The 110,925-nt window shown below is 64.0% G+C and carries 106 protein-coding genes and 1 tRNA gene (2 of these 107 only partly in view); 57 read left to right on the top strand and 50 right to left on the bottom strand.

Annotated elements, in window-relative coordinates:
* The 4 genes from P9254_RS17630 to P9254_RS17615 form a co-directional block, all read left to right on the top strand.
* Nucleotides 1-217 carry the 3' end of a superoxide dismutase gene (locus P9254_RS17630; protein ID WP_066997682.1) on the top strand. It extends 386 nt beyond the left edge of the window, so 217 of the gene's 603 nt are visible here — the last part of the coding sequence; its start codon lies off the left edge, out of view; the stop codon is at nucleotides 215-217.
* A 160-nt stretch (nucleotides 218-377) separates the two neighbouring features.
* Nucleotides 378-815 (top strand): c-type cytochrome, encoded by a 438-nt coding sequence (locus P9254_RS17625; protein ID WP_067320896.1) that lies wholly within the window; start codon nucleotides 378-380, stop codon nucleotides 813-815.
* Nucleotides 816-824: 9 nt separating this feature from the next.
* Complete coding sequence (locus P9254_RS17620) at nucleotides 825-1,769, top strand: cytochrome c (protein WP_278056307.1); 945 nt, start codon at nucleotides 825-827, stop codon at nucleotides 1,767-1,769.
* A gap of 119 nt (nucleotides 1,770-1,888) precedes the next feature.
* Nucleotides 1,889-4,483 (top strand): AMP-binding protein, encoded by a 2,595-nt coding sequence (locus P9254_RS17615; RefSeq protein ID WP_278056309.1) that lies wholly within the window; start codon nucleotides 1,889-1,891, stop codon nucleotides 4,481-4,483.
* A 25-nt stretch (nucleotides 4,484-4,508) separates the two neighbouring features.
* Here the strand turns inward: P9254_RS17615 and P9254_RS17610 are convergent, their stop codons facing one another.
* Nucleotides 4,509-4,898: an SET domain-containing protein gene (locus P9254_RS17610; RefSeq protein ID WP_066998147.1), complete on the bottom strand. Its 390-nt coding sequence runs from the start codon at nucleotides 4,896-4,898 to the stop codon at nucleotides 4,509-4,511.
* 100 nt (nucleotides 4,899-4,998) lie between these two features.
* Nucleotides 4,999-7,098 carry a S9 family peptidase gene (locus P9254_RS17605; RefSeq protein ID WP_278056311.1) on the bottom strand — a complete coding sequence of 700 codons (2,100 nt, stop codon included), beginning with the start codon at nucleotides 7,096-7,098 and terminating at the stop codon, nucleotides 4,999-5,001.
* A 119-nt stretch (nucleotides 7,099-7,217) separates the two neighbouring features.
* Between P9254_RS17605 and P9254_RS17600 the strand changes: the two genes are divergently transcribed.
* Both P9254_RS17600 and P9254_RS17595 read left to right on the top strand, forming a co-directional pair.
* The gene (locus tag P9254_RS17600; RefSeq protein WP_278056313.1) at nucleotides 7,218-7,586 is read left to right on the top strand and encodes an SH3 domain-containing protein; all 369 of its coding nucleotides are present in this window, start codon (nucleotides 7,218-7,220) and stop codon (nucleotides 7,584-7,586) included.
* Nucleotides 7,587-7,997: 411 nt separating this feature from the next.
* Entirely contained in the window at nucleotides 7,998-8,426 is a 429-nt protein-coding gene (locus P9254_RS17595; RefSeq protein WP_067320912.1) for a MucR family transcriptional regulator, read from the top strand.
* Nucleotides 8,427-8,556: 130 nt separating this feature from the next.
* Here the strand turns inward: P9254_RS17595 and P9254_RS17590 are convergent, their stop codons facing one another.
* Nucleotides 8,557-8,985, bottom strand: a complete 429-nt coding sequence (locus P9254_RS17590) for a SufE family protein (protein WP_066997661.1) — start codon at nucleotides 8,983-8,985, stop codon at nucleotides 8,557-8,559.
* 111 nt (nucleotides 8,986-9,096) lie between these two features.
* Nucleotides 9,097-9,489, bottom strand: a complete 393-nt coding sequence (locus P9254_RS17585) for a DUF5330 domain-containing protein (RefSeq protein ID WP_278056550.1) — start codon at nucleotides 9,487-9,489, stop codon at nucleotides 9,097-9,099.
* Between the two features lie 532 nt (nucleotides 9,490-10,021).
* Here P9254_RS17585 and P9254_RS17580 point away from each other — a divergent pair.
* Together P9254_RS17580 and P9254_RS17575 are read left to right on the top strand one after the other, a co-directional pair.
* Nucleotides 10,022-11,764, top strand: coding sequence for a sensor histidine kinase (locus P9254_RS17580; protein WP_278056314.1), 1,743 nt, complete (start codon nucleotides 10,022-10,024; stop codon nucleotides 11,762-11,764).
* Nucleotides 11,739-12,521, top strand: coding sequence for a peptidoglycan-binding domain-containing protein (locus tag P9254_RS17575; protein ID WP_095800168.1), 783 nt, complete (start codon nucleotides 11,739-11,741; stop codon nucleotides 12,519-12,521). The genes P9254_RS17580 and P9254_RS17575 overlap by 26 nt, the downstream gene beginning before the upstream one ends.
* A 25-nt stretch (nucleotides 12,522-12,546) precedes the next feature.
* Here the strand turns inward: P9254_RS17575 and P9254_RS17570 are convergent, their stop codons facing one another.
* Nucleotides 12,547-12,837, bottom strand: coding sequence for a type II toxin-antitoxin system RelE/ParE family toxin (locus tag P9254_RS17570; protein WP_095800167.1), 291 nt, complete (start codon nucleotides 12,835-12,837; stop codon nucleotides 12,547-12,549).
* Nucleotides 12,830-13,090 carry a type II toxin-antitoxin system ParD family antitoxin gene (locus P9254_RS17565; protein ID WP_176477604.1) on the bottom strand — a complete coding sequence of 87 codons (261 nt, stop codon included), beginning with the start codon at nucleotides 13,088-13,090 and terminating at the stop codon, nucleotides 12,830-12,832. The genes P9254_RS17570 and P9254_RS17565 overlap by 8 nt, the downstream gene beginning before the upstream one ends.
* A gap of 151 nt (nucleotides 13,091-13,241) precedes the next feature.
* On the opposite strand from P9254_RS17565, the gene P9254_RS17560 reads away from it, so the two are divergent.
* Nucleotides 13,242-13,589, top strand: coding sequence for a DUF1491 family protein (locus tag P9254_RS17560; protein WP_067320924.1), 348 nt, complete (start codon nucleotides 13,242-13,244; stop codon nucleotides 13,587-13,589).
* 63 nt (nucleotides 13,590-13,652) lie between these two features.
* Here P9254_RS17560 and P9254_RS17555 read toward each other — a convergent pair whose 3' ends face one another.
* On the bottom strand, nucleotides 13,653-14,648 hold the full coding sequence (locus P9254_RS17555; protein ID WP_278056316.1) for a DUF2336 domain-containing protein: 996 nt from the start codon (nucleotides 14,646-14,648) through the stop codon (nucleotides 13,653-13,655).
* Between the two features lie 187 nt (nucleotides 14,649-14,835).
* Between P9254_RS17555 and P9254_RS17550 the strand changes: the two genes are divergently transcribed.
* Nucleotides 14,836-15,024, top strand: coding sequence for a hypothetical protein (locus P9254_RS17550; protein ID WP_278056318.1), 189 nt, complete (start codon nucleotides 14,836-14,838; stop codon nucleotides 15,022-15,024).
* Between the two features lie 9 nt (nucleotides 15,025-15,033).
* Here the strand turns inward: P9254_RS17550 and P9254_RS17545 are convergent, their stop codons facing one another.
* Both P9254_RS17545 and P9254_RS17540 read right to left on the bottom strand, forming a co-directional pair.
* A complete protein-coding gene (locus P9254_RS17545; RefSeq protein ID WP_278056319.1) occupies nucleotides 15,034-15,582 on the bottom strand; it encodes a DUF1254 domain-containing protein in 549 nt (182 codons plus the stop codon).
* On the bottom strand, nucleotides 15,575-16,159 hold the full coding sequence (locus tag P9254_RS17540) for a DUF1214 domain-containing protein (protein ID WP_066997640.1): 585 nt from the start codon (nucleotides 16,157-16,159) through the stop codon (nucleotides 15,575-15,577). Before P9254_RS17540 ends, P9254_RS17545 begins: the two co-directional genes overlap by 8 nt.
* 271 nt (nucleotides 16,160-16,430) lie before the next feature.
* Between P9254_RS17540 and P9254_RS17535 the strand changes: the two genes are divergently transcribed.
* Complete coding sequence (locus P9254_RS17535; protein ID WP_278056551.1) at nucleotides 16,431-17,624, top strand: DUF930 domain-containing protein; 1,194 nt, start codon at nucleotides 16,431-16,433, stop codon at nucleotides 17,622-17,624.
* Nucleotides 17,625-17,681: 57 nt separating this feature from the next.
* On the opposite strand, the gene P9254_RS17530 is transcribed toward P9254_RS17535, so the two are convergent.
* Nucleotides 17,682-19,838, bottom strand: coding sequence for a transglycosylase domain-containing protein (locus tag P9254_RS17530; protein WP_095800162.1), 2,157 nt, complete (start codon nucleotides 19,836-19,838; stop codon nucleotides 17,682-17,684).
* 168 nt (nucleotides 19,839-20,006) lie between these two features.
* Nucleotides 20,007-20,645, bottom strand: a complete 639-nt coding sequence (locus tag P9254_RS17525; protein ID WP_067320941.1) for a TetR/AcrR family transcriptional regulator — start codon at nucleotides 20,643-20,645, stop codon at nucleotides 20,007-20,009.
* A 113-nt stretch (nucleotides 20,646-20,758) separates the two neighbouring features.
* On the opposite strand from P9254_RS17525, the gene P9254_RS17520 reads away from it, so the two are divergent.
* Complete coding sequence (locus P9254_RS17520) at nucleotides 20,759-23,170, top strand: GcvT family protein (RefSeq protein ID WP_127243138.1); 2,412 nt, start codon at nucleotides 20,759-20,761, stop codon at nucleotides 23,168-23,170.
* Nucleotides 23,171-23,182: 12 nt separating this feature from the next.
* A complete protein-coding gene (locus P9254_RS17515; protein ID WP_278056322.1) occupies nucleotides 23,183-24,736 on the top strand; it encodes a trimethylamine methyltransferase family protein in 1,554 nt (517 codons plus the stop codon).
* Between the two features lie 2 nt (nucleotides 24,737-24,738).
* On the opposite strand, the gene P9254_RS17510 is transcribed toward P9254_RS17515, so the two are convergent.
* The gene (locus P9254_RS17510; RefSeq protein ID WP_278056324.1) at nucleotides 24,739-25,557 is read right to left on the bottom strand and encodes an NAD(P)-dependent oxidoreductase; all 819 of its coding nucleotides are present in this window, start codon (nucleotides 25,555-25,557) and stop codon (nucleotides 24,739-24,741) included.
* 267 nt (nucleotides 25,558-25,824) lie between these two features.
* Between P9254_RS17510 and P9254_RS17505 the strand changes: the two genes are divergently transcribed.
* A complete protein-coding gene (locus P9254_RS17505) occupies nucleotides 25,825-26,232 on the top strand; it encodes a DUF3168 domain-containing protein (protein ID WP_278056326.1) in 408 nt (135 codons plus the stop codon).
* A gap of 114 nt (nucleotides 26,233-26,346) precedes the next feature.
* On the opposite strand, the gene P9254_RS17500 is transcribed toward P9254_RS17505, so the two are convergent.
* Nucleotides 26,347-26,733, bottom strand: coding sequence for an ester cyclase (locus P9254_RS17500; RefSeq protein ID WP_067320956.1), 387 nt, complete (start codon nucleotides 26,731-26,733; stop codon nucleotides 26,347-26,349).
* A 231-nt stretch (nucleotides 26,734-26,964) separates the two neighbouring features.
* Here P9254_RS17500 and P9254_RS17495 point away from each other — a divergent pair, with 231 nt between their 5' ends.
* From P9254_RS17495 to P9254_RS17435, 13 genes are all read left to right on the top strand, one after another.
* Nucleotides 26,965-27,264 (top strand): hypothetical protein, encoded by a 300-nt coding sequence (locus tag P9254_RS17495; RefSeq protein ID WP_067320960.1) that lies wholly within the window; start codon nucleotides 26,965-26,967, stop codon nucleotides 27,262-27,264.
* A gap of 81 nt (nucleotides 27,265-27,345) precedes the next feature.
* A complete protein-coding gene (locus P9254_RS17490) occupies nucleotides 27,346-28,011 on the top strand; it encodes a response regulator transcription factor (protein WP_067320964.1) in 666 nt (221 codons plus the stop codon).
* Between the two features lie 22 nt (nucleotides 28,012-28,033).
* Nucleotides 28,034-29,422, top strand: a complete 1,389-nt coding sequence (locus P9254_RS17485) for an ATP-binding protein (protein WP_067320967.1) — start codon at nucleotides 28,034-28,036, stop codon at nucleotides 29,420-29,422.
* A complete protein-coding gene (locus P9254_RS17480; protein ID WP_156751019.1) occupies nucleotides 29,422-29,589 on the top strand; it encodes a hypothetical protein in 168 nt (55 codons plus the stop codon). Before P9254_RS17485 ends, P9254_RS17480 begins: the two co-directional genes overlap by 1 nt.
* Nucleotides 29,586-30,023: a hypothetical protein gene (locus P9254_RS17475; RefSeq protein ID WP_066997605.1), complete on the top strand. Its 438-nt coding sequence runs from the start codon at nucleotides 29,586-29,588 to the stop codon at nucleotides 30,021-30,023. Before P9254_RS17480 ends, P9254_RS17475 begins: the two co-directional genes overlap by 4 nt.
* 116 nt (nucleotides 30,024-30,139) lie before the next feature.
* The gene (ccmI, locus tag P9254_RS17470) at nucleotides 30,140-31,276 is read left to right on the top strand and encodes a c-type cytochrome biogenesis protein CcmI (protein ID WP_067320970.1); all 1,137 of its coding nucleotides are present in this window, start codon (nucleotides 30,140-30,142) and stop codon (nucleotides 31,274-31,276) included.
* 3 nt (nucleotides 31,277-31,279) lie between these two features.
* Complete coding sequence (gene ccmE, locus P9254_RS17465) at nucleotides 31,280-31,723, top strand: cytochrome c maturation protein CcmE (RefSeq protein ID WP_278056329.1); 444 nt, start codon at nucleotides 31,280-31,282, stop codon at nucleotides 31,721-31,723.
* A complete protein-coding gene (locus P9254_RS17460; protein ID WP_278056330.1) occupies nucleotides 31,723-33,714 on the top strand; it encodes a heme lyase CcmF/NrfE family subunit in 1,992 nt (663 codons plus the stop codon). The genes ccmE and P9254_RS17460 overlap by 1 nt, the downstream gene beginning before the upstream one ends.
* Nucleotides 33,711-34,172 carry a cytochrome c-type biogenesis protein gene (locus tag P9254_RS17455; protein WP_127216812.1) on the top strand — a complete coding sequence of 154 codons (462 nt, stop codon included), beginning with the start codon at nucleotides 33,711-33,713 and terminating at the stop codon, nucleotides 34,170-34,172. The genes P9254_RS17460 and P9254_RS17455 overlap by 4 nt, the downstream gene beginning before the upstream one ends.
* A gap of 120 nt (nucleotides 34,173-34,292) precedes the next feature.
* Entirely contained in the window at nucleotides 34,293-35,837 is a 1,545-nt protein-coding gene (locus tag P9254_RS17450; protein WP_095823709.1) for a Do family serine endopeptidase, read from the top strand.
* Between the two features lie 356 nt (nucleotides 35,838-36,193).
* On the top strand, nucleotides 36,194-36,868 hold the full coding sequence (locus P9254_RS17445; RefSeq protein WP_066997584.1) for a response regulator transcription factor: 675 nt from the start codon (nucleotides 36,194-36,196) through the stop codon (nucleotides 36,866-36,868).
* 96 nt (nucleotides 36,869-36,964) lie between these two features.
* The gene (locus tag P9254_RS17440) at nucleotides 36,965-38,440 is read left to right on the top strand and encodes a sensor histidine kinase (RefSeq protein ID WP_067320986.1); all 1,476 of its coding nucleotides are present in this window, start codon (nucleotides 36,965-36,967) and stop codon (nucleotides 38,438-38,440) included.
* A complete protein-coding gene (locus tag P9254_RS17435; RefSeq protein ID WP_278056334.1) occupies nucleotides 38,440-41,418 on the top strand; it encodes a bifunctional [glutamine synthetase] adenylyltransferase/[glutamine synthetase]-adenylyl-L-tyrosine phosphorylase in 2,979 nt (992 codons plus the stop codon). Before P9254_RS17440 ends, P9254_RS17435 begins: the two co-directional genes overlap by 1 nt.
* A 48-nt stretch (nucleotides 41,419-41,466) precedes the next feature.
* On the opposite strand, the gene P9254_RS17430 is transcribed toward P9254_RS17435, so the two are convergent.
* Together P9254_RS17430 and pepN are read right to left on the bottom strand one after the other, a co-directional pair.
* A complete protein-coding gene (locus tag P9254_RS17430; protein ID WP_278056335.1) occupies nucleotides 41,467-43,788 on the bottom strand; it encodes a PAS domain-containing sensor histidine kinase in 2,322 nt (773 codons plus the stop codon).
* 173 nt (nucleotides 43,789-43,961) lie between these two features.
* On the bottom strand, nucleotides 43,962-46,607 hold the full coding sequence (gene pepN, locus P9254_RS17425; protein WP_278056337.1) for an aminopeptidase N: 2,646 nt from the start codon (nucleotides 46,605-46,607) through the stop codon (nucleotides 43,962-43,964).
* 152 nt (nucleotides 46,608-46,759) lie between these two features.
* Between pepN and P9254_RS17420 the strand changes: the two genes are divergently transcribed.
* On the top strand, nucleotides 46,760-47,707 hold the full coding sequence (locus tag P9254_RS17420; protein WP_127215813.1) for a DMT family transporter: 948 nt from the start codon (nucleotides 46,760-46,762) through the stop codon (nucleotides 47,705-47,707).
* A 2-nt stretch (nucleotides 47,708-47,709) separates the two neighbouring features.
* Here P9254_RS17420 and P9254_RS17415 read toward each other — a convergent pair whose 3' ends face one another.
* The 3 genes from P9254_RS17415 to P9254_RS17405 all read right to left on the bottom strand — a co-directional run bounded on the left by P9254_RS17415 (nucleotide 47,710) and on the right by P9254_RS17405 (nucleotide 50,244).
* A complete protein-coding gene (locus P9254_RS17415; protein ID WP_095800144.1) occupies nucleotides 47,710-48,522 on the bottom strand; it encodes a helix-turn-helix domain-containing protein in 813 nt (270 codons plus the stop codon).
* Nucleotides 48,523-48,613: 91 nt separating this feature from the next.
* Complete coding sequence (locus P9254_RS17410) at nucleotides 48,614-49,537, bottom strand: uracil-DNA glycosylase (protein ID WP_278056340.1); 924 nt, start codon at nucleotides 49,535-49,537, stop codon at nucleotides 48,614-48,616.
* A gap of 68 nt (nucleotides 49,538-49,605) precedes the next feature.
* On the bottom strand, nucleotides 49,606-50,244 hold the full coding sequence (locus P9254_RS17405) for a hypothetical protein (RefSeq protein ID WP_278056342.1): 639 nt from the start codon (nucleotides 50,242-50,244) through the stop codon (nucleotides 49,606-49,608).
* Between the two features lie 251 nt (nucleotides 50,245-50,495).
* Between P9254_RS17405 and P9254_RS17400 the strand changes: the two genes are divergently transcribed.
* Nucleotides 50,496-52,175 (top strand): electron transfer flavoprotein-ubiquinone oxidoreductase, encoded by a 1,680-nt coding sequence (locus tag P9254_RS17400; RefSeq protein WP_095823701.1) that lies wholly within the window; start codon nucleotides 50,496-50,498, stop codon nucleotides 52,173-52,175.
* A gap of 168 nt (nucleotides 52,176-52,343) precedes the next feature.
* Nucleotides 52,344-52,937 carry a DUF922 domain-containing protein gene (locus P9254_RS17395; protein WP_066997555.1) on the top strand — a complete coding sequence of 198 codons (594 nt, stop codon included), beginning with the start codon at nucleotides 52,344-52,346 and terminating at the stop codon, nucleotides 52,935-52,937.
* Nucleotides 52,938-52,981: 44 nt separating this feature from the next.
* On the opposite strand, the gene P9254_RS17390 is transcribed toward P9254_RS17395, so the two are convergent.
* The 5 genes from P9254_RS17390 to P9254_RS17370 form a co-directional block, all read right to left on the bottom strand.
* On the bottom strand, nucleotides 52,982-53,965 hold the full coding sequence (locus P9254_RS17390; protein WP_278056344.1) for an endonuclease/exonuclease/phosphatase family protein: 984 nt from the start codon (nucleotides 53,963-53,965) through the stop codon (nucleotides 52,982-52,984).
* 166 nt (nucleotides 53,966-54,131) lie between these two features.
* Nucleotides 54,132-55,592 carry an AMP nucleosidase gene (locus P9254_RS17385; protein WP_278056346.1) on the bottom strand — a complete coding sequence of 487 codons (1,461 nt, stop codon included), beginning with the start codon at nucleotides 55,590-55,592 and terminating at the stop codon, nucleotides 54,132-54,134.
* 127 nt (nucleotides 55,593-55,719) lie between these two features.
* Nucleotides 55,720-55,914, bottom strand: a complete 195-nt coding sequence (locus P9254_RS17380; protein WP_067321018.1) for a hypothetical protein — start codon at nucleotides 55,912-55,914, stop codon at nucleotides 55,720-55,722.
* A 32-nt stretch (nucleotides 55,915-55,946) separates the two neighbouring features.
* A complete protein-coding gene (locus P9254_RS17375) occupies nucleotides 55,947-56,099 on the bottom strand; it encodes a hypothetical protein (RefSeq protein ID WP_164747131.1) in 153 nt (50 codons plus the stop codon).
* Nucleotides 56,100-56,306: 207 nt separating this feature from the next.
* On the bottom strand, nucleotides 56,307-56,648 hold the full coding sequence (locus P9254_RS17370; protein ID WP_066997546.1) for a DUF2147 domain-containing protein: 342 nt from the start codon (nucleotides 56,646-56,648) through the stop codon (nucleotides 56,307-56,309).
* 434 nt (nucleotides 56,649-57,082) lie between these two features.
* Here P9254_RS17370 and P9254_RS17365 point away from each other — a divergent pair, with 434 nt between their 5' ends.
* Together P9254_RS17365 and P9254_RS17360 are read left to right on the top strand one after the other, a co-directional pair.
* Nucleotides 57,083-57,349: a sel1 repeat family protein gene (locus P9254_RS17365; protein ID WP_066997543.1), complete on the top strand. Its 267-nt coding sequence runs from the start codon at nucleotides 57,083-57,085 to the stop codon at nucleotides 57,347-57,349.
* A 379-nt stretch (nucleotides 57,350-57,728) separates the two neighbouring features.
* Entirely contained in the window at nucleotides 57,729-58,847 is a 1,119-nt protein-coding gene (locus P9254_RS17360) for an ABC transporter substrate-binding protein (protein WP_278056350.1), read from the top strand.
* A 162-nt stretch (nucleotides 58,848-59,009) separates the two neighbouring features.
* Here P9254_RS17360 and P9254_RS17355 read toward each other — a convergent pair whose 3' ends face one another.
* The 4 genes from P9254_RS17355 to P9254_RS17340 all read right to left on the bottom strand — a co-directional run bounded on the left by P9254_RS17355 (nucleotide 59,010) and on the right by P9254_RS17340 (nucleotide 63,656).
* The gene (locus P9254_RS17355; RefSeq protein WP_278056352.1) at nucleotides 59,010-60,971 is read right to left on the bottom strand and encodes an acetyl/propionyl/methylcrotonyl-CoA carboxylase subunit alpha; all 1,962 of its coding nucleotides are present in this window, start codon (nucleotides 60,969-60,971) and stop codon (nucleotides 59,010-59,012) included.
* Nucleotides 60,972-61,020: 49 nt separating this feature from the next.
* On the bottom strand, nucleotides 61,021-61,395 hold the full coding sequence (locus P9254_RS17350) for a hypothetical protein (protein ID WP_278056354.1): 375 nt from the start codon (nucleotides 61,393-61,395) through the stop codon (nucleotides 61,021-61,023).
* Nucleotides 61,396-61,515: 120 nt separating this feature from the next.
* Nucleotides 61,516-62,046 carry an O-acetyl-ADP-ribose deacetylase gene (locus P9254_RS17345; RefSeq protein ID WP_278056356.1) on the bottom strand — a complete coding sequence of 177 codons (531 nt, stop codon included), beginning with the start codon at nucleotides 62,044-62,046 and terminating at the stop codon, nucleotides 61,516-61,518.
* Between the two features lie 2 nt (nucleotides 62,047-62,048).
* On the bottom strand, nucleotides 62,049-63,656 hold the full coding sequence (locus P9254_RS17340; RefSeq protein WP_067321039.1) for a carboxyl transferase domain-containing protein: 1,608 nt from the start codon (nucleotides 63,654-63,656) through the stop codon (nucleotides 62,049-62,051).
* Nucleotides 63,657-63,900: 244 nt separating this feature from the next.
* Between P9254_RS17340 and P9254_RS17335 the strand changes: the two genes are divergently transcribed.
* Nucleotides 63,901-64,293: a hypothetical protein gene (locus P9254_RS17335; protein WP_278056357.1), complete on the top strand. Its 393-nt coding sequence runs from the start codon at nucleotides 63,901-63,903 to the stop codon at nucleotides 64,291-64,293.
* A 17-nt stretch (nucleotides 64,294-64,310) separates the two neighbouring features.
* Here the strand turns inward: P9254_RS17335 and P9254_RS17330 are convergent, their stop codons facing one another.
* From P9254_RS17330 to P9254_RS17300, 7 genes are all read right to left on the bottom strand, one after another.
* Nucleotides 64,311-65,474: an isovaleryl-CoA dehydrogenase gene (locus P9254_RS17330; RefSeq protein ID WP_066997520.1), complete on the bottom strand. Its 1,164-nt coding sequence runs from the start codon at nucleotides 65,472-65,474 to the stop codon at nucleotides 64,311-64,313.
* 57 nt (nucleotides 65,475-65,531) lie between these two features.
* The gene (locus P9254_RS17325) at nucleotides 65,532-66,182 is read right to left on the bottom strand and encodes a TetR/AcrR family transcriptional regulator (RefSeq protein ID WP_278056358.1); all 651 of its coding nucleotides are present in this window, start codon (nucleotides 66,180-66,182) and stop codon (nucleotides 65,532-65,534) included.
* A gap of 136 nt (nucleotides 66,183-66,318) precedes the next feature.
* A complete protein-coding gene (locus P9254_RS17320; RefSeq protein ID WP_095823693.1) occupies nucleotides 66,319-67,746 on the bottom strand; it encodes an HlyD family type I secretion periplasmic adaptor subunit in 1,428 nt (475 codons plus the stop codon).
* A gap of 1 nt (nucleotide 67,747) precedes the next feature.
* Nucleotides 67,748-69,481: a type I secretion system permease/ATPase gene (locus P9254_RS17315; RefSeq protein ID WP_442920326.1), complete on the bottom strand. Its 1,734-nt coding sequence runs from the start codon at nucleotides 69,479-69,481 to the stop codon at nucleotides 67,748-67,750.
* Between the two features lie 78 nt (nucleotides 69,482-69,559).
* Nucleotides 69,560-70,717 carry a CAP domain-containing protein gene (locus P9254_RS17310; protein WP_278056359.1) on the bottom strand — a complete coding sequence of 386 codons (1,158 nt, stop codon included), beginning with the start codon at nucleotides 70,715-70,717 and terminating at the stop codon, nucleotides 69,560-69,562.
* 200 nt (nucleotides 70,718-70,917) lie between these two features.
* Entirely contained in the window at nucleotides 70,918-71,202 is a 285-nt protein-coding gene (locus tag P9254_RS17305) for an acylphosphatase (protein WP_278056360.1), read from the bottom strand.
* 72 nt (nucleotides 71,203-71,274) lie between these two features.
* On the bottom strand, nucleotides 71,275-72,387 hold the full coding sequence (locus tag P9254_RS17300) for a pyridoxal phosphate-dependent aminotransferase (RefSeq protein ID WP_278056361.1): 1,113 nt from the start codon (nucleotides 72,385-72,387) through the stop codon (nucleotides 71,275-71,277).
* 130 nt (nucleotides 72,388-72,517) lie between these two features.
* Here P9254_RS17300 and P9254_RS17295 point away from each other — a divergent pair, with 130 nt between their 5' ends.
* Nucleotides 72,518-74,200, top strand: coding sequence for a tetratricopeptide repeat-containing sulfotransferase family protein (locus P9254_RS17295; RefSeq protein WP_278056363.1), 1,683 nt, complete (start codon nucleotides 72,518-72,520; stop codon nucleotides 74,198-74,200).
* A gap of 269 nt (nucleotides 74,201-74,469) precedes the next feature.
* On the opposite strand, the gene P9254_RS17290 is transcribed toward P9254_RS17295, so the two are convergent.
* From P9254_RS17290 to P9254_RS17280, 3 genes are all read right to left on the bottom strand, one after another.
* On the bottom strand, nucleotides 74,470-75,663 hold the full coding sequence (locus P9254_RS17290; protein ID WP_278056365.1) for a porin: 1,194 nt from the start codon (nucleotides 75,661-75,663) through the stop codon (nucleotides 74,470-74,472).
* 39 nt (nucleotides 75,664-75,702) lie between these two features.
* Nucleotides 75,703-76,044, bottom strand: a complete 342-nt coding sequence (locus P9254_RS17285; protein WP_442920325.1) for a GIY-YIG nuclease family protein — start codon at nucleotides 76,042-76,044, stop codon at nucleotides 75,703-75,705.
* A gap of 56 nt (nucleotides 76,045-76,100) precedes the next feature.
* Nucleotides 76,101-76,191: transfer RNA gene (locus P9254_RS17280), tRNA-Ser, on the bottom strand.
* Between the two features lie 441 nt (nucleotides 76,192-76,632).
* Between P9254_RS17280 and P9254_RS17275 the strand changes: the two genes are divergently transcribed.
* Nucleotides 76,633-77,817: a porin gene (locus tag P9254_RS17275; RefSeq protein WP_066997498.1), complete on the top strand. Its 1,185-nt coding sequence runs from the start codon at nucleotides 76,633-76,635 to the stop codon at nucleotides 77,815-77,817.
* A 243-nt stretch (nucleotides 77,818-78,060) separates the two neighbouring features.
* On the top strand, nucleotides 78,061-79,134 hold the full coding sequence (locus P9254_RS17270; RefSeq protein ID WP_278056366.1) for a tyrosine-type recombinase/integrase: 1,074 nt from the start codon (nucleotides 78,061-78,063) through the stop codon (nucleotides 79,132-79,134).
* 71 nt (nucleotides 79,135-79,205) lie between these two features.
* Here the strand turns inward: P9254_RS17270 and P9254_RS17265 are convergent, their stop codons facing one another.
* Both P9254_RS17265 and P9254_RS17260 read right to left on the bottom strand, forming a co-directional pair.
* Complete coding sequence (locus tag P9254_RS17265; RefSeq protein WP_278056367.1) at nucleotides 79,206-80,096, bottom strand: alpha/beta fold hydrolase; 891 nt, start codon at nucleotides 80,094-80,096, stop codon at nucleotides 79,206-79,208.
* A 283-nt stretch (nucleotides 80,097-80,379) separates the two neighbouring features.
* Nucleotides 80,380-82,422 carry a lytic transglycosylase domain-containing protein gene (locus P9254_RS17260; RefSeq protein ID WP_278056369.1) on the bottom strand — a complete coding sequence of 681 codons (2,043 nt, stop codon included), beginning with the start codon at nucleotides 82,420-82,422 and terminating at the stop codon, nucleotides 80,380-80,382.
* Between the two features lie 300 nt (nucleotides 82,423-82,722).
* Between P9254_RS17260 and dapA the strand changes: the two genes are divergently transcribed.
* From dapA to P9254_RS17245, 3 genes are read left to right on the top strand one after another with little or no spacing between them, the layout of a single operon-like run.
* Nucleotides 82,723-83,604, top strand: a complete 882-nt coding sequence (gene dapA / locus P9254_RS17255; protein WP_095823685.1) for a 4-hydroxy-tetrahydrodipicolinate synthase — start codon at nucleotides 82,723-82,725, stop codon at nucleotides 83,602-83,604.
* Nucleotides 83,605-83,629: 25 nt separating this feature from the next.
* The gene (gene smpB / locus P9254_RS17250) at nucleotides 83,630-84,109 is read left to right on the top strand and encodes an SsrA-binding protein SmpB (protein WP_067321086.1); all 480 of its coding nucleotides are present in this window, start codon (nucleotides 83,630-83,632) and stop codon (nucleotides 84,107-84,109) included.
* Between the two features lie 43 nt (nucleotides 84,110-84,152).
* Nucleotides 84,153-84,896: a glycoside hydrolase family 25 protein gene (locus P9254_RS17245; RefSeq protein WP_278056370.1), complete on the top strand. Its 744-nt coding sequence runs from the start codon at nucleotides 84,153-84,155 to the stop codon at nucleotides 84,894-84,896.
* Here P9254_RS17245 and P9254_RS17240 read toward each other — a convergent pair.
* Nucleotides 84,865-85,536, bottom strand: a complete 672-nt coding sequence (locus tag P9254_RS17240; protein ID WP_164747319.1) for a uracil-DNA glycosylase — start codon at nucleotides 85,534-85,536, stop codon at nucleotides 84,865-84,867. The two genes, P9254_RS17245 and P9254_RS17240, sit on opposite strands and share 32 nt — an antisense overlap.
* Nucleotides 85,533-86,114: a LabA-like NYN domain-containing protein gene (locus tag P9254_RS17235; RefSeq protein WP_066997475.1), complete on the bottom strand. Its 582-nt coding sequence runs from the start codon at nucleotides 86,112-86,114 to the stop codon at nucleotides 85,533-85,535. Before P9254_RS17235 ends, P9254_RS17240 begins: the two co-directional genes overlap by 4 nt.
* A gap of 296 nt (nucleotides 86,115-86,410) precedes the next feature.
* Here P9254_RS17235 and rpoZ point away from each other — a divergent pair, with 296 nt between their 5' ends.
* The 4 genes from rpoZ to P9254_RS17215 all read left to right on the top strand — a co-directional run bounded on the left by rpoZ (nucleotide 86,411) and on the right by P9254_RS17215 (nucleotide 90,309).
* On the top strand, nucleotides 86,411-86,812 hold the full coding sequence (rpoZ, locus tag P9254_RS17230; RefSeq protein WP_067321093.1) for a DNA-directed RNA polymerase subunit omega: 402 nt from the start codon (nucleotides 86,411-86,413) through the stop codon (nucleotides 86,810-86,812).
* A gap of 125 nt (nucleotides 86,813-86,937) precedes the next feature.
* On the top strand, nucleotides 86,938-89,166 hold the full coding sequence (locus tag P9254_RS17225) for a RelA/SpoT family protein (RefSeq protein ID WP_066997471.1): 2,229 nt from the start codon (nucleotides 86,938-86,940) through the stop codon (nucleotides 89,164-89,166).
* 121 nt (nucleotides 89,167-89,287) lie between these two features.
* Nucleotides 89,288-89,866 carry an orotate phosphoribosyltransferase gene (gene pyrE, locus P9254_RS17220; RefSeq protein WP_278056373.1) on the top strand — a complete coding sequence of 193 codons (579 nt, stop codon included), beginning with the start codon at nucleotides 89,288-89,290 and terminating at the stop codon, nucleotides 89,864-89,866.
* 74 nt (nucleotides 89,867-89,940) lie between these two features.
* Nucleotides 89,941-90,309: a VOC family protein gene (locus tag P9254_RS17215; protein ID WP_278056375.1), complete on the top strand. Its 369-nt coding sequence runs from the start codon at nucleotides 89,941-89,943 to the stop codon at nucleotides 90,307-90,309.
* On the opposite strand, the gene P9254_RS17210 is transcribed toward P9254_RS17215, so the two are convergent.
* On the bottom strand, nucleotides 90,290-90,421 hold the full coding sequence (locus P9254_RS17210) for a hypothetical protein (RefSeq protein WP_259979799.1): 132 nt from the start codon (nucleotides 90,419-90,421) through the stop codon (nucleotides 90,290-90,292). The genes P9254_RS17215 and P9254_RS17210 overlap by 20 nt on opposite strands.
* Before the next feature lie 166 nt (nucleotides 90,422-90,587).
* Between P9254_RS17210 and P9254_RS17205 the strand changes: the two genes are divergently transcribed.
* From P9254_RS17205 to P9254_RS17180, 6 genes are all read left to right on the top strand, one after another.
* Nucleotides 90,588-91,172 (top strand): DUF2062 domain-containing protein, encoded by a 585-nt coding sequence (locus P9254_RS17205; RefSeq protein WP_067321101.1) that lies wholly within the window; start codon nucleotides 90,588-90,590, stop codon nucleotides 91,170-91,172.
* Complete coding sequence (gene acpS / locus P9254_RS17200; RefSeq protein WP_067321104.1) at nucleotides 91,169-91,582, top strand: holo-ACP synthase; 414 nt, start codon at nucleotides 91,169-91,171, stop codon at nucleotides 91,580-91,582. The genes P9254_RS17205 and acpS overlap by 4 nt, the downstream gene beginning before the upstream one ends.
* An 80-nt stretch (nucleotides 91,583-91,662) precedes the next feature.
* A complete protein-coding gene (gene lepB / locus P9254_RS17195) occupies nucleotides 91,663-92,412 on the top strand; it encodes a signal peptidase I (RefSeq protein ID WP_066997458.1) in 750 nt (249 codons plus the stop codon).
* A gap of 4 nt (nucleotides 92,413-92,416) precedes the next feature.
* Nucleotides 92,417-93,133, top strand: a complete 717-nt coding sequence (gene rnc / locus P9254_RS17190) for a ribonuclease III (protein WP_066997455.1) — start codon at nucleotides 92,417-92,419, stop codon at nucleotides 93,131-93,133.
* Nucleotides 93,118-94,050, top strand: coding sequence for a GTPase Era (gene era / locus P9254_RS17185; RefSeq protein ID WP_278056377.1), 933 nt, complete (start codon nucleotides 93,118-93,120; stop codon nucleotides 94,048-94,050). Before rnc ends, era begins: the two co-directional genes overlap by 16 nt.
* Nucleotides 94,051-94,090: 40 nt before the next feature.
* Nucleotides 94,091-94,984 carry an aminoglycoside phosphotransferase family protein gene (locus P9254_RS17180; protein WP_278056379.1) on the top strand — a complete coding sequence of 298 codons (894 nt, stop codon included), beginning with the start codon at nucleotides 94,091-94,093 and terminating at the stop codon, nucleotides 94,982-94,984.
* 19 nt (nucleotides 94,985-95,003) lie between these two features.
* On the opposite strand, the gene P9254_RS17175 is transcribed toward P9254_RS17180, so the two are convergent.
* Nucleotides 95,004-95,813, bottom strand: coding sequence for a CPBP family intramembrane glutamic endopeptidase (locus P9254_RS17175; RefSeq protein ID WP_278056381.1), 810 nt, complete (start codon nucleotides 95,811-95,813; stop codon nucleotides 95,004-95,006).
* Nucleotides 95,814-96,100: 287 nt separating this feature from the next.
* Between P9254_RS17175 and recO the strand changes: the two genes are divergently transcribed.
* On the top strand, nucleotides 96,101-96,865 hold the full coding sequence (recO, locus tag P9254_RS17170) for a DNA repair protein RecO (protein WP_067321116.1): 765 nt from the start codon (nucleotides 96,101-96,103) through the stop codon (nucleotides 96,863-96,865).
* Here recO and P9254_RS17165 read toward each other — a convergent pair.
* The gene (locus P9254_RS17165; RefSeq protein WP_067321120.1) at nucleotides 96,862-97,326 is read right to left on the bottom strand and encodes an NUDIX domain-containing protein; all 465 of its coding nucleotides are present in this window, start codon (nucleotides 97,324-97,326) and stop codon (nucleotides 96,862-96,864) included. The genes recO and P9254_RS17165 overlap by 4 nt on opposite strands.
* A gap of 246 nt (nucleotides 97,327-97,572) precedes the next feature.
* Between P9254_RS17165 and P9254_RS17160 the strand changes: the two genes are divergently transcribed.
* Entirely contained in the window at nucleotides 97,573-100,326 is a 2,754-nt protein-coding gene (locus P9254_RS17160) for a DUF2339 domain-containing protein (RefSeq protein WP_278056384.1), read from the top strand.
* Nucleotides 100,327-100,329: 3 nt separating this feature from the next.
* Here the strand turns inward: P9254_RS17160 and P9254_RS17155 are convergent, their stop codons facing one another.
* A complete protein-coding gene (locus tag P9254_RS17155; RefSeq protein WP_066997437.1) occupies nucleotides 100,330-100,758 on the bottom strand; it encodes a type II toxin-antitoxin system VapC family toxin in 429 nt (142 codons plus the stop codon).
* Nucleotides 100,758-101,003, bottom strand: a complete 246-nt coding sequence (locus P9254_RS17150; RefSeq protein WP_095777849.1) for a type II toxin-antitoxin system VapB family antitoxin — start codon at nucleotides 101,001-101,003, stop codon at nucleotides 100,758-100,760. The genes P9254_RS17155 and P9254_RS17150 overlap by 1 nt, the downstream gene beginning before the upstream one ends.
* Before the next feature lie 245 nt (nucleotides 101,004-101,248).
* Here P9254_RS17150 and P9254_RS17145 point away from each other — a divergent pair, with 245 nt between their 5' ends.
* From P9254_RS17145 to P9254_RS17125, 5 genes are all read left to right on the top strand, one after another.
* The gene (locus P9254_RS17145; protein WP_095800113.1) at nucleotides 101,249-101,767 is read left to right on the top strand and encodes an RNA polymerase sigma factor; all 519 of its coding nucleotides are present in this window, start codon (nucleotides 101,249-101,251) and stop codon (nucleotides 101,765-101,767) included.
* Nucleotides 101,764-102,558, top strand: coding sequence for an anti-sigma factor family protein (locus P9254_RS17140; protein WP_278056387.1), 795 nt, complete (start codon nucleotides 101,764-101,766; stop codon nucleotides 102,556-102,558). Before P9254_RS17145 ends, P9254_RS17140 begins: the two co-directional genes overlap by 4 nt.
* A 207-nt stretch (nucleotides 102,559-102,765) precedes the next feature.
* On the top strand, nucleotides 102,766-103,863 hold the full coding sequence (locus P9254_RS17135) for a GNAT family N-acetyltransferase/peptidase C39 family protein (RefSeq protein WP_095823676.1): 1,098 nt from the start codon (nucleotides 102,766-102,768) through the stop codon (nucleotides 103,861-103,863).
* 4 nt (nucleotides 103,864-103,867) lie between these two features.
* Complete coding sequence (locus tag P9254_RS17130; protein WP_067321133.1) at nucleotides 103,868-105,331, top strand: RimK family protein; 1,464 nt, start codon at nucleotides 103,868-103,870, stop codon at nucleotides 105,329-105,331.
* 73 nt (nucleotides 105,332-105,404) lie between these two features.
* Nucleotides 105,405-105,677, top strand: coding sequence for a DUF3303 domain-containing protein (locus tag P9254_RS17125; RefSeq protein ID WP_067321136.1), 273 nt, complete (start codon nucleotides 105,405-105,407; stop codon nucleotides 105,675-105,677).
* A gap of 3 nt (nucleotides 105,678-105,680) precedes the next feature.
* On the opposite strand, the gene P9254_RS17120 is transcribed toward P9254_RS17125, so the two are convergent.
* The gene (locus P9254_RS17120; protein ID WP_278056389.1) at nucleotides 105,681-106,595 is read right to left on the bottom strand and encodes a LysR substrate-binding domain-containing protein; all 915 of its coding nucleotides are present in this window, start codon (nucleotides 106,593-106,595) and stop codon (nucleotides 105,681-105,683) included.
* Nucleotides 106,596-106,702: 107 nt separating this feature from the next.
* Between P9254_RS17120 and P9254_RS17115 the strand changes: the two genes are divergently transcribed.
* Nucleotides 106,703-107,593: a fatty acid desaturase family protein gene (locus P9254_RS17115; RefSeq protein WP_067321245.1), complete on the top strand. Its 891-nt coding sequence runs from the start codon at nucleotides 106,703-106,705 to the stop codon at nucleotides 107,591-107,593.
* A gap of 13 nt (nucleotides 107,594-107,606) precedes the next feature.
* On the opposite strand, the gene P9254_RS17110 is transcribed toward P9254_RS17115, so the two are convergent.
* The 3 genes from P9254_RS17110 to ygfZ form a co-directional block, all read right to left on the bottom strand.
* Nucleotides 107,607-109,619: a putative bifunctional diguanylate cyclase/phosphodiesterase gene (locus P9254_RS17110; RefSeq protein ID WP_245307405.1), complete on the bottom strand. Its 2,013-nt coding sequence runs from the start codon at nucleotides 109,617-109,619 to the stop codon at nucleotides 107,607-107,609.
* A 194-nt stretch (nucleotides 109,620-109,813) separates the two neighbouring features.
* On the bottom strand, nucleotides 109,814-110,452 hold the full coding sequence (locus tag P9254_RS17105) for a YfbR-like 5'-deoxynucleotidase (protein WP_095781517.1): 639 nt from the start codon (nucleotides 110,450-110,452) through the stop codon (nucleotides 109,814-109,816).
* Nucleotides 110,452-110,925: the 3' portion of a CAF17-like 4Fe-4S cluster assembly/insertion protein YgfZ gene (ygfZ, locus tag P9254_RS17100; protein WP_278056394.1), read on the bottom strand. The gene runs 390 nt beyond the window's last position; only the last 474 of its 864 coding nucleotides appear in the window; its start codon lies beyond the right edge, outside the window — the gene reads right to left on this strand; its stop codon occupies nucleotides 110,452-110,454. The genes P9254_RS17105 and ygfZ overlap by 1 nt, the downstream gene beginning before the upstream one ends.

The following is a 110,925-nucleotide window of genomic DNA, read 5'->3' as shown; positions in this document are numbered from 1 at the left end:
GCTTTCGGTCAAGGACGGCAAGCTCGCGATCTCGAAGACCCCCAATGGCGAGAACCCGCTGGTTCATGGCGCTTCGCCGATCCTCGGCGTCGACGTGTGGGAGCACTCCTATTACATCGACTACCGCAACGCGCGGCCGAAATATCTCGAAGCCTTCGTCGACAGCCTGATCAACTGGGATTATGTCCTGGAACTCTACGAGAAGGCGAAAGCTTGATCGACCCTTCCGAAAAGCCCCGGCATGACCGGGGCTTTTCTTTTGCCGGCGCAGGAGGGCAATTCCAGTCAAGAAAATCGTTGCGGCGCGGAGGGAATAATTCCACTGCATCGCCCGTTAACGTCTAGTCGCGAACTCTCTTCACCATGGAGCCAATTGAATGAGAAAGCTTGTCATCGCCATCTCTTTGCTCGCTTTTGCCGGCTCGGCCGCTTATGCCGACCCGATCAAGGATCGCCAGGCCCTGATGAAGGAACGCGGCAAGCTCGCCGGCCAGTTGTCCAAGGTCGTCAAAGGCGAGGAGGCTTTCGACGCCGCCGCTGTGCTGACGGCGCTAAAGGCGCTGGAGGCGAACGCCGAAAAATTCGATGCCGAGAAACTTTTCCCGGCCGGCAGCGACAAGGGCGACACCACGGCGGCGCCGAAGATCTGGGAAGACATGCCAGGCTTCAAGGCGGCCGGGGACAAGTTCCTGGCCGACGTCAAGGCGGCAGTGGCTTCGCCGCCGGCCGATGTCGATGCGCTCAAGGCGCAGCTCAACACCATCGGCGGCGACTGCGGCACCTGTCATGAGACCTACAGGATCAAGAAGGGCTGATCGCCTGATATGGCGTGGCTGAAGAAGCTCGTCGGCGCCGTCATCGTGCTGGGCGGCGCCGGCGCGCTCGCCGGCTGGGCGTTGTCTGCGCCCGTCAGGCTTGATGCCGCGACCGTCGCGCAGCTTGGCCCCGGTGATGCTGCGAAAGGCAAGCGCATCTTCTTTGCCGGCGGCTGCACATCCTGCCACGCCAAACCGGGATCCAAGGGTGATGCCCGCCTGGAGCTTGCCGGCGGGCTGGAGCTGAAGACGCCGTTCGGCACCTTCGTACCGCCCAACATCTCGCAGGATCAAAAGGACGGCATCGGCGCCTGGAGCGAGGAGGACTTCGCCAATGCGATACTGAAGGGCGTTTCGCCCTCCGGCGAGCATTTTTATCCGGCCTTCCCTTATGCCTCTTATGCTCGCATGAAGCCGGCCGATGTCGCCGACCTCTATGCTTTTATGAAGACGCTGCCGGCGGTCGCCGGCAAGGCGCCCGGCCACAAACTCTCCTTCCCCTTCAACATCCGTCGCGGCATTGGTCTCTGGAAGCGGCTCTATGTCAGCCCTGAACCGGTCATTGCCTTGCCCGGGGGCGCGCCCGACAAGGTGCTGGCCGGCCGCTATCTGGTCGAGGGCCCCGGGCATTGCGGCGAATGCCACACGCCGCGCGACTTTGCCGGCGGCGTCAAGAAGGCCGAATGGCTGGCGGGAGCCGTGGCCGCCGAGGGCTCGGGCGTGGTGCCCAATATCACCCCGCAGGGCGGCACGAAGGACTGGTCGGAGGCCGACATCGCCAACTATCTCGAAACCGGCTTCACGCCGGATTTCGATTCCGTCGGCGGTGCCATGGTCGACGTGCAGCGCAACATAGCTCAGTTGACGGCCGATGACCGCGCCGCGATCGCGGCCTATTTGAAGGCCGTCCCGCCGCATCCCAACGGCTATCCGGCGCGCAAGCCGGCGAGCTGACCGATGCATATCGGCTCGATGCGATCTGCCTGTGATGTCTCAAGTCCATATTAGTTGACTTTAATAGTCATGTATCATACGCGCTTCGGCCAGTTTCCAGGCGGACCGAAGCCTTGCCCATGCACTCTCTCGACCTTGTGTCTGAATTCGCCCGTGGCGAGCAGCGCGCAGCACTTCTCTTCGCCGACGGGCGCAGCCTGTCTTATGCGGAGCTTGACGACCTTGCGCAGCACTTCGCCACGCGGCTGGGGGATAAGGGAAAGCAGCTCGTCGCTATCTCAGCGGAACCCTCCGAGCATGCGGTCGTCGCCTATCTTGGAGCCCTGCGGGCGGGTCATGCGGTGGCCATGCTGCCGCCTTGCGACAAAAGGGTCTGGGACGATTTCCTGGCAGCCTTCCAGCCGGATTTCACCTATCGCCGAGCCGATGGCCGCTGGCGTATCGTGAAGGAAGCCTGGCCCGCGAGGAACATTGAGCCGCTGCATCCCGATCTCGCGCTGCTGCTGATGACGTCCGGCAGCTCGGGCGACGCCAAGGCGGTCAGGCTCTCCTATGCCAATCTCGAAGCCAATGCGCGCGCGATAACGACCTATCTCGAACTCTCGTCCGCCGACAGGGCCGCTCTCATGCTGCCGCTGCATTATTCCTACGGACTGTCGGTTCTCAATTCGCATCTGATTGCCGGCGGCAGCATCCTCTTCCCCGGTGTTTCGGCCATGGACGGCGATTTCCTCCAGATAATCGCCGACGGTGGCTGCACCAATCTGTCCGGCGTCCCGTATTCCTACGAACTCCTGGAACGGATGCGTTTCCGCGACAATAAGCTCAAGGGTTTGCGCATGATGACGGTGGCGGGTGGACAGCTCAGCCCCGACGTCATCCGCCTGTACAGGGATCATTTGCGCGCCGCGGGTGGGCGTTTCTTCGTCATGTATGGTCAAACCGAGGCGACAGCGCGTATCGCCTTCGTGCCGCCGGAGAGCCTGTCCGACCGGGAGGAGCGGATCGGCGTCGCCATCCCAGGCGGCAGCCTCGGCCTTGTCGACGACAGGGGGGAGCCGGTCAACCGCTCGGGCATCCCGGGAGAACTTGTCTATCGCGGCCCGAACGTCATGATGGGTTACGCCGAGCAGCGTTGTGATCTGGCGCGCGGGGCTGAGGTCGAGATCCTGAACACCGGCGATATTGCCGTCCAGGACGAGCAAGGTTTCTTCCGCATCGTCGGGCGCAAGAGCCGCTTTGCCAAGATTGCCGGCCTCAGGATCGGCTTCGATATCATGGAGCGGGCCCTGGAGCGGGCGGGCATTGCGGCCGCGGTGCTCGGCGACGATCGAGGCCTAGAAGCCTATGTGACCGGCGCCGGCTCGGCAGGCCGGGCACAGCGTATCCTGGCCGAAGTCAGCCGCTTGCCCGCCAATCTGGTTCGAGTTTCGACGCGTGTCGACCTTCCCAGGATAGCCTCGGGCAAGATCGACTATGGCTGCCTGCAACGCGAGATGTTGCTGGGACGGGCGGAAATCCGCGAACGTGGCGGCGTGCCCGGAGCCTATGCCCGCGTGTTCTATCCGCTTCCGGTCGGCCGCGCTGACAGCTTTGTCTCGCTCGGCGGAGATTCTCTTCGCTTTTTGCAATTGGCTCTGGAACTCGAACGGCTCGGCTTGGAACTGCCGGACGGCTGGGAACGACTAAGCGTTGGAGACCTGACAAATCTTTATTCGGCGAAACGGTCTTTCATGCGGGACCAGGCAAACGAGACGCCTGTCGATATCGTGCTGAGGGCCTTCGCCATCCTGCTGGTGGTCGTGCATCACGAGACCCTGTGGCCTATCCCGGGCGGCTCCGGCATCATGATGCTGCTTGTCGGCTACAGCCTTGCGCGTTTTCAGTCGGTCCATTTGCTTGCCGGTCGGATCCGGCACGCGCTGAAACCTGCGATTAGCGTCCTGATCCCTTATTTTCTCATAGTCGCCGCTTACTCCCTCGCCTGGCAGGCGATCCCTTGGGCCTCGATGACCCTTACCGGCAACTTCGGCTATGCCGAACCGGAACGTCACGAGATGATCCCGTATCTCTACTGGTTCATCGAGGCCTATGCGCAGACGCTGTTGGTCTTCGCCCTCGCCTTTGCCGTTCCGGTTCTACGCAAGCTCGCCCAGGCTCGACCCTTTGCCTTCTCGATCGGACTATTGGCGTTTGCCGCCGCTGCGCGCTTTGCAGTCCCATTGTTCGTGGACTTAGGCAGCCGCCAGATCTTCGCGATCTACTGGGTCTTCCACCTTGCGGTCTTCGGCTGGTGCGCCGGTTTGGCCGACACTCCCGCCAGAAAACTCCTCGTGACCGCATTTGCCACTGCCGTATTGGGGTATCTAGCCTTTTGCGAGTTGGTCTGGCTGGGGACGACGGTCAAGTATTTGACGATCTTCGCGGCGCTCTCGGCTCTTCTTTACCTGCCGCGTGTTCGCCTGCCTGCTGGGGTGGGGCGGGCGGTTACGCAGGTCGCCGTCGCGGCTTTCCCGATCTACTTGGTCCATCGCTTCGTCCCGGAGCTTTTGATGGCACCTGTCGCAGGCTGGCTCCCGGCTCCAGGCTTCCAACTGCTTGCGATCGCCGGCGGCGTCGCTTTAGGCGTCATCGCCGGCAAAGCCTTGGCCGCCATCCGACACCTGCGCGGCAGATTGGCCATGGAGCGCTTGCCGGAATTGCTCTCGGCGTGAGACGCTTCGACCGCGGTCGCTCCGATTACGCGTGGCGGTCGCCCAAAAAATCGAAGCCGTTTTCGAAGAAGTGGTTGTAGTCGCAGGTCAGTTCCTCGCCGGGCGCGATGTCGCGCAGCGCGTAGGTTTCCTCCGGCGAGGAGACGTCGCAGTTCGGCTCGTCGGCATGGTTCATGTAGCGCGCATCGTCCGCCTCGAAGACGATATAATTCCGGTCGCGCCTGTCCGGATAGGAGTACCGATCGAGGTAGGACTTCACCGGGCCGCTTTCGTTCTCATAAGTGTCGACCGAAATGCGGCGGTCGAATCTTGGATCGAGCTTCCAGATCAACGTGCCCTTTGGAATGCGGTGTTTGGCGAAGACACCGATGCCCTGGATGGGCGATTTGTCGAGATAGACGTCGACGAGCAGCATGACGAACCCTGCGAATGACGGATGGCGCGGCCCGAACCGGCCGCGACCAAAAACGAGGCGCATTGCGTAGCGCGAGGTGCTCGCGATTGCGAGGGAAAAATCAGGCCTTGCCGGTCACTTTCAACGCAAAGGCGTAGATATACGCGATCTCCTCCAGGCGCGAGAACCGGCCCGAGGCGCCGGCATGGCCGGACTCCATGTTGATCTTGAACAGCACCGGATTGTCGCCCGCCTTGCGGTCGCGCAGCCGCGCCACCCATTTGGCCGGCTCCCAATAAGTGACGCGTGGGTCGGTCAGACCTGCCAGCGCCAGGATCGGCGGATAGTCGAGCGCCGCGACATTGTCGTAGGGCGAATAGGCAGCGATCGTCCCGTAGTCCTCGGCCGAGGCGATCGGATTGCCCCATTCGGGCCATTCCGGCGGCGTCAGCGGCAGGCTGGCGTCGAGCATGGTGGTGAGCACGTCGACGAACGGCACCTCGGCGACGATGCCGCCGAAGCTTTCGGGTGCCATGTTGGCGATCGCCCCCATCAGCATGCCGCCGGCCGAGCCGCCCTGCGCGACGATGCGATCGTGCGACGTGTAGCGCTCGGCCACGAGATGGCGCGCTGAGGCGATGAAATCGGTGAAGGTGTTCATCTTGTGCCGACGCTTGCCGTCGTCATACCAGCCGTAGCCCTTGTCCTTGCCGCCGCGCACATGGGCAATGGCGTAGACGAAGCCGCGGTCGACCAGCGACAGGCAATTGGTGTTGAATGCGGCGGGAACCGTGATGCCATAGGAGCCGTAGCCGTAGAGCAGGCAGGGCGCCGAGCCATCAAGCGGCGTGTCGCGATGGTGGATCAGCGAGATCGGCACCAGCTCGCCGTCGGCAGCCGGCGCCATCAGCCGGCGCGTGACATAATGCTCCGGATCGTGGCCCGATGGCACCTCCTGCGTCTTCAAGAGAACGCGCTCGCGGCTGCGCATGTTGTAGTCGAACACCTGTGCCGGTGTCGTCATCGACGAATAGGTGAAGCGCATGACTTCGGTGTCGTATTCGTAGGAGCCGGAAAGGCCGAGCGAGAAGGCCTCCTCGTCGAAGGCAATGAGGTGCTCCTCGCCGTTTGCCCGATCGCGCACCACGATGCGCGGCAGGCCCTCCTTGCGTTCCAGCCTGACCATGTGGTGCCTGAAGCCGAGCACCGACAGGATCAGCCGGCCGGGCTCGTGCGGCACCAGTTCCTTCCAGTTGGCCTGCACCGGATCTTCGACCGGCGCGGTCATGATCTTGAAGTCCTTGGCGCCGTCGGCATTGGTGAGGATGAAAAAGACGTCACCACCTTCCTCCAGGTCATATTGCAGGCCGGTCTCGCGCGCCGCCACCAGCTTCGGCTCGGCGAACGGCTCGTCGGCGCGCAGAAGCCGGTATTCGGAGGTTTCATGATCGTTGATGCCGATCATGATCCAGTCGTTGGAACGCGTGCCGCTGACATCCATGAAGAAGCCGGCATCTGTCTCTTCGTAAATCAGTCGGTCGTTGTCCGGACTGTCGCCAAGCGCGTGGAAGAACACTTTTGACGGGCGGTGGCTGTCGTCGAGGCGGGTGTAAAAAAAGCCGTCGTCTCCGGCATTCCACACGCCGCCGCCACCTGTGTCCGGGATCTGATCGGTGAGTTCCTTGCCGCTGGCGATGTCCCGCACGCGCAGCGCGAAGAACTCCGAGCCCTTGTCGTCGAAAGCCCAGAGCAGCTTGCGATGGTCGGCCGAATGGTCGAATCCGCCAAGACGGAAATAGGGCTTGCCTTCGGCTTCCGCATCGCCGTCGAGCAGGATCTCCTCAATGCCGCCATCACGCGGCGTGCGGAAGTAGCGCGGTTGCTCGCCGCCGAGCTTGAACGACGAGCCATAGGCGTAGGGACCGTCCTTCATCGGCACGGTGGAGTCGTCCTCCTTGATGCGCCCCTTCATCTCGGCGAACAGCTTGCGGCGCAGCTCGGCCGTGTCGGCCATCAGCGTTGCCTGGTAGGCATTCTCGGCCTCGAGATGAGCGCGGATCGCGCCGTCGAGCAGTGCAGGGTCCCTGAACATCGCCTGCCAGTTGGCGGCCCGCATCCAGGCGTAGTCGTCGGTGCGGGTGATGCCGTGATGAACGTCGAAGATGAGGCGTTTCTCGGGCCGCGGCGGGATGGCGGTCGGGAAGACGGAGGTTCTGGTCATTGCGTCTCGCTGTGGATTGCCTGAAATTTGCTTGAATGGCGAATGAACGCGTCGCTCAGCAGCGGTTCAAAGGGCGGGGTTCAAGGTGGTCTACACAAGGTAAGTCGAAAGGGGAAAAGATGAAATCCTATGTTCGAGCCGCCGTGGCTTTCGCTGTCGCTTCGGCGGTCCTGGCCTTTTCCGGCCAGTCTCATGCAACCGTGTTCGCGGCCTGGCAAGTGGCTGGCGTGCCGTTCGGCGACACGCTCAACGCGCGCAAGTATCCGTCAAACACATCGCAAAGACAGGCGGCCTATCCGAATGGCACTGTCTTGCAGATGACCGGCCGTTGCACGGGCGGGATAGATCTGCTCGACATTGCCGGCCAACCGCACTGGAAGCAGCGGCAGGCGATCCGCTACCGCTGGTGCGAGGTCTGGCACGATCCGGCGCAGAACGGTCATTTTGTTACCGGCTGGGTCTACGGCAAGTACATCAAACCCCACTGAGAGGTTCGTCGAGGCGACTTGGCTGTTCGACGCGAGGATGAATGTCCGCGCCATGATCCATAGGATTCTTCGCTCACCGGGCGGCCAAACATTAGTTTAGCCAAGCATAAAGAACCTGTTTTGACGCGACCAGAGGTGTAAAAGCGTGCTTGGCGCCACGTCAGGCTGCACTGGTCCGGCCAGAAAAATCTCGCTAAGTTACACGGCACACGAATTTTTGAAGCTGAATCGGCAATATTTGATGAATATCGCCGAATATAATTCAATAGGTGAATTGACTTACTTGCAGCACAGGGTCATTAAGATGACGCGACGCGAATCGCAGGGTTTGCCTGCATGAATTTCGCGCGATGCCCGATCCAGAAAAAGGGCGCAGTCTAGAAAACAAACTCTCGTTGGGGCCTGAGCACAATGGATATCGTCGAAACACCTTCAAGGAATGGGGACGCGCTAATCGAGCTGACTGCCGATGTCGTCGCGGCCTATGTCAGCAACAACCCGGTGCCGGTCGGCGAACTGCCGAACCTGATTGCCGACGTCCATGCCGCGCTCGGCCGCGTCGGCGGCACGACGGAGCAGCCTTCGGCCGAGAAGCAGAAGCCGGCCGTCAACCCGAAGCGCTCCGTGCATGACGACTACATCGTCTGTCTCGAAGACGGCAAGAAGTTCAAGTCGCTGAAGCGCCACCTTATGACACATTACAATCTCACCCCGGAAGAATACCGCGAGAAGTGGGGCCTGGACGCCAACTATCCGATGGTTGCTCCCAACTACGCAGCCGCCCGTTCGCAGTTGGCCAAGAAGATGGGCCTCGGCCGCAAGCCCAAGGGTCGCCGGTAGCAGCTTCCGCAGGTCGGCAAAAGCGACGGCGCCCGGGGGGCGCCGTTTTGCTTTTGAGGTATTTCAGGGATGTCTTGCTGCGAACGGGTGAACCCGCCGCAGTGCGGCTTTTTGCCGGGCTTGGGTAGAGTCAGGCGGTTTGCTTCAAGGCGGCTTCGGCGTCGCGCTTGATGCGCTTGACCATTGAGCGAAGGCCGTTGGCGCGCTGCGGCGACAGATGCTCGTCGAGGCCGAGTTCTTTCAGCGTCACTTCCGCATCGGTGTTCTGGATTTCACTGGCCGGCCGGCCCGAGAACAGCGCCAGCATGATGGCGACAAGGCCGCGCACGATGTGGGCGTCGGAATCGCCGCGAAAGCTGACCACCGGATCGACGCCTTCTCCCTGCTCGGTGGTCAGCCACACCTGGCTGACGCAGCCCGGCACCTTGTTGGCCGGTGTGCGTTCCGCCTCGGGAAACGGAGGCAGCGCCTCGCCGAGCTCGATCACATAGCGGTAGCGGTCCTCCCACTCGTCGAGCAGGGAGAAATCGTCGCGGATCGTTTCGATCGAGGTCGTCATTGCCCGCATATAGTGACCCGGCGCCGCCACGTCACGGAAAAAGAAAGACGCCGCGGGCGTCGAGAGGTCGGGCGGGCCCGCGGCGTTAGAGCATTTCCAGAAAAAGCAATCTCAGTTTTTCGCCGTCAGCATCGCCGGAATGTTGACCTTGGTGGGCAGCACGATGTCCTCGGCGACGCTGTCGGTGGTCTCGCCAGACGTCTGCGCTACCTTCGCAGCGGGCGCGGCCGTCTTTTCCGACTGCTGGTCATCAAGCATGGCGGCGGCGATCTTGGCTGTCTCTTTGGCGCGCACGGTGATGGTGTGCATGGCCGATTTGCCGGTCTCGCAAACATCCGGCTTGCGCTCGCAGATGCCGGCAATGTCGCCGACCGCCTCGCGCGCCGCAAACAGCGCCTGGATCGGCCCGACCGCCTCGCGGCCATCCTCGTCGGGGCCGACGCTGAGCGGCAGCGCCAAGAGCACCAGCGAAAACCAGAAAGCCATCCTGATCAGAAAGCCCATCTCGATGCCTCGTCGTGATCGGATCATGCATCCATCGGCATGACCTCTTTTTATGGACGTGACAATGGCACGAAGGCGCGAAGCGTGGCTTGCGCCGAAGCCGCGGATTTTCTTCAAATTTTAGATAAAGTCGAAAGGATTGGTTTCACGCTATTGATCTAACTCAAATCTGATCCACTGTATTAACTTTGAAATAACCATCTATGCGGCTGTTTCAAAAGAAAAATTTTGGAAAGGGCGAGCATCGGCACTGGGTTTTCGGGAGGCCAGGCGAGGCGGGCTCTGGCTAACGCTCCATTTACCATGGCGGCAGATCGACGGGCTTTGGGGTGCCGGCGTCCCGATATTTGCCGCGGGCGGGGCGCTCGCCTTCCCTGCCTTATCCATTCCTTAAACGCTGGATGCGACTTTCAGTCCAATCAAGAGTCACCTGCAGAAGCAGGGCAATTCACGACCGGGTCCGAGTGCGTTGAGTTCGATTACGGCCAGATACGTTCCTCTGCCTGGCGCGGTTGCCGCCGGCTGCGAACGCATGGTTCATCCAACCGTCACGGACGAGGCTGAGCGCCAGCGCCAGCGCCGCTTCATCGGCGTCATGCTCGCCACTCCCTTCCTCGCCGCGGGTGCGGCGGTGACGCTGGTCACCTCAAGTCTGGGCGCCGCCGTTACCGTGGCTGCGATCTTCGGCGCTTTCGGTCTGTGCTGGTTCGCAGCGCTTCTGGTTGCCGCCACCGGCCGCATGACGCTCGCCGGCCGTGCCTCGGTGGCGACGGGTGGCCTCGCGCTTGCCGGCGCAATTGCCGCGGCGGGTGGTCTGGCGTCGCCGGTCGCGCTGCTTGCCGTGGCTTTGCCGGTCGAGTCTTGGTGGATCGCCGGGTCACGCCGCGCAGCAATTTCAGGCGCGCTGGCGGCATTCGGCGCCATCCTGCTGCAGCCTTTCGCAAACCAGTTCCTGCCGCTCGGCGAGGCTGCGATCGCCGGTTGGCACTGGCTGCTGCCGCTTGCCTGGGCGCTTACGCTCCTGCCGCGCGCGGCGGCCTTCGCCAATCCCGCCGACGCGCGTCAGGCTGAGCCTGCGGTGGACCGTCTCGAAGAGACGATCGATGCCGTCGTGCTGCGCGTCGGCCGCCAGGGCGAGGTGCTCGACGCTTCGGCCAAGGCGCGTTCCATTCTGAAGTTGGCGCCGGAGCTCCTGCTCGGCGCGGGCTTGTTCGAGCGCGTCCATCTTTCCGATCGCGTCGCCTATCTCACCGCGCTCGCGGACATGCGCGAGGGCGCGCCGAAGCGCCGGCTCGACCTGCGCATCCGCTTGCCGCGCGACGGTGGCGGCTCGGCCGACAATTTCCGCCCGTTCCGCCTTGAATTGCTGCGCGGCGCGCGAGAGCAGGACATCTTCACCTTCGTCCTTCGTGAGAATGACGAGATCGCCGCGCTCCGCGAAGAGCTTGCCACGGCGAGGGAGGCTGCGGCTGCCGCCGAAGTGGCCAAGGGGCGTTTCCTGGCGGTGGTCAGCCACGAGCTGCGCACGCCGCTCAATGCCATCATCGGCTTCTCCGACATGCTGCTGCACGAGATGTTCGGCGCCTTCCGCGATCCGCGCCAGAAGGAATATGTCGCCCTGGTCAGGGAGTCCGGCCAGCATCTTTTGTCCGTCGTCACCTCAATCCTCGATGTCTCGCGCATAGAGGCAGGCGCCTATGCCACCGAGCTCGAGCCGTTCCGCTTCGCCGATGCCGCCGACATGTGCCGCTCGATGATGCGGCCGCTGGTGGAGGCCAAGAGCATCGCGCTCGGCGCGCAGATCGCGCCTGACGCCGGCGAGATCAATGCCGATCGCCGCGCCGTGCAGCAGATCCTGATCAATCTCGTTTCGAACGCCGTGAAGTTCACACCTGACGGCGGCAGCGTGGTGATCGGCGCCAAGCGGGTCGGCTCGCGGCTGCATTTCTGGGTGAGTGACACCGGCATCGGCATCGCCGACGAGGATATGGCCAACCTCGGCAAGCCGTTCATGCAGATCCAGAACGACTATACGCGCCGCTTCGAGGGAACCGGGCTCGGCCTGTCGCTGGTCAAGGGGCTGGTGGCGCTGCACGAGGGCACGATGTCGATCGAGAGCGCCCCGGGCGAAGGCACGACGGTGACGATCAGCCTGCCGGTGAACGGACCGAAGCGGCGCTCGGGCGCGCCGGCCGACGTGCTGCCCGTGCCGATTGCAAAGCCGAAGGGGGATGCAAATGGGGACAGCAATGGCTCGCTCCGCAAGACGGCCTAAAGTGGTCGAACCCGAGCGCGGCTTGCTTGCCGAGAGCGCTGCGGCGGTCGGCCAGATGATCTCGCGCAATCCGGTTCTGGTCGGCGGCTCGACCGCCTTCCTGGTGACGCTCTTCTACGTTTCGGCCAACGCGCTCTGGTACCAGCCTTTTCCGCACACGGGCGCCTTCTTCGCCACCAGGAGCATCGAGAATTTCCCGCATGCCGTCTCGGATGAGCCGGAGACCACCATCAACATCGTGCGGCAGGCGCAGCCCGCTCCCAAGCCCGATCCGGTCGTCCAGCAGGTGCAGGGCATATTGAAGGACCTCAATTTCTACGACGGCACCGTCGACGGCCTCACGGGCCCAGCCACGCGCAAGGCTATCCAGGCCTATCAGCTCAAGGTCGGGCTGCCCGCCTCCGGCGATGTCGACGGCGCGCTGCTCGATCAGCTTGGCGCCAGGCAAACGACTGCGGCCATTCCGCATCCGGCCCCGAGACCGGCCGACAGGGCTGCGGCCCAGGCCGCCGGACCGGCGGCCATTCCGGTCTCCTCTCCGGCCAACGGCGCAGCGCAGGCCCCCGACGCCCGCATCGTCAAGATCCAGGCTGGCCTGAAGGCCTTCGGCAATGACGATATGCAGCTCGACGGCGTCGTAGGCGCCCGGACCAAGTCTGCGATCAAGGAGTTCCAGGCGCTGTTCGGCCTGCCCGAAACCGGTGAGCCGGACGAAGTGGTCTATGCCAAGATGCGCGAGATCGGCCTGACAAACTGAGGGAGCGGCGGCATCGGGCGTCGGTTCATTCGAGCCAATGTTCGGGGTTTCGCATCCCGTGGACTATTGCCACAACTAGAATGCCGTAGCTCGTCGGTTCGTAAATAACGATATATCGGCCTTCCACCAGAACACGGGCTGTGTCGCTCAACTCGGGCCGAGCGACACCTATACTGGCATGGCTGCAAGCGAGTTCCAGCTTGTCGAAAATGCGTCCCACGAGCCTGTCAGCAGCTCTTTCGCTGTCAGCCGCGATATGTTCCCAAATCTCGCTTAGATCCCGTTGCGCGCGAGGAGTAAGTCGATAGTTAGCCACGTCCGGCGCGCTCGGCCTTCAGAGCACGCAGAAAGGCGGCGCGGTCAACCTCTTGGCCCTTACCGCTCGCCATGCCTTCTTCATAAGCTTGCTTTAGCTGTGCCAGTTCCAGGGCGCGAAGTTCCTCGCGGTGTTCCCACAGCCTGAGGGCTTCCCTGACGATTTCGCTATTCGAAGCATAGCTGCCGCTGTCCACCGCGTCCTGCAGACGCGCGGCCTGCTTCGGTGTGAGGGATATGGTGAGAGTACGCATGGCTTGAGTTTTCATGGTTATTGTTTTTAACGCCTCTAATAAATTTCAACAAGATTTGTTAGAAGCGGATGTTCCGTTCTTGACATCCTGGCCGCTCGCGAACACGCGGGAATCTCGCTAAAAAGGTCGGCATGCCATCCGGAACCCTGCCATGCGCGTGACTACCGATCTGTGGGTATCGGCCCTTCTGCGCCGTGTCTTCACCGCCGGCGGTTTTGCTGCCGTGGTCAAGCGCGGCGCGACCGAGGCCGGCGCCGTCTTCGTGTTGTCGCGCGACCGGCTCGGCGAAGTGGCTCTGTACGGACCGGCGCCGCAAACGAGCTACGATTCGGCCAAGCCCGACGAGCGCTTCTTCACCTTGCTCGATTCTGGCGACGATAGCTCGGCATTCGATGCAAGGCTGGAAAAGGAAAAGAGATTCGATCCCGACATCTGGGTGGTCGAGATCGAGGCCGGCTCCGTTCCGGTCGAGGAGCTTGTTTCCGTGAAGGCGGAATAGAGGCGGCGGCCCAGCGTCGCGTCCAGCCACGGAAAACCGCTGAGCACCTTCCCTGGAATTGGTTCAGGACGCTTTGCGGCCGGCGGCCTTGTCATCGCTGTTCGATGCGTGGCGCCCTGTCTCGATGGCATTGCCGCGGATCGCCCGAGACAGCGTTTCGGCTTTCCAGGCCCGCACCTTGTCGAGCGCTGCCTCGCGATGCAGCAGCCGATAGCGGTCGAGGAACAGACGGATTGCCTGGGGATGCGGAAACTCGCCGGGATGGACCGCGACCGCGATCAGGAAGGCCCTGTCTTCGCTTAGGTCGAGCGCCTTGAGCGCCGCAAGCAGCGCTGCGTAGCCCGATTGCTCTGTGATCGAGCGGGCTGTGGCAAAATCGATGTCGAGCGCATCGGCAAGCGCTGTCTGGAAGAAAGCAAGGTTGCCCGTCAGCGCCGTCTCGCGCAGCTTCAGATAAGTCGGCTGTCCGAGGAACAGGTTGACAGCGGCACTTTCGCCGGCGGGCCGCATCATCGAGCGCAGGCGTCGCCGCGCGTTTTCCTCAGGCACGCCGGGATCCGGGCGGTTGTCTTCTGTTGCGGAAGCGGCCGGTTTCACCGGCGCGATCTTCGTGACCGTCTCCGGCGGCCGCGTGTTGACCAGCGTCGGCTTCTCCAGCGCGCGGATCAGGTGGGCGATGGTTGCGTTGAGTTCCTTGCGGCGAGCGATTGCGCGCGCGTGCGGCAGGCCATGGCGGCCGATCAGCGCGATGAGGTCGATGTCGCTCAGCGCGTTCGAGCGGGTAAGCAGCGGCGCCGCGATCTCGACCGGCTCCTCGGCCAGCCGCCGCACCAACGCGGCCGGCGCATATTCGCATTCGGAAAGGGCGGCGGCGACATAGCGGCGCGATTCGACCGACACTTCGTCGAACAGCGGCAGCGTCAGATCCTCGAGTTGGGCGATTTCGCGCTGCGACGGGCGCGTCAGCGAGCAGAAGGCCGACACGGCGGCGCGGAACAGCCTTTCGGCTTTTCCCGCTTCGGTCCGGATAGCGATGTGCCTGAAATCCGAAGAAGACACGGAGGATACGCCCGATACTCGACACAGACCCGGCCCCGCGCCTCCGGCCGGGCCGGTTTCGCGTCTCCAGGGAACAAACATCAAATTAGCCGCGATCCGTTAGCGCTCCGTTAACCCTCTGCCCGCCTTAATCGACTTTGGAGGCGTTGCGTTGTGCTCCGGTCAAACCGAGAGGAATACGCGAACCATGGGCATGGTCTTGTCTTTCGTGCCGCGAGCGGCATCCGTCAATCGAGTAACCCACGACACCGACAGGGCAGCGGCTGTCATCATCTTCCCCGGCGTCCGCTATGAGCCACAGCCGCAGGTCGGCGCGGCGCGTCCGGACGGCCCGGACAAGCCTGGGTCGCCACGGCCACTGGTGCCGCATCACTGAGCTGACTCTTCAGTATTCCTGCAGCTCGCAGGCACTCTGTTCGAGAAAGCGCGACACGATCGGCTTCCAGCTATCGTCCGGCACGAAGGCGCGGACGACAAAGATTCCCTCTTCGATCGGCGCCTCGACAAAGATCGCGCCCTGCAAGTCCTCGGGAAGATCGCGCCGCACGTCGATCATCTGCGCCGGTGTCAGCACCACGGCATCGAGCTTTTCGCTGTTCGCATTGTGGTCGTTGAAGGAATAGATGTTATGGCCGCTGCGGTCATAGACCGAGGCCGACCAGAACGGCACGTCGCCCGGCGCCCGGATCCGTACCAGCCCGTCGGCGAGATTGAAGCGGCAGGCAACCGCGTAGAACATGGGGTCGACCGACTTCACCACAGGCGCACCGCCGGCCTCCGCGTCGAGGCGCGTCATCTTATAGAGGTCGGAGGCCATTGCCAGCCGCGACCAGGCATCGCGCTCGGAAAATTCCGGCACCAGAAACAGCACCGCGATATGCACGATGCCGGCGCCGAGCAGGCCGAGGACCAGGGCGTGCAGCAGGCTACGCATGGCAGCCCGCCTTCAAAATGCGCGGCAGCGCCACGTCGGAAAGCCCAGTGCTGCTCGCGATCGGCGTGTCGTAGAAGGTCAGCACGAAATACATCTTGCCGAAGCCGGCCGTCAGCAGCCAGTTGCCCGGGGCAGGGCGGTCGCCGACGGAGATGACGACCGAATTGTCGGGCCGGCGCAGCACTTCGTAGGATTGCAGCACCGCCTGTCTCGCTTTGCCGGTGTCAATGACGCCGAGCGACTGGTCGGCGGCATAAAGCGTCCAGAACCGGGCCGTCGGGTAACCGCCTTCGATTGTATAGGCGCATTCCCGCTTCAGCGGTTGGCCAGCTTCATCGCGCTCGGCGACGAAGGACAACCCTTCCGCCCGGCCGAGCGCCAGCACGCCCTCACGCGCCACGCGCGCCTTGGAGTAGGGGTCGGAGCCTTCCGTGCCGATTTCAGGAAAAGCTGTCCATTGGCCGATGCGGATCGCGCCGACGCCGTCCTGCGCGTTGAGCGCGTACCAGACGCTGCCGCCGCCAAGGCCGATGGCCATGGCAAGCGAAAGCAGCGTGAGGGAGACGGTCTTGAGCATGGAAGGCCGGAACTGAGGAGGTTGCCCGGGATATCGCGGCGTGGGGCCTCGTGGCAAGCCGGCTTGCCCCGGGCGTGGCGATATTCAGGTGGTCCGGCCTGCAAGCAGCATGACGTTCCCATGTCAGCGAACGCCTGTCACGGACAAGTCCGGACTGCGCCCCTTCTGATTCTCGGCGGCGCTGCACGTGGCCATCCAATCACTGACTTGTCAGGCGCCGATCCGATGCCTGTGCTTGAAGCCGCCGCCATTTCGTTCCACATCGGTCGGGATGAAGGGCGAGACAGAAGAGCGGCGTCGGAATTTGGCGTGGGCTTTGCCCGCATCGCTGATGCTGCATGCGCTGATCGCAGCGTTTCTGGTCTATACCTTGCCCAAGCCCGCCCAACAGCCGGATCAGGAACAGCCGGTCAATGTCGCGCTTGTGCCTCCGCCCGAGCAACCTAAGCCGAAGCCTCCGCCCGCACCGCAGCCGAAGCAACTCAAGGCCGAGAAGCCCCCGGAACCGAAAGCCGAAAAACCGCCCGAGCAAAAAGTGGAAAAGCCTCCAGTGCCGGAAAAGCAGCCGCCGAAGCCACCGCCGATCGCGGTGCTAAAGCCCGTTTTCCAGTATGGCAACAAGGACACCGGCCCCAGGAAATCCCTGGATGGAGCCGGCAACCGGGACAACACGCCGCCGCCGGCCAAGGATAGCGATAGCAAGCCGCCCGCCGTGGCGAAGCCTGCACAGAAGCAATCTGCCGCGCCGGCAGATGCCGATCAGCCGGCGGATCAAAGCACGGCTGATGAGAAGCCGGTAATCGCCGCGACGGACGCCGAGCCCACGCAAAGTGAGGAGAAGGCAGCCCAGGACACGGATAAACAGCAGGCTGCCGAGCAAGAGGCAGGAGCGCCAACCGCCGAAAAGCAAACAGCCGCGGCGCCGACGCCGACGGATGCCAAGAGCGGCGATAAGGTCGATCTTCCGGCCGTGACCGAAAAGCAAAAGCCCAAGCAAGCAAATGCGCTGAAGTTCAGGCCTGCAAAGATCTCGAAGTTCCGAAGCAAGAGCGCCGGGACGCCAAGTTCTACCAACGCCGCCGTTGCTGCGTCGCCGATCTATTCCGGCCTTCCGGGTGTTCGAAAGCTCTATTCGCAGGGCGCTACCGGCGACGCGCTGGCCACAAGCTCTATGAGCGAGGTGCCTCGCGACCAGCGGGTTGCCAATCTTTGCGGCAGCGTTTTGAACGAGGAATTGCAGGGCGCCTCCTATTCTCCCAAATGGCTGCCATCCATTCCGCTGAAGGTGGGCAATGTCCTTAACCCTCCGGTGGCCGCCTTCAGCACGGCAACCACATGGTACCGCCTGAGCTTCCGGTGCGAGGTCGACGCCGATGCGACAAGGGTCTTGTCGTTCAACTTCCGTGTCGGGGCTGAGATCCCACCCGGCGAATGGGCCGGGCTGAGATTGCCTAGTCTCCGCTAAGTATTTCACTCGAAAGTGGGACCGGTTTCGGGGCAAGCGCATGCGTCGAACGAAGGTTCAAAGCGCGGACAGCGTCTCCGGCAGGGTAGGTGCGTTGAGAGCGGGTGCCGCCTGGAAGGCTTTGGTCATTGCCCTCAGCGTCTGCGTGGTGCGGCTGGAAAGCACTGGCGGGCGCTCGGCCTCTGCCTGCGCCGCGGCATCAGCGGCCTCCTTCTTCGCCTCTTCCTCGGCCTTGGCCGCGACCTCCGGGTCGACCCAGGGATGATCGAGGCCAGGGATCGGCTTCAGATCGATGTTCTGGTGTGCATAGGCCATCAGCCGCTGCCAGACCATCGCCGGCAGCGACCCGCCGGTCATGTTGTTGGTCGGCGTGAAATCGTCATTGCCGAGCCAGACGGCGGCCGTGTAGTTGCCGGTGAAACCGACGAACCAGGCGTCTCGGTAGGACTGCGTGGTGCCGGTCTTGCCCGCGACGACGATGTTGGGAAGCTGCGCGCGCCGCGCCGTGCCGATCGCCGGCACCGCGGCCAGCATGGTGTTCATGTATTTCAGAGCTTTTTCCGACAGCACACGGTGCGGCGGCGGCGCGTCCTTGGCCCAGTCATAGACGACGTCGCCGGTGCGGGTAACGAGCTGCGTGATGCCGTGCCGGGAACCGACGAAGCCGTTCTGCGCGAAGACGCTGTAGCCTGTCGCCTGGTCCATCACCGTCATGAGGGACGTGCCGAGCACCATGGTCTTGTGCGATTCCAGCGGCGATTCGACACCCATGGATTCGGCCATCGCCTTGATCGGCCCGATACCGAGATAGTCCTTGGCGAGCCGCACCGGCACGGTGTTGATCGACTTGGCGATAGCCGTGAGCAGCGTGACGTTGCCGGCCGAGCCGCCATTGTAATTGTGTGGCGACCAACTGCCCCAACTGACGGCGCCGCCGGAAACCACCGAGTCCGGCGTGAAGCCGTGCTCCATCGCGGTGGCATAGACATAAGGCTTGAACGACGACCCGGTCTGCCGCAGCGCCTTGGTGGCGCGGTTGAACTGGCTGGCGCCATAATCGCGGCCGCCGACAATGGCGCGCACCGCGCCGTTGGTCTCGATCACCACCACCGCGCCCTCGGTAACGTTGTATTCCTTGCCGAACTGGCGGAGATGGAATTCGACCGACTCTTCGGCCGCTTTCTGGATATTGGCGTCGAAGGTCGTATGGGCGACCAGCGAGTGTTGGCCGGGCTTGGCGATCTTCTTGACCTCGTCGAAGGCCCAGTCGAGGAAATAGTCGGGGCTCTTCTGCTCGCCGCGGTCGACGACATCTGCCGGATGCAGCCGCGCCTGCAGCACCTGGCCCTCGGTCATGAAGCCGGCGTCGACAAGGTTGGAGAGCACCACATTGGCGCGCGCACGGGCGGCCGGCAGGTTGATGTGCGGGGCGTATTTGGTGGGCGCCTTGAACAGGCCGGCCAGCATTGCCGCCTCGGCGAGGTTCAGGTCCTTGACGCTCTTGCCGAAATAGAAATCCGCCGCCGCCTCGATGCCGAACGTGCCGCCGCCCATATAGGCGCGGTCGAGATAGAGCTGGAGGATCTCCTTCTTGGAGAGGTTGGCCTCCAGCCAGAGCGACAGGAAAGCTTCCTTGATCTTGCGCTCCAAGGTGCGCTCGTTGGACAGGAACAGGTTCTTGGCCAGCTGCTGGGTGATGCTGGAGCCGCCCTGGACCACCGAATTGGCGCGCACATTCTCGAAGATCGCGCGCGACAGGCCGAGAACGTCGATGCCGTAGTGATCGAAGAAGCGGCGGTCCTCGGTCGCCAGCACCGCCTTGATGACGATATCCGGCATCTCGTCGACCGGCACAGAATCGCGCTGAATGATGCCGCGCTGGCCGATCTCGTTGCCGTAGCGGTCGAGGAAGGTGACGGCGAAATCGCCCTGGTTGCGCCAATCGCCGGCGGTGATCTCAAACGCCGGCATGGCCAGCGCCAACAGCACCACGAAGCCGCCGGCTCCCATGGTGAACCCTTCACTCAGCACCTCGATGATGGCGCGCCGCCAGCCATGCAGGCGGAAGCGGCGGGAAAAGATGGTTGCGGCCTCCCAGAATTCGCGCGCTTTGAAGCTGATCTCGTAGAGCGAGGAATCGAGCCACGCATCGACGGCAAGAGCCGCCGAGGCGATCCGGCCTCTTCTCTTGCGTGGTTTCGAAGGAGTTGGCATTCCAGACTTCCGCCCCAATGCGCTTTCGCCCGAAAACAGCATGCGGGCAGTTTCAGGTGGCACCCTGCCAAACTATTCGACCATTTTATCACTGCTCACAAGGGCAGCGAAGCCACAGCACAAGCTTTGTTGAATGGAGGTCAATCGGCCGTGAACGGCGGGTAGTCATCAGCGCGCCGCGATGAAGCGCATGAAATGCGCCACATCCGCTTCGGTCGGCTCCTGGCCGGTGAAGGAGCGCAGATAGGCGGCGAGATGGCTGACGCGGGCCTCGACCGGTTCCTTGAGGTCGAGCACGTAATAGCCGATCTGCATGTAGTAGAGCACACGCGCTCGGATGAAGGCGTCCTCGTCGTCGTAGCCGTGCCGGCGGTACATGTCGCGGATGGCGCTGAGGCGCTCGTCGTCGGCCTGGTCGATCATCTGCCGCACGTCTGCCGAGCGCCTCGCCCATTCGCGCACGGCGAAATCGAGCCTCGGGTCGAAGAGGCGCTCGTCGGCCCAGCATTCGAATACGTTCATCACGCCCATGATGATGGTTTCGGCGGGGCGCCGGGCGCGCTCGACGATCGCAGTGGTGTTGGTGTCGTGCCAATGCTTGAGCAACTGGTCGAGCAGATCCTGCCGGCTTTCGAAATACCAGTAGAAGCTTGAGCGCGACACGCCGAGCTTCTGGCCGAGGGTGAGCACGCGCACGCTCTCGATACCGTCTGAAACCAGCGTCTCAAGCGCCAGATTGATCCAGTCCGAGCGCGTGACCTTGATGTTGCCGAGAACCGGTTCGGCCTGCGGGGCGGTCATGATCATGGCCGCACAATAGGCATGGCGGGAAGCGGCGCGCAAGCGATCTGTACACTTGTGTCTAGACACTCCTGTACAGGACGTGTATCGTAAGGCTCTCCAACGAGAGGGAGAGGCTCGTGAAATCGCATTACCGGGCAGTCGTCATCGGGGGAGGCGTGGTCGGCGCCTCGGTGCTCTATCACCTGACGCGCTTCGGCTGGAGCGACGTGGCGCTTATCGAGCGCGCCGAGCTGACGGCCGGCTCGACTTGGCACGCGGCGGCCGGCTTCCATGCGCTGAACGCCGATCCCAATGTCGCGGCGCTGCAGGACTACACGATCAAGCTCTACCGCGAGATCGAGGCCGAGTCCGGCCAGGATGCCGGGTTGCACATGACCGGTGGCGTCAACATGGCAAGCGATCCGCAGCGCTGGGAATGGCTGAAATCGGCCTGGGCGGTGTTCCAGTCGGTCGGCATCGAGACGGCCCGCCTGGTGACGCCCGAGGAGATCAAGGAGATCTGCCCGATCGTCGACGTCAGCGATGTGCTGGGTGGCCTTTACGATTCCAACGAAGGCCATCTCGACCCTTACGGCACGACGCACGCCTATGCGGGCGCCGCAAAGAAGCGCGGCGCCGATGTGATCCTGCGCAACCGCGTGATCGAGCTCAGCCAGCGCGCCGACGGCGGCTGGGATGTGGTTACGGAGAAGGGCGCGATTGTCGCCGAGCATGTCGTCAACGCCGGCGGCCTGTGGGCCAAGCAGGTCGGCCTCATGGCAGGCGTCGACCTGCCGGTGACGCCGATGGAGCACCATTATTTCGTCACCGAGGACATTCCGGAGGTCGCTGCCCTGGACAACGAGCTCGGCCTTGCCGTCGATCTCGACGGCTTCTCCTATCTTCGGCAGGAGCGCAAAGGCGTGCTGCTAGGTGTCTACGAGCAGAATCCAAAACATTGGAACATGGACGGTGCGCCCTGGGACTACGGCATCGAGCTGATCCCCGAGGACATCGACCGCATCAGCCCGGAGCTTTCGAAGGCGTATCAGCGCTTCCCCTGCCTGGCCAAGGCGGGCATCCGCAAATGGGTCAATGGCGCCTTCACCTTCACCCCCGACGGCAATCCACTGGTTGGCCCGGTGCGTGGCTTGAAGAACTACTGGGTCGCCTGCGGCGTCATGGCCGGCTTCAGCCAGGGTGGCGGCGTCGGCAAGTCGCTGGCCGAATGGATGATCTACGGCGAGCCGCAGGCCGACATCTTCGGCATGGACATCGCCCGCTACGGCGCCTTCGCAGCCAACCGCGAGTATCTCAGGCAAACCACGCGCCAGTTCTACGCCCGTCGCTTCGTCATGACCTTCCCCAACGAGCGGCTGCCGGCGGGCCGGCCGCTGAAGCGGCCCGGCGCCTATGACGGCATGAGCGCGGCCGGCGCCGAGTGGATGGCCTCATGGGGGCTGGAAATCCCGGCCTATTTCGCTCCGATGGGTTTTCGCGAGGAGACGACGCTGAAGCGCTCCAACGCCTTCGACATCGTTGGCGATGAGGTGCTGCAGGTGCGCCGCGCCGCCGGCCTCGTCGACACCACGGCCTTCTCGCGCTACGCCGTGTCCGGTCCCGGCGCCGAGGCCTGGCTCGACCGGCTGCTTGCCTGCAAACTGCCGAAGCCTCGGCGCGCGAAGCTTGCCCCGATGCTCGGCCATGACGGCAGGCTGAAGGGCGACCTTACCGTGCTCAACTGGGGCGGCGGCGACTACTGGATCATGGGCTCCTATTACCTGCGCGAATTCCACATGCGCTGGTTCGAGGCGCACATGGCGGACGGCGTCTCGGTTAACGACATCTCGGACGCGATGTCCGGCTTCCTGGTGACCGGGCCGAATGCAAGGAAGGTCGTCGAACGCACCACGCACCAGGACGTCTCCGCCAAAACCCTGCCGTTCATGGCCTGCGCCGAGTTCGACATCGGCATGGTTCGCGCCCGGGTCGCCCGGCTGTCGATCGCCGGCGAGCTCGGCTTCGAAATCAATTGCCCGGCCACCCTGCACGGGACGCTGCGCGAGACGCTGCTCGCCGCCGGCGAAGATCTTGGTCTCGCCGAGATCGGCTACTACGCGCTCAACGCGCTGCGGCTGGAGAAGAGTTTCGGCATCTGGTCGCGCGAGTTTACCCAAGGCTACACGCCCGGCCAGACCGGCCTTGACCGGTTCGTCGCCTTCGACAAGGGCGATTTTGTCGGCCGCGAAGCAGCTCTCAAGGAGCACAAGGCGGGCGTCGCCCGGCGGATCGTGACCCTGGAAGTCGATGCCGTCGACGCCGACGCCAGCGGTTTCGAGCCTGTCTGGCACAAGGGCCGGCGCGTCGGCTTCGTCACTTCCGGCGGCTACGGCTACACGGTTGGCAAGAGCGTCGCCCTGGCGTTGCTCGATGACGATTTCGCCGGGGAGGGGACGCAACTTTCCGTCCACATTGTCGGCGTCGAACGGCCGGCGCGCGTCATCGCGGCCTCGCCCTACGACCCCAAGGGCGAGGCAATGCGGCAATAGGGAGGATTGGGCATGATTGATGAGGCCGCACGCGATCAGAGGCGCGAACGCCGGCGCGGACGCACCGGCGAGGCCGGTAGCGAGTCCAGCCGCCGCCCGAACTATCGTTCGCTGAAGAACCCCTTCCTGCCGCAGCCGGTCTTTTCCGACGATCAGGTCGCCGCAATCCACGACACGGCGCTGCGCGTGCTGGAAGAACTCGGCATCAAGGTGCTGCTGCCGGAGGCGCGCGCCATTCTTGCCAAGGCCGGCGCCCTGGTCGACGAGGACAGCCAGATGGTGCGGATCGGCCGCGACATGGTCGAGGCAGCCTTGGCGTCCGCGCCGCGCTCGATCCCCGCCTATGGCGGCGCCCGCTCCCGTGACCTTATCCTCGAGCTTGGGTCCATGACATTCCTCGCCGGCTCCGGCGCGCCCAACGTCACCGATCTCGAGCGCGGAAGGCGGCCGGGCACGCTCGCCGCCTTCGAGGAATTCATGAAGCTCCTGCAGCATTTCGACGTGCTGCATATGCTCGGCCCTTGCATCGAGCCGCAGGACGTCGACACGCGCTTTCGCCACTTTGCCACCGGCCGCGCGCAGCTCACCTTGTCCGACAAGTTTCCCTTCGTCTTCGCGCGCGGCACGCCGCAGGTCGAGGACAGTTTTGAGATGGTCCGGCTGGCGCGCGGCCTCTCGGAGGACGAATTTCGCAACGGCGCCTTCTGCTACACCGTCATCAACACCAATTCGCCGCGCCAGCTCGATATCCCGATGGCGCAAGGCATCATCGACTTCGCCAGGTTCGGCCAGGTGTCGATCATCACGCCCTTCTGCCTGGCGGGCGCCATGGCGCCGATCACGGTCGCCGGCGCGCTGACCCTGCAGCATGCGGAGGCGCTGGCGGGGCTGACGCTCGCCCAGATCGTGCGCCCCGGCGCTCCGGTGGTCTATGGCTCGTTTTCCTCCAATGTCGACATGAAGTCGGGCGCGCCGGCCTTCGGCACGCCGGAGCACATCAAGGCGACCTTGGGCGCCGGCCAGCTCGCGCGCTTCACCGGCTTGCCTTGGCGTTCCGGCGGCGGCAGCGCCGCCAATGTCTCGGACGCGCAGGCGGCGCATGAGACGCAGTTCGCGCTATGGGGCTCGGTGCTTGCCGGCGCCACCGTCTGCATCCATGCGGCAGGCTGGCTGGAGGGCGGCTTGAGCGTCTCGTTCGAAAAGCTGATTACCGACATCGAGGCGCTGCAGACGGTCGCCGAGCTTTGCGCCACGACACCGGGTGATGCCGACGCCATCGGTTTCGACGCTGTTGCCGAGGTGCAGCCCGGCGGCCATTTCTTCTCGGCCGCCCACACCATGGCCCGCTACCGTACCGCCTTTTACGAACCGTTGGTGGCCGACTGGTCGAATTTCGGCAACTGGACGCAATCCGGCGGCAAGACCGCGACGGAGCGCGCCACCGGCATCTGGAAGCGGATTCTTTCCGATTTCCAGCCGCCCGCATCCGCTGCCGCCACCGCCGGCGTGCTCGACGATTTCATCGCACGCCGCACCGAAGAGGGCGGCGCGGCACCGGTGTCGTGAGGTCAAGGCAGCAGGGCAACCGCTGTACGCGAATAGGTTTTGTCGCTGACTTGATCGAGCATGAAGGCCGCCACGTCGGCGCGCGCCAGCGTCGGCAACAAGGATCTGGCCCGGATGCCGTGGCCGTGGCGGAACCGGCCGATGGCTGGACCGTTGCCGAGCTTTGGCGGTCGCACGATCGTCCAGTCGAGGCCGGACTGCGCGATGAGCCTTTCCTTCGCTTCGTGATCCGCCGCTTCATGGCGCAGCACGAGCGGCACGACGATGCCGCCGAGCAGTGGCCCCAATTGCCGCCGGCTGTCGCGGACGCCGAGGAAGGACTGATAAATGAGCCGGGTTGGCCCGCTCCGTTGCATCGCCTCGACGATGAAGCCGATACCGGCAATCACCGCCGCGTCGTGCTTCAGTGGCACGCCGACACCGAGGCAGCTCAACACCGCGTCGTGACCGGCAATCGCGCCCTCCACCGCCTTGCAGTCGGCGACGTCTCCGACGATCACGCTCAGACGGTCGTGGCTGATGGCGAGCTTGCGCGGGGTGCGGACGAAGGCGGTGACCAGATGGCCTTCCGCCAGCGCCGCCGAGACGAGGGCGCGGCCGGTCGCGCCCGAGGCGCCAAAGATCAGAAGTTTCATCTCCGGCCTCCCTGGCCAGTCTGCCCCGCTCGTCAGCCAGGCTTGCGCCCTGCGGCGAAAGCGACCGGCGCCCCAGCCGGGCAGCAGCCTTGTGTAGACGTAGTCGCATTGCTCCACCAGACCCTGCGCGGCGCCTCCCTCAAAAACCGTGTCGCCCCACATCGTGACACGCGTGATGCCCTGCATGCCCGCCGAACCGGAACCGCGCATGGTGCGGCTCGCCCCCGAAACTCTCGGCAGCCGCCCGGTTTTGCTTGTCTATCGCCGCGAGATCGGTGATGAGGCGCCTGTGCGCCGTCATCCGTTTCGTAACTGTGGTGATCAGGGATCAGGCAACGGTGATCAGCGGCAAGGCTTGATGGCATTGCCTCAAGACGCCGTCCGACGATCTGGCGAAACGGGTGCAAGGCGGCTACGCTGCGATGAGGACAAGGCAGGCGAGAGGAACCACATATGACGGCGCCTGGCGATTTGATGCAGGCCTTGTTCCTGCGATTGAAGACCGATGCGTCGCTGTCGGCGCTGCTGGGCGGCGCCGGCCTGCTCGAGCGCGCCGACGCCAAAGCCGCATTTCCGCACGTCACCTACGGCCGCACTAGCGCCTTCGACCTGGACACCGGCGCCGACGACAACGACGACCAACTCATCACGCTCCACATCTGGTCGAAGGCGCAGGGCGAGGCCGAGACGCGGCTCATCATGGACAGCATCAAGGCGCGCCTCGACGGCACGGCCCTCTCGATCGGCCCGCGTGGCCAGACGCGGCTGTCGCTGGAATTCGCCGAGGCGCGCTATGACGACGACCTCGCGGTGCACCACGGGCTGCTGCGCTTCCGCGCGCTGACGCAAGAAAGTGCCTGAGAGACCAGCTTTTCCTTCAGCAATTCCAGGAAAGGTGCGCAGCGGTTTTCCGTCCGGAAGTACAAAAAAAAGGAGTTAGAGCAATTCCGCGTTTCCTTGAAACGATGGACTTCTCTAGAGCTGGGCCTGGATGGCGGCCTTGTCGATGACGGACCAGACCTCGCGTATCCGCCCGTCCTGGATTTCATAAAAGACGTTCTCCGCGAAGGTGACTCGCCTGCCGTTCACCGCCAGGCCGAACAGCATGCCCTTGGGCCTGCAGTCGAAATGCAGACGGGCCGCCACGCGTGGTGGCTCTGAAACCAGAAGCTCGATGTTGAAACGCAGATCGGGAATGGCCTGAAAATCGCCTTCCAGCATGCGGCGATAGCCCGAAAGCCCCACCGTCTCGCCATTATACTGCACCTCCTCGCCGACAAACTGGCCGAGATTGTCCCAATCCTGTTCGTTGAGGCAGGCAATGTAGCCCTTGTAAAGACTGGCAAGGTCGTCATGGCTCATGGCATTCTCCCCGTCCTCAACTGCTTCACGGCGCAAATTAGAGCATATGCTAGCCGCGAAAACCGTAGCCGCGCCCGTGATTTTCCGGCTATCAATCCATGCTGGTCCTGATGGGCCCAGGCAGTTGGACTCGCATTTGTTCGTCTCGCGGGCAGGGGGTATGGCGGGCATGGATTTTCGGCCGTTCACCGTTCATTTCATGTTCAGCACAAATGCGTTAGTACCGTGATCATGAAAACGTTCCGCTCCCTTACTCGCGCCGCGACGCTGGCGCTTGCCGCAGCCGGGATTTTTGCGTCGCAGGCGACGGCGATGCCGCCCGTCGAGCCATCGGTCGATCAGCCGCTCGTGCTTGCTGCCAGCGACTGCTATGCAATCGGCCAGCAGATCGCCGCGCAGAACGGCGGCACGCTCGCCAAGGCCTCGCAGGCCACGCGCGGCGGACAGCAGGTCTGCGTGATCGTGGTACTGGTCCCGGGCAAGGAGGGCCAGCGGCCGCGCCGTACCGAGATCGTGGTGCCGCTGGACTGACGCCCAATTCCCTTTAACAGGCTTAAGTTTCCTGGCCGGCGGAATCGGCCTATACCTCCACCCTTCAACAGGCTACGAACCATGCGCGTGCTCGTCGTCGAGGATGACAAGGATCTCAACCGGCAGCTTACGGATGCGCTGGTAGATGCCGGCTATGTGGTCGACCGCGCCTATGACGGCGAAGAGGGGCATTTCCTCGGCGACACCGAGCCTTACGACGCCGTCGTCCTCGACATCGGCCTGCCGCAGATGGACGGCATCAGCGTCGTCGAGCGCTGGCGCCGCGGCGGGCGCAAGATGCCTGTGCTGATCCTGACCGCCCGCGACCGCTGGAGCGACAAGGTTGCCGGCATCGACGCGGGCGCCGACGACTACGTCACCAAGCCTTTTCACATCGAGGAGGTGCTGGCCAGAGTGAGGGCGCTGATCCGCCGCGCCGCCGGCCATGCCTCGTCCGAGCTCACCTGCGGGCCGCTGAGGCTCGACACCAAGGCCTCCAAGGCCGACGTCAACGGCGTGCCGCTGAAGCTCACTTCCCACGAGTTTCGGCTGCTTGCCTATCTGATGCATCATATGGGCGAGGTGGTATCGCGCACCGAATTGGTCGAACATCTCTACGACCAGGACTTCGACCGCGACTCCAACACCATCGAGGTGTTCGTCGGACGGCTTCGCAAGAAGATGGGCATCGACATGATCGAAACCGTGCGAGGCATGGGCTATCGCATGCGAGAGCCGGAGGCGTGACGCGGAACCGCTGAAGCCGACGATGAGAACGTGGCTTTCAAAGCTGCGGCTCTGGCCGCGCTCGCTGACCTTCCGCGTCATCGCCTTTTCCACAATTTGGGCGATCCTGACGCTCGTCGTCATCTTCACGCTCATAACCACGCTCTACCGCCAGGCCAGCGAGCGCGGCTTCGACAGTCTGCTTTCGGCGCATCTGTTCAACCTGATCGGCTCCGTCGGCATTTCCGACAATGGCGCGCTCATCGGCTCGCCCGACCTTGGCGATCTGCGCTTCTCGGAGCCGAATTCCGGCTGGTACTGGTCGGTCGAGCCGGCCTCCGAAGACGTTCACGGCGAACTCCATTCCTCCTCGATGACCTCCTCGATCCTGTCGCCGAGCGTCGCCGAGGTGCCGTTCAACGCGAACTTCCAGCGCAGCTATTCGACCGAGGGCATCAAGGGCGAGGAGTTAGAGGTTTTCGAGAGCGAGTTCGTGCTCGATGCCAAGAACCGCGCCGCGCGCTTCCGCGTCATGGGCAATCACAGCGAGCTCGAGCAGGAGATCGCGAGCTTCCAGCGCCGGCTGCTCACCTATCTGTCGCTGTTCGGCGTCGGCATGATCGCCATCAACGCCATCGCCATCCTTTTCGGCTTGCAGCCTTTGCGCCGCGTGCGCAATGCTTTGGCGATGGTGCGCGAGGGCACGGCGCAGCGGCTCGACGGGCGCTTCCCGGCCGAGATCGAGCCTCTGGCCAGCGAGACCAATGCGCTGATCGAGAACAACAGGCGCATCGTCGAGCGTTCGCGCACCCAGGTCGGCAACCTCGCCCATTCCCTGAAGACGCCGCTTGCCGTGCTGATCAACGAGGGCCGCGCGCTCGGCGGCGCCAAGGGCGAGCTCATCGCCGAGCAGGCTGCCTCGATGCAAAAGCAGGTCGACCATTATCTGCAGCGCGCCCGCGTCGCCGCCCAGCGCGACAGCGTCGTCTTCCGCACGCCGGTGGCGCCGCTGGTCGAGCGCATGGTGCGCGTGCTGCGCAAGCTCAACCCGCAGACACAGCTTTCGCTGTCGCAGCCTGCCGCCGGGATCGTCTTTGCCGGCGAGCGCGAGGATCTTGAGGAATTGCTCGGCAATCTCCTCGACAATGCCATGAAATGGGCGAAAAGCGCCGTTGCCGTCTCGGTCGCCACCGTTGCGGGAAGCCCCAACCTTTTTGAAATCGTTATAGAGGACGACGGCCCCGGCATTCCCGAGGACAGCGCGCGGGAAGTGTTGAAACGCGGCAAGAGACTCGACGAGACGAAGCCGGGAACGGGGCTTGGATTGGCCATTGTCGCCGACCTCGTCAACGAGTATGGAGGCGCCCTGGCGCTGGAACGGTCCAGCATGGGCGGCTTGAGGGCAGTGGTAAGATTGCGGAGCCTTCAATAATGTTTTTATCGATTTCCGTGCGGCCGCTCGCGGCCAAATTTCCGACAAATATCAATACTATGGGCTCGCTATCCTTCCCGCTGGCGCGGTTCCCGATCCATCTCGCTCCAGAAGTGCTTTTCGCCCAAGAAGCCCATCCCGCTCAAGAGAACCGGTTGCTGGCATGAAGATTCGCGTTGCGCTCGTTTCCGCCCTGATGGCCGTGTCGGGCTGCACCACGCTGGGCAGGACCGGCCCGACCTCTCCGGTCACGCCAGTCGCCACGCCGCCGGCCGCCGGCAAGGTGGGAGCCGGCATCGTCGCGGCCATGAATGGCGGGCTCATCGGCGGCTCGATCGGTTCGGGTCTGAGCGATGCCGAAAAGCGCAAAGGCCTCGAGGCCGAGTACAAGGCGCTGGAATACAACGCCAGCGGCCAGAAGGTGACGTGGAAGGGCGACAGCTCGACCCATTATGGCGAGGTCGTTGCCGCCCAGCCCTACCGGGTCGGCTCGCAGGACTGCCGCCAATACACCCACACCGTTTACACGAGCGGTTCGGGCGTCACGGCGCGCGGCACCGCCTGCCGCAATGCCGACGGCAGCTGGACACCGCTGACCTGAATTAGCAACGATCGGCGCAATTTGACATTGATCAAGGACGGCCGGCGCGTCTGCCGCCAAAGCGTCGCAGGGCGTCCGTGTTGGCAGGGCAGGGCTCTGCCTTTATTGGAATAGCCATGCTGTTCTGGGTCATAGCTGCAATCCTTACGCTGGGCGCCAGCCTGGCGGTGCTTTTGCCGCTGGCCGGCGGCACGAAAGCCGCATCGACAGCCGGCGATCACGATCTCGAAGTCTATCGCGACCAGCTTTCGGAACTCGACCGCGACATGGCGCGCGGTCTCATCCAGCCGGGTGAGGCGGAGGAAGCGCGCGCCGAGATCGGCCGCCGCATTCTGCGTCTCGGCTCGGACAGCCAGCCAAACGCGCGAGCGCCGCGCCCTTCGCGCGCCGCAAGGCTGGTCGCCACCGCCGCCGTGCTGGCGGTGCCGCTGGTCAGCTGGGGGCTCTACGGCTCACTCGGCTCCCCGGATCTGCCCTCGCAGCCGCTGGCCGAGCGGCTGGCCAAGAACCCTGCCGAGTCCTCGGTCGACGAGTTGGTTGCCCGCGCCGAGGCGCATCTCGCCGCCAACCCTTCGGACGGCAAGGGCTGGGACGTGCTTGCGCCGGTTTATCTGCGCCTACAGCGCTACGCCGACGCGGTGACCGCCTATCGCAACGCCATCCGCCTCGACGGCGACAGCGCCGTGCGCCAGGCCGGCCTTGGCGAGGCGATCGCCAACGCTGCCGGCGGGATCGTCACGGCCGAGGCTCAGGGCGCCTTCGACGCGGCCTTGAAGCTCGATCCCGCCAACGCCAAGGCCAATTTCTATCTGGCGATGGGCCTGGCCCAGGAAGGCAGGAAGGCGGAAGCCGCCGCCGCCTGGCAAAAGATGCTCGGTCAGCTTGCGCCCGATTCGCCCTGGCGCAGCGCCGTCCAGCAGGCGCTCGCCGAAACGGCCGAGCCGCCGGCGGCGGCAGGCAAGCCGGCGACCGGCCCGGATGCCGGGCAGGTCGAGGCGGCGCAGCAGATGGCGCCGCAGGACCGGCAGGTAATGATCGAGACCATGGTCGCCAGCCTCGACGACCGGCTGAAACAAAATCCGCGCGACGAGGAAGGGTGGATGCGGCTCATTCGTTCCTATGTCGTGCTCGGCGAGGCCGACCGGGCCCGCGACGCGCTCGGCCGCGCGGTTGCCGTCTTCGGCGCCGACAGCGAGCAGGCCAAGAAATTCACCGCCTTTGCCGCCTCCCTCGGCGTGACGGCGACGGAGTAGGCCATGACGCGCAGGCAGAAGCGATTGTCGGTGATCCTCGCAGGGCTGGCCTTCCTCGGCGCTGCTGCCGGTCTTATCTTCTACGCGCTCGGCCAGAAGGCTTCGTATTTCTACATGCCTGCCGACCTCGCCGCCGCAACCGTCCAGCCCGGACAGCGCATTCGCCTTGGCGGGCTCGTCGAAAAAGGCACCATCGTTCGCGGTCAGGGCGCGACCGTCGCCTTCTCGGTCACCGATGAGCAGAAATCGGTCAAGGTCACCTATACCGGCATCCTGCCCGACCTCTTCCGCGAGGCGCAGGGCGTCATCACCGAGGGCGCTTTCGGCCCGGACGGCGTCTTCGTCGCCGATAGCGTTTTAGCCAAGCACGACGAGCGCTATATGCCCAAGGAGGTCGCCGACGGCTTGAAAGCCAAGGGCGTCTGGCAGGAGAGCAAGAGCCAATAATGGTTGAGACCGGACATTTCGCGCTCGTCCTCGCCTTCGCGCTGTCGCTGGTGCAGATGCTGGTGCCATTGGTCGGCGCCCGCGCCGGCAACCAGCGGCTGATGGCGGTCGGCGGCCCGGTCGCGGTCACCGGCTTTGCGCTGACCGCGCTGTCCTTCACCGCTCTTGCCACCGCCTATGCCGGCTCCGATTTCTCGGTGGCGAGCGTCTGGGAAAACTCCCATTCGCTGCAGCCGATGATCTACAAGATCACCGGCACCTGGGGAAACCACGAAGGCTCGATGCTGCTCTGGGTGCTGATCCTGACCTTCTTCGGCGCGCTCGTCGCTGTCTTCGGTTCCAACTTGCCAGCGACGCTCAAAGCCAATGTTCTGTCCGTGCAGGGCATGATCGGCACCGCCTTCTTCCTGTTTATCCTGGCGACGTCCAATCCCTTCATCCGGCTGAACCCGGCGCCGATCGAGGGCCGCGATCTCAACCCGATCCTGCAGGACCTCGGCCTCGCCATCCATCCGCCGCTGCTCTATCTCGGCTATGTCGGTTTCTCGATCTGCTTCTCCTTCTCGGTCGCAGCCCTGATCGAAGGCCGCATCGACGCCTCCTGGGCGCGCTGGGTGCGGCCCTGGACGCTGGTCGCCTGGATGTTTTTGACCGGCGGCATCGCCATGGGCTCCTATTGGGCCTATTACGAGCTTGGCTGGGGCGGCTTCTGGTTCTGGGACCCGGTCGAGAACGCTTCCTTCATGCCCTGGCTCGCCGGCACGGCGCTCCTCCATTCGGCAATCGTCATGGAAAAGCGCTCGGCGCTGAAGATCTGGACGCTGCTGCTTGCCATCCTCACCTTCTCGCTGTCGCTGCTCGGCACCTTTCTTGTCCGCTCTGGCGTGCTGACTTCCGTGCATGCCTTCGCCACCGATCCGGCGCGCGGCGTCTTTATCCTCTGCATCCTGACGCTGTTCATCGGCGGCTCGCTGGCGCTGTTTGCGCTGCGCGCTTCCACCCTGACCGCAGGTGGCCTGTTCCAGCCGATCTCGCGCGAAGGCGCGCTCGTGCTCAACAATCTGTTCCTGACCACGGCGACCGCGACGGTGCTCGTCGGCACGCTCTACCCGCTGGCGCTTGAGGCCATCACCGGCGGCAAGATCTCGGTCGGCGCGCCCTTCTTCGACCTGACCTTCGGCCCGCTGATGCTGCCGCTGCTCGCCATCGTGCCGTTTGGTCCGCTGCTTGCCTGGAAGCGCGGCGACGTCCTTGCCGCCTCGCAGCGCCTGATGGCGGCCTTCGGGCTGGCGATCGCCGCGATGCTGGTCACCGGCCTGTTCATCGATGGCGCCTCGGTCTTCGCTGCGCTTGGCGTCGGCCTCGCCGTCTGGCTTGTCGCCGGCGCGCTGACCGACCTTGCCGTCAAGTCGGGCATCGGCTCGGTGGCGCCGGCCGACATGCTGAGACGCTTTGCCGGCCTGCCGCGCTCGGTCTTCGGCACCGCGCTTGCCCATCTCGGCCTCGGGCTCACCTTGCTCGGCATCGTCGGCACGCTTTCGTTTGGCACGGAGAAGATTCTCACCATGCGCCTCGGCGAGACGGTGGAACTTTCCGGCCACACGCTGCGCTTCGAAGGACTGTTTCCTCAGAAAGGCCCAAACTTCACCGAGGAGCGCGGCCGCTTCCTGCTGATTGGCGCCGATGGCAATGCCGATGGCGAGATCACTTCTGCAAAACGCTTCTATCCGGTGCGGCAGACGGTAACGACCGAGTCCGGCATCAGGACGCTGGGTGTGAGCCAGCTCTATCTGTCGCTCGGCGATGAGGGCAAGGACGGCTCGGTCGTCGTGCGCCTGTGGTGGAAGCCGTTGGTGACGCTGATCTGGGGCGGCGGACTGGTGATGATGGCGGGCGCCGCCGTGTCGCTGCTCGACCGCCGCCTGCGCGTCGGCGCCCCCGCGAGGCGCCGCAAGCCGGCTGCCGCTGCCTTACCCGCGAGCCCGACATGAAAGCGAAGTTTTCGCTCGCCTCGCTGATCCTCCTGCTGGCGTTGGTCTTCGCCGGCGCGGCACAGGCGGTGAAGCCCGATGAGGTGCTGCCCGATCCGGCGCTGGAGGCTCGCGCACGCGCGCTTTCCGAAGGCTTGCGCTGCATGGTCTGCCAGAACCAGTCGATCGACGAATCCGACGCCGATCTGGCCCGCGACCTGCGCGTCCTCGTGCGCCAGCGCCTCGTCGCCGGCGATACCGACCAGCAGGTGATGGATTACATCGTGTCGCGCTACGGCGAGTTCGTTCTCTTGAAGCCGCGCTTCAGCCTGCGCAACGCGCTTTTGTGGGGCACCCCGGCGCTTTTGCTTCTGGCCGGCGGCATCTTCATCGTGCTCAGCACCCGTTCACGCCGCGCGCCGGGCAGCACGCTCAGCGCCGAGGAACAGGCGGCGCTGGACAAGCTGCTGCGCGATTAAAGCGCCAACATTACAAAATTTTCATATATCGGAAATGGCGCCGTAATGTGCGCCTCACTAAGTCTCTCTTCCGAGGATGCTCTCCTGAGCGCATCCACTTCGAAAGAGGAAACGAGACCCATGAATATTGCCCCCGATTCATATTCAAGCACCCGCAAGCGCCTGATGGCGGCTGTCGCGTCCCTGGCCGTCATTGGTGCGGTCGGCGCAGGCGCGCTTGCCACCGGCACTGCGCCCGTGCTGGCCGATGCTGTGCGTGTCGAGGCTCCGCAGGTTCCGAGCTTCGCCGACGTCGTCGAGCGCGTCTCGCCGGCGGTGGTCAGCGTCAAGGTGAAGGCCAAGATCCAGCCGACGGCCGATGACGGCTCCGACGATCAGAACGGCTTCGACAACCTGCCCGACAATCCGCAGCTGCGCCGCTTCTTCAAGGAGTTCCGCGGCTTCGGCGATCAGGGCGGCCAGTTCGGCATGCCCCGCTTCAATCACCGCAACCACGGCAATGGCGAGCCGCGCCCCGTGGCTCAAGGTTCGGGCTTTTTCATTTCCGAGGACGGCTACCTCGTCACCAACAATCACGTGGTTTCGGAAGGCTCCGACTTCACCGTCGTCACCAATGACGGCAAGGAGCTCGACGCCAAGCTGATCGGCACCGATCCGCGCACCGACCTCGCCGTGCTGAAGGTCGATGGCGGCGGCAAGTTCACCTATGTCGACTTCGCCGACGACTCCAAGATCCGCATCGGCGATTGGGTCGTGGCGGTCGGTAACCCGTTCGGCCTCGGCGGCACCGTCACCGCAGGCATCGTTTCGGCCCGCGGCCGCGACATCGGCGCCGGCCCCTATGACGACTTCATCCAGATCGACGCCTCGGTCAACCGCGGCAATTCGGGCGGTCCGACCTTCAACCTCAACGGCCAGGTGATCGGCATCAACACCGCCATCTTCTCGCCGTCGGGCGGCAGTGTCGGCATCGCCTTCGACATTCCGGCCTCGACCGCCAAGCAGGTGGTCGAAGACCTGATGAAGAACGGCTCCGTCCAGCGCGGCTGGCTCGGCGTCGAGATCCAGCCGGTCACCTCCGACATCGCCGAGTCGCTCGGCCTGAAGTCGGACAAGGGCGCGCTGGTTTCGAGCGCGCAGGACGCTGGTCCCGGTAAGAAGGCAGGCATCGTCGCCGGCGATGTCATCACCCAGGTCGACGGCAAGGACGTCGCCTCGCCGAAGGAACTCGCCCGCATGATCGGCGCTTATGCGCCGGGCAAGTCGGTTGATGTCACTGTCTGGCGCAACGGCAAGAACGAGACGGTCAAGGTGGACCTCGGCACGTTGCCTTCGAGCGACAAGCAGGCCTCGAACGAAGACGGCAACAAGCAGGCGGCTCCCGCCAAGGCCGATACGCTTGCCGATCTCGGCCTCACCGTCACCAAGTCGGAAAACGGCAAGGGCCTGGTGGTCACCGATGTCGATCCGGACAGCGATGCGGCCGACCGCGGCATCCAGCCCGGCGACGTCATCACCTCGATCAATTCGAACGAGGTGAACACTACCGACGACGTTTCCAAGGCCATGACCGATGCCTCCAAGTCGGGCCGCAAGGCCGTGCTGATGCAGATCACCCGCGACGATAGCAACCGCTTCGTCGCGCTGCCGGTCGGAAAGGGCTGATCTGAGAGAGCGGTTCAATCGCTCCTTGAGAACGCAGAACCGCTCTAACTCTCTGTTTGACGCAATTCCGGACGGAAACCCGCTTCACGCCTTTCCTGGAATTGCTCAGCGACTTTTCCTTGCGGCGGTTTCAACACCCCCGAGCCGCCGCCGGGAAAACATGGGGCCGAGCACGTCAGTCAGTCACCGTGTTTCGCTCCTGCGGCAGCGGGTTTCCCATCACCCGCTGCCGCTTGCCAAGCACGGTGCCCGCAAGTGGGTACCGGTCTGGGATCACGACATGCGGCTGGCGAACGCAAAGGCGCTGAGTCATGGCTGCCCCTCAACCTTCCAGTGAAATCGCGTATAACGGCTCCATGAAGATTCTCGTCATGGAAGACGACCGCGAGGCTGCGGACTACCTGCAGAAAGCCTTCGCCGAGGCGGGCCACACCGCCCATGTCGCCGGGGACGGCGAGACCGGCTTCGCGCTTGCCGACGCCGGCGACTATGACGTGATGGTGGTCGACCGCATGATGCCGCGCCGCGACGGGCTGTCGGTGATCGCAGCGCTCCGCTCGCGCGGCAACACCACGCCGGTGCTGATCCTGTCGGCGCTGGGCGAGGTCGACGACCGCGTCACCGGGCTGCGCGCCGGCGGCGACGATTATCTCACCAAACCCTACGCTTTTTCCGAATTGCTTGCCCGCGTCGAGGTGTTGAACCGTCGCGCCGGCGCCCGGGAAACCGAGACCGTCTACCGCGTCGGCGATCTCGAGCTCGACCGTCTGTCGCATTCGGTCAAGCGCGCCGGCCGCGAGATCACGCTGCAGCCGCGCGAGTTCCGCCTGCTGGAATATCTGATGCGCCACGCCGGCCAGGTGGTGACGCGCACCATGCTGCTGGAAAATGTCTGGGACTATCATTTCGATCCGCAGACCAACGTCATCGACGTTCATGTCTCGCGCCTGCGCGGCAAGATCGAAAAGGGTTTCGACAAACCGATCCTGCACACCATCCGCGGCGCGGGCTACATGCTGAAAGGCGGCTAGAGCATGATCCCAAACCGAAAGTCAGGGAACGTTTCGGAAAAGATGCTGCAACAAGGGGTTACCGTGCAGCCAATCGTCATCCTGATCTAGGCGCACATGGCTCTTTCCCTGCCGGCCATCATGAAGACGACGGCGGCCCGGCTCTCGGCGCTTTACCTTCTGCTTTTCGCTCTCTGCGCCGTGCTGCTCGTCTTTTACATGACGTCGCTCTCGGCGCGCATGCTGACGGCGCAGACCCAGGACACGATCAATGACGAGATCCTCGGCTTGGCTCGCGCATACAAAAATGGCGGCCTGCCGTTGCTGGTGCGCGTGGTTGAAGCCCGCTCGCGCCAGCCTGGCGCCAACCTCTATCTGATCGCCGACGCCAACGGCCAGATCCTGACCGGCAATGTGCAGAGCCTGGAGCCGGGAATCATCGAAACCGAGGGCTGGACGACGGAGCCCTTTTCGTACCATCGCTTCGGTGAGGGCGAACTCGACCGGTTGCGTGGTGGTGGCACCGATCAGAGCGCGCCGTCCCCGGGCGACAGCAGCGCTCGGTCGGAAGGCGAAGAAGGCCACAACGCTATCGCGCTGGTGCTGCGACTGCCCAATCAGATGATCTTGCTGGTCGGCCGCGATCTTGGCGAGCCCGAGCGCTTCCGGGCCGTCATCCGCCGCGCGCTGATGCTGGCGCTGGGCATGATGGGGCTCGGCGGCCTCTTGATCTGGTTCTTCGTCGGGCGCGCCGCGCTGAAACGCATCGACAGCGTCTCCGACGCAAGTCGCCGCATCATGGGCGGCGACCTTAGCGGACGGCTGCCGGTGACCGGCGCCGGTGACGAATTCGACCGCCTGTCCGAAAACCTCAACACGATGCTTGCCCGTATCGCCATGCTGAACGAGGGGCTCAAGCAGGTCTCCGACAACATCGCTCACGATCTGAAGACGCCACTGACCAGGCTGCGCAACCGCGCCGAAGCCACCCTTGCCGGCAAGCGCAAGACGACGGACTACCGTCAGGCGCTGGAGGGAACGATCGCCGAGTCCGACCAGCTCATCAAGACCTTCAACGCCATCCTGATGATCTCGCGGCTGGAGGCCGGCTATTCCTCCGAGACAACCGGCCCGGTCGACCTCGCCGCTACGGTGAGCGATGTCGTCGAGCTCTACGAGCCGGTGGCGGAAGAGGCGGGCGTCGTGCTGGAAACCGCGGTGCCGGAAGCGGTTACTATCAACGGCAATCGCGAACTGATCGGCCAGGCGCTGTCGAACATCGTCGACAACGCCATCAAATACTCGACCGGCGCCGCCGAGAGCCCGAAGGTGCGGGTCACGCTGGAGCGCATCGGCGGCGAGGTCAAGCTCGCCGTTTCCGACAATGGCCTCGGCATCCCCGACGATGCCGACCGCGCCAGGGTCACCGAGCGTTTCGTGCGGCTGGAGAAGAGCCGTTCGCAGCCGGGCTCGGGCCTGGGCCTCAGCCTCGCCAAGGCGATCATGACTTTCCACAACGGCAGGCTTGATCTTCTGCCCGCCAATCCCGGATTGTCCGTAGTCATGAGTTTCCCGGCCCGGGAGACGCATTGATGGCGGCCAGGATGGCAAAAAAGAAGATCGATACGGAATGGCAACTCCGACCGACGCTGGCGCTTCGCCCGCTCGGCGGCGACCATGCCCGGCGGGAATTGTCTGAGATCGCTGACGCGGCCGAGCAAGACGGCCTTCCGCGTCTGGCCGCGTTCCTCGCCGGCCAGGGAGCACTGCAGGAATTGCTCGCCGCCATCTTCGACCTGTCGCCGTTCCTGCGTGATACGGCCCGCCGGCGGCCGGCCATTCTCGACAAGCTGTTCGGCCAGACGATCGAAGCGCATCTCAACGAGATCGGCGAGGCGGTCGATCGCGCTGCACGGGCCGAAAATGTTTCGGAATCGAGCCTGATGATGGAACTCAGGCAGTTCAAGGTCGAAGCGCATTTCCTGATCGCGCTGGCCGATCTGTCCGGCGAAGCCGAAACCGCGCTGACGGTGCGCCGTCTGAGCGACCTGGCGGATGCTTGCACACGCGCCGCCGTCGATTTCCTGCTGCTCGACACGCACGGGCAGGGCAAGCTCAAGCTGCCCCATCCGGAAGACCCGGCGCGCGGCTCGGGCTGGATTGTGCTCGGCATGGGCAAGCTCGGCGCGCATGAGCTGAATTTTTCCTCCGACATAGACCTCGTCGTCTTCTTCGATCCGGAGGCGCCGGCGGTGGTCGATCCGCTCGATGCGACGGAGCTGTTCTCGCGCCTCACCCGCCGTCTCGTGCGCATCCTGCAGGACCGCACCGAGCATGGCTATGTCTTCCGCAGCGATCTGAGGTTGCGCCCCGATCCCGGCTCGACCCCGCTGGCGATCCCGGTCGAGGCGGCGCTTCGTTATTATGAGGCCCGCGGCCAGAACTGGGAGCGCGCCGCCATGATCAAGGCGCGGCCGGTGGCCGGAGACCTTGCCTCGGGCTCGGCCTTCCTCAAGGAATTGCAGCCCTATGTCTGGCGGAAATACATGGATTACGCCGCGATCGCCGACGTCCATTCGATCAAGCGCCAGATCCATGCCCACAAGGGCCACGGCGAGATCGCGGTGAAAGGCCATAACGTCAAGCTCGGCCGCGGCGGCATCCGCGAGATCGAGTTCTTCGTCCAGACGCAGCAGCTGATTGCCGGCGGCCGCTTCCCGGAACTGCGGGGCCGCGAAACGGTGCCGATGCTGGACGCGCTCGCCGCACGCGGCTGGATCACCGCCGATGCGCGCGATGCGCTCACCCGACAATACTGGTTCCTGCGCCGTGTCGAGCATGCCGTCCAGATGGTGGCCGACGAGCAGACACATGTCCTGCCGGAAGAGGACGAGGAACTGGAGCGTATCGCGCTGATGCTCGGCTTCACCGGCGAGGCGGAATTCGCGGAAGCTTTCCGCGCCTCGCTGCAGCAGGTCGAGCGCCATTATGCGGCGCTGTTCGAGACGGCACCCGAACTGTCGGCCGGCGTCGGCAATCTGGTCTTCACCGGTGATGTCGACGATCCCGACACGCTGCAGACCTTGCATCGCCTCGGCTTTCAGCGGCCGAGCGACATCTGCCGTGTCATTCGCGGCTGGCATTTCGGCCGATACCGCGTCACCCAGTCGGCGGAGGCGCGCGAGCGGCTGACGGAACTGACGCCGGCGCTGCTGAAAGCCTTCGGCCAGACGCGCCGCGCCGACGAGGCGCTGATCCGCTTCGACGAGTTCCTCGCCGGCCTGCCGGCTGGCATCCAGCTCTTCTCGCTTTTGCAGTCCAATCCGGCACTGCTCAAGCTGATGGCGACGATCATGGGCGCCGCTCCGCGGCTCGCCGCCATCATCACGCGCCGCCCGCATGTGTTCGACGGTCTGCTCGATCCGGCGTTGCTCGCGGAACTGCCCGACCGCGCCTACCTCTCGGCGCGGCTTGCGGCCTTCATCGAGGGCGACCGCGCCTATGAGGATGTGCTTGACCGGCTGCGTATCTTGGCCTCCGAGCAGAAATTCCTGATCGGCGTGCGGCTGCTTGCGGGCTCCATCGATCCCGGGCGCGCCGGTCGCGCCTTCTCCGACCTGGCCGACCTCACGATCGAAGCGGCGCTCAACGCAGTCATCGCCGAGTTCGCGTTGCGCCATGGCAGGATTGCCGGGGGCAGGGTCGCGCTCCTCGGCATGGGCAAGCTGGGCAGCCGCGAGCTCACTGCCGGCTCGGATGTCGATCTGATCCTGCTTTATGACCACGATGCGGATGCGGAAGACTCCGATGGCGAGAAGCCGCTGGCGCCCTCACACTACTACACCCGCATGACGCAGCGGCTGATCGCCGCCGTCTCGGCGCCGACGGCCGAAGGCGTCCTGTATGAGCTCGACCTTCGCTTGCGCCCCTCCGGCAACAAGGGGCCCGTCGCCACCCATGTCGACGCCTATAAGAAATATCAGCGGCAGGATGCCTGGACCTGGGAGCATATGGCGCTGGCACGAGCACGCGCCATCGGCGGTGACGCAGCGCTTTGCGCCGAGGTCGAAGACGAGGTTGCGGCGGTTCTTGCCCAGCCGCGCGACGGCGCCAAGGTGAAGGCGGATGCCTCCGAGATGCGGGCGCTGATCGACACGGAAAAGCCGCCGCGCGATCTCTGGGACATCAAGCTGATCCCCGGCGGCCTGATCGACCTTGAATTCATCGCCCAGGTCGCGGTCATCACCGGCGCGGTCGAGGCTGGTAGGCGGGCAACCGCGACGGCGGAAGTGCTGGCGCGGCTGGCCCCCGGTTACGCGGCGCCTGATGTTCGGCAGGAGCTTTGCGAGGCCTGGAGGCTCTATCTCGCGCTGACCCAGATGATCAGGCTCTGCCTTACCGGCGAGTTCCAGCGCGACGATGTTCCGCCGGGGCTTTCTGATCTGCTTCTGGCGGCCACCGACCTGCCGGATTTCGGTGTGCTCGAAGCGCATCTCAAGGAGACGTCGCGAAAGGTTCGGAAGGATTTCGAGCTTCTGCTTCGCGCGGGAGCGTCGATCTCGCGCGGTTAATCCACGCGTCATTCCCTGGCGCCGGCGTTTCGAATTTCAGCGCGCCAACTAAGCCGCCACCTTGACCATGGGCGGCGCCTTCTTCAGCGGGATGCGGACCGACACGATCGTGCCGACGCCTTCGGTGGAGCGAATCTTCAGCGCGCCCCCCTGCAGTTCGGCGAGCGAACGCGAGATGGCGAGGCCCAGGCCGGAACCGGTGTGGTTCTTGGAGAACTGGTTTTGCACCTGCTCGAACGGCCGCCCGAGCTTGCTCAGCGCCTGCTTCGGGATACCGCAGCCATTGTCCTCGATGGTGAGCACCAGCGCGCCTGAGGCGCTGCGCGCCCTGACCGTGATCTTGCCGCCCTGTCCGGTGAACTTCACCGCGTTGGAGAGCAGATTGATTGCGATCTGCTTGATCGCGCGGCGGTCGGCGTAGAGCCGCATCGCATCGGCGATGCGCGTGTCTACCGTGATCGACTTCTCCGCCGCCTGCAGCGAGATGACGCGAACCGTTTCCCTGATCAGCGGGCAGAGGTCGATTTCCTCGCGGTCAAGCGAGAACTGGCCGGCCTCGATCTTCGACATGTCGAGAATGTCGTTGATGACGCCGAGCAGGTATTTGCCGCTGCCGTTGATGTCGCTGGCATATTCCTCGTAGCGCTCGGAACCAAGCGGTCCGAACAGGCCTTGCTGCATCAGCTCGGAGAAGCCGATGATGGCGTTGAGCGGCGTGCGCAGTTCATGCGACATATTGGCGAGGAATTCGGACTTCGCCCGGTTGGCGGCCTCGGCGCGCTCGGTTTCCTTCATGTATTTGCGATTGAGCTCGACAAGCTCCTTGGCGCGTTCCTCCTCGGCGCGGCGGGCGAGGCTAAGATCGTGGATCGTCGCCATCAGGCGGCGCTCGCTGTCGACCAGCTTTTCCTGATGCAGCTTGATCTGGGTGATGTCGGAGCCGACCGAGACGATGCCGCCGTCTCTGGTCCTGAGCTCGTTGACCTGCAGCCAGCGTCCGTCGGCAAGCTGGCGCTCCAGCGTGACACCGCCATGCGGCCCGTTGGCGTTGGCCAGCCTGCGCTCCGAGGCGAAGGCGAGCATGCGCTCCTCCAGCATGTCGCGGGTCGCGCCCGGCATCACGTCACGGTCCGAGAGCCCGTTGTCCTGCTGGAATTTGGAGTTGCACATGATCAGCCGTTCGGCGGCATCCCACAGCACGAAGGATTCGTTGATGTTCTCGATCGCCGTGCGCAGCCGCATGTCCGCCGCTTCCGAGCGCAGCGCGAGATGCCGCTGCTCGGTGACGTCGACGGCGATGCCGATCAGCTGGATCTCGGGCGCTTCCGGGTCGATCACCTGGGCGCGGGCGCGCATCCACACCCACTGCCCGTCGGCGTGGCGCATGCGAAACACCTGGTCGATATGGTCGATCTCGCGCTCGACGATGCGATTGGCGAGCTCGAAGAGGTCGCCGTCGTCGGGATGGATGATCTCGTCGACCTCGCCGAAGGACAGCATCGTATCGCAGGGCTCGTAGCCCAGCATGTCGTACATCGAGCGCGACCAGTACATCTTGCCGCGCACCATGTCCCAGTCCCACAACCCGCAGCGGCCGCGCACCAGCGCCATGTCGATGCGCTGATGCGCTTCGAGATAGATGCGGTCGGCCGCCTGGGCGCGCGCCGCCTGGCCGAAATAGGCGTAAAGGATGACGATCAGCACGCCGGCCGTCAGCACGAACAACGTGACGTTGAGCGACACCGTCTTGCGCCAGCTGTCGAACACCGCCTCCTTGGGCACCAGCACCGCCGCGGCGTTCTTGCGGTCGCCGGTGAGGCTGACGGCGGCGAACCAGTCCTTGCCGCCGATGCTGACATCCATAACGCCGGCGCGGTCGCCGAACATAAACAGCGGCTGGCCGCCGAGCACGAGGCTGTCCAGCGAGCGTCCCTGCCAGCCGGTCGACAATGGCGATACCGCGAGGATCTTGAAAGCGCCGTCGGTGATGGCCAGCACGTGGCTGCGGCCCATGGCGCCCTGGCGGCTGGTCTTCTCCAGAAGGTCCGTCGCATTCACGCCGGCTGCGTTCGGGTCGGCCGTAATCGCCTGTGCCATCTGGCCGGCGGCTAACGCCAGCACCGACTTGGCGTCGCGTTCGACCTCGTCGCGGTCGTTCACCAGCGACAGGAAGCGCAGTGCGGCGATGACGATCAGGAAGATGATGATCAGTGCGGGGATGGAGCGGCGCAGCAGCGGTTCCGCCGCCAGCAGCCGCTGGTAGGCGGGTTCGGCGATCAGACGCGCATTGCCGGCAGGCCCGCCGCTCCTTGCCTCGCGACGCGCAAAAGCTCTCCCTCCGGGCGCGCCCCACGCGTCCGTCTTGGCCATAAATGGCACTCCCCGATTTGCCGCATACTTGACGATCCGGCTACGCCGCACGTCCGAATCGTCAATAAGGAATCAAAGGTGATTCGCCTTGTCCAGAGGCGCGGCCAAAAAAGATTAAAAGTTGATTGAAATTCGTCGAAACTGCTGATCTCCCCCACGAGGGAGATTGCTAATCACATCAGCGTCCGCTCCACGATGTCGCGCAGGTCGGCCGACAGGTTGTCGGCGTTCGCGATTTGCAGCAGTGCCTGCCTTGCCTTGTTCTGTCGGACCGGTTCCAGCGAGCGCCAGGACCTGAGCGCCGTCGCCAGCCGTGCTGCCACTTGCGGGTTGCGCTTCTCGACCTCCAGCACGGTCTCGGCGAAGAAGCGGTAGCCCTGGCCGTCGGCGAGATGGAAGCCGGTCTGGTTGGCGCTGGAGAAGGTGCCGATCAGCGAGCGCACCCGGTTCGGATTCGCGATCGAGAAGGCAGGGTGCTGCATCAGCGCGCGCACCTTTTCGACGGTCAGCGGTCCCGGCACTCCGGCCAGGATCTGGAACCATTTGTCGAGCACCAGCGCATCGCCGCGGTATCTCGTCTCGAAGGCCGACAGCGCCTCCTCGGCTTGCGCGGAGCCGGCATGACGGTGCGCCAGCACGGTCAGCGCCGCGGCGCGGTCGGTCATGTTGGTGGCGGCGTGGAAATGCCGCGCGGCAAGCGCCGCCCCTTCGGGCAGGAGCGACAGGTAATCGAGCAGGATGTTGCGCAGCGCGCGCCGCCCAGCGCTTGCCGCGTCGGGCGTGAACGGACCGTTGTCGGCCAGGCTGGCGTAGAGGACCGAGAAGATCTCGCGGTTCGCCATGGCAATCGTCCGCGCCAGCGCCTCGCGGGCGACGAAAATGGCGTCGGGATCGATGCCCTGGCCGATGTCGCGCGCAATATCGGCCTCGCCGGGCAGCGACAGAGCCAGCGCCCGGTAGGCCGGCTCCAGCGTCTCGTCGCGGGCAATGCTTCCGGCAAGCTCGGCGAGCTTTGCGTCGAAGGCAGGCTCTTTGCCGCCCAGCAGCTGACGGAAGGCCGCGATGAGCGCGTCGGTGAGCAGCGTGTTGAAGGCCTGCCAGCGCGAGAAAGGATCGCTGTCATGGCTGGCCAGGAAGAACTGGTCGTCGGCCTTCTGCTGCACCGAAAGCGTGATCGGCGCCGAGAAGCCGCGGTTGAGCGACACCGAAGGCCGCTCCGAAACCCCCGAGAAGCGCACCGTGTGCCGCCGCTTTCGGACATGAATGATGCCGTCCTCGACGGTGGCGCCATCGACGGCTGCCCAGGCGACAGGCTTGCCGCCGGCGCCGACCAGGCCGAAGGCCAGGGGAATATGCATCAGCCGCTTGCGGCTTTCCGACGGCGTCGGCGGCACCGACTGTTCGATCTCCAGCGTGAATGCCTTGGCCGCCGCATTGTAGGAGGAACTCACCGTCAGGTTCGGCGTACCGGCCTGATGGTACCAGAGCGCGAACTGCGTGAGGTCTCGGCCAGAAACGTCCTCGAACACTCTGAGGAAGTCCTCGATCGTCGCCGCTTCGCCGTCATGCCGCTCGAAATAGAGGTCCATGCCGGCGCGGAAGGTCTCCGCGCCGAGGATGGTGCGGATCATGCGCACCACTTCCGAGCCCTTCTCGTAGACTGTTGCCGTGTAGAAGTTGTTGATCTCGCGGTAGCGGCGCGGCCTGACCGGATGCGCCAATTGCCCCTGGTCCTCGGGGAACTGATGCGCGCGCAGCGTGCGCACCTCGGCGATGCGCTTTACCGCGCGCGAGCGCTGGTCGGCCGAGAATTCGTGGTCGCGGTAAACCGTCAGCCCTTCCTTCAGGCAGAGCTGGAACCAGTCGCGGCAAGTGATTCTGTTGCCGGTCCAATTGTGGAAATATTCATGCGCGATGATCGCCTCGATGTTGGCGAAATCGGCATCGGTCGCCGTCTCCTCGTCGGCCAGCACATATTTGTCGTTGAAGATGTTGAGGCCCTTGTTCTCCATGGCGCCCATGTTGAAGTCTGACACGGCGACGATGTTGAAGACGTCGAGGTCGTATTCGCGGCCGAAGACCTCCTCGTCCCATTTCATCGAGCGCTTCAGCGCATCCATCGCGTAGCCGGCGAGCCGCTCCTTGCCGGGCTCGACATAGATGCCGAGCTCGACCTTGCGGCCGGATAGGGTGGTGAAGCTTCCCGCGACCTTGCCGAGCGCGCCAGCCACCAGCGCAAAGAGATAGGAAGGCTTCGGGAAGGGGTCGTGCCAGACGGCATAGTGCCGGCCATCCGCGAGCACCCCGCTTTCTACGGGGTTGCCGTTGGACAGCAGCAGCGGCGCCTCGTTGTGCGGCGCCTCGATGCGCACGGTGTAGACCGAGAGGACGTCTGGACGATCGAGGAAATAGGTAATGCGGCGAAACCCCTCCGCCTCGCATTGGGTGCAATAGACATTGTTGGAGCGATAAAGGCCCATCAGCGCCTCGTTGCTGGACGGCGCGCTCTCGGTCTCGAGACGAAGCTCGAAGCGCCGTGCCGCCGGCGGCGTCGGAATGGTCAGCTGGTCGGGCGTGGCCTGATAGTCGGCTTCCGGGAGAACCTGCCCGTCGATGGCAACGCCGAGCAGCTTCAGCCCGTCGCCGTCGAGCGCCAGCGGCGTAGAAGCGGCGACCCCCTGGCGTCGCTCGACGGTGAGCACGGCAGTGACGCGGGTGGCATCCGGAGACAGACGGAAATCGAGGCTGGTCCGCGGAATGAGATAGTCGCTGGGGCGGTAGTCTTCGAGCTTGAAGACATGGCCGGTATCTGTGCGCATTCCGTCGTTTTTCCTATCAATTCGGGTGGGCAGTAGGCTTTGCTGGTGAGGGAATTCTAAAGTCCGCGCTCTTTACACCAAACGGTCACTCGACAAAACTGCGCCAAGGTCTATTTCTGGGCTTCGTTTTCCGACCATCGTCACGAGGCAAGATGACCGTCGATCATGCCGTCGGCCACAATATGCTGCGCGGCATTGCGCTGAAGATTGTCTCCGTGGCGGTCTTTGTCGGCATGCAGACCTGTATCAAGGCGGCCGGCGCCGTGCCCGCCGGACAGATCGTCTTCTTCCGCTCCTTCTTTGCCATCTTGCCGATCATCGCCTTTCTGGCCTTCAAGGGCCAGCTCGCCACCGCATTCACCACGAAACGGCCGTTCAACCACATCGCGCGCGGCGTCGTCGGCGTCGGCGCTATGGGGCTCGGCTTCTTCGCGCTGACCAGGTTGCCACTTCCCGAAGCGATCACGCTGAATTATGCCCAGCCGCTGCTGGTCGTGGTGTTCTCTTCGATCTTCCTGGGCGAGACGATCCGCGTCTATCGCTGGAGCGCGGTCGCCTTCGGCCTCGTCGGCGTGTTGATCGTTTCCTGGCCGGAACTGACGCTGTTGCATTCCGACGAGGCGCTCGACGACCAGGAGGTGCTTGGCGTCATGGCGGCGCTGATCGCCGCGGCGATCTCGGCCGTCGCCATGCTTCTGGTACGCAATCTCGTGCAGACCGAGAAGACGGCGACCATCGTGCTGTGGTTTTCCTCGACGGCGAGCGTGCTGGCGCTGCTCACCCTGCCTTTCGGCTGGCAGATGCTGACGCCGATGCAAGCCGCGCTGCTTGTCATGGCCGGCTTCTGCGGCGGGCTCGGTCAGATCCTGATGACGGCCGCCTACCGCCACGCCGAGGCTTCGGTCGTGGCGCCTTTCGAATATAGCTCGATGATTCTCGGCGTCGTCATCGGCTATCTTGTGTTCGGCGATGTGACGTCGCTCAACACGCTGATCGGCGGCGTGATTGTGGTTGCCGCCGGCATCTTCATCATCTGGCGCGAAAGGCAACTTGGCCTCGAGCGCACGCGCACCCGAAGGGCGACGCCGCCGCAGGGGTAAGCCTACGAAGCGGCCGTCCGCTCCTTCGCCAGCCGCACCAGCACGGTCCGCGTCTGGTCGTCGGCGGGGAAGAAGGATTCGATCGCCAGCTCCGACAGCGTCACGTCGAGCGGCGTACCGAAGACGGTGATCGTGCTGATGAAGGACAGCACCTGATCGCCATGCGCGAGCCTGAGCGGATGGACGATGCCGCTTGGCTCGACCGGCGCCGGCCGGCTGCTCCTCAGCCCGGACGGATAGCCGCGCAATTCCTTCTCCAACTCGATCAGCATGGAGTCGCCGGTGGCGTCGTTCTGGTGCTTGAGGCGCTCGAGCAGATGCGCGCGCCATTCCGCGAGGTTGACGATGCGCGGCGCGACGCCACCGGGATGCAGGCTGAGCCTCAGCACATTGACCGGCGGCTTGAGCAGCCACGGCTCCGAGACGTCGGCCAGGAACGGGCCGATCGCCGCGTTGGCGCAAACGAGGTTCCAGTGCCGGTCGACCGCCAGCGCCGGGAAGGGCTCGTGGCCCTTGAGCACCGTCTCGACCGCAGCCATCGCCGGCGCCAGCGTCGTATCGGTCAGCGGCCTTTCGCTGAAGCTCGGCGCGAAGCCGGCCGCGAGCAAAAGCTGGTTGCGCTGGCGTAGAGGAATGGCAAGCTGCTCGGCCAGATGCAGCACCATCTCGCGCGAAGGCTGGGCGCGGCCGCTTTCGACGAAGGAGAGATGCCGCTGCGAGATATCGGCTTCCATGGCGAGGTCGAGCTGGCTCATGCGCCGGCGCGTGCGCCACTCGCGAATGAGGCTGCCGGCGGAGACGTCGGGTGTTGTCATGGGGGATGAGTAGGCCGGCAAGGGGAGTAATTCAATTACCTGACAGGTTATCGCTCCCCTTCTCCCTTGTTGTGGGAGAAGGGGAGGTGCTTCACCCCAACGCCCTCAGTTTCGCCTTCACCTCGAGAAAATCCCGCCACGCCAGCTTCTTGTGTGCAGGCGTGCGAAGCAGATACGCCGGATGCAGCGTCGGCATCGCTGGAATGGCAATGCCCGACTGGGTGGTGTGGACGCGCCAATTGCCGCGCAGGCGCAGGATGCCCTCGGTCGTGTTGAGCAGCGTCTTGGCGGAAGGGCCGCCGAGATTGACCAGCACCTTCGGATTGACCAGCTCGATCTGCCTTTCGATGAACGGGCGGCAGATCTCGGTCTCGTGCGGCGTCGGCGTTCGGTTGCCCGGCGGGCGCCACGGGATGACGTTGGCAATATAGGCCGATGTCCGGTCGAGGCCGATCGCTGCCAGCATGCTGTCGAGCAGCCGTCCGGAGCGGCCGACGAAGGGCAGCCCTTCGAGGTCCTCGTCGCGGCCCGGCGCCTCGCCGACGAGCATCAGGTCGGCATTCGGGTTGCCGTCGGCGAAGACCAGGTTCTTGGCGGTGAATTTGAGATTGCAGCCGTCGAACGCCGCCATCTGCTGGCGCAGTTCGTCAAGCGTCGAGGCGCTCGCCGCCAGCTGCCGCGCGAGCTTGATCTGCCCCTCGTCGGGGATCGTGGCGGTGGTGAGCGTCGGGCGCCGCGGCGCATCGGGCACTTGGCTTGCGTCAAGTCCCGTCGATACCGCCGGCCGTTCCGCCGCCCGGCCTGCCTCCAATCCGGGCTCCGATGCCGGCCGCTCCAGGGGCATGCTTTCACGCGCGGTCGCCGCCTGCGCAGGCGCGCGATCGGCTTGCTTCGGCCTGGCCTCGGCGAAGCGGTTGACAGGCGTGTCTTCCAGCGCCTCGTCTACGCCGGCGCTGGCATAGAAGGCCAGCAGCTCTGCGATATCGATCGGGTTGTTGGGGGAGGCGGCAGTCATGGCGCCACCATCGTCCGCGCGGCAAAGATTTGCAACCGCCGGGAATTCGCCAGTCAGCGCAATGTCTGTCAGCCCGTCGGTATGCGCGGATCCTGCACCAGGAAAAATGTCCAGCGCGGCGTGTAGTCGGTGATCAGGAACTCGAACGTCGCCGTCTTCAGCGGGTCGACCTTGCCGTTCTTGAACAAGAGCCGGTCATAGGGTTCGAACTGGCGGTCGAAATCGGCGAAGTTGCTCGAGACGATGTTGTCGGGATTCTTGTTGCGCTGGTCGAAGGAGAGACCGTCGCCGAACACGCTCGGCTGGTCGAGGATTTCCTGCAGCTCGAACTGGAACTCGACCCAGGGCAGGAAGCTGTTGTTGAGCACGTCGATGCGCATGTACATAACCCCATTGGCCACGTTGCCGGCCCTGCCGAAGGCTTCGATCGGCCGGATCGCGCGGATGGTCAGCGTCACTGGCGTCGCCGAATTCAGCTCCTCGGTGATGACCAGCGGGTCATCCTTGGTGCCAATTCCGGAAGCGCCGGTGATGCGGAAGCCGCCGAGCTCGTCGGAAAAGGAGTAGGCGCCGGCCGCCCAGACTTTTTGCGGATCGGCCTGGGCGGCGCCGAGCGAAAAGAGGAGCGGAAGAACCGCGCGGCAGAGCACGCCGAGCGTGAAGAGTAAGCGCTTCAATGAAAAGCCGATTGGCTCGGGAGTGCGCATGGGGCCAAGTATTGCCGATAAGCAAGCCGTCGAACAATTAAAAACGTGCCGGACAGGCCTGGCCTTCCAACTGCATGGCCCTGGCCTATGCTTCGCCGTCGCCTGTCCGATGGCCGTTTCGTATGGAACACCGCGACTTTCTGTCGAAATCGGCTTTGTCACGTCAGCGCCGGTTTCGCGTCGCGAACTGATGCGCTATGCAGCGCGTGAGCCAGCAAAATGCGAGAATAGGGCAAGCCAGCGAGGGGCAGATGAGCGAAATCGAACGCGAGAGCATGGAATTCGACGTGGTCATCGTCGGCGCCGGTCCGGCCGGCCTTGCCGCGGCGATCCGTCTGAAGCAGCTCAACCCCGACCTTTCCGTCGTCGTGCTGGAAAAAGGCGGCGAGGTCGGCGCCCATATCCTGTCCGGCGCCGTCGTCGACCCGATCGGCATCGACCGCCTTTTGCCGGGCTGGCGCGAGGAGGAAGGGCACCCTTTCAAGACGCCTGTCACCGACGATCATTTTCTGGTGCTCGGCCCCGCCGGGTCCTTCCGCCTGCCCAACTTCCTGATGCCGCCGCTGATGAACAATCACGGCAATTACATCGTCTCGCTCGGCAATGTCTGCCGCTGGCTGGCGACCAAGGCCGAGGCGCTCGGCGTCGAGATTTATCCGGGCTTTGCCGCGGCGAGCCTTGTCTACAACGAAGCCGGCGCCGTGACCGGCGTGATCACTGGCGACATGGGCGTCGAGAAGGACGGCACGCATGGCCCGGCCTACGCCCCCGGCATGGCGCTGATGGGCAAATACGTGCTGATCGGCGAGGGCGCGCGCGGCTCTTTGGCCAAGCAACTGATCGACAAATACCAGCTTGCCGACGGCCGCGAGCCCGCCAAATTCGGCATCGGTCTCAAGGAACTCTGGCAGGTCAAGCCTGAGAACCACAAGCCGGGGCTGGTGCAGCACTCCTTCGGCTGGCCCCTCGACATGAAAACCGGCGGCGGCTCCTTCCTCTACCATCTCGAAGACAACCAGGTGGCGGTCGGCTTCGTCGTCCATCTGAACTATAAGAACCCCTGGCTCTCGCCCTTCGAGGAATTCCAGCGCTTCAAGACTCATCCGGCGATCAGAGGCACCTTCGAGGGCGCCAAGCGGATCGGCTATGGCGCGCGCGCCATTACCGAGGGCGGCTGGCAATCGGTGCCGAAGCTTTCATTCCCGGGCGGCGTGCTGATGGGCTGCGCGGCCGGCTTCGTCAACGTGCCCCGCATCAAGGGCTCGCACAATGCGGTGCTGTCGGGCATGCTGGCGGCCGAGCATGTCGCGGACGCCATTGCCGCCGGCCGGGCCAATGACGAGCTCGCCTCCTATGAAGACGCCTGGCGCGGCAGCGACATCGGCAGGGACCTGAAGAAGGTGCGCAACGTGAAGCCGCTGTGGTCGCGCTTCGGCACCATCGTCGGTGTCGGCATCGGTGGTCTCGACATGTGGCTGAACACGCTGTTCGGCTTCTCGCCCTTCGGCACGCTGAAGCACGGCAAGGCCGACTATGCGACGCTCGAGCCCGCCTCCAAGCACCAGAAAATCGCTTATCCGAAGGCGGATGGCGTCTTGACCTTCGACCGGCTCTCCTCGGTGTTTTTGTCCAACACCAACCATGAGGAAAATGAGCCCGTGCACCTCATCGTCGGCGACATGGCGCTGCAGCAGCGTTCCGAGCACGACGTGTTCGCCGGGCCATCGACCCGCTACTGCCCGGCCGGCGTCTATGAGTGGGTGGACAAGGACGGCAATGCCGCTGCCGACCCGTCCGCCAAGGACGTGCGCTTCGTCATCAACGCGCAGAACTGCGTCCACTGCAAGACTTGCGACATCAAGGACCCGAACCGGAACATCAATTGGGTGCCCCCGCAAGGCGGAGAGGGGCCGGTCTACCAAGGCATGTGAGCCCCACGTCTGGCCGCGCCGGCTCGCCAGCCGCCATCCTGCGGCTGGCGAGAGCCGGGTAACAGGCGGCACCTACGAGCAATACCGGTTGCGACGGCGCAACCTCAAGGCTGTTGAATCCGCTGCCTGCTTGTGTTCCCTTTCCCTAAGGATAGGGAGGAGACGGTTATGCGCATGGCGGTTCTGACATGCCTTGTCGCTCTCGGCGCGCTCTGCGCGCCGCAGGCTTCGGCCGGCACCAGGGTGCTGGTCCAGACGCGCACCTATGACATTGCCGGCAATTCAGGCGCGGCGCTCATCGAGGCGATGGGCAGCAAAGGTCCCAAGCACGGCTTCATGACGCATGCCATCGCCCAGACCGCCTATACGGCCGACTGGGAGCTTGGCGTTATCCAGGACAAGGGCTCGTGCCGGATACGGCAGGCAAACGGAACGCTCAGTCTCTTCTACACTTTCCCCCGCTTGGCGTCGCCAGCCACGCCTGCATTGAAGAAGCGCTGGAACCGGTTCTTCGCCGGCGTGCGCGCCCACGAGGGAACCCATGGCCGCATTGCCCGGGAAATGATGCGCGTCACCGATCGCTCGATCACCGGTCTTAGGGTCGCTAACGACCCTTATTGCTACAAGGCGCGCAGCGAGGCGCGCCGGCGCATCCAGGCCGTCTATGCCGAATACGAGGCCAGGCAAAATGCCTTCGATGCCCGCGAGCACCGCGAAGGCGGTCATGTCGAGCACCTCGTCGCTGCTTTGATCAGGCCTTAGCGGCACAAGCAGAAACCGGCGATGCGGCGGGAAGCAATGCGACGCTAACTGCCCGTCTTGCCAAGTTGTGCGTTTGCCGCCAGCGCCGACTGATGCTCGTGCTCGGGCTGTCGGCCGTCGGACCGCAACGAGAACTCGATCAGCACCGGCAAGTGGTCGGACCCGGCGTCTTCCAGCCGCGTCGCCGAGTGGATGGTCACGGCGCCCTTGCTGAACACCTGGTCGATCGGCAGGCCGGCGAAGCGCCGGATGAAATCCGGTAGCTTCCGATGGATCCAGGTCGGCCCGGCCGACGGCATAACGCTCAGTCCGCCGAGCGAGGCGACACGACGCACCGCAGCGCTCCACGGCACGGCGTTGCAGTCGCCGGCCATGATGGCGGTTTCGCCGAGCGCGGCAAGCGGCTCCGCCAGCTCGCCGATCTGCCAGTACTGCTCGCGCGGCCACGGCCAGCTCAAATGGATTGCCGCGACATCGACGCCGGTGCCGCCGAAATCGACCGTGGCGGTTGCCATCGCACCGCGCGGCTCGCAATGCGGCGCGGTGCCCGGGGCAAAAGGCCGCCGCGAGAGCAGCGCGACCCCGAATACGCCGTTGGGGTAGGGGCAGAGGATGCGGTACGGATAGGCGCCGGTGATATAGCCGAGCTCTCTCGTCCACATTCCCGACACCTCGTCGAGGGTGATCACATCAGGGTTGGTGCGGCCGATCAGCGACAGCACCTTCTTGGGCGTCGGATTGTCGAAGCGAAGATTGATCTGCAGCAGGCTATAGACGATACGGTCGGCAGGTTTGGCGACCGCCTGCTGCGGCCACAACCTGGGCAGCGCGCTGGCCGTCGTGGCGAGGCAGGCGAGGGCGAAGAGCAGCGCTGCTGCCGCCTGCAGCCGGTAGGAACTGGCAAGCAGCGCCACCGCCAGCAGCGCCGTGAGCACGCTCAGGTGAATACGAAAATGCGAGAACGAATCGAGGGCCGGATGCAGCGCGCCGAGGAATCCGGCCAGCAGCGCGGCCGTGAGTGCCGTCATCGCCAGGAATGCCACCCCAGCCGTCATGTTTGAGCGCGCGCCGCCTGTTGTCATGGTCAGTCGTGTTCTGCCGAATGTCGCCGGCATCTTTTTGCAGCGACATACTCTCGCTCAGGCCTGCTTATCGGCAAAATTGCGGCCCGGGCAAGACGATGAGTTGCCTCGGCTACTGGAAAGCAGTCTCGGAGAAGCTTCTCAACTTGCGCGAATGCAGCCGCTCCATCGGCATTTCGGCCAGCTTCTCCATCGCCCTGATGCCGATGGTGAGGTGCTGCGCCACCTGCCGCTTGTAGAATTCCGTCGCCATGCCGGGCAGTTTCAGTTCGCCATGCAAAGGCTTGTCGGAGACGCACAGCAGCGTGCCGTAGGGCACGCGGAAGCGGAAGCCGTTGGCGGCGATCGTCGCCGATTCCATGTCGAGCGCGATGGCGCGCGACTGCGAAAGGCGCTGCACCGGTCCGCGCTGGTCACGCAGTTCCCAGTTGCGGTTGTCGATGGTGGCGACGGTGCCGGTGCGCATAATGCGCTTGAGATCGTAGCCGGAAAGTCCCGTTACCTCGGCGACCGCTTCCTGCAGCGCCACCTGGATCTCGGCCAGCGGCGGGATCGGCACCCAGACCGGCAGGTCGTCGTCGAGCACATGATCCTCGCGCACATAAGCATGGGCCAGCACATAGTCGCCCAGTGCCTGCGTATTGCGCAGGCCGGCGCAGTGGCCGAGCATCACCCAGGCATGTGGCCGAAGCACCGCGATATGGTCGGTGATGGTCTTGGCGTTGGACGGGCCGACGCCGATATTGACCATGGTGATGCCGCCATGGCCCGACTTCTTCAGGTGGTAGGCCGGCATTTGCGGCAGGCGCTGTGGCGGGGTGCCTTCGCTCGCCGCGCCGGCCCCGGCCTTAGTCACGAGGTTGCCCGGCTCGACGAATTCGCTGTAACCGCCGCCGCCGCTCTCCATCAGCTCGCGGGCCCGCGCCACGAACTCGTCGATGTAGAACTGGTAATTGGTGAACAGCACGAAATTCTGGAAATGCAGCGGGCTGGTCGCCGTGTAGTGCGTCATGCGGTGCAGCGAATAGTCGATGCGCTGGGCCGTGAACGGCGCCAGCGGCCTCGGCTCGCCGAACGCCACCTCGAAAGTGCCGTTGGCGATCTGGTCGTCCGTGCCGTCGAGATCCGGCACGTCGAACAGGTCGCGGATCGGCCGCCTGATCCGCTCGGCAGCCGTGCCATCGACATAGGTGCCCTCCAGGAAGGCGAAATGCAGCGGGATCGGCGTCGTCGATTCCGACACCGTGACCTGGACGCCGTGATTGCGCATGATGAGCCGAAGCTGCTCGACGAGATAGTTCTCGAACAGCTTTGGCTGGGTGATGGTGGTGGCAAAATGCCCGGGCGTCGGCATATGGCCGTAGGCCTGGCGCGAGTCGATCTGCGTGAACGAGGTGGTGGTGACGCCGATCTGCGGATAAAAGGCCCGGTAGCGCCTGCTCTCGTCGCCGCCGGCGGCGAGCTTGGCGAAGGAATCGCGCAGGAATTTGGTGTTGCGGTCGTAGAGCGCCTCCAGCGCCGCGACCGCCTTCTTGGCGTCGTCAAAACTCTGCCTGCCGAAAGGCTCCGGCATGACGACCGATTCGATGGCTTGGGGGTAGATTCGCTTTTCCATGGCCCAATATAGGGATTTGGAAGAGCGCTTGGGAGGGGGAGGCGGGCGCGAAGCCCGCCTTGCGGAGTATTTTTCTCTGGCCGTGTCAGCCACGCTGCAGGCTGACCAGCAGCACGAAGCCGATGCCTGCCTTCTTCGGCGTTGGCGCCTCGATGACCGAACCGGCGTCGGCGCGCATCATCGGCACCGCCAGCACAGGAGCGGCAAGCACCATCAGGATGAGCATCGCCCGCGGCAGGAGCCGAAGAGCTTTGAGGGTGGAGGCAGCGATGCGGTTCATGGTGGTCGTTCCGGTTTCGAGTATTGGTCGTTTCAGCGGCCGAAATGGTTCATGCAGTCCAGCCGGCAGGTATCGGCCATTCGCGGTGAGCGCGCCGGACGGCCGGCTTCGGCCACGAGGATGGCGAAGAACATGCCGAACAGGCTCATCAGCAGGCAGACGATGGTGAAGCGGCGGACAAGCATTGGACTCTCCTTCAATGCGAGGAGAATGCCCGAGCGCCTCTGAACCGGTTCTGAGACCGGTATTCATCTGCGGTTCAAATTGGCTGATGGGGTCATCACCCGGCCAAGGCCTGCGAAATGCCTTGTCCAGCGTTGCGCTCAGAAACGGCGCTCAAAAAAGAAAACGGGGCGCCGGGCCCCGTTTTTGCATCGTCATCCGTTCGACTGTCAGAGCTTGTGCCAGGTCTGGGTCTTGCAGATCAGCCCGCCCAGAACGCAGCCGCTCATCTTTAGCGAGGTGCCGGAAAGCGTCGCCTTGCCGGAATAGGTCTTGTCGGTTTCCGGGTCTGTTATGGTGCCGGTGTACTTGTTGTCGCCGGCCGCCTTGAAGGAGCCGATCGTCTTGCCGGCATATTTGCCGGACTTGAGCGTGATGGAAAACGCCCCGCCGCCGGCGATCGCCGCTGTCGATCCGGCCTGCGTCTTCCAATTGCCCTCGATCGGGTCGGCCGACGCGGCGCCTGCCATCATCAAGGTGGCCGCCAGGGCCAGGCTGACTTTTCGAAACATGCTTGTCCTCCCTTTAGGGTTCCGGCGGGCCTCGTTCCGCCTCTCTGTCCCTTACGCAAACGTAAAGCTAATCCAGCCATCGCCAAAACGAAAGCCGTGCCCCGACGGAGCTTGCAAGGATTTTGGCCGGGTCGATCGTTGAAAATGAACGGATGGCGAAAAAGGCTTCGGTTTCCGTGGTTAGCGAAGTCTTGATTCCCGCGCCCCAAATTTTCGACGAATTTGGCGCAGATCGGCTGAATTGCTGGATTCCTATGCTTAACAGTTCTTCGCGTTTACCTCTTGTTTTAGCTTTGTTTTCTTCAAATTAAGCAAGCCATTTAACGACGGATTCAAGGCGAGCCGTCATCCTCGAAAGCATCGAAAGAGCGGCCCGCCCAGGGGACTTCCAGGGACAGAAGGAGGCAGCTCTCGGGAGCAGACAGGGGATTGAAATGGCACGCTTTGAAATGCTTGAAGCCGGCTTCGGCGCCATGGGGGCAACTGCCCAGGCCGACATTCTTTTCGAACTGGGCATGATGTATGCGACCGGCCGCGATTGCGAGACCGACGTCATTGCCGCCCACAAATGGTTCAACATCGCCGCGATCAAGGGATCGCTCCGCGCCGCCGAGCTGCGCTCGGAATTGTCGGCATCGATGTCGAAGGCCGAGATCGCCAAGGCGCTGCGCGAAGCGCGCGAATGGATGACGATGCACTGATTTTGCGGGGTAAGGCCCGAAAGCTCTTAAGGGACAAGGCCGCAAAAAGACGGCCGGTTAACCAGACCAAGAACGCGGCAGGTCAACGAACTCAAGCCGTGCGACAACACAGGGAAGCGAGCGGGTTCAGGCGCGCGGGGCGCCGGGAAGCTCGACTGCAATAGCCGCGACCGGCCGGGACAAGGCCGGCGCGGCTTTTGCATTTGCGCAGTCTCCGCCTGTATGGGAACGGCGGCTTGGCCCAAGAACTCCCCGTCGAAATGAACCAAATCCCGATACATTGTGCTCTCGACAGTTCCGGCGAAGGGTGAAATTGTCCCGGCTCTCTGGAAGAAGCGTGGCCGGAACGGCCGCGCGCAAGTGGAGGAGTTCTATTGTCATGAAAAGATTGGGTGTTTTGAGCGCGGCCGCATTGGGCCTGACGATGAGCGCATCGGTTGCCTTCGCCGACGACATCACGATTTCGGTGGTCGGCCCGATGACCGGGCAGCTCGCCAACATCGGCGACCAGTTCAAGCAGGGCGCGCAGGCCGCGGCGGATGCCATCAATTCCGCCGGAGGTGTCAATGGTAAGATCAAGATCGACATCCAGGACGACCAATGCGATCCGAAGCAGGCGGTGTCGGTCGCCAATCGCATCGTTGCCAACGGCGTCAAGTTCGTCGACGGCCATGCCTGCTCGGGCTCGAGCATTCCCGCTTCCGCCGTCTACGCCGAAGCCGGCACCCTGATGATGAGCCCGGCCTCGTCGAATCCGGAACTGACCGACGCCGCGGCCAAGGCCGGCTGGCCGACGATCATGCGCCTCTACACGCGTGACGATGCGCAGGGCGCTTTCATCGGTCCATGGATCGCCAAGAAATATGCCGGCAAGAACGTCGTCGTCCTGCACGACAAGAGCGCCTACGGTCAGGGCGTTGCCGATGCTGTCAAGGCGACCATGAATGCCGGCGGCCTCAAGGAGGTCGACTATGAAGGCATCAATGCCGGCGAGAAGGACTATTCGGCTTTGGTCACCAAGCTGAAAGAGCTCAAGGCCGACGTCGTCTATTTCGGCGGCTACCATCCGGAGGCCGGCTTGATCCTGCGCCAGGCAGCGGAGCAGAACGTCAAGTTCCAGCTGATCATGCCGGACTCGATCGCCTCGCCGGAATTCTGGCAGATCGCCGGCCCGGCCGGTGAAGGCACGATGTTCGTCTTCCCCTCGGATCCGCAGTCGAAGCCGGAAGCGAAGGAGGCCGTGGCCAAGATCAAGCAAGGCGGCTTCACACCGGAAGGTTTCACGCTGTTCTCCTATGCGGTGATCCAGGCGGTGGCCGAAGGCGTCAAGCGCGCCGGCACCGACGACCCGGCCAAGGTCGCCGAGGCGCTGAAGGACGGCAAGCCGATCAGCACCGTGGTCGGCGACGTGATCTTCGACGAGAAGGGCGACCTGAAGAACGCCAGCTACGACATCAACCAGTGGCACGACGGCAAATACGCGCCGATCAAGCCGTAATTCGTTCTGCAGATCGATTGGAAATGGCCGGGATTTGTCCCGGCCGTTTTCGTATGTGCCTTGGCACTGATTTGGAGGCCAGTTCGGCGCTCTACGGCGCCCCCCTGGAGTCCTGCCGCCCCAGCCAGTTTGTCCCGTTGCCGATCCAAGGCGACCGGCAGCTCAGCCCCGTGCGTCCTCGAACCGCACCAGCACCGTGCCGTCGCTCACTTGCGCGCCTTCGGCCGCGATCTCGGCAATCACCCCATCATGGGGTGCGGCGATCGTGTGCTCCATCTTCATCGCTTCGAGGATTAGGAGCGGCTGGCCCTTGATAACGGTATCGCCCGCTGCCGCGCGCACCAGCTTGACCAATCCCGGCATCGGCGCGCGCAGGCTGTCCGACGCGGCCGCGGCCTCATCCGCCTTGGCCAGCGGATCCGGCACCGTGAATGTATATCCGACCGCTCCTTCGAACACCGTGACATGGCCCGGCCAGCGCGCGCTGCGCGGCATGCTCCTGAGGTCGTGCGCGTTGATCGCGTCATGCGGCGCCTCCAGCGCCACCTGGAAGCGGCCGTCAGGCCGCGCCGATACCCGGGCCAGGATGTTCTCCTCGCCGTAACGCAACCGGGTGCGGCGCGCCAGCGTATGGAAATGCGCGTAGCCGGCGAGCGAGGACCACGGATCGGCGGCCGGACCCGCCGTGCTTGCGTCGGTCGCTGCCAGCGCCGCCGCGGCGATCGCTTCATCGCTTGGCGGGGGAACAGCGACGAGAGCATCCTGATGCCGGCCGATCAGGCCGGTGTCGATATCGCCCGCCGCGAAATCGGCGTCGGCGGCGAGTGCTGCAAGGAAGGCGGTGTTGACCGTCGAGCCGGCAACTTCGGTTCGGGCCAGCGCCTTGCGCAGCGCGCCAAGCGCGGTGGTTCTGTCCCTAGCGTGCACCACCAGCTTGGCGATCATCGGATCGTAGAAGGGCGAGATCGCATCGCCGGACCGCACGCCGGTCTCGATGCGCATGGCGGCATCCTCCGGCGGCGTGTCGGGGAATTTGAGATGATAAAGCGTGCCCGTCGCCGGCAGGAATCCCTTGGCCGCGTCCTCGGCGTAGATGCGCGCCTCGAAAGCATGTCCGGCAAGGGCGATCTCGTTCTGCGCCTTCGGCAGTTTTTCGCCGGCGGCGACACGAAGCTGCCATTCGACCAGATCGACGCCGGTGACCATCTCGGTGACGGGATGCTCGACCTGCAGCCGTGTGTTCATCTCCATGAACCAGAAGCGGTCGGCTTTGAGGGCCTCGGAAGCATCGACGATGAATTCGATCGTGCCGGCGCCCGAATAGCTGATTGCCTTGGCGGCCTTCACCGCCGCTTCCGTCATCGCCTTGCGCAGCGCCGGCGTCATGCCGGGGGCGGGCGCCTCCTCGATCACCTTCTGGTGGCGGCGCTGCGCCGAGCAGTCGCGCTCGAAAAAATGCACGACATTGCCGAAATTGTCGCCGAACACCTGGACTTCGATGTGTCGCGGCTTGTCGACATATTTTTCGACCAGAACGCGGTCGTCGCCGAAGGCAGCCTTGGCCTCGCGCCGCGCTCCGGACAGCGCCTCGGAGAAGTCGTCCGGATGGTCGACGCGCCGCATGCCCTTGCCGCCGCCGCCGGCGCGCGCCTTGATCAGCACCGGGTAGCCGATCTCGCGCGCTTTTGTGGCAAGCAGCACAATCTCCTGCGCTTCGCCGTGATAGCCGGGCACCACCGGAACGCCGGCCTTTTCCATCAACCGCTTGGCGGCATCCTTCAGCCCCATGGCGCGGATCGAGGCGGCGGACGGGCCGATGAAGATGAGGCCCGCCGCCGTCACCTGGTCGACGAAGTCGGGGTTCTCCGACAGGAAGCCGTAGCCGGGGTGGATTGCCTCGGCGCCTGTGGCAAGCGCCGCGGCAATGATCCTGTCGCCGCGCAGATAGCTGTCACCGACCGGCGAGGGGCCGATATGCACCGCCTCGTCGGCCATCTCGACATGCAGCGCTCGCGCGTCGGCATCCGAATAGACGGCGACTGTTCGCACGCCGAGCTTGCGCGCGGTGCGGATGACGCGGCAAGCGATCTCGCCGCGATTGGCGATCAGGATCTTGCCGAACATGGAGCCTCCCGAGTTTGCGACGGGCAGCGCCAATTCGGCAGGCGCGGGCCTACTTCGATGCGGCGATCTCGCAGGCGCCGCCCGTAGTCACCTTGTAGTGCGCGCGCGTGGCCAGGCAGGATTTCATCGCCAGCTCTTCCGCAACCTTTTGGGACGGCGCATTCAGGTGTCCACCACAGATGATGTAAGACGACATGATCCGGGCATAAGGCGTGGTCGCGTAGGCTGAATGGCCGCTCGCCGCCAAATAGGCCTTGTATGCCCTGTTGCACGGATCCTTGGGATTGCGTGGGATGTAAGGTGGAAAGCGCTTGTCCCCCTCGCTTCCAGCCAGCGACCCGGCGACGACAGCGCCGCACGAGGCGAATATAAGCATTCCTGCAAGTATCGACGCGGATGCTTTCCGCACATATTCTCGTGTCATTTTTACGCCATCCCCATGAGACAATGCAGGATGAGCAATATCGAATATTTGCCGACGTCGCTAGATGGTCACTCAAGAATCTCGATCTCGTGAACGGGTGGAACGTCTTTGTCATAAAGTTCAGGCTTCCCCAATCGCAGCAACGGCTGAGCTGTATAGTCTGGCAGTCAGATCGTCGAAGCAGCAGAAAGTGACGGTCTCGGGGATGGCGTTTTCGCCTAGAAAAACAGCAACCGTGCCGACGGCTACTTCGGTAGCCTGATCTTTCGGATAGCCGTAGATGCCGGTCGAGATCGCCGGAAATGCTATCGTTCGACAGTCTTTACCGGTGGCAATCTCCAGCGAGCGCCGATAGCAGGAGGCGAGCAACTCCGCCTCGCTCTCGCCCCCGCCGTGCCAGACCGGGCCGACAGTGTGAATGACATAGCGCGCCGGCAGCCGGTAGCCTTTCGTCAGTTTGGCATCCCCGGTCCTGCAGCCGTTCAGCGTGCGGCATTCGGCGACCAGCTCCGGCCCGGCGGCGCGGTGGATAGCGCCGTCGACACCACCGCCGCCGAGCAGCGAGGAATTGGCGGCATTGACGATGGCATCGACCTTAAGCCTGGTGATGTCGCCGGTATGCACGCGGATCCTATCGCTGACGCCGCTCATCGTCACATCCTGAACACGCCGAACTTCGTTTCCTCGACCCCGGTATTGAGCGCCGCCGAGAGGCTGAGCGCCAGCACCTCGCGCGTCCTGGCCGGATCGATGATGCCGTCGTCCCAAAGCCTTGCCGAAGAATAGAGCGGGTGACCCTCATGCTCGTATTTCATCAGGATCGGCTTCCTGAATTTCGCTTCCTCTTCGGCGCTCCACTCACCGCCCTTGCGCTCGATGCCCTCGCGCTTGACCATGGCGAGCACCGTCGCCGCCTGCTCGCCGCCCATCACCGAAATGCGCGCATTCGGCCACATCCACAGGAAGCGGGGCGAATAGGCGCGGCCGCACATGCCGTAATTGCCGGCGCCGAACGAACCGCCGATGATCACCGTAAGCTTCGGCACGCGTGCCGTGGCGACCGCCGTGACCAGCTTGGCGCCGTCCTTGGCGATGCCGCCGGCCTCATACTTTCGCCCGACCATGAAGCCGGTGATGTTCTGCAGGAAGATCAGCGGAATGCCGCGCTGGCAGCAGAGCTCGATGAAATGCGCGCCCTTCAGCGCGCTTTCCGAGAACAGCACCCCATTGTTGCCGAGGATGCCGACCGGCATGCCGTGCAGATGCGCAAAACCGGTGACCAAGGTGGTGCCGTAATTCTGCTTGAACTCGTCGAACTCGGAACCGTCGACCAGACGCGCGATCACCTCGCGAACGTCATAGGGCTGGCGCAAATCAGTCGGCACGATGCCGTAGAGTTCATGCGGATCGTGAAGCGGTGATACTGGTTTCTGTAAGTTCAGGCTTACGGCCTTGTTCCGATTCAGGTTCTTGACGATGCGTCGGCAAATGGCCAGCGCGTGCTCGTCATCCATGGCATAGTGGTCGGCGACGCCGGAAAGCCTGGTGTGGACCTCGGCGCCGCCGAGCTCCTCGGCGCTGACGTCCTCGCCGGTGGCAGCCTTCACCAGCGGCGGGCCGCCAAGAAAAATGGTCGCCTGGTTGCGCACCATGATCGTTTCGTCCGACATCGCCGGCACATAGGCCCCGCCCGCCGTGCAGGAGCCCATGACGCAAGCGATCTGCGGGATGCCGGCTGCCGACATGTTGGCCTGGTTGTAGAAGATGCGGCCGAAATGCTCACGGTCGGGGAAGACCTCGTCCTGGTTGGGCAGGTTGGCGCCGCCGCTGTCGACCAGGTAGACGCAAGGCAGCTTGTTCTGCAGCGCGATCTCCTGGGCGCGCAGATGCTTCTTCACCGTCACCGGATAATAGGTGCCGCCTTTCACCGTCGCGTCGTTGACGACGACCATCACCTCCCGGCCTTCGACACGGCCGATGCCGGTGATGATGCCGGCCGACGGAATATCCTCGCCATACATCGACCATGCCGCGAACTGGCCGACCTCGAGAAAAGGCGAGCCGGTGTCGAGCAGTTGCGCCAATCTTTCGCGCGGCAGCAGCTTGCCGCGGCTTTGGTGGCGCTCGCGCGCCTCGTCCGAGCCGCCGCGCTCGATGCCCGCCGCCTTCTCGGCGATATCGTCGACCAGCGCCCGCATGCGCTCGGCATTGGCGCGGAAGCTTTCCGAGGAGGGGGAGATTTGGGTTTGGAGTGTGGCCACGCTATTCCTCACACCTCTTGATGCCGCAACGCAACCAGTGTAACAGCCCGCACCCGGATGCTGCGTGCGCAGCGCGGCATCTTTTGTACGAATGACACCTCAGGAGGCGACGATGAAAGGCATCGATATGCGTTTCACCAAATGTCTCCCCTCGGCCATGGCCTGACGCCGCCGAAGGGCGGCTTTCCACGTCCCGGATTCGAGCAAAAGGAACACGGCGCCTGCAAGCGCTGTGGGTGTCACTATGTATGTGCGGTTTGTAACGCCGCTGATCCATCCGAAGAGCCGGGTAGAGAGCGGCTTTTTCCATGCGTCCTGGTACTTGTACCGGAATGGCTGCCCGGACTGGATCCATGGCGAACTGGAGGATCAGTTCGACTGGTTCAATCGGCATTTGCCCATTCCTGGCCGGGTTGGGCGGCATTTCAAGCGCCGTGAGTCGATTTGGGGCGTCTGCTGGTTCCACCCGAACGCCAAGGAAGCCATCAGCCGTGCGCGCTATTGCGCCTGGCTGATCGAGGAGGGCGGCTTGCCTGTGCGCTCGATCACGTCCCGGCGCCAGCGTGAGGTTCTGTGGCGCGATGAGCATCAGATCGTCCCCAAGCCGACCGACGACCTGCCCAAGGCGTTCGGCTGAGGTGACGGAGGGAGACATCACACTCCCTCCGCCATGATCTCGCGGCCGATCAGCCAGCGGCGGATCTCGCTGGTGCCGGCGCCGATCTCGTAGAGCTTGGCGTCGCGCAGAAGCCGCCCGGTCGGATAATCGTTGATATAGCCGTTGCCGCCGAGCAGCTGGATGGCATCGAGCGCCATCTGCGTCGCCTTTTCGGCCGCGAAGAGCACGCAGCCGGCGGCGTCCTTGCGCGTGGTCTCGCCGCGGTCGCAGGCACCGGCCACGGCGTAGACATAGGCGCGCGCCGCGTTCATCGTCGAATACATGTCGGCAAGCTTGCCCTGCACCAGCTGAAAACTGCCGATCGGCTGGCCGAACTGCTTGCGCTCATGCACGTAAGGCACCGCCACGTCGAGGCAGGCCGCCATCAGCCCGATCGGCCCGCCGGAGAGCACGGCGCGCTCATAGTCGAGGCCCGACATCAGCACCTCGACGCCGCGCCCTTCCTCATGCAGCACATTCTCGAACGGCACCTCGACATTCTCGAAGACGAGCTCGCCGGTGTTCGAGCCGCGCATGCCGAGCTTGTCCAGTTTTTGGGCCACCGAAAACCCGGCAAAGGTTTTTTCGATGATGAAGGCGGTGATGCCGCGCGAATTGCGCTCCGGATCGGTCTTGGCATAGACCACCAAGGTCTCGGCATCGGGTCCGTTGGTGATCCACATTTTCGAACCGTTGAGCACATAGCGGTCGTTGCGCTTTTCGGCGCGCAGCCGCAGCGACACGACGTCCGAGCCTGATCCGGATTCCGACATCGCCAGCGCGCCGACCTTTTCGCCCGAGCAGAGCGCAGGGAGGTATTTCTCCTTCTGTGCCGGCGTTGCCCAGCGGTTGATCTGGTTGACGCAGAGATTGGAATGCGCGCCGTAGGAGAGGCCGACCGAGGCGGATGCGCGGGAAATCTCCTCCATCGCCACGACATGCGCGAGATAGCCCATACCGCTGCCGCCGAACTCGGCATCGGCGGTGATGCCGAGCAGGCCGAGCGCGCCGAGCTCCCCCCACAGATGTGCCGGGAATTCGTTGGAGCGGTCGATATCGGCCGCGATTGGCGCGATCCTGTCTTGTGCGAAGCGCCTTACGGTATCGCGCAACGCCTCGATGTCGGCATCAAGCCCGAAGTTCAGCGTATTGGTGTACATGGCGTTCCTCCCGGCGCATGACCCCGAAATCGACTTCGATAAGGATAATGCGCGAAATCAAAGTGCCGCGGCCTCCTTTGCGCGTCGGACGGGACGCGTTGCGCTGCCGGCGCCGATCTTCGCGCCGACGAGCCGCCTTGTCATCGAAAGATATGTCGTGGTGACTTCAGAGATCGACAGCCGCTCGCCCGGACGGAACCAGACGATGACGCCGGTCATCATCTGGATCAGCGCCATGGCGGTCAGGCCGACATCGTCGATCTCGAAGATGCCGGCGTCGGCGCCGTCGCGCAGGATCGCGCGCAATTCCTTCTCATAGGCCGTGCGCATCTTGAGGATCTGCGTCAGCCGCTCATGCGAGAGGCTGCGCAATTCCATGTTGGAGACATGGGTGGCGCGGCGCCGCTCGATATGGAAGGCAATGTGGTTCTCGACATAGGCGGCGAGCCGCGCCGCCGGATCGACCGCTGCCGGGCGCGCGTCATCCCAGGCCTTGAGCAGGCCTTCCATATGCTCGCGCATCAGCGTGAACAGCAGATCCTCCTTGGTGGGAAAATAGCGATAGAGCGCGGCGGCCTGCACGCCGACTTCGGTCGCCAGCTGGCGCATCGACATCGCCTCATAGCCGAGCCGCGCAATCAGCCCGACCGCCGCCTCGCGAACGGCCGCCTCGGTTTTTTCGCCATCTGAACCCGTGGTGCGTGCCATGTTTGCCTCTGCGAAGCAGATAATAAAACGAACGTTCAATTAATTCAAGCGGGCAAGCGAAGGTGTTCAGGCCGAAGGGCAATGGCCTGCAATCGGTCTGACGCAAGCCTCGGCTGGATCTGTAGAGCGGAGCGACTTAGTCGCCGCGGAAAGCGCGGCTCGCCTGATCGGTCAGGGGCTTAAGCAGATAGGAAAGCACCGTGCGGTCGCCGGTTCTCAGGAACACCTCCGCCGGCATTCCCGGCTTCAGTTCCAGCGATCCCGCCTGTTTGAGGCTGCTTTGCGTCAGCACGATGCGCACCGCGTAATAGGCGACCCCGGCTTTCTGGTCCTCGATGAGGTCGGGCGAGATACGGTCAACCTGGCCCTCGACTTCCGGCGTGATCTGCTGGCTGAAGGCCGAAAGGCGAAGCGTGGCGTTCTGCCCGATGCGCACCTGGTCGATGTCCTGCGGCGCGACGCGCGCTTCGACCACCAGCGCGTCGGCGCTCGGCACGATCTGCATGATCGCCTCGCCGGGCGCGATCACGCCGCCGATCGTGTGCACGGCCAGCTGATGCACCCGGCCTGATTGCGGGGCGCGGATATCGATCTGCTTCAGCGTTTGCTCGGCCGCGATCTGACGCTCGCGCAGTTCGCTCATCTTGCCGTCGATCTCCCTCAGTTCGCCCGCCACTTCGCTGCGCAGGTCCTGATCGATCTGGATGATCGCCAGTTCCATCTCGCTGATGCGCCCGCGCGTCTGCGCGGCGGCGGCGATCAACTGCCCGTTTTCGCCGTCGAGCCTTGCCTCGGCGCGTTCGCGATCGGCCAGACGCGAGATCGGCACCAGCTTCTTTTTCCAGAGGTCCCGCATGCCCTCGAGCTCGATCTTGGTGAGGGATATCTCCTGCTGCTTGCTCCTGAGCTGGGCCTCGATACCCGCGATCTCCTGACGGAACTGCACGATGCGCTCGCGTAGCTGTGAAATCTTGCCCTCGCGCGCCTGCCGCCGCAGCGCGAACAGCCTGTTCTCGCCGTCGATGAGATGACCGATCTGAGGGGCATGCGCGTTTCCCGACAGCTGCTCGGGATAGAGCACCGCCTGGGCGCCGTCGCGTTCGGCAATCAGCCGGGCGCGGCGGGCAGAGAGCTCGTCGAGACCGTTGTCGACGATGGCGAGATTGGCACGCGCCACCGTGTCGTCCAGCCGCACCAGGACGTCGCCCGCCTCGACCGTGCTGCCGTTCTGCACGTTGAGAGCGCCGACGACGCCGCCTTGCGGATGCTGGACGGACTTCACGTTCGAGCCGACGACCAGATGGCCGCCTGCGACCACGGCTCCGGCAAGACTGCTTGATGCCGCCCAAAGGCCGAGCCCGCCGACAAGCAGCGCCGCTGCGATCGCTCCCGCCCGGACGTTCCTGCGAATGGCCTGACGCAAGCGCTGCTGCTGGGGCGAAGCACCTTCGATCGGCTTCGAACCGCGGTCGAGCAGCGCGATCGCGCGCGCCCTGGCGGACAATGCGATGTCGCGCACCACGCGCAACGCATCGGCTTTGAAATAGGGAGTTGCCGACCTCATCTCAGCCCGCCGATCCGACCGCATGCAGCGGTTTCGTCACCGGCTGCAAAGCCTGCCGTGCGATCTCGCTCTTCAGCCCGAATGCCTGCTGCCTGCCGCCATTCAGCACCAGCAAGTGGTCGAGCGCGGCGAGGGCGCTGGGACGATGCGCGACCACGATGACGATGGCGCCGCGCGCTTTGATGCCTTCGATGGCACGCGTCAGCGCTTGGTCGCCCGCGGCATCGAGGTTGGAATTCGGCTCGTCGAGCACGACGAGGAACGGATTGCCGAACAGCGCGCGCGCCAGGCCTACACGCTGACGCTGTCCGGCGGAAAGTGCCGCGCCGCTCTCGCCGATCTCGGTTTGATAGCCTTCGGGCAGGCGCAGGATCATGTCGTGCACGCCGGCAGCCTGGGAGGCCTCGATGATCGCCTCCGGCATGGCGTTCTCGTCGAAGCGGCTGATGTTCTGGGCGACCGTACCGGCGAACAATTCGACATCCTGCGGCAGATAGCCGATATGGCGGCCAAGCGCCTGCGCCGGCCACTGCTCGATTGCAGCGCCGTCGAGACGGATCTTGCCGCGCATCGTGGGCCATACGCCGACGAGCGCGCGCACGAGCGAGGATTTTCCGGAGCCGCTCGGACCGATCAGGCCCATGCCGGAGCCGGCGTCGAGCGAAAAGTCGATATCCTCCAGCAGGATGCGCCGTCCACCAGGCGCCGTCACCCCGACGGTTTCCACAGCGAGTGTCGCGTTTGGCGCCGGAAGCTCCATGCCGCCATCGTCGACCGGAAAGGCGGCAAACAGATCGACCAGCCTCTGCCAGCTCTGGCGCGCGCTGAGGAAGTGCTTCCAATACGCGGTGGCGAGCTCGATCGGCGCCAGCGCCCGCGATGTCAGGATTGAACTGGCGATGATGATGCCGGGCGTGGCCTGCTGGTAAATGACCAGATAGGCGCCGAGCGCCAGGACCATCGACTGCAGCATCATGCGCATGATGCGCGAAGCCGCACCCAATCCGCTCGTCAGGTCGCTCGCCTGCGCCTGCGCCTCGCGGAAGGCGTTGTTTGCTTGGCTCCAGCGCCCGGCCAGCCTCTCGCCCATGCCCATGGCGGCCAGCACTTCGGCGTTGCGGGCGCTCGCCTGCGCGAGCGCGCCGCGCCTTGTGCCGAAGCCGGACATTGCCTTGGTCGGGGCGCGGACCAGGCGATCGGTGAGCCCCGTAAGCGCGATCAGCAGCAGCGCGCCGATGAGCGCCGCGACGCCGATCCACGGATGGAAAAGAAAGCAGATCACAACATAGAGCGGCATCCATGGCAGATCGAACAGCGCACCCGGGCCGGGGCTGGAAAGGAAGCCGCTGACCTGGTCGAGGTCGCGCAGCGCCTGCAGACCTTCGCCGCGATCAGGCGTTCTGAGCGGCAGCCGCACGAGGCAGTTGAAGACGCGGCCGGCGATGAGCTCGTCGATGCCGGCGCCGATGCGTGTCAGCACGCGCGCACGGATCGCTTCGAGGACGCCCTGGAAGGCATAAAGCACGGCGACCAGAATGATCAGCGCCACCAGCGTCGGCACGCTGCGGCTAGGCAGAACGCGGTCATAGACCTGCAGCATGAACAGCGAACCGGACAGCATCAGCACGTTGATGAGGCCGCTGAGGCCGGCGACGGCCGCATACGGGCCGCGGAAGGAGGCGAGCGCCTTGCGAAGCTCGGAAGGTTTCAGGTCAGCTAAAGGCGAGCGTGTCAGATGGTTACCCCCGAAAAAACCGCGCCCGGCTTGAGGCGGGTTGGCGGGTCGCGATCGAGGCGCGGCCCGCGGTCAAGATCAGCCGACGAGTGCCGTCGTTTGATGGTCGGAATGGCCGGCAATCTGCGCCAGGATCTTGGTGATCGCGGACTGCGCCGCATCGGCCGCGTCGGCAAAGACCGGATTGTCGGCCGGCAGGTGGTCGTGCAGCCCCGCTGCCGCCCGTTCCACAGCCTGCTGGACATGGTCCGACGGATCCGGCGCGTTGTCCGGATTGGCGTGCGAGGCGTGACGGAACAAGAATTGGTCGCTGTCCAAGGCCACCGCATCATGCTTGGGCGCGTCGGTGGAGTCGGTGAGACCAGGCGTGCCCCGGTCGCCAACAGGATGCTTGCCGAAGAAGTCGGCGAGCCAGTTTTTGGTGCCGTTGCCCGTGTTCGGTCCGCTGGTCGGCGCGGCCGGGGCGTGGCTTGAATCGGATCCTGAATCTTCTGCCGATGCCGACGCCGCGAGCGTGCCCGATTTCATTGCCGGGTCGATCAGGTCGCGCTTGACGTTCTTGGTGCCGATTGTCGCCGTCTGCGTCGAAGTGGCGATATTGGCGCCAGAAAAAGTGACGTTATAGGTGCCGGGCTTCAGCGCTAGATCATAGCCGCCGGCGGCCGAGGTCGTGGTCTTAAAGGTCTGGCCGGCTGAGTTCCTGGCGGTCACAGTGATGGTGCCCAGCCCTTCGCCCGGATCGTAGAAACGGTCGCCGTCCTTGTCGTCGAAAGCGACGCCGGTGAGGAAGAGATCCGTGCCGCTCTTGGCGAAATCCTCGGTGACGAAGGCGCTGCTGCGGCCCTTGTAGTCGCCGACCTCGAAGGCGAGCCCAACTTCACGGAAGTTGGAATTGAGGATGTTGGCCCGGTGCCCGGGAGAATTCATCAGATTGGTGTGGAGAAGCTTGACCTCGTCGACATAGCCGGTCGGCGCGCGGGTCGTTGCCCAGGCGATGTTCTCGCCCGTGGCCCATGAGCCGCTCAGCGTATAACCGGCATTCGTCATGCGCGTCGTCGGCGACGAACCCCCGGAACCGGTGTGGGAGAATGTGTCGGTGGCCAGCATCCACTTGTCGTGGCCCTCGGCGGCTTCGCTGAGATCGTTGTCGAAGGCCAGGGGCTGGGCGCCAGTCTTGGCGCGCTCAGCATTGATGAGCTCGAGCAGATACTGCTCGTTGGCACTGTGCTGCGGCATCGGATATCCCCGTTGATACTGTTTGGTGAGCCCCCTGATCTCCGTCACCCGCCTTTCCGGCTATGGAGCAAATATGTTCATCATGCGGCGCTAAAGTAACAAATCGGAATATACGCACATATATCGTGTGCGTATCGCACCAGAAGCAATGTCGGACGGTTTGCCGATCGGTGGATGGAAGCTGATTTCGGCGGACTTGCCTAGGCGATGATCCTGAAGTCGATAGGTGCACTGTCGTCCCTGCGTTCTTCGACCTCGACCCTGATGACCGTCGCGCCCCTAGGCCCCCGCCACAGCCGATCGACCATCGAGTCGATCGCTGCGTCGGCGCCGGCGATGAGCGCCGTGACCGAACCGTCGTGCTCGTTTCGCACCCAGCCCGTCAGTCCGAGGCGCACGGCTTCGTCCCGCGCCCAAACCCGATAGCTGACCCCTTGCACCTTGCCGGAGATGCGCGCCCGAACGGTTCTCTTCTGCTCGACCATGCTCGTCTCCGCCTTCGAAGCCTTACGGAATCCGGCTCGGCGCCGCGCAAACGCAACGGCTGTGGATCGCCGTTAGTTCCCCCGCGCCGTCGCCAGCGCGCCAGGCAATTCCTCGGCGAAGATGTCGAGCTCATGGTCGAGGCCGACGCTGACCCGGATGCAGCGGTCGAGCCGCGGCGCCATCGGCTTGCGGATGAAGACGTCGCGCGAGAGCAGCGCCTGCATCACCTTCAGCGCGAAGGCGCCGTCGCGGCCGCAGTCTATGGTGACGAAATTGGTCGCCGAGGGCAGCGGCTTCAGTCCGTTTTCCTCGGCGATGGCCGCAATGCGCCGGCGCCCCGCGGCCACGCGCGCCACCACCGAATTCAGATAGTCCTGATCGGCCAGCGCCTCGAGCCCGGCGATCTGCGCCATGCGGCTGACGCCGTAATGGTTGCGGATCTTTTCGAAGTCGCGGATCACTTCCCGTTCGGCCACCGCATAGCCGCAGCGAATGCCGGCAAGCCCGTAGGCCTTGGAGAAGGTGCGCATGCGCACGACGTTCGACCGCGCGACGTCGATCGGCGGTAGCGCCGAGGCCGGTCCGAGCTCACCATAGGCCTCGTCCAGCACCAGCATGGTGGTTTCCGGCAGCGCCTCGATGAAGCCGACGACGTCCGGCGCCTCCCACCAGCTTCCCATCGGATTGTCCGGATTGGAGAGATAGACGAGCGGCGCTCGTTCCCGGGCGACAGCGGCAAGCAGTCCGTCGAGGTCCTCCTTGTCGTCGGCGTAGGGAACCGTCACCAGCCGGCCGCCGACGCCGGCGATGTGGAAGTTGAAGGTGGGATAGGCGCCAAGCGAGGTCACCACCGCGTCGCCCGGCGCGACATACATGCGCGCGACAAGGCCGAGCAGCCCGTCAATGCCTTCGCCGACCACCACGTTCTCGACGCCGACATTGTGATGCGCGGCCGCCGCGACCTTCAGCTCGAAATTGTCGGGGTCGCAATACATCCACTGGTCGCGCGCGACGCTCTCCATGCGGGCAATCACGCGCGGCGAGGGCCCAAAGCTGCTTTCATTGGCGCCGATGCGGGCGCGGAAAGGCCGCCCGCGCTCGCGCTCCTGCGCCTCCGGCCCGACGAACGGCACCGTGGTGGGAAGCGTGCCGACGATCGGCGTAAGGGAAGGGCGCTGGCGCATGGCAAAGGCTCGGTTGAGAGGAGGCTTCTTGCTAGCTTGAGCGAGGGGTGGGTGCAAGCTGCGCGAGAAACAACGAAGACGCACCATAGCCGGACTAGATTCTCCCGCCCGCTTTTGCTAGCGACGCAGGATGAGCAACCGATTGCCGCCTTCCTGGGCAAAGCACCTGAAAACTCAACCCTCGGCTAAGGCGGCACCGCCGAAAACCGTAGCACCCAAGGCACAGCTGAAGTCCGGTCCGTCTCGCGTGCAAGCCGACGACATGCTGTTGAGGCAGGCGCTCGAGTTTCAGAAAGCTGAGCAATTGCCTGAGGCGGAGGAACTCTGCTTTCGTGTCCTGGCGCGTACCCCAAACCATCCGCTGGCTTTTTACATCCTGGGAACCCTCGGCATCGGATTCGACAACGAGAAGGCTTTGCGGTACTTCGCCCGGGCGGTCGGAGAGGAGCCACGAAATCCTTACTACCACCTTAGTCTCGGCGAGACCTACCTGAAGCTCAGCGAGTTTACGCCGGCAATCAGGCACTTTCAGCAGGCCTTGGCCTTGAAACCGGATCTGGTGGAAGCGCTTTGCGCCCTGGGCGAAGCTTACAAGGCGTTCGACAAGGGAGAGATGGCGCTGCCGCTCTTTGAGAGGGCGCTCGAGTTCGACCGAAATCATCCTGGGGCCCGGTTGGGGTTGCCGGGTGCACTCGCGAGCCTTGGCCGTATGGAGGAAGCGGCAGTTCATCTGAAAGAGGCGATAAAACGGCGCATCGCGGTACCGGGAGCCTATCACGCGCTTATGCAAACGCGCAAATTCACGGAAGAGCCGACGGAACTCGCGGCAATCCTCACGGAGCTTCGAGATTCGGGCCATGGGCCGGAGGGAATGGCAGCGCTGCACCACGCCGCCGGAAAGGTGCTCAACGATCTCCATCGCTATCAGGAGGCGATGGACCACTTCAAGCAAGGGAATCAGGCCAGGGGCCTAAAATTCGACCTGGGATGCTATCGTCGCTGGGTCGATGCCGTGATCGAGACCTTCACACCCGGACTGGTGGCTTCAATGGCCGCTTATGGCAATCCCTCGGAGGTGCCTGTGTTCATCGTCGGCATGCCTCGCTCGGGCACGACGCTGACAGAGCAGATTTGCGCCAGCCATCCTGATGTTCATGGCGCCGGCGAACTCAGCAAGCTCAGACGAATTGCCAACGGGCTAGGCCTCAGAGACGGCCCTGACGCAAACGTCGCTAAATCGGTCGCGACGATTACTCCCGAATTGACCAAGACGCTGGCATCCGAGCATCTTGCCTATCTACGTGAGCGAGCGCCTGACGCGCTTCGAATCGTCGACAAGATGCCCCACAATTTCGAGTTGATCGGACTAATCGGCATCCTGTTTCCCAACGCGCGCATCATTCATTGCCGCCGCGATGCCATCGACAATTGCATCTCCTGCTTCGTGCTGCAGTTCAATGAAGCGCATAACTACAGCGCAGATCTTGAGACACTAGGGCTATACTACAGAGAATATGACCGCCTAATGCGGCACTGGAACAACGTTCTTCCGGGCCGCATCTTCGAAAACCGGTATGAGATATTGATTGAAAATCAAGAGGAGCAGTCGCGCCGCTTGATAGATTACCTCGGGTTGCCTTGGGACGACGCCTGCTTGCGCTTTTTTGACAGGGACGGCTCGGTAAACACTTTCAGCCGTTGGCAGGTTCGCCAGCCGATTTACAAGTCGTCCGTCAAGCGTTGGAGGAACTATGAAGGCGAGATCCAACCGCTGATCGAAGCCTTGGGCAACTTGGCTGAGGTTGACCTGTAATTTAGTTTCCTACTAGAAAAATTCTGGCCGGAAGGTACACCGCAAAATCGCTCGTGTGGCGATTGGCAGAACGTTCATTGTTTCGTCGTTCTCTGGCGAAGCAAGGAGGGAAGCGGCACGGCGGAGACCAGGAGCCGGGGCGTGAACGGCGGATTTCTGCCATCTTATCGAGTGCAGCACTGCGCAATGGTGCTTTGAGGAACTGCCCGCAGAAAAGAAAAAACCCGGCAGTTGCCCGCCGGGTTTCGATTTCAGTTGGACGCTGCTGATTAGAACGAACGCTGGAAGCGGAGCATACCGCCGACGCTGTTCTTCTTATTGGCGTTGGTCCAGTTTCGGTCGTCCAGGTCGCCGAATTTGCCATCGTGCAAGTAATCGACCTCGGCCGTAACCGTGAAGCCAGGCACAATGTCGTAGGCGACGTTGGCTGCGACGCCGTAGTTCTTGGCGTCATCAGCAGAGGCCTGGAGGTTGAACGAGGTCTTCTCGTTGAACTTGTAGGTGCCGCCGCCCCAGACTGCCCAGTTTCCGCCCCACTGCTTGTAGAAGTTTCGGTCGATGTGGTCGTCCGACCCGTAGCCGGCCATGAGGAAAAGCGACAGCTCGTTGGTCGCGTTCACATCCAAGCGGACCTTGCCTGCCCATTCATCCCAGGCGCTGTCATAGGCGACGACGCCCGTGATGGCGCCCCAGCCCTGGGTATACTTCACGCCGCCGACAACATGCGGAACATAGCTGTCGATGGTGTCATTGCCCGAACCGGCATTGTAGAGGTAATTGCCACCCCCATCAACAACCGGGCCGCCAGCGGAACCGGACCCTTCTTCCAGCGAGACCACAGCCGAGAAGCCGTTGCCGGCGTCAAAGTAGTACTGGACGACGTTGGTGTCGAAGCCGCCATAGGGAACCAGCGTATCGTTGATGACGTTGCCGGCGTATCCGATGAACGTGTTGAAGGCCGATTCGTCCTTGCCGACGCGCAGGCCGCCGAGCTGGATCCAGGCGAAATTCAGCGTGATGCCCTTGTTACCGGCGGGATTGCCGATCGGCTGGCCGCCGGCGGTGACCGAATCGCCATAGCCGTTGGAATTGCCGAAGTTGATGCGCGTCTCGGTGTAAGTCTTCAACGTGCCGAGCTCGGTCTCCTGGCCAGTCCAGGTCTTCAGCGTAAAGCGGGTGTTCTTGTACCAGGTACCCTGGTCGCCGCCATTCCGCACGTCGAGGCTGCGCGCGCCATCGAACGAACCGACATCGCCGAGGCCAATGTCGTAACGGACATAGCCGCCAATGCGCAGGCAGGTCTCAGTGCCGGGGATATAGAAGTAGCCCGAGCCGTATACGTCGCAGATCTTGACGTATTCAGCCGGTTCCGGCTCGGCGACGGTCACCGCGTCGGCGGCGCGAGCACCGGAAACTGCGATCATGGCCGCAGCTGAGCCGAGAAGAAGGCTCTTGATGTTCATTTTCTGACCTCCAGTCAGAATCGAACGGCAGCGTCGATTTCACTCGACTGTCACCGGTGTCAGTGCTTTGTTATTGCTGTATTTTTTTACCGGGTAGCCGCTACCACAGGCGTTTGCTGGCGAACGCGTGCCCGGATCCCGATTTGAGATAGCGCTCGAACGAAGTCGCCTTTGCTCGGCTTGAAAGGCCATGTAGGTCACGATTCGCCGCGGCAGAAATTTGGAAGTGTGACTGGACTTTCCTGCGTGATGCTCAGCAATTCGTCGCCGCAGGTCCGATGTTATGCCGATATAACGCTCGCCTACGAAAGCCTCGCTCGCAATCAGGCATGCGTACCACACGGACCGGCCCTCCTTCGCCAAGGGGCATCCTCTCCGCATCCTGCTTCGCACGAACTGTCGGGCTTGTCCTGCGAAGCGCGCAGCGCGAAGCAGGATGGCGGAGAGGATGGGATTCGAACCCACGAGAAGCTTTTGACCTCTACTCCCTTAGCAGGGGAGCGCCTTCGACCACTCGGCCACCTCTCCGTCGCGCCGCTGGATAAAGAAAAGCGGCGGCACAATCAACAAGCCCGCGCCGTAATCGCTGAAAATTCGACGCCGGCAGCAGGATGAGTGTTCCCATGCGGCGATTCCATGGCGATTCCCGGCCGGCGACTCGCAGCTGGCGCCGCAATTTCGGCCGCCCCTCGCCGGATTCGACCGACTGCAAGGCCTTAATGGTTAATGAGAACTTTCGGAGTGAGGCCAAATCGTGTCATTTGTGCAACAACGTCCGGTGATAGCGTCTGGACGGGGCTTCTGCCGATACGATCATAGTTGAACGCCGCCGCCGCCTGGGTAAAGGTCACGTTCGAAGGAGCGGCGCGGTGCGCATCTTTTTCGGTAAGTGGGGATGGGGCAGGGAACGCTGTCCTTCAGCAAAAAATACCCAGACCCGTTTTTTAACTTTTGACTGGAGGTCAGAAAATGAACATCAAGAGCCTTCTTCTCGGCTCAGCTGCGGCCATGATCGCAGTTTCCGGTGCTCGCGCCGCCGACGCGGTGACCGTCGCCGAGCCGGAACCGGCTGAATACGTCAGGATCTGCGACGTGTACGGCTCGGGCTACTTCTACATCCCCGGCACCGAGACCTGCCTGCGCATCGGCGGCTATGTCCGCTACGACATCGGCGTCGGCGACGTCGGCTCGTTCGACGGCGCGCGGTCCTTTGACCACCAAGATGGTGACGAGCAGGACACCTTCTACAAGAATGCGCGCTTCACGCTGAAGACCTGGACCGGCCAGGAGACCGAGCTCGGCACCTTGAAGACCTACACCGAGACCCGGTTCAACTTCGGCAACCGCAACAACTACGGCCAGGTCACTGTTACTGGTCCTACCACAGCCCCCGTTACGAACCTGCTCGGCAACCCCGCCGCCAACAAGGCCGTCTCGCTGAACTTCGCCTGGATCCAGCTCGGTGGCCTCCGAGTTGGTAAGGACGAATCGGCCTTCAACACGTTCATCGGCTACGCCGGCAACGTCATCCAGGATACGCTCGTTCCCTACGGCGACTTCGACACCAACGTCGTCCAGTACTACTTCGACGCCGGCAACGGCTTCTCCGCCGTCCTCTCGCTCGAAGAAGGCTCGGGCGTCGTCGGCACGATCGACAGCTATGTTCCGCATGTCGTCGGCGGCCTGAAGTGGACGCAGGGCTGGGGCGCCATCAGCGGCGTCATCGCTTATGACAGCAACTATGAAGAAGTCGCTGGTAAGGTCCGCTTGGACGTGAATGCCACTGACGCGATCTCGCTGTTCATCATGGCTGGCTACGGTACCGACGACAACCTGTTGGAAGTCCATGCTCCGGGCACTGGTATCAACGCTGGCGGCCGCGGCTTCTACAAGCAGTGGAGCGGTAACTGGGCAGTGTGGGGCGGCGGCACCTACAAGTTCAACGAGAAGACCTCGTTCAACCTTCAGGTGTCTGCTGACGATGGCAAGAACGTCGGCGTCGCTGCGAACGTCGCCTACGACATCGTTCCCGGCTTCACGGTGACCGCCGAAGTTGACTACCTCCACCTTGGCGACGACTCCGTCTCCAACTGGACCAACGCCGACAAGGAAAACAGCGTCGGCGGCATGCTCCGCTTCCAGCGCTCCTTCTAAGGGCTGGACTGCTACAACTGAAATCCGGCCCGGGCATCTCTGCGCCCGGGCCGTTTTGCTTTTCGCGATGGATCAACGCAACGAAAGGACGGGGGTGAAAACGGTAAGCTGATCGGGTCTGTAGAGCGACTTTGTGGGATCCGCCATCGGCGGATGGGGTCGGAGACCAGACTCGAAAACTCTTGAAAGGATGCTCCCGAGCGGTTAGGGCTGGTCCCTTAACCACAGGGGGTGTGGCTAAAAATGTCGAATGAAGCGATTCGAGAGGGGGAGCCCTCTGGTCATTTTGCGGTATTTTCTTCTCAGAATTCGAAATTTAGGTACACCTATAACAAGATCCGGGAAGTAAAATCGTACAGGGTCAGTGAGCTCTTTACAGCATACCGGGATATACTCTGGGATGATGGGCGGCATAAATACAATGTCAGCTCATTCATTGGTGAAATAGACGAGATCCTTCTGGGAGAGCGTTTCAGCACCTTTGACCAGAACACCCTGGACAATCTTATCGGTACCTTGCGCCAGCGCGGGAACAGCAACGCAACCATCAATCGCAAGATGGCTGCACTCAGCAAGCTGCTGCGCAAGGCTCATAAGATGGGAGATATCCACAGCCTGCCCGAGTTCCGCCGCCAGAAGGAGCGGGCGGGACGGATTCGTTTCCTCGAAAGAGACGAAGAGGCAAGGCTGTTCGCCGCCATCAAGAGCCGCAGCGAGGATGCTTACAGACTTTCCGTCTTCCTGGTCGACACCGGCTGCCGTCTCGGCGAGGCGCTCGGCCTGATCTGGAACGACATCCAGGAACACCGCGTCAGCTTCTGGATCACAAAGTCGGGCCGTAGCCGCACCATCCCGATGACCGAACGGGTCAAGGAGGTGATCAAGCTGCCGCCGACCACCGAAGGCCGCCGGCCGAAGGGGCCGTTCACCAAGCTCACCCAGGCGCAGTACCGCGCCATCTGGAACGAGGCGAAGGCCGAAGTCGGTCTTGGCGCCGATGAGCAGGTGGTGCCGCATATCCTGCGCCACACCTGCGCTTCGCGACTCGTCCAGGGCGGCATCGATATCCGGCGCGTGCAAATGTGGCTCGGCCACCAGACGCTGTCGATGACCATGCGTTACGCGCACCTCGCCACCAACGACCTCGATGGCTGCGTCGTGGTGCTCGAGAAGCCGCGCGCCGAAGAGGCGCCGCGGCCGGCAGAGAACTCGGTGTTTGCGTCTCCGTTGACCACGCCTTCATCCGCCAAAGCCGCCCGCAAGGAGAGCGGCTCGGTGCCGGCGAAGGCACGCCGCAAGAGCTCGAAGGGCAAATAGGCGGCACGCCACGCGCCGGGAATCTATATTTCAAAAACAAGCCCGGGATGGATTTAGTCTCGGGCTTTACTTTACGTGGACTTGGCTTCGGCGTGATCGAGGAAATCCGCAATCTTCTTCGGCAGGTTGCCGGTTTCCAGGAAGGGCGCGTGTCCCTGGCCTTCGACCGTGATCGTTTGCATGCCGGGATGACGCTTTGCCATCTCCTCGAGCGTCGCGGTGGAGAGAAGCGTCGAATTGCCGCCGCGTATGGCGAGCAACGGCACGGCGGCAAGCGCGTTGAACTGTGGCCACAGATCCGGCAGTGGCTTGCTGAAGTCGACATTGGCCAGGGTCTCGACGAGGGCGGGATCGAAATCGGGCACCAGCCCGGCATCCGTGTCGCGGCAGATGGCGCCAACCATACGCGCCCAGTCGGCATCGGTGAGCGCAGGGAAGCCGGCACCATGCACGCGCCGCTGCGTGTCGACCGCCTCGGCGAATGTCTTCGGCCTCGGCGCGCGATCGAGATATGAGCGGATATGGGCCAGACCTTCCGCCTCGATCACCGGGCCAATATCGTTGAGGACAATGGCTTTCAACGCGGCCGGCTTCAGCGCGCCGAGCACATGGATGATCAGTCCGCCGCGCGAGGTGCCGATGAAGCCAGCCTCTTCGATACCCAGCGCTGACAAGCCAGCGAGCACGTCGCCGGCTTCGACGCCGACATTGTAGTGGCTGATGTCGGGATCGTAGTCGGATCGGCCACGGCCGCGATAGTCGAAAGCGACGACCTTGCGCGGCGTCTTCGCCTTGCTGGAGAGGTAAAGCGCGAGCTCATGGAAGTCGCGGGCATTGCGGGTGAGGCCGGGCAGGCAAACGACCGGCCAGCCACCGCCGTTCGCCTCGCCATAAATCCGGGCGTGCAGTTTCAGCCCATCGGGTGCGGCATAGAAGAAGTCGGAGAAACCGTCGTACGCCACCCAGTTGCTGCTCCTCGCTGAGGTGACCGACAGCTACAGGCGCGGGCGGCCGCGGTCAAATGATGGGAAGGCACGTTACACAACCTTGCCACGCTGGCGGGACAGCATCTCCTCTATTCTGTCGGACATCTCCCCGCAAGGGGATTGACTGTCATCTAAGCTTTTACCCATCGCCAAAGCGGCATGCAGCGAAACTGCCAATCTCCAAGTGCGGGGGCTGTCCGGCAGGACAGAGGGGGCGCGAAGGATCGCCAACCTGAGGCTTGCATACGCCCCTCGGCGATCAATTCCGCCCGTTCACCAGATCCCCGACGATATCGTATTTGCCGGAAATACGCATCCTGTAGACTTCATAATTCTCCATCACGCGCTGCACGTAGCTTCTTGTTTCCGTGTAGGGGATCCGCTCGACCCAGTCGACGACGGCGTCCACGTCCTTGCCGCGCGGATCACCGTATTTCGCCACCCACTGGGCGGCGCGGTTTGGGCCGGCATTGTACCCCGCGAAGGTCAGCACATAGGAGCCGTTGAAGCGGTCGAGCTGCTCGCCGAGAAAAGCTGACCCCAGCGTCGCGTTGTAACCGGCATCGGTCGTCAGCCGCGTTTGCGAGAAGGTCATGCCGGCCTTCTTCGCCAGTTGCTTGGCGGTACCCGGCATCAACTGCAAGAGGCCGCGCGCGCCCGCGCTGGAAATCGCCGCGACATTGAACTCGCTCTCCTGGCGGGCGATGGCATAGGCCAGCGCCTTGCCGGAGCCGGAGATATCGGCCGAATCGGGAATGACACCCAACGGATGCGAAAGCGCACCCACATCGATGCCGCGCTGGGCGGCGATCTTGCCGACCTTCAGCGCCATGAAATGGTTGCCCTGTTTTTCGGCAAGCCCCGCCAGCAGCGCAAGCTCGCCGGGGCTGGTCAGCTGCCCCGCGAGGTCGCGGTAGAGCGTCTCGGCATAGCGGTCATACCCTGCCTCCTGCAGCCGCTTGATCGCTTTCACCGCCTCGCGGCCCTCGAAGCTTTGGCGGTCGGCCGCGCTGGGCGTGGGATGGACGATGCTCAAGGTTCTGAGGCCCACACGCTCGCCGGCAAGCTGGCCGTAGAAGGTGGTGCCGTAGCTGGCGGCCCGGGTGAAATAGTCCTTGGCGCTGCCCGGGCCGCCGACTTCCGCGGCGCGGCCAAGCCAGTAATAGGCGCGCGACAGCGACACCGGTCCCTGGGCGAGCTCGGCGATGCGTGAAAAATGCGAGGCGGCTGCTGCCGGGTCGTTGAGACCGCGCAATGCATACCAGCCGGCATGGAACTCGGCTTCCGTGGCGCTGGCCGCGCTTTCGGCCGCATGCATGGAGGCAATCTTGTAGGCGGTCTTTATGTCGCCCTGATCGACCAGCTCGCGCGAAAGAACGCGCCGCTCCACCCACCAGGCATCGGGATCGACCAGCGCGTCGCGATTGGTCGGCGCCTTCATCACGACTGCCGCGGCATCGGCAAGTTTTTGCTGCTTGCGCAGATATTCTGCCTCGGCGAAGAAATAGCCGGCCGAACGCTGCGCCGCCGGCACCGCCTTCAACAGTTTCGCCGCGTTTTTTTCGCCTTTATCGACCGCCACCCAGGCATCCGCCAGTTGCTGGGCGCCGGCAATGCCGGCGACGCGCAGCGCCGAGGACGGCCGGTCGGCATAGAACATGCGCTCCATGCGATAGCGATGATCGGCCGCAGGGATCAGCGTGCCGAATTCCTTGATGATGGAAGTTTCGTCCTGGGCATCCAGCTTCTCCGTGCGCCAGAAGGGCACCAGCACCGCGCGCGCCGCCGCTTGATCGCCCAGCGCCACCTGCGAGCGGGCAAGGATGATCACGCCTTCCGGCGTCAGCGGCTGGCTGCGGCCGAAGGCCCGCACCACCACTTGCGGCGGCGGGTTCTCGCGATAGAGCGCGCGCTCGCTGTTCCTGCGCAGCGCGATCGTGCCCGGCCATCCAGGCAGCATCTTGGCGGCATCGGCGATTTCGCCGCTCGGCACCTGGTCGCCGCCATAGAGCGCGATCGCCCAGGCCAGAATGTGCCGGTCGAGCGAGGTGGCGGGCAGCGTGTCGCGAGCATTGCGCGCCGCGGCGATGTTGTTCACCGCGAGCGCGTCGAGACCGCTCTTCAATTGCGCGATGCTGGCCGGGGGCTGAGGCTGCTGCGCCTGGTCCGCGGCCGACGGCGAGCCCGGCGCGGCAATCGCCGCCGTCACACGCACGTCGACGCTGCCGCCGATCGCCATACCCGGTATCAGCGCGACGGCCGCGCTCAAAAGCGCGAACAGATGAGGCCGGTTTGTCGGCATGTTCCACCCCGGCACATTGTCAGCAGGCAGGGCCTTCGAGGCCGACCCGGAGCCTAAACTTAGGTCGTGAAAGGCTCGTAAACAAAAGGTTATCGAGGCCGTTCGAATTACGCTTGCTGGCACTACAGCAATGCTTGCCGCTGAACCGTGTCGAGACTATGGTGCGCGGCTTCGCTTTCGATTAGAAGGCGTCGAAATTAACGCATCGACAAAACGCTGATGCATGTCGCCCAAAGTGGGCACCCGGCTTTGGGAGAGCGACATGCTTAGACCAACAAAGTCCCAAGGAGTTTGGACAATATGCTGAGAGGCTCGCTGACTGCGCTCGTGACACCGTTCGAAAAGAGCGGGCGTTTCGACGAGAAAGCCTTTCGCGCGTTTGTCGAATGGCAGATCGCCGAGGGCACCAAGGGCCTCGTGCCCGTCGGCACCACCGGCGAGTCGCCGACGCTGTCGCATGACGAGCACCGCAATGTCGTCAAGGTCTGCATCGAGGTCGCCAGGGGCAGGGTTCCAGTTGTGGCCGGTGCCGGCTCCAACAACACCGAGGAAGCCGTCGGCCTGGTGCAGTATGCCGAAAAGGCCGGCGCCGATGCAGCCCTGGTCGTCACGCCTTATTACAACAAGCCGACCCAGCGCGGCCTCTACGAGCATTTCGCAGCCGTTGCCAGGGCAACCAAGCTGCCGATCATCATCTACAACATCCCGCCGCGCTCGGTGATCGACATGACGCCGGAGACGATGGGCAGGCTGCGCCACGACTTCAAGAACATCGCCGGCGTCAAGGATGCGACCGGCAAGGTCGAGCGTGTCTCGGAACAGCGCATGACCTGCGGCAAGGATTTCATCCAGCTTTCCGGTGAGGATGCGTCCGCGCTCGGCTTCAACGCGCATGGCGGCGTCGGCTGCATCTCGGTGACGTCGAATGTCGCGCCGCGCCTTTGCGCCGAGTTCCAGGAAGCCACGCTCTCCGGCGACAGCGCCAAGGCGCTAGAACTGCAGGATCGTCTCCTGCCGCTGCATAAAGCAATTTTCGTGGAGCCCGGCGTATCCGGCGCCAAATACGCCCTGTCGAAGCTGGGCAAGGTCGAGAACGTGGTCCGCTCGCCGCTGGTGACGGTCGAAGCTTCGACCGCCGAGAAGCTCGACGCGGCGCTGAAGCACGCCGGCTTGATTAATTAGGGATGAGGCGCCACCTCTCCGCATTATGAATCAAGTCAAGAAAGCCGACCCCAACAACAGGACGGTCGCCGAAAACCGCAAGGCGCGCTTTTCCTACGAGGTGCTCGACACGATCGAGACCGGCTTGGTGCTGACCGGCACCGAGGTCAAGTCGCTGCGCCAGGGCCAGGCGAACATCCAGGAGAGCTACGCCTCCGCCGAAGGCGGCGAGATCTGGCTGATCAATTCCTATCTGCCGGAATATCTCCAGGCCAACCGCTTCAACCACGAGCCGCGCCGGCGCCGTAAGCTGCTCGTCAGCAAGCGCGAGATGGCCAAGCTTGCCCAGAGCGTGGAGCGCGAAGGCATGACGCTGGTGCCGCTGAAAATCTATTTCAACGATCGCGGCCGCGCCAAGCTCCTGCTCGCCATCGCCCGCGGCAAGAAGCTGCACGACAAGCGCGAGACCGAAAAGCAGCGCGACTGGTCGCGCGAGAAGGGGCGGCTCCTTAAGGAGCGCGGATAAAGCCACCTTCGATATGCGGGCAAGGCGAGCAGGGAGCCAAGGCTTGAGGAACGGCTTGATTGCCCTGGCCCTGGCTTTCGTGGTTCTGGCGCTTGCCACATGGGCAGAGGGCTTTTTCCGACCCCGTGCTTTCCCGCCGGATCGCAGCGAATTCCCCATAAGGGGCATCGATGTTTCGCATCACCAGGGCAGGATCGACTGGCCGCGCGTCGCGGCCGACGATGTCGTCTTCGCCATCATCAAGGCGACGGAAGGTGGTGACTATGTCGATGATGCCTTTGCTGAGAATTTGCGCCAGGCCCGCGCGGCGGGCCTCACTGTCGGCGCCTATCATTTCTTCACCTTCTGCCGCCCGGGTGCCGACCAGGCCAGGAACTTCATATCGGTCGTGCCGCGCGGCGAGCAGCTCTTGCCGCCGGTGGTCGACATCGAGTTCCACGGCAATTGTCCGCGACGCCCTTCGCCCGCCGAGCTGAACGCCGAACTGCTGGCATTCCTTGGCCCGGTCGAGGCGGCTTACGGCAAGCCGGCCATTCTCTATATAACCGATGAGACGGCACCGACCTATGCCGCTCATATCGCGGTACGCCAGCGCTGGCTGCGCTCTGTGCGGGGGCCGCTGAACGACGACGACTGGGTCTATTGGCAATATCTCGACACAGGCCGTGTCGACGGCATCGACGGCGACGTCGACCTGAATGTGCTGAAGGGCGGGCCGGCGAGGCTGTCGGAGTTGTTTGCCGCGGCGCCGGACCCTAGCTCTTCAGGAAGGCTGCTATCTCCTTGAAGACATCGACGAACATCGCTTCCGTCAGGACACCGGTGTTGGTGTTGTAGCGCGAGCAGTGATAGCTGGAGAACAGCGTGATGCCGCCGGCCTGCTGGCGTCCGCCGTGGCGGAACGGAAGGGTGGCGACGCGCCCGCCCAGCGCCCGCACCGTCGATTGATGCGCGATCGAGCCCAGCGTCAGGATGGCCCGCAGATTGGCAAAGCGCGCGATCGTCGGTTTGAGGAAGGTGCGGCAGGTGGCGATCTCGGCGCCGACCGGCTTGTTTTCCGGCGGCACGCATCGCACCGCATTGGTGATCGCGGTGCCGACGAGCTCCAGCCCGTCATCGGGCCTGGCCTTGAATTCCCCGCGCGCCAACCCTTGAGCGATCAGCGTTGCGTAGAGCAGGTCGCCGGCATAGTCGCCGGTGAAGGGACGCCCGGTGCGGTTGGCGCCGCGCAGGCCGGGCGCCAGCCCGACGATGAGGAGCCTGACCGAGTCCTCGCCCTCCGGCGGCAGGAAGGTCGGCACCGGTGCATTGAACCAGCCCGGCTCGCGCTGGCGCCAGGCGGCGATGAAGTCGTGCAGCCGCGGGCAAAGCGGACAATCGCGGTCAGGCTCGGGGGAGGGCGCGGCGCTCAAGGCTGCCGCGCTCAATAATCGTCCTCGTCGGCTTCAGCAGGCTCAGGCCGGCGGACCGGCCGTTCCGATGGATCGCGGCCGACTTCGTTCTTCAGCGTCATGAGGTCGATGAAGTGGTCGGCCTGGCGGCGCAAGTCGTCGGAGATCATCGGCGGCTGCGAGGCCATGGTCGAGATGATCGAAACCTTGCGGCCACGCCGCTGCAGCGCCTCGACCAACGTGCGGAAGTCGCCGTCGCCGGAGAAGATGACATAGTGGTCGACGACATCGGCAAGCTCCAGCGCATCGACGGTGAGCTCGATGTCCATGTTGCCCTTGATCTTGCGCCGGCCGGTCGAGTCGGTGAACTCCTTGGCTGGCTTGGTCACCACCTTGAAGCCGTTATAGTCCAGCCAGTCGATCAGCGGCCGGATCGAGGAATATTCCTGATCCTCGACCAGCGCGGTGTAGTAATAGGCCCTGAGCAGGTAGCCGCGTTTCTGAAAGCTCGACAGAAGCTTGCGGTAGTCTATGTCGAAGCCCAGCGCCCGCGAGGTGGCGTAGAGGTTGGCGCCGTCGATGAAAAGAGCGATCTTTTCACGGGGATCGAACATTGAAAAATATCCCTTTTCAAAAATTTCTGTCGTCTAAAAGGACGTGACGGGTGGGCCCGATAATGGTCCCTCTTCCCGCCCCTTTCGAGATAACGCCAGATTTATGGATATCCAAGGGCAGGGCGCGCATTGCAAGCAATTGTGATCGGCACCAGGTAAGCAAGGCGAAGTCCGATATTGAGCCGGGCAGGGGCTCGTGCTTCGGCGGTGCCCGCCATAAAGCTTGTATTTCGGCGGCGTCCTTGTTATGGAGCCCGCCAGTTTTCCATCAAATCCACGCATGAAAGGGGCAGTCCATGGCCCGCGTAACCGTTGAAGATTGCATCGACAAGGTCGACAACCGTTTCGAGCTCGTGCTGCTCGCCGGCCACCGTGCCCGCCAGATCAGCCAGGGCGCGCAGATCACCGTTCCTCGCGACAATGACAAGAATCCGGTCATTGCGCTGCGCGAGATCGCCGACGAGACGCTGTCGCCGGACGACCTCAAGGAAGACCTGATCCACTCGCTGCAGAAGCATGTGGAGGTCGACGAGCCGGAGGCCGAGGGCGAGGCCATCGCCGACCAGACCGGCGCTGCCACCGCTGGTGCCGACACCGACGATGCCGAAGAGAACATCGCCTTCGACCGCATGAGCGAGGAAGACCTGCTCGCCGGCATCGAGGGTCTGGTGCCGCCGGAAAAGAGCGACGACTACTAAGCTCTTGGACACGGGCCTGGATCAAGCATCCGGGACTTCCGTATCGTCAGTTTCGTGGCTATCTATGGGATGCGTCGCACGCCGGTGCGGCGCATCAATCATTTCATCACCGCGAGATTTCGCCCATGATGCGTCAGTATGAGCTTGTCGAGCGCGTGCAGCGCTACAAGCCTGACGTCAACGAGGCGCTGCTCAACAAGGCCTATGTCTACGCCATGCAAAAGCATGGCCACCAGAAGCGCGCCTCGGGCGATCCCTATTTCTCGCATCCGCTGGAAGTGGCGGCCATCCTCACCGAGATGCATATGGATGAGGCGACCATCGCCGTTGCCCTGCTGCACGACACGATCGAGGACACGACCGCCACTAGGGCCGAGATCGATGAATTGTTCGGCCCCGAGATGGGCAAGCTGGTCGAGGGACTGACCAAGCTGAAGAAGCTCGACCTCGTCTCCAAGAAGGCCGAGCAGGCGGAGAACCTGCGCAAGCTGCTGCTGGCGATCTCCGAGGATATTCGCGTTCTGCTGGTCAAGCTCGCCGATCGCCTGCACAACATGCGCACGCTCGACCATATGCCCGAGTCCAAGCGCCTGCGCATCGCCGAGGAGACGATGGACATCTATGCGCCGCTCGCCGGCCGCATGGGCATGCAAGGCATGCGCGAGGAACTTGAGGAGATCGCCTTCCGCTATATCAATCCGGAAGCCTATCGCGCCGTCACCGCGCGGCTCGCCGAGATCTTCGAGCGCAACAAGGGGGTGCTGGACGAGATCGAGAAGGCGCTGTCCGGCCTGTTCGAAAAACACGCGATCAAAGCCGGCGTCAAGAGCCGGCAGAAAAAGCCGTGGTCGGTGTTCCGCAAGATGGAGGCCAAGGCGCTCTCCTTCGAGCAGCTCTCCGACATCTTCGGCTTCCGTGTGGTCGTCGACACCGTCGAGGACTGCTACCGCGCGCTTGGCGCCATCCACACCACCTGGTCGATGGTGCCCGGGCGCTTCAAGGATTACATCTCGACGCCGAAGCAGAATGACTACCGCTCGATCCACACCACCATTGTCGGCCCCTCGCGCCAGCGCGTCGAACTGCAGATCCGCACCCGCGAGATGAACAAGATCGCCGAATACGGCGTTGCCGCGCATTCGATCTACAAGGACAGCGGCGGCAAGCCGAACGGCGCAGCGCACGCGATCTCCAAGGAGACCAACGCCTATGCCTGGCTGCGCCGCACCATCGAGCAACTGGCCGAGGGCGACAATCCCGAGGATTTCCTGGAAAACACCAAGCTCGAGCTGTTCCAGGACCAGGTGTTCTGCTTCACGCCCAAGGGCATGCTGATCGCCCTGCCGCGCGGCGCCACCCCCATCGACTTCGCCTATGCCGTCCACACCGATGTCGGCGACACCTGTGTCGGCGCCAAGGTCAACGGCCGCATCATGCCGCTGATGACGGAGTTGAAGAACGGCGACGAGGTCGAGATCATCCGCTCCAAGGCGCAGGTGCCGCCGGCAGCCTGGGAATCGGTCGTCGTCACCGGCAAGGCGCGCGCCGCCATCCGCCGCGCCACCAAGAATGCCATCCGCAAGCAATATTCCGGGCTCGGCGCCCGCATCCTCGAACGCGCCTTCGAGCGCGCCGGCAAGAACTTCACCAAGGAAAGCCTGAAGCCGGTTCTGCATCGCCTGGCGCGCAAGGATATAGAGGACGTGCTGGCCTCTGTCGGCCGCGGCGAGCTTGCCTCGACCGATGTCATGAAAGCAGTCTTCCCCGACTACAAGGACGAGCGCGTCACGGTCGCGGCGCCCAAGCAGCGCGAGGAAGGCTGGTCCAAGATCCGCAACGCCGCGGGCATGCTGTTCCAGATGCCCGGCCGCGCCGCGCGCAAGGGCAAGGACCAGCAGCGCGACGGTGCGGTGCCCATCCGCGGCGTGCGCGGCGACCTGCCGGTGCGCTTCGCGCCGGAAGGGGCGGTGCCCGGCGACCGCATCGTCGGCATCATTCAGCCAGGAACCGGTATCACCATTTATCCTATCCAGTCGCCGGCCCTGCAGGCTTTCGACGACCAGCCCGAGCGCTGGATCGATGTGCGCTGGGACATCGACGAGCGCACCAAGGAGCGCTTCCCGGCCCGCATCTCGGTCACAGCCATCAATGCGCCGGGCTCGCTCGCCGACATCGCGCAGGTCGTCGCGTCTAACGATGCCAACATCCACACGCTGTCGATGGTGCGCACCGCGCCCGATTTCACCGAGATGCTGATCGACCTCGAGGTTTGGGACCTGAAGCACCTCAACCGGCTGCTGTCGCAGCTCAAGGACAATTCGAGCGTCAGCGACGCACGGCGTGTGAATGGGTGAATAGTAAATAGTGAATAGTGAATAGTGAATAAAGTTGCCTATCACTACCATTCACCATTCACTCATCGCTACTCTATTCACTACTCATGACTCACCACTCGCCAAGAGCATGGAGCGAACAATGAACACCGATGAAGTGCTGGGCATTTTCCGCGAGGCCGGCGCGGTTCTCGACGGGCACTTCATCCTGACGTCCGGACTGCGCAGCCCGATCTTCCTGCAGAAGGCGCGCGTCTTCATGCATGCCGACAAGACCGAGCGCCTGTGCAAGGCGCTGGCCGAGAAGATTCGTGAGGCGGTGCCGGGCAGGATCGACTATGTCGTCGGCCCGGCGATCGGCGGCCTGATCCCGGCTTACGAGACCTCGCGCCATCTCGGCACGCCGGCGGTCTGGGTCGAGCGGGAAGGGGGCGAGTTCCGGCTGCGTCGCTTCGAGATCGCCAACGGATCACGCGTCGTCATTGTCGAAGACATCGTCACCACGGGTCTCTCGATACGCGAGACCATCGACTGCCTGCGCCAGCTCGGCGCCGAGGTGGTGGCGGCCGCCTGCATCATCGACCGTTCGGCCGGCAAAACCGATGTCGGCGTGCCGCTGATTGCGCTCGCCGAATATGAGGTGCCGGCCTACCCGCCCGACCGCCTGCCGCCGGAACTTGCCGCCATCCCTGCCGTTAAGCCGGGAAGCCGAAATATCTGACCTGGCGATGAATGAAAACAAGCACCTGAGGGTGCCGGTTGAATCTCTTTGCCAGCGAAGCGCGCAGAGGCCCCATGATAGCCGGCATCGATCATTTCGTCCTGACGGTCCGGTCTGTCGAAGCGACTTGCGACTTCTATCAGCGCGTGCTGGGCATGGGGCGGCTGGACGAGCCGAGCCGGCCGACCGCGCTTCTGTTCGGATCGCAGAAGATCAATCTGCACGAGGTCGCTCGCACCTTTGAGCCGAAGGCGAAGGCGCCGACGCCTTTCTGCCTCATTGCTGCGGTGCCTCTTGCCGACATCCGCGCCAGCCTCGAAGCCACCGGTGTGGCGGTCGAAGTCGGACCTGTCGAGCGCACCGGTGCTCGCGGCAGGATGATGTCGGTCTATTTCCGGGATCCCGACGACAACCTGGTCGAGGTCAGCGAATATCGAACTTAGCTGAAAAGCCCAGGCTGACCGCGTCCGATACCTCGGCGCCGCGGTCGCGCAAGGACGAATGGCCAAACATGCTTTGCCCGGTCTTCCTCAGTTTCGCCAGAATGGCGCTCATGTAAGAGCCTGCGGCAGACCATCGCGGCGACGTTTCGCTGTTCCGTGGTCTGGCAATCGCCGCTATAGCAAAGTTTTGTTGCCTTCCTGCGCCGGTGAAGCGCAAGATAATGTTGGCGCGACCCGGCTGGCAGGGAAGCGTGTGTTGGACCAGGAACCGAAACAGAGTGCTTTTTCGACGCCGAGAGCCTGATGGCCTCCTGGAGCGGGTGCGTACTTACCTATGGCCGCGCCGCTCGTTCTCGCGCTCCGTTCAGTATTTCTCCAAGCGCATTCTGCGGCTGAAAGCGACGCCCCATTCGGTGGCCGCCGGAGTCGCGGCAGGCGTTTTCGCCTCCTTCTTCCCGCTGGGCTTCCACTTCATCATCGCCGCCGTGCTCTGCTGGGTGATCGCCGGCAATCTGGTGGCGGCAGCCCTCGGTGCGGTGTTCTTCGGCAATCCGCTGTCCTTCCCGCTGCTCTGGGGCGCGTCCTGGGAGACTGGCAAGCTCATCCTGCATGAACATCTGCCCAGGCATGGGCCGCCGGAGCATCTCGGGGAAATGATGCACACGCTTTCCTTCGCCAAGCTGTGGCACCCGATCCTGGAGCCGATGCTTCTCGGCGCGGTGCCCCTCGGCTTGGTCTTTGGGCTCGTCTTCTATGGTGTCACGCGGTGGGGCATGACCGCTTTTCGCGCGCAACGGCAGCGGCGAATGACCGAGCGAGCCAGGAAGGCCCGGCAGGGCGGACGGGAAGTTCCCGCGGAATGATCATCGGCATCGGCAGTGACCTGATCGACATCAGACGTATCGAGAAGTCCCTGGAACGGCACGGCCAGCGCTTTATCCAGCGTATCTACACCGAGGTCGAGCAGGCCAAGTCGGAGAAGCGCGCGGCCCGTGCCGCTTCCTACGCCAAGCGCTTCGCCGCCAAGGAGGCCTGCGCCAAGGCGCTTGGCACCGGCATGGCCGAGGGCGTCTTCTGGCGCGACATGGGCGTGGTCAACCTGCCCAGCGGAGCGCCCACCATGGCGCTCACCGGCGGCGCTGCCGCCAGGCTGGAAAAAATCCTGCCCAAGGGCCACCATGCGCTGATCCACCTCACCATCACCGACGATTTTCCACTTGCTCAAGCCTTTGTGATCATCGAGGCAGTGCCCGCCGAACAAGCGCCACATTGATTCCATCTGACCACGGGCGGCATGACGTTGCCCAGCGCGCGCCGAGACTCTATACCAACCAACGCACAATCGAGGACGACATGAGCGTGGCTGAAAAATCGCAGAAGAAATCCGGCGGGCTTGGGGAAACCTTTTCCGTCATCATCCAGGCTCTGCTGCTCGCGCTTGTCATCCGCACGCTGCTGTTCCAGCCCTTCTCCATCCCCTCCGGCTCGATGCGGCCGACGCTGCTCGAAGGCGACTATCTGTTCGTCACCAAATGGGCCTATGGCTATTCGCGCTACTCGCTGCCCTTCGGCCCCAACATTTTCTCCGGCCGCATCTGGGGCTCTGAGCCCAAGCGTGGCGACGTGGTCGTGTTCAAGTTCCCGCCGGATCCGTCCGTCGACTACATCAAGCGCGTCGTCGGCCTGCCCGGCGACAAGATCCAGGTCAAGGACGGCCAGCTCTTCATCAACGGCACCGCGGTGCCGCGCGAAAAGGTCGGCCAGATCGACAACCCCGACATCACTGAGGTCGACCGTCCCGTCGACGTCTATCGCGAGACGCTGCCCAACGGCGTCACTTATGACACGCTCGATCTGACGCCCAATTCGATCGGCGATAACACGCGCGAGTTCGATGTGCCGCCCGGCCACTATTTCATGATGGGCGACAATCGCGACAATTCCTCCGACAGCCGCTTCACCGTCGGTTTCGTGCCGGCCGAGAACCTCGTCGGCCGCGCCAACGTCATCTTCTTCTCGATCGCCGATGGCGCAAGCCCGTTGGAAATCTGGAAGTGGCCGTCGCTGATGCGTGCCGGCCGCCTGTTCCATCTCGTCCACTAAGGTCATGGCGGCGACCAAGCGTTTGACCGCCGATGCCCTTGCCGAAGCGCTTGTCGAGCGCACCGGCCACGCCTTCGCCGACCGCCAGCGTCTGCAGCGCGCGCTGACCCATGCCAGCGCGCGTTCGACGCATGCCGGCGTCGACTACGAACGCTTCGAATTTTTGGGCGACCGCGTTCTCGGGCTGGTCGTGGCCGACATGCTGCTCGCTGCCTTTCCGGATGCCGCCGAGGGCGAGCTGTCGCTTCGCCTCAACGCGCTGGTCAATGCCGAGGCGCTCTCCGAGATCGCCGAGGAGATCGGCCTGCCGGAGCTGATCCGCGCCGGCTCCGACGTGCGCAATCTCGAAGGCCGCAAGCGAACCAATCTGCGTGCCGACGCGCTGGAGTCGCTAATCGCCGTGCTTTATCTGGATGGTGGCCTTGAGACCGCCCGCGCGTTTATCCATCGCTACTGGCAGCCGCGCTCGCAGGCGATCGGTGCTGCCCGCCGCGACGCCAAGACCGAGCTGCAGGAGTGGGCGCACCAGGCGGCGTCGGGCGCGGTGCCGGCCTACCGGGTGGATGCTCGCGAGGGGCCCGACCACGACCCGCTGTTCACCGTCAGCGTCAAGGTTGGCTCTTTCGCGCCGGCGATCGGCAGCGGCCGTTCCAAGCGCGAAGCGGAGCAGGCGGCGGCGGCCGCGTTGCTGCTGCGCGAAGGCGTATGGAGCGCTGCATGACCGTCACCCAAACCTCCGAAACGCCTGCCACGCGCTCCGGCTTCGTCGCGCTGATCGGCGCGCCCAATGCCGGCAAGTCGACGCTGGTCAACCAGCTGGTCGGCGCGAAAGTGTCGATCGTCACCCACAAGGTGCAGACCACCCGAGCCATCGTGCGCGGCATCGCCACGCATCACAACGCGCAGATCGTCTTCGTCGACACGCCCGGCATCTTCAAGCCGAGGCGGCGGCTGGACACGGCAATGGTCACCACCGCCTGGGGCGGCGCCAAGGATGCCGATGTCGTGGTGCTGCTGATCGATGCCGAACGCGGCATCAAAGGCGATGCCGACGCGATCCTCGACCGGCTGAAGGACGTCAAGCAGCCGATGCTGCTCGTCCTCAACAAGGTCGACCGGGTCAAGCCGGATACGCTTCTTGCTTTGGCCGCGGCAGCGAACGAAAGAGTGCCGTTCAAGCGCACCTTCATGGTCTCGGCGCTCACCGGCTCCGGCTGCAAGGACCTGCTCGATTATCTTGCCGAGACCCTTCCAGCCGGTCCCTGGTACTATCCGGAAGACCAGATATCCGACCTGCCGATGCGCCAGCTCGCGGCCGAGATCACGCGTGAAAAGCTTTATCTGAGACTCCATCAGGAGCTTCCCTATTCCTCGCATGTCGAGACCGAGAAGTGGGAGGAGAAGAAGGACGGCTCGGTGCGCATCGAGCAGGTCATCTATGTCGAGCGCGAGAGCCAGAAGAAGATCGTGCTTGGCCACAAGGGCGAGACGATCCGCGCCATCGGCCAGGCCGCGCGCGCCGAGATCGCCGAGATCCTCGAGCAGAAGGTGCATCTCTTCCTGTTCGTCAAGGTGCGCGAGAACTGGGGCGACGACCCGGAGCGCTATCGGGAGATGGGATTGGAGTTTCCCAACTGATCCATGTCGACCAAAAGCGACGCGGTTTTGGGATAACGACATGCACAGCCCGAAGATGGATATCGACACCGCTCTCGTGCGGCGGCTCGTCGACGCGCAGTTTCCCGAATGGCGGCATCTGCCTGTGAAGCCGGTCGCGTTCGGCGGCTGGGACAACCGCACCTTCCATCTCGGCGACACGATGGCGGTCAGGCTGCCAAGTGCTGCTCCCTATGCGCTGCAGGTCGAGAAGGAGCATCGCTGGCTGCGCAAGCTTGCGCCGCTTCTGCCGCTGCCGATTCCCGAGCCGCTCGCCATGGGCGAGCCGGCGGCGGGCTATCCCTGGCACTGGTCCGTCTACCGCTGGATCGAAGGCGAGACGGCGAAAACCGGGCACATCGCCGACCTTCGCGCGTTCGCGGTCTCGCTGGCTGAGTTCCTCGTTGCCCTGAAACGGATTGATCCGACCGCCGGCCCGGCACCTGGCCAGCACAATTTTTATCGCGGCGGCCCGCTGGCCGTCTATGACGGCGAGGCGAGACAGGCCATCGCTGCGCTTGAAGGCCGGATCGATACGCAAGCCGCCACTGCCGTCTGGAAGGCGGCGCTTGCTGCCGGCTGGCACGGCTCGCCCGTCTGGTTCCACGGCGATGTCGCCTCAGGCAATCTGCTGGTCAAGGACGGCCGTCTGAGCGCTGTCATCGACTTCGGCACGTCGGGCGTCGGCGATCCCTCCTGCGATCTGGCGATTGCCTGGACGCTGTTCGAGGGCGAGAGCCGCGAGGCATTCCGCGCGCGCATCGCCGTCGATGACGCGACCTGGGCGCGCGGACGCGGCTGGACGCTGTGGAAGGCGCTCATCACCGTTGCCGGTCACGACGCCAACCAGGCCGAGGTCGGGAGGCAGCGCCGGGTGATCGACGAAGTGCTCGCCGATCATCGCAAATTGGGATGACGGCGCCGAGCAGGCGCTCTCACCGGTCGAGTATCCATGCAGTGGCAAGTCGCTTCGCAGGCCGCCGTACAAAGCTTTCCGTGCCGTAATAGGCAACGATCGCGACCGCGATGACCGCCCAGATCGCGACGCCGAGCCATTGCTGCTGGATATAGTCGCCGTCGACGAACGCCTTGGCGAGGAAGCGTACGCTGTTCTGGTGTGAGACATGCATCAGGATGGCCAGCAATACGCTGCCCGTGTTCTGGTAAAGCCAGGTGAAGACGATCCCGGCCAGCACGACGTTGATCGTGCTGTAGAGGCTGAGATCGCCGAGCAGGCCGAGCGGCAAGTGCCAGATTGCCCATATCACGCCGAGGATCAGGCTGCCGGCGAGCGCGGGGCGACGGCCAAGAAGATGCGGGGTCGCGAAGCCGCGCCAGCCGGGTTCCTCGCCCAGCGGACCGCTGAATACGGCATAGAGCGCGATCATGGGCGCCACCTCGGAGAAGGTAGGAATGTTCCCCCACGACGGCTCCGCCGAACCGAGGAACGGATTGATCAGGATCGAGGCGAGCTGTGTCCCGAACGGCAGGCCGACCGCCACCAGATACCAGATCGGGCGAACGCGCCATTTCACCATCGAGGCGAGGATGGTCTTCACCGCGCCCCAGCCGCCGGCGAGTGCCGCGACGGTGAAGCCCGAGATTGCCGGTCCGAAGGTGAACCAGGGAATGCTCTCGCCATACGACAGATAGAAGGGAATGAACGCCAGCCATGTCAGGCCGAGCGCCAGCGAAAAGAAGATGGTCAACTGGTGCCCGCGCACCACGCCCAGGAAGGAGCTCATATCGATCCTCTCATCGGGCCATTGTAGCGAGTGGTCGCCTGCCCGAGAGGTCGACGCTTCGGGAAATAGCCAGCCGAGCCGCTCGGCGGTCTGCGCCGGTTCATCCGGTCAACGCGCCGATATTTGGCGCTGGCGCGGCCGAAAAATCCCGAACGGTTTCTGAGAATTTTCCGATATTGCCGCCGCGGCGGCAGCGGCGGATGTTGCCTGCCATCACTGTCGGAACAGATTATGGGTCACGGGCGGCAATCTTGATTTCGCCGCCCAACAGGTGAAAAGCTCGACGTATGGAATGGCGCGACGAGGGAATCATTCTCGGCACCCGCAGGCATGGCGAAACCAGCGCCATCCTCGAGGTGATGACGCGCGCCCATGGCCGGCATCTCGGCCTGGTGCGGGGCGGCCGCTCGCGCAAGCAGCAGCCGGTGCTGCAGCCCGGCAATCGCGTCGACCTTTTGTGGCGGGCACGTCTCGACGAGCATCTCGGCATCTTCCAGGCCGAGGCGATCGAGATGAACGCCGCCCGGCTGATGGACAGCGCAGTCGCCGTCTACGGCCTGCAGACCATGGCCGCGCATCTCAGGCTTCTGCCCGAACGCGATGCCCATGGCGGCCTCTACGAGGCTCTTGCGGTGATGATCTCCCATCTGGGCGATGCCGATGCCGCGGGCGAGTTGGTGGCGCGCTTCGAATTGCTGATCCTGGATGAACTCGGCTTCGGCCTCGACCTCAGCCAGTGCGCGGCGACCGGATCACGGCAGGATCTCGCCTATGTCTCGCCGAAATCCGGACGCGCCGTCTCGCGCGCCGCGGGCGCGGCTTGGCACGACAAGATGCTGGCGCTGCCGGCCTTCCTGCAGCGCGGCACCGGCGTGCGCGCCGATGCCGCGGCGCTCGAGGACGCCTTCCGGCTGACCGGCTTCTTCTTCACCCGCCACGTTTATGAGCCGCGCGGCATCGAGCCGCCCGACGCCCGCGCTGGATTCCTCGCGGCGCTGCGCCGGCATCAGGTGGCGGTGAAGGTGATTGCCGCGAATGAGGCGAGGATCTAATCGGCTCGCCGTCGTTCCAGAAAATCGTCGAGGATGGGACGCTGGCCTTCCAGGATCTTGAGACCTGCCTCTGGGAGCGAGAACCAGCCGGCTTTGTCCACTTCGGGAAATTCCTTCATGGCGCCCGACCTTGGCGGCCATTCCATGGTGAACATGTTGCTCCTGACGGCATTCACATCGATGTCCGCTTCGACGCTCCAGGCGATCACGATTTTACCGCCCGGCTGCTTGTAGCTGCCGACTGGCTGGAAATCGCCGTCGATCGCGACGCCTAGCTCCTCCTCGGCCTCACGCCGAGCGGCCACGAGATCGTCCTCGCCATCGTCGATCAGCCCCTTCGGGATCGACCAGGCCCCTTCATCTTTCCTTGCCCAGAACGGTCCGCCGGGATGGACCAGCAGGAACTCGAACACACCGGCGGTTTGCTTGAAGATCAGCAGGCCCGCGCTTCGTTGCGGCATCGGTCATCCTCTTGTTAATTCCCGCTAGCGTTCGAGGATAGCACGAGTGGTCCGCGGCGAGCGGCCGGCAATTTGCGGCCCGAGCCTCAGCCGCTTCGACGTATCGCCGTTGGATAAAGCCCGCGGTCGCTGGCAATCGGCGCCGAAACATGCTCGATCTTGCAGGCCGGCAGGGCGCTGATTGGGTAGCCGTCTCATCGCCGCATTTGTCGGCCACGACTGGCACGGTTTTGAGGGGAAACCGCCATGTTTTTCGGCCTGATCGCCATTGCCGCCGTCATCGCTCTATTCGTCATCATTTCACGCCAGCAAACGCGCATCGGACTGATCGAGCGCGAGCTTGGCGCGCTGCGCAGCTTGGTGCTTTCGGGCATCCCGCAGCCCGCGCCCCGGCCTGGCGAGGCCGCGGAAGCTGCTGCAGGCCAAGCTACCGCCGTGATTGCCGCAGCGGCCGCGCCGTCGGCAGGTGAAGCAGCCCCGCAGGCCACAGCCGCCGCGACGCCCGACGAACCAAAAGCCGAAGCGCCAGCCCAAGCGGGCGAGGGGACTCCGTCCGAACCCGCCGGAGAGGGACAATTGACGCAACCTGCCGCGCCGGCCGAAGCGGCAGTACCTGCAAGGGCCGCCCGCGATGTCGAGACGGCCCTCGGCACACGTTGGGCGGTCTGGGTCGGCGGCATCGCGCTGGCGCTGGGTGGCCTGTTCCTGATCCGCTACACGATCGAGGCCGGCATTTTCGGCCCCGGCGTGCGACTGACCATGGCCGGCGTTCTCGGTCTTGTGTTGCTTGCCGGCGCCGAGTTCATCCGCCGCACCGGCTTCCGGGTGCCGGTGCAGGGGGCTGCCGGCGCCTACATCCCGGCGATTCTGACGGGCGCTGGCGCCTTTATCCTGTTCGGCACCGTCTATGCAGCCTATGGCATCTACGGCTTTATCGGCCCGGCGCTCGCCTTCACGCTGCTCGGCGCGATCGGCGTCGCCACCATTGCCGTCTCGCTGGTCCACGGCCTGGCGCTGGCCGGCATCGGCCTCATCGGTGCCATGGTGACGCCGGCGCTCGTCGCCTCGGAGGCGCCGAACCCGTGGGCGCTGTTCGTCTATTTGGCGATCGTGCTTGCCGCCACGGCGGCTATCGCCCGCATCCGCGATTGGAAGGCGCTTGTGGCGGCAGCCTTTGCCGGCACCGGCATCTGGACCATCGTCTACATGACCAATGCACCGGAGGTGAATCTCTCGACGGTGCTGTTCATCAGCCTGGCCTCGCTTGCCGTGCTCGCCTTCGTCTGGCTAGCCGATTTCTTGACTGCTGGCCGCGACGACGCGGAGCCCGGCTTCGACTGGCCATCAATCGCGCCCGGCTTCTTCGTTGCGCTGACCGCGCTCGGGCTGTCGGTCGATCCGGTGTTTGCCAAGGCGGGTTATGCCTCGCACGGCGCGGTGCTGCTCGCCGCGCTGCTGGCAGTGGCGCTCTACCGGCCGCGCGCCTTGCCGCTCCTCTTCGCCGCCGGCCTGGCGACCGCGCTGATCTATCTCGGCATCATCCCGCCCGCCACCATCGGCGCCGATGCGCTGGATGTCGGCCTGGGCGCCGAGCCGCTGGCCGCATCCGACACGCTGACCTTCCGCCTCGGCATCGCGCTTGCCCTGGTCTTCGTCGCAGCCGGGTTCTGGGCCGCGCGCCGCTTTGCGGCTGCTGCGCCCATCCGCGCCGCGTCCTGGGCGGCCTGGGGTGTCATTGTGCCGCTGGTCGTGCTCACCGCGCTCTGGCTCACCTTCGGCGGCATCGACCGCGATTTTGGCTACGCGCTGCCGGCCCTGCTTCTGGTGCTCGTCTTTGCCGCCGGCGGCGAGTGGATCGCGCGTGCCGAGGAACCGCCGCTCCGCGGCGGCCCCGCCGTCTCCTTCGCGCTCGGCGGCGGCGGCGTCGCAGGCTTGTTGATGCTGCACATGGCCTTCGGCTCCGGCTGGACGACGGTGCTGCTCGGCGCCGCCGCCGTCGTGCCGGCGCTCGCGACGCGCTGGCGCAGCTTCCCGGTGCTGGGCTGGATCGCGGTCGGCGCGGCGGTCGCAGTGCTCGGCCGCGTCGCCTTCGATCCAACCATCGTGGGCCCGGCGGCACTGTCGAGGACGCCGGTCTTCAATTGGCTCTTGCCGGGCTATGGCGTTCCGGCGCTCGCCTTCGGCTTCGCCGCCTGGCAACTCGCGCGCACCACCAACGGACGGCCGCGTCTTGCCATGGAAGCGGCCTCGGCGCTGTTCGGTCTGCTCACCATTGCGATGCTGGTGCGCCATGCCATGCATGGCGGCGTCATCGACACCGGCCCCGTCACCCTTGCCGAGCAGGCGATCTACACGCTGATCGCGCTAGGCGCCGGCGCCATACTGGTCGCTATCGACCTGCGCTCGCCGAGCCCGGTGTTGCGCTATGGCTCGATGGCCGCCGGCGTGCTCTCGGTCGCCTTCATCCTCATCCGGCACTTCGTGGTGCTGAACCCGCTGCTGACGGATGAATCGACCGGCGCCGTCCCGTTCTTCAACCTGTTGTTGCTCGCCTATCTGCTGCCGGCGGTCGCAGCAGGAGCATTGGCGCTTTATGTCCGCGAGAGGCGCCCGAGATGGTATGCCGCGATGCTGGCGCTGGTCGCTTCGCTGCTCGCCTTCGCCTACGCCACGCTGTCGGTCCGGCGCCTGTTCAAGGGCGAGTTCATCGGCCTGTGGAGCGGCCTCGGCCAGCTTGAGACCTATACCTATTCGGCGCTCTGGCTGGTCATCGGCGTGGCGCTGCTGACCGCCGGCGTCTGGCTGAGGTCGCAGGTGCTGCGCATTGCCTCGGCCGTGCTCATAGCGGTCGCCGTGCTGAAGGTCTTCCTCTTCGACATGTCGGAGCTGGAAGGCGTGCTGCGCGCACTCTCCTTCATCGGTCTGGGCGCCGTGCTGATCGGCATCGGACTTTTCTATCAGCGTCTGCTGACAAGGGCGGCCAGGTTAGGAGCCGAATAAAGGTCAGGCCAGATCGGTCTGCGAGAAGTCGTTGCCTTTGTAGAGCAGAGGTACGCGATAGGCTTTGGCGCATGCGTAGCTGAAGCAGTCGCCGAAATTCAGTTTGGCTGGGTGGCCCACATATCGACCATAATCTTGCGCGGCCCTTACAGCGAGTTCTCGGATCCGCGTGTCCAGCGGGACCTCAACGGCCTTGAGTTCGGCCAGGAAACCCAAGACGATCATTTGACATCGTTCGATCAGGGCGGGTGGCGTCGGAAGCTGGTCGCCGTTTTCCGCTACGGATTTCCTGCGAGCTATCCCAACAATCGCCTCGAATGCGGAACTCGGCGAGAAATAAAGCTTCTCGGCGGCTTCCATTTTCCTAAGAAGGCGGTTCGCACCCGGCTCTTCCGATATGATAGCGATGATAGCGGAAGCATCGAGAAACATCAAAGGTCATCCCATCCTTCGTCCATGAATTTCTTCATGTCGAAGTCCGGGTCGTCCGGACCGAGCGCCCTCGCTGCGTCCTGATACTTTCTAATGCGCTCGCTTAGTGGGAGGACGGCATGTGCCCGTTCGAGCTCACGCTTGAGCGCGATCCGCACGGCTTCAGTCTTCGTGGGCGCCTTGATCGCGGACTGCAGCTGACGAGCCAGCGCGTCAACCTCGTCATCGCGGATATACAAAGACATTGTCGAATTCCTCCGGCGTATATTCTAAGATGAATATGCAAGATATTCAATGACGAATATACAATGGCAAGAACCGGTATTCAACCTTGGTTCCGGTTCCGCTCGCGCCGGGAATAAACCGGCATCCGCCGGCGTTATCCAGGTGCTTGGGTACCGGAGCGGGTGGTCCGCTTCGTGCTGGCTGCTTGCGCCGCGCCGGGAAGGCGCGTTCAATCGAATGGAAGACGACGACGAAACAAGCGGTCATGGACGACAAGAAGGCAGCGATCCTGAGCGAGATACCGCGTCTGCGCCGCTACGCGCGCTCGTTGCTGCGCGACCGCGATTCCGCCGACGATCTCGTCCAGGACTGCCTCGAGCGGGCGCTTGTGCGGCTCGACAACTGGCAAACTGGAGAAAGCCCGAGGAGGTGGCTGTTTACGATCATGCATCATCTGTTCATCGACCAGATGCGCAAGGGTAACCGGCGAGGCGAGGCGGCAATGTTGCCTCTGGAAGCCGGCGAGGCCCAGGCCGCGCCCGCCGATCAGGTCGAAAGCATAGCCTCGCGCGAGATCATGGATGCCCTGCAGGCGATCGGCCCCGATCGCCGCGCGGCATTGGTCATGGTCGCTATCGAAGGCTTTTCCTATGCCGAGGCCGCCAACATCCTGGGCGTGCCGGCCGGCACGCTGATGTCGCGCATCGCGCGCGGCCGCGAGGAACTGCGCGGCCTGCTGGACGACTCCTCGCGCCGCCGCTCGATAAGGATCGTCGAGCGATGACCCGGCGCGATTTCACCGAACGCGATATCCACATGGCCCTCGATGGCGAGCTGCCGGGCGAGGAGCGCATGGCCTATGACGCCTGGCTCGAAGCCAATCCCGAAATGAAGGCGAAGAGCGCCCGTTACATAGCCGACCGTGCGGCGCTCCGCGCCGCCCTGGCCGGCGTGATGGACGAACCGTTGCCGGCAAGGCTACGGCACGCGGTGCTTGGCGAAGCGCCGGCGCGGACGCCTGCCTGGCGCTCGCGCTGGTGGCTTTCGGCGGCGGCGGCAGCCGTGCTGATGGTCGGCGGGTTCGGTGGCTATCTCGCCGGCATCGACGGCATTGGCCGCAGCGGTGAGAGCGACGACCAACTCGCGGAGCAGGCGATTTCCGCCCATCTCATCTACGCCGCCGAGAAGCGTCACGCGGTTGAGGTGCCGGCAAGCGACAAGGACCATCTGCAGACCTGGCTGTCCAACCGGGTAGGGCTGAAGCTGGTGGCGCCCGATCTCGCGGCCGAGGGCTTCGCACTTGTCGGCGGCCGGCTGTTGCCGGCGGGCGAGCGTGGCAAGGCCGCGATGTTGCTTTACGAGGACGCCAAGGGCGAGCGCATCTCGCTCTTCGTCACCGCCGAATCATCGCAGACCACCAAGGGAACCTATACGGACGAGGCTGACGGTCCGGAAGCGGTGTATTGGCTGGACAAGGGCTATGGCTGCGCCGTCGTCGGCACATTGCCGCCGGAGCGTCTGTCGGAGGTCGCCAAGAGCGCCTATGGCCAGCTTCTGGCCGGTATTTCGAGCTGAGGAGGCGGCTGTTTTCAACGGCCTACGCTGTTTCGAATTAGTGGTTCAGTTCAAAGCCGTGGTGCTTTTCTGCCGCCGCGGAACCTGTCACAATTCGGCCCTAATCAAGGAGCGATAGCGCTTGATGAAGACCGGCGCTTCGGCCGGGGTGCTGCTTTTGACCGGGGCCGTTTCCTTTAATCCAATCGAGGTTCTCCCAAACCCCGCATGCCTGCCGAGATCCGCAAGGCCCGCGCGTCGGACGTCGATGACCTCGCCGCCATCGAGAAGGCTGTTTTCTCAAGCGATCGCCTGTCGCGCCGCTCTTTTCGCCAGTTGATCGAGCGTGAGACCGCCGAGATGCTGGTGGCCGAGAATGACGGCCATGTCGCCGGCTACGCGGTGGTCTTGTTTCGCAAGGGCAGCGGCGTGGCCCGGCTCTATTCCATCGCCGTCGGTCCGTTCTTCGGCAATCTCGGCATCGGCCGCCAACTGCTGGCCGCGGCCGAAGAGGCGGCTTATGAACACGATCGCATGATGCTGCGGCTCGAGGTTCGCGAGGACAATCAGCGCGCCATCGGCATCTACGAGCAGGCAGGCTACCGAAAAATCGGCCGCGAGCCCGACTATTACGAGGACGGCGCCACCGCGCTGCGTTACGAAAAGACGCTGCGCGGCGATGTCCCGACCAGCACCGGGGTGCCGTTTTACCAGCAGACCTGCGAGTTCACCTGCGGTCCGTGCTGCCTGATGATGGCAATGGCCAATTTCGATTCCGGCTTCGTGCCCGATCCGGTCATGGAAATACGCCTGTGGCGCGAGGCGACCACGGTATTCATGATGTCGGGGCCGGGCGGCTGCGAGCCTTTCGGCCTGGCGGTTGCCGGCTATGAAAGCGGGCTTGCCGCCGAGATCTTCGTATCCTTTCACGGCGCGCTGTTCCTGCAGTCGGTGCGCAGCGAGGACAAGCGCCGGGTGATGGAGCTCGCCCAGGTCGACTTCCGCCGGCGCGCGGAACTTTACGGCATCCCGGTGAATTACCGTCCGTTCGGCATCGACGACATCCGCGCCGCCCTTGCCGAGGGCAAGCTGGTGCTGGTGCTGATCAGCGGCTTCCTGATGTTCGGCAAGAAGGTGCCGCATTGGGTGCTGGCCATCGGCGACGACGGCGACCATATCCTCATCCACGATCCTTGGGTCGAAGACGAAAGGCAGGAAACCATCCTCGACGCCGCCAACATTCCCGTGCCCTATGGCATCTTCATGAACATGGCTCAGTTCGGCCGCGACGGGTTGCGCGCCGCCATCAACCTGGGAAAACGCTGACACAATGACCTGGGTCATCCTAACAGGCAGGCAGAACGATCTCGACCAGGTGGCGACGCCGCACAAGATCATCACCAACCGCGACTATCTCGCGCATCCGGCGCTGTTTCGCGGCCAGCGGCCGAAGGTGATCAACCTTTCGAACAACTACGGTTATCAGAGCCGCGGCTATTATGCCTCGCTGCTCGCCGGATCGCGCGGCCACAAAGTGATTCCGACCGTCGAGACCATGATCGATCTGTCGGAGCGCAAGCTCTATGAGCATGCGTTGCCGGAACTCGAGCTCGCTCTCAACAAATGCCGCAAGGATCTCGACGGAACCTTTCCGACGAAGGTCGCAGTCTTTTTCGGCATCGGGCCCTCGAAAGTTTGGGACCGGTTCACCAAGCTCTTGTTCGACTGGTTTCGCGCGCCGGCGCTCGAGGTCCACATCAAGGACAGCGCCGAATGGGCTTCGATCCGCAAGATCGGCTTCCTGCCGCTCGCGCGCATGAGCGAGGAGCAAGAAGAAGTCTTCCTGCAATGCCTGGAGACCTACACCAACCGCGAGTGGCGCGACACCAAGGGGCGCACGCCGGCGCGCTACACGTTCGCGACGCTCGTCGATCCGCATGAGGAATTGCCGCCTTCGGAGATTTCGTCCCTGCGCTACTGGGCGAGGATCGCGGAGAAGATGGGCGTCGAGGTCGAGCCGATCACCAGGAAGGATTTGGCCAAGCTCGCCAATTACGACGCGCTGTTCATCCGCGAGACGACATCCATCTCCAACCACACCTACCGCTTCGCGCGCCGCGCCCAGCAGGAGGGCATGCCGGTGATCGACGACCCGCTGTCGATGATCCGCTGCACCAACAAGGTCTATCTCAACGAGCTGATGACCTACAACAAGGTGCCGGTACCGCCGACGGTGATGATTGCCGGCACCTCCGATTTGGAGCTCGCCGCCCAGACGCTGGGCTTTCCGCTGGTGCTGAAAATCCCGGACTCATCCTTCTCGCGCGGGGTCAAGAAATGCGAGAACCTTGCCGATCTGACAAAGCTGGCGACCGAGTGGCTGGAGGATTCCGATCTCCTCATCGCGCAGAAATTCATCCCCACAGAATATGATTGGCGCGTCGGTGTGCTCGGCGGCCAACCGCTGTTTGCCGTGCATTACCTGATGGCCAAAAAACACTGGCAGATCGTCAACCACAAGGCTAACGGCAAGCCCGATCAGGGCGGCATCAAGACCTTCACGCTGAAGCAGACGCCGCCGCACGTGGTCGAGACGGCGGTCAAGGCGGCGCGCTGCATCGGCGACGGGCTCTACGGCGTCGACCTCAAGGAAACCAAGGACGGCGTCTTCGTCATCGAGGTCAACGATAACCCCAATCTCGACCATGGCTGGGAGGATTCCGGCGAGAAGGACGAGCTCTGGGTGCGGCTTACGCAATGGTTCCTGGAGCGGCTGGAGCGCACTGGTCGCTAAAGCATTTTGCATCCGGACGGGATCGCCTGGCGTCGCTGAATCCGGCTAAGACAATCAACTGAATGGGGGCAAGATGCTGTTTTTCGTTGTCGAGGATTTTCGCGGCTGCGACCGCAAGGAAATCTACCGGCGGTTCCGCGATCGGGGCCGGCTGAAACCGGACGCGCTTGTCGTTCACCATAGCTGGATCGCAGGCGACATGAGCCGCTGCTTCCTGCTTGTCGAGGCCGATGACGTCACGCTGCTGCAGCGTTGGGTCATCGAATGGGCCGATCTGGTGGAGTTCGAGATCGTTCCGGTAGCCACCAGCAAGGACATGGTCGCGGCCCTGGCCGGGCATCTCTGACTGCTAGGCACCGAGCGCCGGCGACCTGACCGCGCGCACGCATTCCGCGATCAGCCACTCGCGAAACGCCGCCACCACATCGCGCCTTGCGCTGCGTTCAGGGATCGTCAGGCAATAAGGCTGGCGCAATTCCAGCGCTCGGGCAACCGGCCGGACCAGCCTGCCGTCTTCCAGCGCCCGGGCGCAGTAGATGCCTTGCGCCAGCGCCACGCCCAATCCCGACATGGCGAGATCGAGTGCGGCCCGCGACGAGTTGGCCGAAAGGCCGCGCTGGGCCGACCGGCCCGGCGCGATGCCCCCCGCCTCGAGCCAGTTGCGCCAGGACGGAAAGGCGGCACCGGTCGGGCCCCAGTCGGTGTGGATCAACGGCAGGCCGGCGAGAGTTTCCGGCTTGGCTGCACCGGCAAGGCTGGGCGCGCAGACCGGATAGACCGCATCCCGCGCGATCTCCTCGGTCGGATGCTCGCGATAGTGCGGGCCGTAGGATAGCCGGATGTCGACCATCTCATGGTCGAACGGCACAGGGTCGTCCTCGCCTCTCAGCGAAATATCCGCGGCGCCGTGGCTGGCGACAAAGCCGGCGAGGCGTTCGGAAAGCCAGCCCATCGCCATCGAAGGCGGCACCGAGATGACGAGCCTCGGCCGGAACGCATCGCCGCCTACATCCCGCGCGACGCTGCCGATTTCCTGGAAGGCCATGGTAAGCCTCGGCAACATCTCGACGCCGGCTTCGGTGAGCAGGACGCGCCGGTTGACGCGGTGGAACAACTTGCGGCCCATCTGTTCTTCCACGGTGCGGATGAGCTGGCTGACCGCCGCCGCCGAAATCGACAGCTCTTCCGCCGCTGCGGCAAAGCTGCCGCTGCGCGCCGCCGCCTCGAAGGCTTGAAGTCCGCGCAGGGAGGGAAGTGCGACCATGGCGACCCGAAAAGATAAGCTAAGCTTATCTATTTTGCAGAATTCCTCGTTTTTCGAAAGCTTTCTTTCTGCAGTACGGTAGCCTCATGAGCGCCATCGACCACACCATCGACCACCGCGACGTCATCGCCTCGCTGACCAATGAGGAGCGCAGCCGGCTGACCGGCAAGTCCGATCTGCCGGGCATCATCCAATTCGCCGTCCATCTCGGCGCCATCGTCGCTCTCGGCGCGCTGATCGCGGCCAAGGTGCCGTACTGGCCGGTTCTGATGCTGCCGCAGGGCATCCTGATCGTGTTCCTGTTCACGCTGCTGCATGAGACCGTGCATAGGACGGCCTTCGAAACGCAGTGGCTGAACGATGCCGTCGCGCGGCTCTGCAGCCTGGCGATCGCGCTGCCGGCCGACTGGTTCCGCTATTTCCATTTCGCCCATCATCGCTTCACTCAGGACCCGCAGAACGATCCGGAGCTGGCTTTCCCGAAGCCCGAGACCTTGCGACAGTACATCGTCCATGTGTCTGGCCTGCCGGTGTGGTGGGGTCATTTCAAGACGCTCTACAGAAATGCCAGCGGCCGCTGCCGGGACAGCTATGTGCCGTCGAAAGGCTTGCCGAAAGTCCAGGCCGAAGCGCGGGCGATGATCGCCTTCTACCTCGTCGTGCTGACGCTTGCGATCTCGCTCAAGGCGACAGTGCTCCTCTACATCTGGCTCGTACCGGCGCTGCTCGGGCAGCCCTTTCTCAGGCTTTATCTGTTGGCCGAGCATGGCCGCTGCCCCTTCGTCGCCAATATGCTGGAAAACACCAGGACGACGCTGACCAACTGGCTCGTGCGCAAGCTCGCCTGGAACATGCCCTACCATGCCGAGCACCACGCCTATCCGGGTGTGCCGTTCCATCAATTGCCGGCTTTTCATCGGCTGATCGCGCGGCATCTCAAAGTGGTAGAACCCGGCTATGTGAGCTTCCACGAGAAATATTTCGAGACGCTGCGCTGACCGGTGCCTGGCATCAACCGGATCGGCGAAGCTTTTCCTGCGAGCGCAGCAGGCGGCTCATCTCCGAGGCCCTGGCCGGCGCGCCGATCAGAAAACCTTGCGCCTCGCCGCAGCCGGCCTTGCGCAGCATGTCGAGCTGCGCTTCGGCCTCGACGCCTTCGGCGGTGACGGTGATGCCGAGCTCGGCGCCGAGCCCGATAACCGTGCGCACGATCGCCGCCGTGTCGCGCTTGTCGAGATCGTGGATGAAGGAGCGGTCGATCTTGATCTTGTCGACCGGGAAGCGCCGCAGATAACCGAGCGAAGAATAGCCGGTGCCGAAATCGTCGAGCGCGATGCGCACGCCGAGCCCGCGCAATTGCCCGAGCGTCCTCAGCACGCTGTCGCTCTCGTCCATCATCACCGTTTCGGTGATTTCGAGTTCCAGCCGGCTTGCTGGCAGGCCGGAAAAGGCGAGCGCCGCAATCACGCTGCGGGCGAAGCCGCCGCTCTTGATCTGGGCCGCCGAGACGTTGACCGCCATGCGCACGTCCTGCGGCCAGCCCGCCGCCACGCCGCAGGCCTTGCGCAGCGCCCAGTCGCCGAGTTGCACGATCAGCCCGGTTTCTTCGGCCGCGGCGATGAAGTCTTGCGGCGGCACCAGCCCGCGCGACGGCGAGCGCCAGCGCATCAGCGCTTCGGCGCCGACGATCTCGCCGGAGGCGATGTCGAGAATCGGCTGGAAATCCAGTTCGAACTCGCGCCTCGGGAGTGCAGCCTCGAGGTCGGCCTCGAGCGCCAGGCGCTCCCGCACCATGGCATCCATGCCCGGCTCGAAGAAACGGTAGATGTTGCGCCCCTCGCTCTTGCCCCGGTAGAGCGCCATGTCGGCATTGGTGAGCAGCGTATCCGCATCCTGCCCGTCGCTGGGATAAAGCGCGATGCCGAGGCTCACCCCGACATGCATTTCGCGGCCCTTGTCGCGATAAGGCTTGCCGATCACCTCGATAATGCGCTTGGCCAGCTTCTCGGCGTCGACCGCGTTTCTGATATTGGATTGAATGATGGCGAATTCGTCGCCGCCGAAACGCGCCACCACGTCCTTGTCGCTGCGCAGGCAGCGTTGCAGGCGTTCGGCCACCCTTTTCAGCAGCCAGTCGCCGGCCGGATGCCCGAACGTATCGTTGACGGCCTTGAAGCGGTCGAGGTCGAGCGAGAAGATCGCCACCGGCGCGGCCTTGGCCTCGCTCAATGCCTGGTCCAGGCGCTCGCGGAACATCGAGCGGTTGGGCAGGTTGGTCAGCGTGTCGTGATGCGCAAGATGCGTCATGCGCTCTTCGGCGCGGCGACGCTCGGTAACATCGTCGAAGGTCACGACCCAGCCGCCGCCGCTCATCGGCTGCCGAACCACCAGAAAAGTCCTGCCGTCGGCAAGATAGCGGTAAGCCGACTGCATTTTCCCTGCTCGCAGGCAGGCTTCGGTCCTGGTGACTTCGCTGTCGACGTCGATCTTGGTGTAGATGCCGAGTTCCAGCAGTCGTTTGAGCGCGTCGCGGTGTGTCGTTCCAAAAGGGAAATCTGTCGCGGCGACGTTGTAGAGCTCGAGAAAGCGCTGATTGCGCACGATCATCTTGCCGTCGGCGTCATACATCAGCAGGCCTTGCGACATGTTGGCCAAAGCGGCGTCGAAGCGGCGATGCTGCTCCTTCAGTTCCTCTTCGGAGCGCCGCTGCACGGTCACGTCCTCGTAGATCGACACCCAGCCGCCGGAGGCCAGCGGCCGATGCGAGATGACGATGATGCGCCCGTCCGCCAGCGTCTCCTCATAAGTCGAGGGCTTGGCGCCGTCGATATAGGGTTTGCGGACGGCGTAGAGCTGCTCGGCGGTTTGCGAGGCGATGCCGATTTCGACGCTGTGCTGCAAGATGTCGAAGAAGCGAATGCCGGGCTTCGTGACTTTGGCGTCGAGGCGGAAGAGGTCGATGTAGTTTCGGTTGCAGATGATCATGCGCTCGTCGGCGTCGAACATGCACAGGCCATGCGACATGTTCTCGACGGCGGCCGAAAAGCGCTCGTTTTGTGCGCGAAGTTCCTCCGCTATTCGTCGAACCGGGCCAATACCGGTTGCCTTCCGCCTGACTGCGGCCGAACCAGCCTTGACATGAGCAACGGGCATGAGCGCGCCTGCCGACGGTGACTGAACAGTTTACTGTCGTGGCCGCCGGTTAATTTAGCGTTCTTTTATTTGACGGAATTGGCAGCGAGAAAAGGCTGGCGTTTAGCTTCCAGCGCCGCGAATCGTTTCAGAAATGCCGCCTGCGCCCAGGTCACCGAGCGTGGAGTGAAGTCGAAATGGTCGGCGGAAAAGCTGCGCGGCCGGCCGAAATACTCCGTCGCCTCCGCGGTCGAGAAGCCGGCAAGCAGCGTCGCTTCGTAATAGGCGGCGATCTGGTCGGCGCGCTTGATGTCCTTGCGCAAGGTGGAACCGAGCTCGGCCGGCAGCGAGAAACGTTGATGGATGGCGCGCTGCAGCCTGAGCTCGCAGTCCTTGTAGGAGCCGCCCATCACCGATTTGAAGGGGGAGATCATGTCGCCGATGACATATTCGGGCGCGTCGTGCAGCAGCGCCGCGAGCCGCGCCTCGGCGGAGGCGGCCGGCACCAGCTCACCATAGAGTGCCTCGACCAGCAGCGAATGCTGAGCCACCGAAAAGGCGTGCTCGCCGCTGGTCTGGCCGTTCCAGCGGGCGACGCGGGCGAGGCCATGCGCGATGTCGGCGATCTCGATGTCGAGCGGCGAGGGGTCGAGCAGGTCGAGCCGCCGGCCGGACAGCATGCGCTGCCAGGCGCGCGGCGGCGCTCCCGCCCTGTCGGCCGCCATCAGGCCTCCTCCGCGCTGACGGTGTCTTGCGGGAAGGAGAATTTCGCCCAGCCCGGGATGGCGAGCGTCACCGGGACGTCGCCGGCCATGATCGGGTCGCGGGCATCGAGCGCTGCCTTGACGCGGTCGATGCGGGCGATTGCGAGGCCGCGTCCGCCGCTTACCGAACCCAGCGTGCCGACCGGCCGGCCGGCGACGGTGAGCTCGGTACCGGTCGCAGGCAGGGAACCCTCGGCTGTGGCGACCAGCACGCGGCGTCGCGCGGTGCGGCGATGCTGCATGCGCGAGACGACTTCCTGGCCGACATAGCAGCCTTTCTTGAAGCCGACGCCGCCGGTCTCGTCGAGGAGAACGTCATGTGGGAAAGCGTCACCGAGCTGGTAGTCGCTGCCGCTTTCGGCGATGCCGTTGGCGATACGCAGGGCCTGCCATGCGCCGGCATCGCCGCTGTCCTGAACTGCGCCCTCATATGT

Origin of the sequence: Mesorhizobium sp. WSM4983 (genome assembly GCF_029625765.1) — a bacterium.
Classification (GTDB): domain Bacteria; phylum Pseudomonadota; class Alphaproteobacteria; order Rhizobiales; family Rhizobiaceae; genus Mesorhizobium.
The sequence above is the reverse complement of the archived record's forward strand: the minus strand, read 5'-3'. Positions and strand labels throughout refer to the sequence as shown.

What these genes read in the sequence shown, in the direction of transcription:
- P9254_RS17625 (WP_067320896.1), top strand. Translation starts at nt 378, where the DNA reads ATGAGAAAGCTTGTCATCGCCATCTCTTTGCTCGCTTTTGCCGGCTCG.
- P9254_RS17620 (WP_278056307.1), top strand. Translation starts at nt 825, where the DNA reads ATGGCGTGGCTGAAGAAGCTCGTCGGCGCCGTCATCGTGCTGGGCGGC.
- P9254_RS17615 (WP_278056309.1), top strand. Translation starts at nt 1,889, where the DNA reads ATGCACTCTCTCGACCTTGTGTCTGAATTCGCCCGTGGCGAGCAGCGC.
- P9254_RS17610 (WP_066998147.1), bottom strand. Translation starts at nt 4,898, where the DNA reads ATGCTGCTCGTCGACGTCTATCTCGACAAATCGCCCATCCAGGGCATC.
- P9254_RS17605 (WP_278056311.1), bottom strand. Translation starts at nt 7,098, where the DNA reads ATGACCAGAACCTCCGTCTTCCCGACCGCCATCCCGCCGCGGCCCGAG.
- P9254_RS17600 (WP_278056313.1), top strand. Translation starts at nt 7,218, where the DNA reads ATGAAATCCTATGTTCGAGCCGCCGTGGCTTTCGCTGTCGCTTCGGCG.
- P9254_RS17595 (WP_067320912.1), top strand. Translation starts at nt 7,998, where the DNA reads ATGGATATCGTCGAAACACCTTCAAGGAATGGGGACGCGCTAATCGAG.
- P9254_RS17590 (WP_066997661.1), bottom strand. Translation starts at nt 8,985, where the DNA reads ATGACGACCTCGATCGAAACGATCCGCGACGATTTCTCCCTGCTCGAC.
- P9254_RS17585 (WP_278056550.1), bottom strand. Translation starts at nt 9,489, where the DNA reads ATGGGCTTTCTGATCAGGATGGCTTTCTGGTTTTCGCTGGTGCTCTTG.
- P9254_RS17580 (WP_278056314.1), top strand. Translation starts at nt 10,022, where the DNA reads ATGGTTCATCCAACCGTCACGGACGAGGCTGAGCGCCAGCGCCAGCGC.
- P9254_RS17575 (WP_095800168.1), top strand. Translation starts at nt 11,739, where the DNA reads ATGGCTCGCTCCGCAAGACGGCCTAAAGTGGTCGAACCCGAGCGCGGC.
- P9254_RS17565 (WP_176477604.1), bottom strand. Translation starts at nt 13,090, where the DNA reads ATGCGTACTCTCACCATATCCCTCACACCGAAGCAGGCCGCGCGTCTG.
- P9254_RS17560 (WP_067320924.1), top strand. Translation starts at nt 13,242, where the DNA reads ATGCGCGTGACTACCGATCTGTGGGTATCGGCCCTTCTGCGCCGTGTC.
- P9254_RS17550 (WP_278056318.1), top strand. Translation starts at nt 14,836, where the DNA reads ATGGGCATGGTCTTGTCTTTCGTGCCGCGAGCGGCATCCGTCAATCGA.
- P9254_RS17545 (WP_278056319.1), bottom strand. Translation starts at nt 15,582, where the DNA reads ATGCGTAGCCTGCTGCACGCCCTGGTCCTCGGCCTGCTCGGCGCCGGC.
- P9254_RS17540 (WP_066997640.1), bottom strand. Translation starts at nt 16,159, where the DNA reads ATGCTCAAGACCGTCTCCCTCACGCTGCTTTCGCTTGCCATGGCCATC.
- P9254_RS17535 (WP_278056551.1), top strand. Translation starts at nt 16,431, where the DNA reads ATGAAGGGCGAGACAGAAGAGCGGCGTCGGAATTTGGCGTGGGCTTTG.
- P9254_RS17530 (WP_095800162.1), bottom strand. Translation starts at nt 19,838, where the DNA reads ATGCCAACTCCTTCGAAACCACGCAAGAGAAGAGGCCGGATCGCCTCG.
- P9254_RS17525 (WP_067320941.1), bottom strand. Translation starts at nt 20,645, where the DNA reads ATGATCATGACCGCCCCGCAGGCCGAACCGGTTCTCGGCAACATCAAG.
- P9254_RS17515 (WP_278056322.1), top strand. Translation starts at nt 23,183, where the DNA reads ATGATTGATGAGGCCGCACGCGATCAGAGGCGCGAACGCCGGCGCGGA.
- P9254_RS17510 (WP_278056324.1), bottom strand. Translation starts at nt 25,557, where the DNA reads ATGCAGGGCATCACGCGTGTCACGATGTGGGGCGACACGGTTTTTGAG.
- P9254_RS17505 (WP_278056326.1), top strand. Translation starts at nt 25,825, where the DNA reads ATGACGGCGCCTGGCGATTTGATGCAGGCCTTGTTCCTGCGATTGAAG.
- P9254_RS17500 (WP_067320956.1), bottom strand. Translation starts at nt 26,733, where the DNA reads ATGAGCCATGACGACCTTGCCAGTCTTTACAAGGGCTACATTGCCTGC.
- P9254_RS17495 (WP_067320960.1), top strand. Translation starts at nt 26,965, where the DNA reads ATGAAAACGTTCCGCTCCCTTACTCGCGCCGCGACGCTGGCGCTTGCC.
- P9254_RS17490 (WP_067320964.1), top strand. Translation starts at nt 27,346, where the DNA reads ATGCGCGTGCTCGTCGTCGAGGATGACAAGGATCTCAACCGGCAGCTT.
- P9254_RS17485 (WP_067320967.1), top strand. Translation starts at nt 28,034, where the DNA reads ATGAGAACGTGGCTTTCAAAGCTGCGGCTCTGGCCGCGCTCGCTGACC.
- P9254_RS17480 (WP_156751019.1), top strand. Translation starts at nt 29,422, where the DNA reads ATGTTTTTATCGATTTCCGTGCGGCCGCTCGCGGCCAAATTTCCGACA.
- P9254_RS17475 (WP_066997605.1), top strand. Translation starts at nt 29,586, where the DNA reads ATGAAGATTCGCGTTGCGCTCGTTTCCGCCCTGATGGCCGTGTCGGGC.
- ccmI (WP_067320970.1), top strand. Translation starts at nt 30,140, where the DNA reads ATGCTGTTCTGGGTCATAGCTGCAATCCTTACGCTGGGCGCCAGCCTG.
- ccmE (WP_278056329.1), top strand. Translation starts at nt 31,280, where the DNA reads ATGACGCGCAGGCAGAAGCGATTGTCGGTGATCCTCGCAGGGCTGGCC.
- P9254_RS17460 (WP_278056330.1), top strand. Translation starts at nt 31,723, where the DNA reads ATGGTTGAGACCGGACATTTCGCGCTCGTCCTCGCCTTCGCGCTGTCG.
- P9254_RS17455 (WP_127216812.1), top strand. Translation starts at nt 33,711, where the DNA reads ATGAAAGCGAAGTTTTCGCTCGCCTCGCTGATCCTCCTGCTGGCGTTG.
- P9254_RS17450 (WP_095823709.1), top strand. Translation starts at nt 34,293, where the DNA reads ATGAATATTGCCCCCGATTCATATTCAAGCACCCGCAAGCGCCTGATG.
- P9254_RS17445 (WP_066997584.1), top strand. Translation starts at nt 36,194, where the DNA reads ATGAAGATTCTCGTCATGGAAGACGACCGCGAGGCTGCGGACTACCTG.
- P9254_RS17440 (WP_067320986.1), top strand. Translation starts at nt 36,965, where the DNA reads ATGGCTCTTTCCCTGCCGGCCATCATGAAGACGACGGCGGCCCGGCTC.
- P9254_RS17435 (WP_278056334.1), top strand. Translation starts at nt 38,440, where the DNA reads ATGGCGGCCAGGATGGCAAAAAAGAAGATCGATACGGAATGGCAACTC.
- P9254_RS17430 (WP_278056335.1), bottom strand. Translation starts at nt 43,788, where the DNA reads ATGGCCAAGACGGACGCGTGGGGCGCGCCCGGAGGGAGAGCTTTTGCG.
- pepN (WP_278056337.1), bottom strand. Translation starts at nt 46,607, where the DNA reads ATGCGCACAGATACCGGCCATGTCTTCAAGCTCGAAGACTACCGCCCC.
- P9254_RS17420 (WP_127215813.1), top strand. Translation starts at nt 46,760, where the DNA reads ATGACCGTCGATCATGCCGTCGGCCACAATATGCTGCGCGGCATTGCG.
- P9254_RS17415 (WP_095800144.1), bottom strand. Translation starts at nt 48,522, where the DNA reads ATGACAACACCCGACGTCTCCGCCGGCAGCCTCATTCGCGAGTGGCGC.
- P9254_RS17410 (WP_278056340.1), bottom strand. Translation starts at nt 49,537, where the DNA reads ATGACTGCCGCCTCCCCCAACAACCCGATCGATATCGCAGAGCTGCTG.
- P9254_RS17405 (WP_278056342.1), bottom strand. Translation starts at nt 50,244, where the DNA reads ATGCGCACTCCCGAGCCAATCGGCTTTTCATTGAAGCGCTTACTCTTC.
- P9254_RS17400 (WP_095823701.1), top strand. Translation starts at nt 50,496, where the DNA reads ATGAGCGAAATCGAACGCGAGAGCATGGAATTCGACGTGGTCATCGTC.
- P9254_RS17395 (WP_066997555.1), top strand. Translation starts at nt 52,344, where the DNA reads ATGCGCATGGCGGTTCTGACATGCCTTGTCGCTCTCGGCGCGCTCTGC.
- P9254_RS17390 (WP_278056344.1), bottom strand. Translation starts at nt 53,965, where the DNA reads ATGACGGCACTCACGGCCGCGCTGCTGGCCGGATTCCTCGGCGCGCTG.
- P9254_RS17385 (WP_278056346.1), bottom strand. Translation starts at nt 55,592, where the DNA reads ATGCCGGAGCCTTTCGGCAGGCAGAGTTTTGACGACGCCAAGAAGGCG.
- P9254_RS17380 (WP_067321018.1), bottom strand. Translation starts at nt 55,914, where the DNA reads ATGAACCGCATCGCTGCCTCCACCCTCAAAGCTCTTCGGCTCCTGCCG.
- P9254_RS17375 (WP_164747131.1), bottom strand. Translation starts at nt 56,099, where the DNA reads ATGCTTGTCCGCCGCTTCACCATCGTCTGCCTGCTGATGAGCCTGTTC.
- P9254_RS17370 (WP_066997546.1), bottom strand. Translation starts at nt 56,648, where the DNA reads ATGTTTCGAAAAGTCAGCCTGGCCCTGGCGGCCACCTTGATGATGGCA.
- P9254_RS17365 (WP_066997543.1), top strand. Translation starts at nt 57,083, where the DNA reads ATGGCACGCTTTGAAATGCTTGAAGCCGGCTTCGGCGCCATGGGGGCA.
- P9254_RS17360 (WP_278056350.1), top strand. Translation starts at nt 57,729, where the DNA reads ATGAAAAGATTGGGTGTTTTGAGCGCGGCCGCATTGGGCCTGACGATG.
- P9254_RS17355 (WP_278056352.1), bottom strand. Translation starts at nt 60,971, where the DNA reads ATGTTCGGCAAGATCCTGATCGCCAATCGCGGCGAGATCGCTTGCCGC.
- P9254_RS17350 (WP_278056354.1), bottom strand. Translation starts at nt 61,395, where the DNA reads ATGACACGAGAATATGTGCGGAAAGCATCCGCGTCGATACTTGCAGGA.
- P9254_RS17345 (WP_278056356.1), bottom strand. Translation starts at nt 62,046, where the DNA reads ATGAGCGGCGTCAGCGATAGGATCCGCGTGCATACCGGCGACATCACC.
- P9254_RS17335 (WP_278056357.1), top strand. Translation starts at nt 63,901, where the DNA reads ATGTATGTGCGGTTTGTAACGCCGCTGATCCATCCGAAGAGCCGGGTA.
- P9254_RS17330 (WP_066997520.1), bottom strand. Translation starts at nt 65,474, where the DNA reads ATGTACACCAATACGCTGAACTTCGGGCTTGATGCCGACATCGAGGCG.
- P9254_RS17325 (WP_278056358.1), bottom strand. Translation starts at nt 66,182, where the DNA reads ATGGCACGCACCACGGGTTCAGATGGCGAAAAAACCGAGGCGGCCGTT.
- P9254_RS17320 (WP_095823693.1), bottom strand. Translation starts at nt 67,746, where the DNA reads ATGAGGTCGGCAACTCCCTATTTCAAAGCCGATGCGTTGCGCGTGGTG.
- P9254_RS17310 (WP_278056359.1), bottom strand. Translation starts at nt 70,717, where the DNA reads ATGCCGCAGCACAGTGCCAACGAGCAGTATCTGCTCGAGCTCATCAAT.
- P9254_RS17305 (WP_278056360.1), bottom strand. Translation starts at nt 71,202, where the DNA reads ATGGTCGAGCAGAAGAGAACCGTTCGGGCGCGCATCTCCGGCAAGGTG.
- P9254_RS17300 (WP_278056361.1), bottom strand. Translation starts at nt 72,387, where the DNA reads ATGCGCCAGCGCCCTTCCCTTACGCCGATCGTCGGCACGCTTCCCACC.
- P9254_RS17295 (WP_278056363.1), top strand. Translation starts at nt 72,518, where the DNA reads ATGAGCAACCGATTGCCGCCTTCCTGGGCAAAGCACCTGAAAACTCAA.
- P9254_RS17290 (WP_278056365.1), bottom strand. Translation starts at nt 75,663, where the DNA reads ATGAACATCAAGAGCCTTCTTCTCGGCTCAGCTGCGGCCATGATCGCA.
- P9254_RS17285 (WP_442920325.1), bottom strand. Translation starts at nt 76,044, where the DNA reads ATGCGGAGAGGATGCCCCTTGGCGAAGGAGGGCCGGTCCGTGTGGTAC.
- P9254_RS17275 (WP_066997498.1), top strand. Translation starts at nt 76,633, where the DNA reads ATGAACATCAAGAGCCTTCTTCTCGGCTCAGCTGCGGCCATGATCGCA.
- P9254_RS17270 (WP_278056366.1), top strand. Translation starts at nt 78,061, where the DNA reads ATGTCGAATGAAGCGATTCGAGAGGGGGAGCCCTCTGGTCATTTTGCG.
- P9254_RS17260 (WP_278056369.1), bottom strand. Translation starts at nt 82,422, where the DNA reads ATGCCGACAAACCGGCCTCATCTGTTCGCGCTTTTGAGCGCGGCCGTC.
- dapA (WP_095823685.1), top strand. Translation starts at nt 82,723, where the DNA reads ATGCTGAGAGGCTCGCTGACTGCGCTCGTGACACCGTTCGAAAAGAGC.
- smpB (WP_067321086.1), top strand. Translation starts at nt 83,630, where the DNA reads ATGAATCAAGTCAAGAAAGCCGACCCCAACAACAGGACGGTCGCCGAA.
- P9254_RS17235 (WP_066997475.1), bottom strand. Translation starts at nt 86,114, where the DNA reads ATGTTCGATCCCCGTGAAAAGATCGCTCTTTTCATCGACGGCGCCAAC.
- rpoZ (WP_067321093.1), top strand. Translation starts at nt 86,411, where the DNA reads ATGGCCCGCGTAACCGTTGAAGATTGCATCGACAAGGTCGACAACCGT.
- P9254_RS17225 (WP_066997471.1), top strand. Translation starts at nt 86,938, where the DNA reads ATGATGCGTCAGTATGAGCTTGTCGAGCGCGTGCAGCGCTACAAGCCT.
- pyrE (WP_278056373.1), top strand. Translation starts at nt 89,288, where the DNA reads ATGAACACCGATGAAGTGCTGGGCATTTTCCGCGAGGCCGGCGCGGTT.
- P9254_RS17215 (WP_278056375.1), top strand. Translation starts at nt 89,941, where the DNA reads ATGATAGCCGGCATCGATCATTTCGTCCTGACGGTCCGGTCTGTCGAA.
- P9254_RS17210 (WP_259979799.1), bottom strand. Translation starts at nt 90,421, where the DNA reads ATGAGCGCCATTCTGGCGAAACTGAGGAAGACCGGGCAAAGCATGTTT.
- acpS (WP_067321104.1), top strand. Translation starts at nt 91,169, where the DNA reads ATGATCATCGGCATCGGCAGTGACCTGATCGACATCAGACGTATCGAG.
- lepB (WP_066997458.1), top strand. Translation starts at nt 91,663, where the DNA reads ATGAGCGTGGCTGAAAAATCGCAGAAGAAATCCGGCGGGCTTGGGGAA.
- rnc (WP_066997455.1), top strand. Translation starts at nt 92,417, where the DNA reads ATGGCGGCGACCAAGCGTTTGACCGCCGATGCCCTTGCCGAAGCGCTT.
- era (WP_278056377.1), top strand. Translation starts at nt 93,118, where the DNA reads ATGGAGCGCTGCATGACCGTCACCCAAACCTCCGAAACGCCTGCCACG.
- P9254_RS17180 (WP_278056379.1), top strand. Translation starts at nt 94,091, where the DNA reads ATGCACAGCCCGAAGATGGATATCGACACCGCTCTCGTGCGGCGGCTC.
- P9254_RS17175 (WP_278056381.1), bottom strand. Translation starts at nt 95,813, where the DNA reads ATGAGCTCCTTCCTGGGCGTGGTGCGCGGGCACCAGTTGACCATCTTC.
- recO (WP_067321116.1), top strand. Translation starts at nt 96,101, where the DNA reads ATGGAATGGCGCGACGAGGGAATCATTCTCGGCACCCGCAGGCATGGC.
- P9254_RS17165 (WP_067321120.1), bottom strand. Translation starts at nt 97,326, where the DNA reads ATGCCGCAACGAAGCGCGGGCCTGCTGATCTTCAAGCAAACCGCCGGT.
- P9254_RS17160 (WP_278056384.1), top strand. Translation starts at nt 97,573, where the DNA reads ATGTTTTTCGGCCTGATCGCCATTGCCGCCGTCATCGCTCTATTCGTC.
- P9254_RS17155 (WP_066997437.1), bottom strand. Translation starts at nt 100,758, where the DNA reads ATGTTTCTCGATGCTTCCGCTATCATCGCTATCATATCGGAAGAGCCG.
- P9254_RS17150 (WP_095777849.1), bottom strand. Translation starts at nt 101,003, where the DNA reads ATGTCTTTGTATATCCGCGATGACGAGGTTGACGCGCTGGCTCGTCAG.
- P9254_RS17145 (WP_095800113.1), top strand. Translation starts at nt 101,249, where the DNA reads ATGGACGACAAGAAGGCAGCGATCCTGAGCGAGATACCGCGTCTGCGC.
- P9254_RS17140 (WP_278056387.1), top strand. Translation starts at nt 101,764, where the DNA reads ATGACCCGGCGCGATTTCACCGAACGCGATATCCACATGGCCCTCGAT.
- P9254_RS17135 (WP_095823676.1), top strand. Translation starts at nt 102,766, where the DNA reads ATGCCTGCCGAGATCCGCAAGGCCCGCGCGTCGGACGTCGATGACCTC.
- P9254_RS17130 (WP_067321133.1), top strand. Translation starts at nt 103,868, where the DNA reads ATGACCTGGGTCATCCTAACAGGCAGGCAGAACGATCTCGACCAGGTG.
- P9254_RS17125 (WP_067321136.1), top strand. Translation starts at nt 105,405, where the DNA reads ATGCTGTTTTTCGTTGTCGAGGATTTTCGCGGCTGCGACCGCAAGGAA.
- P9254_RS17120 (WP_278056389.1), bottom strand. Translation starts at nt 106,595, where the DNA reads ATGGTCGCACTTCCCTCCCTGCGCGGACTTCAAGCCTTCGAGGCGGCG.
- P9254_RS17110 (WP_245307405.1), bottom strand. Translation starts at nt 109,619, where the DNA reads ATGTCGCATGGCCTGTGCATGTTCGACGCCGACGAGCGCATGATCATC.
- P9254_RS17105 (WP_095781517.1), bottom strand. Translation starts at nt 110,452, where the DNA reads ATGGCGGCCGACAGGGCGGGAGCGCCGCCGCGCGCCTGGCAGCGCATG.